This is a genomic window from Enterococcus phoeniculicola ATCC BAA-412 (genome assembly GCF_000407505.1).
In the GTDB taxonomy this organism is placed as follows: Bacteria; Bacillota; Bacilli; order Lactobacillales; family Enterococcaceae; genus Enterococcus_K; species Enterococcus_K phoeniculicola.
The window spans coordinates 1,210,092-1,325,434 of record NZ_ASWE01000001.1; the positions used below are offsets into that span (position 1 = coordinate 1,210,092).

The window sequence follows — 115,343 nt, forward strand, 5'->3', positions numbered from 1 at the left end:
ACTATCGTCGATTTAACTCAGATGGGATGCTAAACAATTTCAAAATGGAACGCGATGCCATTCGCCGACACGACCAAACAACGCCTGTTACGACAAATTTGATGGGTACCTACAAAAATCTAGATTATTTCAAATGGGCAAAAGAAATGGACATTGTTTCATGGGATAATTATCCTTCCTACAATACACCATGGAGCTATGTAGCCTTAACACATGATTTAATGCGTAGTTTGAAGAAAGCCCCATTTATGTTAATGGAACAAACACCTAGCCAACAAAACTGGCAGCCTTATAATTCATTGAAAAAACCTGGTCAAATGCGTGCGCAAAGTTATCAAACTATTGCTCATGGCGCAGATACAATTCAATACTTCCAGCTTCGTCGTTCAGTAGGAGCTTGTGAAAAATTCCATGGTGCAGTCATTGAGCATGTAGGAACAGAGGACACACGCGTATTTAGAGAAACAGCACAGCTTGGAGAAGAGCTTGCATCCTTTGGCGATTCTTTATTGGGTGCAGCAAATCATAGTCGGGTAGCGATTATGTTTGACTGGGAAAACTATTGGGCATTGGAATACACAAGTGGCCCAAACAAAGACTTAAAATATGTTGATCAAATCCATCAGTACTATCGTTATTTCTATGATAAAAATATCGCTGTGGACTTTGTTCCAGCAGATGCAGATTTAAGTGGATACTCTATTCTTGTTGCACCTGTTTTGTACATGGTAAAAGAGGGGATGAAAGAAGCCATCGAAGCCTTCGTAAACGCTGGTGGCACCTTTATTACAACCTTTATGAGTGGAATTGTAGGAGAATCAGATAACGTCCATTTAGGTGGATATCCTGGACCATTAAGAGAATTAGCCGGCGTTTGGGTAGAAGAAATTGATGCACTTGCTCCTGAACAAACGAATCAGATTCAATTCGTTACAGGAGAAGAGGGGACAAGTCGTTTGCTTTGCGATATTATTCACCCAGAAACAGCGGAAGTAATTGCAAATTACACGAGCAATTTTTATGCAAATACGCCTGCTGTAACAAAAAATTCATTCGGAAAAGGAACTGTTTATTACATTGGAACTGAATTAGACACTTCAAGTCTAGATTTGTGTCTTGAACAAGCACTTGAAACGACGGATGTACAACCTACACTTGAGGAAACAACGCCATTGGAAGTGGTCCTTAGAGAAACGGAAGAAGATGCATTCTATTTCGTCATGAATTTCCACGCTGAGACACATCCGCTACCAAAAACATTTGTTGGCACAACCGATTTGTTAACAGGCGAAGTTCTTTCTGAAAAAACAGTGCTCCATATGTACGACACATTGGTTATCAAAGCATAATTCCCTAAGAAAAAGCAACAACCACCATTACTTATTGCGTTTTGAAGAAAATTGGTTGACAAATCCTTTGATTTCGGACTATTATAAGACATATTGAATCGTACGTAGACCAAGCAAAGTAAAAAATGTGAAGCAAAGCGAGTCTGGGAGAGTGGAAGCCAGATGCTGTCCGTTTTTGAAATAGGCACTTGTGAGTACTCAAAATGAAGCTGCCGAAGAAGTTCGGAAGTAGGGTGGAACCGCGAATGATTATTCGTCCCTATGTCTCTTGGAGACATAGGGACTTTTTTTATTCTCAAAATAATAGGAGGGGTAATAAAATGAGCAAAAAATTAACTGTTCAAGAAATGATTCTCACATTACAAAAATTTTGGTCAGAAAACGGCTGTATGCTAATGCAGGCCTACGATACAGAAAAAGGGGCAGGAACGATGAGTCCTTACACGTTTCTTCGTACCATTGGTCCTGAACCATGGAATGCAGCCTACGTTGAGCCTTCAAGACGACCAGCTGATGGTCGTTATGGAGAAAATCCAAACCGCCTTTATCAACATCATCAATTTCAAGTAGTGATGAAGCCTTCACCAGAAAATATTCAAGAGCTCTATTTGGAAAGTCTCCGCCTTTTAGGAATTGATCCCTTGGAACACGATATTCGTTTTGTTGAAGATAACTGGGAAAACCCGTCAATGGGCTGTGCAGGCTTAGGGTGGGAAGTCTGGTTAAATGGGATGGAAATCACACAGTTTACGTACTTCCAACAAGTTGGTGGTCTTCCATGTAAACCTGTAACTTCTGAAATTACTTATGGCTTAGAACGCCTTGCTTCTTATATTCAAGAGGTAGAAAGTGTTTATGATTTGGAATGGACAAATGGCGTAAAATATGGAGAAATTTTTAATCAGCCTGAGTATGAACATTCAAAATACTCATTTGAAATTAGCAACCAAGAAATGCTTCTGGAAAACTTTAGCAAATTTGAAAAAGAAGCAAAACGTTGTATTGACGAAAATCTTGTTCATCCAGCCTATGACTATATTTTAAAATGCAGTCATACATTCAATTTACTTGATGCACGTGGTGCTGTTTCTGTAACCGAAAGAGCAGGTTATCTGTCGCGTATTCGAAATATGGCAAAATCAGTTGCAAAAATTTTCGTTGCTGAACGAAAACGGTTAGGCTACCCATTACTTGATAGAGACGCTGCTGAAAAATTACTGAAGGAGGACAAATAAGATGGCAAAAAATCTATTATTAGAGATTGGTTTAGAAGAACTGCCCGCTCATGTTGTAACTCCAAGTATGGAGCAGTTACAAGACAAAGCGGTAAAATTTTTAGAAGAAAATAACTTAGGATACGAAACTGTTGAGGCCTTCTCAACACCTAGACGACTTGCACTAAAAATTACAAATATTCCTGAACGTCAAGAAGACACGCAGGAAGACGTAAAAGGACCTGCAAAGAAAATTGCGCAAGATGCAAAAGGAAATTGGTCAAAAGCAGCAGAGGGCTTTGTTAGAGGACAAGGACTCACAACAGATGCTATTACATTTCGTGAACTAAATGGGGTAGAGTATGTTTATGTGACTAAGCATAGCCATGGAAAGCCTGCAGTAGAGGTGCTGACTGGATTAAAAGACGTCATTACAAGTTTAACCTTCCCTGTTACGATGCATTGGGCTAATTTTGATTTTGAATATATTCGTCCAATTCATTGGATTGTTGCCTTATTAGATGATGAAATCATTCCTTTTTCTATTCTGGATGTTGAAACTGGAAGAACTTCACGTGGTCACCGTTTCTTAGGCGGAGAGGTCACTTTCCAGCATGCAGATGAATATGAAGAAAAAATGAACGCTGAATTTGTGGTTGTTTCACCAACTGTCCGAAAACAGATGATTGTTACTCAAGCAAATGCGCTCGCTGAAAAAAATCATTGGTCTATTGACTTAGACGAAGAGTTATTGGAAGAAGTCAATAATATTGTTGAATATCCGACGATGTTTGTTGGAAACTTTGACGAAAAATACCTGTCTGTCCCAGAAGAAGTCTTGGTTACTTCCATGAAGGAACACCAACGTTACTTTGAAGTACGAAATCAAGATGGCTTGCTGTTGCCACATTTTCTTGCAGCTCGTAATGGGAATCAAGTAAAAATTGATAACGTGGTAAAAGGAAATGAAAAAGTCCTCACAGCCCGTTTAGATGATGCAGAATTTTTCTACAACGAAGATAAGAAATTAACCATTGAAGAATGTGTTGAAAAACTAAAAAACGTTACTTTCCATGAAAAAATAGGGAGTATTTATGAAAAAATGCAGCGTGTAGGTGTTGCGGCACAAATTATTGGAGAAACAGTAGGTTTGACTGCTGAAGAACGCACAGATTTACAACGCGCATCAGAAATCTATAAATTTGACCTAGTAACCAATATGGTTGGAGAATTCCCTGAACTTCAAGGAATTATGGGAGAAAAATATGCGCTGCTTCAAGGGGAAAAAGCATCTGTTGCCGCTGCGGTTCGCGAACATTATCTACCAGCTTCAAGCGAAGGAGAACTTCCTAAATCAGCAATCGGGTCTGTTTTGGCAATTGCAGATAAACTGGACAGTGTGCTGTCATTCTTTGCAGTAGGAATGATTCCAAGCGGGTCAAACGATCCTTATGCATTGCGTCGTCAAACTTATGGAATTGTTCGAATCATCGAAAATAACCAATGGAAATTCCCGTTAGCTGACTTACAAGAAAAAATCGGACAACAAATCAATCAGGATATTGAAACATTTGGTGTGACACTTCCTGCAAGCCAAAATGAAGTCCTTGAGTTTGTTAAAGCACGCTTACGCCAGTTCTTAACCACAAAAGATGTTCGACATGACGTTATTGATGCAGTCATATCTGCTGAGCAAAAAGATTTAACCAAGCTATTTGGTGCTGCAAAAATCTTACGTGAACATTTAGCTGATGAGGACTTCAAGCCATCAATGGAAGCTTTAACCCGTGTAATAAACCTTGCCAAAAAAGGACAAAGCGAAAAGACAGCTGAAATACCTGTCGTCAATCCGGCTCTTTTTGAAAATGAGGCAGAAAAAGAACTACACCATGCCGTTCAAGAGATTTCAGAAAACTTTTCTACTCAAACAATGGCGGATAACTATCAAGCTCTAGTTGCCCTACGTCCATTAATTGAAGAATACTTCAACCAGACAATGGTCATGGTTGACGATGAAAAAGTAAAAAATAATCGTCTTGCACAGCTTGGCCAAATCGCCTCCATGGCACTTGCACTAGCAAGTTTAGACTTGCTGATTACAAAATAATTAGAAAAAACCGGTTGTCTCAATGCTGTAAAAGCACTGGGTACAACCGGTCATTTTTATAGAATAAGCTGGAGTAAAAAAGGGATATAGAGAAGATAAATCAATACACTGTAGCCTAGACTGGACGCTGCAAACTCCACATCCCCGCCATAGGAACGAGTGAGTATCGGAACAGAATTTTGAATTGGCATGGCAGACTGGATAATAAATACCTGAAGCATCATTTCCGGAACATGAATCAACTGACCAAGTAGCCATACAATCAAAGGAGAAAAAACATAGCGCCCTAAAAGCACACCAAAAATAGCCCAATTCATTTTCAAATTTTTAATTCCCGTCTGATAAACAATAATTCCGATAGCAAACATAGATAACGGAGTCGTTAAATCGCCCAAGTAACCCATAAAAGAGCCAATAAATTTTGGTAAAGGCAAGGATAGAAGTACCCATACTAAGCCAATCATAAAACCAATCAACGCAGGAGAAAAGATTTTTTTTAAAGCAGCTAATGGGTGAAAAGACAGCTTTGCCGATTGAATCTCTGGATTATCCTGTGCCATTTTATAGACACCCACTGTCCAAAAAAGACTTGTATTTACGATATAGTAGAGGAGAACATAGGGGACAGAAACCTCACCAAATATAGCTAAATTAATTGGCAAGCCCATAAAAATAGTATTTGAGCATGTAAACATAGTAACAAATGTCCCTCGACGACTTGGAGAGACACTGAAAAATTTTGTATAGAGAATACTCAACAAAAAGGCTAGTATCATAGAGCCCAATGGAATGAGCATTCCTGAAAATAAGCTAAGAAATTCATCCCGAGAGAAATTTCGAGTCATATTCAAAAACATATTACAAGGAAGAGCGATGGTTAAAACTAGCTTTGAAAAAACATCTGCTGTACGGTTAGAAAACAACTGTTTATAGTTTAGCCAATAGCCCATAAACATGAGGGCAAAAATCACAAAAATATTTAAATAGGCATCAAGCAATCTGATTCACTCCTTTATTTACTTAAATAGGGTACCATAGAAAAAATAAGAAGAGAAGTGGGGAAGACGAATCTTCCTCACTTCTCTTGTAGATAAACTATTTCTTTCTTTGTTGTTTTCCAGCGTTACGTCCTTGACCCGATTTTGCTGTATTTCTTGGTACGTTCGTCACTTTTTTCTCCTTAACAGGAGTAACATCTTTAATTGGTGTTACGACTTGTTTAGGAGGGTTCAAACGAAATTCTTCTGCAACCTGTGCTTTAATTCTAGGCTTCATTAAGACATTCGTGATAAATGTTTGTAGGCAACTAAAAATACCTCCAACTACCCAATAAAGAGTGACGCCAGCTGGCGCGCTGATTGACATAAAGACAATCATTAATGGGGACACGATTAACATTGTTTTCATTGTTTTCTTTTGTTCTTCCGGAATACCAATTGTTGAAATATATCCTTGAATCAAATAAGAAACACCTGCAATTGCAACTAAAACTAAACTAGGTTTTCCTAAATCAAATAAATTTAAGAAAGTTGAAGATTGAATTCCTTCTGTATAGCGAGCGGTAAAGTACAATGCTGAGAAGATTGGCATTTGAATAAGAAGCGGAAGACACCCGATTCCACCAGTCATACTTAAGCCATTTTCTTTATAGACTTTTTGCATTTCAGTTTGGGCTTCCATCTGCTCTTCACGTGTCGTTGCAGCTTTCAGTTTTGCTTGAGCAACATCAACTTGAGGCTTCAATACTTGCATTTTTTCAGCTTGAACCATTGATTTTTTCGATTGATTAATCCCTAACGGCAAGATGATTAATCGGACAACGATGGTCATTGCGATAATCGCCCACCCATATTCCCAGTGAAAATTATCGACTAAATAAGTAATCATGCTTCCCATCGGCTTAACCAATGTTCGATAGATTAATCCACTCGTATCTGGATTTCCATTCTTATCCATCCTTACGCATCCTGATAAAAATAAAGTGATTGTCAGTAGGCCTGAGCCTAGCAACCAGTTTTTCCATTTATTCATTTAATTCTTCCTCTACATTTAATTTACACAAAGACAACTATACTAGAAAATCCGCTTGCTTTCAATTAAATTCACAGAAAAATCAAACAATGTTTTGTTAAATAGTTCCCGTTTTTTATAGATTGCAACAAGCAAGTTTCTGTTTATTTACTAATAAACAACGTCAAAGCTTTTTCGTTCTTTAATCGTAGGATCATCTGTCATCGTAAACTGAGTGACCCGACCGCTCGGGCTAGGCGAATCTTTTATTTTTTGGATAAACCGTGTCATCTTTTCTGACTCTCCAATAGCTTCAATCGTCACCGAGCCATCCTCCTCATTTTTTACCGTTCCTCTTATCCCAATCTTGTCAGCAACCAGTTTTGTCATATAGCGAAAGCCCACTCCTTGGACTCGTCCATTAACGTTCATTCGCACCTTCTTCATAGTGACACACCCTTCTTTTCTTTTATCATAACGAGTTTTTCTTCCTCTTTCAAGCAAATCATTCCATATTTTCAGTACTTTTGTAAGAAGACAAATTCAGTAAATCAAACAAAACTAAGCAGGAAACATGCTATAATATGGCGAGGTGAAAATTGTGAACGAAATTCTATCAGTAAAGAATACACGGATAAAAGAACTCAAAAAGCTTCATAAAAAAAAGTATCGTGAGGAAAGCCACAGCTATTTGATTGAAGGGTTTCATTTAATCGAAGAAGCAGTCAAAAATAAACAAACGCTGAAACAAGTTTATATAACGCAGCGAGGTCTCCAGCAGTGGGGGAGTTGGATTGAGGAGCAGCAACTGGCGAATATCTTTTTAGTCAGTGACGAAGTAATGAACAGCTTATCTGATTTACCAACCCCTCAAGGAATCTTAGCTGTTGTTCCTATAACCCAACTTGAAAACGTGCAGTTAAAAGGCTCGTGGCTATTATTAGATAACGTTCAAGATCCAGGGAATGTTGGAACGATGATTCGCACAGCAGATGCAGCTGGGCTGACAGGGATTATTTTAGGTGAGGGAACAGCCGACATTTACAGTACAAAAGTCATGCGAAGTATGCAAGGGAGCAATTTCCATCTACCGATCCTTAGTATGAACCTCAAAGAAGCCGTTCAGTTATTTAAAGAACAGCGTATCCCTGTCTATGGAACAGAACTGAATGAATTTGCTGTTGTCTACAATAAAATAGAGCCCCAAAAAGACTTTGCCCTTATTATGGGAAATGAAGGACAAGGTGTTTCCAAAGAGCTTCTCGCACTGGCCGATAAAAATTTATATATTCCGATTAAAGGACAAGCTGAATCATTAAATGTTGGAATTGCTGCAGGGATTCTTATGTATCATCTGACTGTTTAGTTGAAAGTCATTCTTATTAAGGAACTGTTAAGCTTTGATGACACGATCTAAATATCCTAGGATTTTTAGAAATACGGTGTTATACTGTGAAAAACTTAAATGTTAGATAAAAAAAGGTGGCAGTCCGAGTATATGACAGAAAAATGGCAAAATGACGAAGAGTACATGTCGTATGTAAACGATCTATTAGCAACTGAAGCCGTTCAAAAGTTAGCAAATTATACACAACATATGCATTCCACACGTTTAGATCATTCCATTAGTGTTTCTTATAATAGCTATAAGCTGGCAAAAAAATGGGGTGGAGATGCACGAGCAACTGCACGTGCAGGATTGTTACACGATCTATTTTATTATGATTGGCGTACAACTAAATTTGATGAAGGCTCTCATGCATATATGCATCCAAGAATTGCAGTAAAAAATGCAGAGAAGATAACAGAGCTTTCAGACTTGGAACGCGATATTATCATCAAACACATGTGGGGGGCAACGATCGCTCCGCCAAAATATAAAGAAAGCTATATCGTGACAATGGTTGATAAGTATTGCGCGGTAAAAGAAGCTTCTGAACCCATGACTGATCGAGTAAAAGCAAAATGGCATCAGTATTTTGGAAAAAAACAATCTATTTAATCCTAACGCAGAGGTGGACTGATTTTCATTTGTAAATCAACCCACTCTGTGTTATTCTTTTTTAGACGAATAATAGGTGATGGTGTTCACCTTTAACCATTTATCACAGATAAATTAATGACGCCTACTAAAAGGGGTGGAGTCTACCCTTTTTAGTAGGCGTTTTTTGTTGATCTAAGGAGGAATTTTTTTGAAAAAAGAACTTGCAGCATATGTAAAAATACCGGTTTATATGGTGAAATGGCTTATTCTAACAGGAATTCTCGGATTATTTATGGGTAGTCTTTCTGCATTTTTTTTAACGAGTCTAACCTGGGTAACGACTACACGTCTCGCCCATAGCTGGCTACTTTTTTTATTACCTGTAAGCGGGGCAGTATTTGCTGCTTTATATGCACGTTACGGAAAAAATGCGAGTCGTGGAAATAATCTGGTGATTGAACAAGGTAATGGAGGAACTGAGAACATTCCTCTTCGCTTGATTCCGTTAACTCTTTTCGGAACAATCACGACGCACTTATTTGGCGGTTCTGTCGGCCGAGAAGGAACTGCTGTTCAGATGGGTGGGGCATTAGCAGATAATCTGGGGCGTTTGGTCAAGCTTACTTCTATAGAACGAGAGATTTTTATTATTAGTGGAATAAGTGCAGGATTTAGCTCTGTCTTTGGAACTCCTTTAGCGGGAACGCTGTTTGGTCTAGAAGTTTTGGCGATTGGAAAAGTCCGAACAGAAGCACTCTTCCCAAGTTTCTTTGCGGCATTCTTTGCCAATATAGTGACAGGAATGTATGGCGTTGGTCATACACATTACTCAATGGGGAGCATTCCACAATGGTCTGTTCTGCTGTTTTTCCAATTATTGTTAGCAGGAATCTTATTTGGACTTATTGGCTGGGTTTTTAGCCGATCAATCGTATGGATAAAAAAGACTTACACAAATTGGATGCCAAATCCGATTTTGAGAAACTTTATTGGCGGAGTAGTGGTGGTTCTTCTTGCAGTTGTTTTACAAAATCAACGGTATCTAGGGTTGAGCTTGCCATTATTGGAGGATGCGTTTAGTGGACAGGCACACATATTTGATTTTCTGGGGAAACTCGTATTTACTGTTTTTTCTTTAGGTGCTGGATTTCAGGGAGGGGAGGTTACACCTCTTTTTGAAATTGGCGCGACGTTTGGTTCAACCTTCGCACACATTTTCCATCTGTCTGTTCCCTTTTTAGCTGGATTAGGCTTCATTGGTGTCTTTTCGGGAGCTACAAATACCCCCATTGCCTGTTTTGTGATGGGTATCGAATTATTTGGGAGTGAGGCTAGCGACTTTTTCTTCATGATTTGTCTAATAAGCTTCATGTGTTCAGGCAACAGCGGTATCTATTCTTCTCAGCAAGTGATAAAACAGAAAGGCCAGTTATTTTTCCCACGAAACAATAAAAGTAGACAAGAATAGAATAGAGACAGTTGGACGATCTGCCATCAGGCGTTCGTCCGACTGTCTCTATTTCTGTTTTCTTATCCATATAGAAATTGGATGATAGAAAATAGAACCATAACACCTATTATCAGGATTGCCATTACTGAGTGACGTTTTTTATTCATCATAACGATTGCAATAAATTCACGAAGAAATGCGTTAGGCAGATAATAAAAAGCGGTTTGTGCACCAAGACCATCTGCTTTTAACTGCGCTTTTTTTGCATATAATCCAGCGCGAAAAATATGATAATTATTAGATGTGAAAATTGCTTTGTAGGGTTGTTCTTGTCCACCGTCCATAATTTCCTTTGAAAACCGCATATTTTCTAATGTGGTAGTCGAGTTTGCCTCTACCAGTATATCTTCATCAGGAATTCCTTGTTCTAAAGCATAATTTTTCATCGCAATTGATTCAGGAATTTTTTCATCACTTCCCTGACCACCTGACATAACAAGCTTTGGTATTTTCATTGTTGCTCGTCTTTGTGCTTTATAAAAAGCAATCGCTTTATCAATTCGCTTAGCCAGTAAAGGAGTGACTCGCTCTCCATCAATTAACCCTGCACCCAAAACAACAATATAATCTTGGTGGTAGCGAGGCCTATTAAATTGATATAAAACGGACACTGTTAAAAAGTTATATAAAACAAAAAGAAGATAGACTAAAATCATTGGTAAAGTAGAACATAGTATGACCACCCAGTCTGGTAGATATTGGACAACGAATAGATTAAAGAGTAATACAAATGTTAAAAAAATGGCGAGTAATAACGTTAACAGATTCGCAAGTGAATGGGCTTCTTTTCTCAAGACAACAATGCCATTCCAATATAAAAAGAGAATAAGTGCATAGATACCTACAAATGGAAGCATCACAAGAGGCACACCAATTAGGGCTAATATCCCACCTAAAAAAATATCCTCAGACTTAATCATCAAAATAATGAGGTAAATCCCCCAGCTACCAATAAATAGATTAAATAATAAGCCATTGATCAGTCGGCGCTTTTCCTTAAAATAACTGAACAAGAAAATACCCATAAAGAATAACGGAAAAGCAATAAGAACACTTTGATAACGAACACTTAGATAGAATACGTACCCAACCAACGTTACCATCGACCAAGTAATTAGGTAAAAGAAGTACGCATGATCTTTCTGTTTTTTTCTCCAATAGCCAATCCCTAAAATACCCACCAAGTATATGAGTGCTACCACTACATATCTTGAACTATTCATAGACTCAACTCCTTTTCTGTTTATAGTATAACGAACTTTAAAGAAAAAAGCAGTTCAGACGAAAAAAATAGCACAAATAAATAAGACAAAAGAGCGTTGTATAAATCCAGTTGTTCTACTGGTTTCATACAACGCTCTTCATGTACAGATGGTAATAAACAAAATGCTTTATCTTTTTTAAAACAGATTGGAGAAGAACCCTGAAACAGAGCGCCAAGCTAATTCAAAAAAGTTCGCTTTTTCGACGGTGCTGTTTATTTTAATATCCGTCTCGTGTTTTACAGAAGCATCAAGATAACCTAGTGTGTCCTGCGCAAGTGAAAGTTCTGCTTTCCCAATCACATCTCCTTTGGTCACTGGTGCTTGTACTTCATTATCTGTTACTATTTTTTCATCTAATACTGGTGTAATCGTTAACTGACTTGTGTCCATATCTTTTCTAACCCAAAGTTTTACAGGATCAGCTAAACTGATATTCACCGTTTCTTCTTTTCCATCTTTGACACTTACAGAAGGGAGATCTGGTATAGCGGCGCCAGCTTTTCCAATCTCTTTTTGGGACCAATTATCATAACTGTAATCCATTAGTTTACTTGTTTCATCAAACCGAACACTCGGATTTTGTTCATGTCCATTCACATTCAACACGACTGTAATAATACGGCGACCATCCTTTATCATGGTTCCTACAAAACAAGCACCAGCAAAATCAGTTGTTCCAGTCTTTAATCCATCCACGCCTTCTTTTGCGTTGATAAAACCTGGAAGCATCCAATTCCAATTCACCATCTCAACGGGAGAAGGGGTGTTTTCGCCAAACATTTTTGATGCGGTCTTAGATACTTCCAATACTTCTGGAAAATCTAAGATTAGATGGCGCGCTACAATTGCTACATCTTTTGCAGAGAGCTCATTTTCGTCAGTTGAAGAACTTCCTTCATAAATATTGTTTCCCAAGTATTCATTATTCAATCCTGAACTATTAACCACTTTTGCGTCTTTAATTCCCCAATCTTCAAGCTGTTTACGCATTAAATCAACAAATTTGGGTTCACTTCCAGCAATTTTTTCAGCCAGTGCTACAATTGCTGCATTTGCAGATTGAATAAGTCCTGCATCAAAAAGCTCTTTAACAGTATAGGTGCTTTCTTGATGTAAGGGGACATTGGACAAATCTGGCGCAACACTTAGATTTGCTGCATATTCTGAGATAGGAACTGTATCCTCCCAAGAAAGCTTTCCTTGTTTGACTTGCTCTAAAACAATGTATAGACTAATGATTTTTGTGACCGAAGCAATTCCCATAGGTGTATCTCCATCTTGACTGTACAGAATTTTCCCTGTTTCTGCATCTACAGAAAAGGCTGCTTTTGCATCAATAGAAAAATTCTCACTTGCTGCTTCTTCCGCAAAAGCAGATACAGCAGTAAATAATGGCAGGAAGCTAAGTAAGATACTTGTAAATAATAAAATTAGTGTTCGCTTTTTTTGAGACATTCGATTTCTCCTTAAATAAATTTCCTAAGTCTAAAGTGTATCAGAGAGTATAGCAGGTTTCAATAATTCCTAGAAAAACTTAAGAATGAATGCCTTAGATTTGAGGCAATAAAAAAATCGCCTTAAGGAAGACGATCTCGTTTTGCTTTTTCTGGAACCCTTACTCGTTGGCTCTCTTTTTGCATATAATTAGTTAATCCATATAAAGAAATTCCTGTTAAGAACACTAAACTCAAAACCATAAATGTATTTACCATCTCTAATTTCACCTCTCCTTGTTTATAACGTGGAAGGTAGGATTCGAACCTACACCTTGTGAAGAAGAAAAAATCATCCGATTCATTTCCTGCTAACGGAACATCCTTGTTCATCCACCTGATAAACATAGTATACAAAGAAGAAGTAAACTTTTACCTAAGAAAACATGGAGAAAAACGGAAGCATTTGTGAAGAATTATTGAATTTTTGAAAACGATTTATTTTTATTTTATTTTCAGAATAGTGTCTGAATTTTTTCTGTTTATAAAACAAAGAAAGACTCTATTCCCAAGCTTTTTCAAATACATATTTGAAAAGTAGGGGAACAAAAGTCTTCGATTTTTATTTGTCCTGTTTTAGTAATGCATAACGGTTCATATCTCGCAATTCATCATAAAGACACATCTCTTGACGGTCAGTCGCAACGAAAGTAAAGCCACATGATTTTGCTACTTGGTTACTTGGCTGATTTTCACTATCAGCAATAATTGTTAGTTTATTTAATCCCATGTCATCAAATGCAAGAGCACAAACTTTATGAACAGCTCTTCTCATGATTCCTTTTTTTGTATAGGCTTCAGCTAACATATAGCCGATTTCAGCACGTTTATGTACTTTGTTGATATAATGCAAGTCAATGCTTCCTACTAATACTCCTTCATATTCAATGAGGAATAAACGATCCGTGCCTTCTATTTCGCCCTTTAGCTTCATTTTCAAATAAGCCTCTTCATCAGCAACGGTTTTTGTCTCATCAACAAAATCTAAAAATTGTCGAAAATAGGTTCGATTTGAATCAACTAGTTGAAACAGTTCTTCAGCCATCTCAACCGTAGGATGAAGAAATTGAATTTGTTTGTCTACAGGTAATCGAAAGTAATTTTTCATTGCAATCCCTCATTTCTTTTCTTTAGTATACCTGATAAGAGGTATAAATCAATAAACAATTGACACCTGTTATCTACAGCTTATTTATCGAAAAAAGTAACAAAGCGATCTTTCCATATGGATTCATAAAAAGAAATCGTTTGGCTAGCTGTCATAAACTCTGTATCATAGGTTGTAGTGGCGCCTGACTGCATCACTACCTTATACCCCAATCCGTGAGCAAATTTGACTGTAGTATCCACACAGTATTGCGTTTGAGCACCGCAGATTTCGATAGTAGAAATAGAGAGACGCTCCAATAACTGCTTTAATTCCGTCTGATAAAAAGAATTTGCATGTGTTTTTTCTATAAAATAAGCATTTGATGTATTCAACTGTGGAATAATTTGCCAGGCAGGGGAGTCAGTTATCAACTCCTCCTCTCGATGCTGTACAAAAATAACTGGACGATTTCTGTCAGCATACTCTTGAATCCGTGTATTTACAAGAGAAATTAACTCAGACAGGTGGTCAATTGGCTTTGTGGCTCTAAGACAAACACCGGTTTGTAAATCTATCACAAGTAATGCATCATCATTCTTTTTCATAAATGTTCTCCCAACTGCACTAAAGTTTTCATTATGAATACACGCTTATCCGCTATGTATAAATACCTGTTAAATCAGCTTATTCTAAATACCGTCAACCAGTAACCCGATGCAAGAGCCAATTGCAGCTTGAGCAGTTCTTAAAAATCTATTTTTTGTTTCTAATACTGAATAGAGTTCTCGAAAGTTTTTTTGAAATGAGTAGAGAATACCCACTACAAATAGAACGAATAAACACTTGATAAAAAACATGATTGTTTCTCCTTTTTTTCTATTTGTTTCTAGTTTATCAATGACTGTGCTCTTAAACAATCGGTCTATAGGAGGAGAAGAGGGTGAGAAAGAAAAAAAGCTAACCACAAAAATGGTTAACTTTTTCACACGTAAACTTTTTATTTAAAAGCCATCAGACTCAATATCAATTAATTTTTCATCAATTTTTTCTAACTCGTCGTCTGGAATTTCATACGTATTGTCTGAATGTTTTTCTACTTTTACTTTGATTGTTTCTTTTTTACCATATTCTGGTTTTTCAAGTCTTTCCTTTAACATGTTATAAAGCTCTGTATAGATTGCATTGTACATTTCTTCTTCTGACGGCATCTCTTTACCAGCAAGAACTTCTTCTTGTACTTTTGCTACATATGTTTCTTGATAAGCCATTAAATCTTTTTGCAAATCTTCAAAAACAAGAAGTGGTTCAATATCAACAGTTACAGTATAATTTTTTTCTTTATCTTCTTTTGCTTCGCCAACCGTATACCTTGTTTTTTTATACATATCTTTAAACAAGTCCCGATATTTACCTGATAAGTCAGAGGAAAGACCAAAAGAATCAAACATTTCCACATTCTCATCTAAATTATCGTTATACATTTTTTTTGCTTCTTTTTCTGTTGAATCGGTTAATTTCATGTACTCTTTAAACTCACCTTTAGTTGATGCATCTAGCGAGCCCCTTACATAACCAGCCGCATCAAACGTTTGCCCACAGGCAGCCAACACTGCAACAGTCATTACCATTGCAAAAAACATACTTATTTTTTTCATTTTCAAACCCCTTAATTTTTTTGTTGTGCAAGACAACTAGTTATAGTTTTCCATAGTTTCATCAATAAAACAACTCATTTTTTTGTTCTTTATTTTAATATTTAATAAAATAAAGAACAAAAACACTTCAAAAACAAGGAGAAAGTCTCGTTTTATTTGCTATTAAGAACAATTTAAAAAAAACGGTAAGATTTCAAATAAATTCTATAATCGTTAAATTTTAAGCTCTTGAAGAAGATAAAAAAACGATATATTCGTTTCTTCCAAAAAAACTCTTCAAAAAATGATATATTAAAAAACAGTTGTATTGTATTTATTCGTTGAATAAATACAATACAACTACATTCCCTTTTCCATTTAAATAAAATATACAGATTCCTTATTGCGAATTTCTTATCGGTTAATTATCCATCTCAATTCATTGCCTAAAAAGAGAAGATATTATTGAATTCGTTATTTATTAATATCAAAAGTCTGAAATTCTCCAAGCTCAATATTTGTATCTTTCATCTACCTACTGTATATTATTTAGCAAAGGAGGTGCTTATCTTGGATACAATTTTCGTTGTTTTACACATACTTTTCGGACTAGGCTCATTTATCGGTTCGTTATTATTAGTTTGGGGATTCAAAGAAACTTTTCAAACACTTACAGCTATACAAAAATCTGGTATTATTTTAACTGTTATCAGCTTATTTGCAACCATTGCAGTGACTATGTTCTCAAAGGGAAATGTACTTTTAGCAATTCTCTTTGTCCTTTTAGGCGGTATTACATGTGCTGCACTTGGCAAGAAGAAAACCGCTTAATTAGACAGTAAACAAAGTAGGCATAATTAGATATAGTGCTGGACGATGTTCTCTATTTTTTACAGATAAACTACTCAATCAAGAAAACATCGTTTGTAGCCACAGCATACACCTGACTAGTATGCAAAATAAACTAGTCAGGTGTATGCTTTTTTCCTTTTACAATAGTAAAAAGGGGGCATGTAAACATCAATATTATTTGTGTCCATATGCTCAAATAAGTAGAGGACGTGATGGATTTAAATTGAACGTTTCACAATTAATAGAACACTTCCCAACCTCATAGTTAATAGCTGCTATCTGCTAATAAAATTTAGAGATTTCCCTTCTAAAAATCACTAACAGTAAACAACAAAAAACCACCACGACCGTCGCCATGGTGGAAATGAAGGTTGTTATTTACTCTTGGTAGGAGTAAGTATGAAAAACCAATTCGGGATAATTGGCATATTAGCATACTACACAAATCTATTGAATGTATCATGAATAACTGTTAGTGAAATGCTAAATTTTTTATGAGAAAAGACTCATCAAGCGCTTTCTTTATTATTCTACTCATAACTCATATTAGTGTATGGAATTTTTTTAGTATGGTACACTTATAGATGTACAGAGATTCTCAATTTAGGAGGCGTTCATTTTATGACGGAAATCGGTAAAAAATTGTTGTCTCAATTGACTGTTGCAGATGCTGGCCCTTTCGTAACGATTATGCTGAACACTCATGTGGCACATCAGGAAGTGGAAAGAGATCAGATTAAGTTGAAAAATTTTGCCAAAGAGGCAAAAAGACGCTTTGAGAAAAAATACGCTGAACACGACTGGATTGCTTTTCAAGAAAAAATTGACACATTATTATCAAGCAAAGAATTTTGGCGCACCAACGCAGCGAGCGTTGCAATCATTTTGACAGCGGAGGAGACCTACATTCATCGTTTGTCCATCCCTGTAGATGATCAGTATTATGTTAGTGATACTCCCTATATCCTAGCAATTATCAAAAATGCACAATTTAACTACGCCTATTATATTCTAGGATTAAATCGGGACAGTATGAAACTTTATCGGATAGATAATAAACAAACATCAGAAGTTCCTCTTCCTGAGAATGCACCGAAAGATTTGGTGACTGCATTAGGGGATGAATTAACCAACAATGGAGGCTCTTCTGGAAAAGATGGCCTTTCCTATCACGGAATCAATACAAAAGATGAAGAAATTGAAATTGACTGGATAAACTACTATCAAGCAGTGGACGGATTTTTAAAAGACTCCTTTGTAAATGAAGAAGGGTTGCCGATTTATCTTTATGCACTCCCTGAAAACCAAACGATGTTTAAAAAAGTGGCAAAAACTCCTTATTATCAGTCTGAAATTACGATTTCAGCTTCTCCAGCACAACTTACAGCAAAGGATTTATCCACTGCTGTTGAAAAAATAAATAGCGAATTAATGAAAAAAGAAACCCAAAGCTACACCCGTTTGATGAATAAGAAATTTCTCGATCAATTAGTAGATTTAGTTCCAGCAGCAAAAGAAGGGAAACTCTCTCATCTATTTATTGCTACTTCAAATCTAGCGGATGGATTTGGAGAAAATCCTGAGACAGAATATGATCGTAGACAAGTTTTAAATAAATTAGCGGTAAATGTGTTGGAAAATAGTGGACAAGTCTTTGTCTTAGATCAAAAAGATTCCCCCGATGAAAAAAGTTTATTGGGCATCCTACGATACTAATGAACTGTTTAAACACTAACGAAGGTGAGAATGGACAAGAGCCTAACCGATTTTTCGGTTAGGCTCTTTAATTAAGCGATTAAATATTTTATTAGCCGTACATAACGACCTGCATTATGCTGACTGGGTTTTATCTAAACTATTAGCCACTTTTACAAGGTCATCGAAGGTGTTTCGTTTCTCATCTACACAATTTGAACCCATACCTCTTTCAAATCTATGCGGTTCCGAGACCGCGCCTTCGGAGTAGACTTCTATCAAAACGAAGTAAAAGGACTTTCACATCTAATTTCTTAATACTTTTCTAGTATAGCAAACAGAATGTTCGTATGCTATCGCTTACTTTAAATTTAATAATTCCTTAAACATAAATTATTCAAAGAAAGGGCTAGCCCACACTTTTTTTCTGTGCTATAATAGGAGTGTAGTTTTTGTTCGGTAATATATGGTAGTTTGTTTCATAATAAACATCTTCCACATTCACCATTCAAGTAATTGCAAAATATGTGTTTAACACAAGGAGGATTTTTATTATGGAAACAGGTACAGTAAAATGGTTTAACTCAGACAAAGGTTTTGGTTTCATCACTGCAGAAAACGGAAACGACGTATTCGTTCACTTTTCAGCTATCCAAGGTGAAGGCTTCAAAACTTTAGAAGAAGGCCAAGCAGTAACTTTTGATATCGAAGAAGGTCAACGTGGACCTCAAGCTACTAACGTTAACAAAGCTTAATTAACTTGTAGACTTCAAACTTCCGTCGACGAATCGACGGAAGTTTTTTTATACATAAAAAACACCACCCCTTTAAACGTGTGCTAGTACAGCGATGACAAAAACTTCTTTTCTAGCTTAATATATCTGTTTTTCGCAAATTAGGCTTGCATTATTCTAATGAACCTTTTATCATGAAGAAGAATAGTTTTAGACTAGTACTTATGAAATGGTTAAAGAGAGTGAATCCTTGGCTGAAAGATTGACACCCACTTAAATAAGGAACCTGCTAAAATGAACTTGCTATGAAAATGGCACGATTCCCATCGTTATCGGGCTGAAGTTGGACTATAAAAAGATAGTCAAGCAAGGTGGTACCGCGAAACTCAATCGTTTCGTCCTTACATGGACGAGGCGATTTTTTTATTTTTTAGGAGGAGAAATGATGACAAACTTACAGACAGAAGATTTTTCAAAATGGTATTTACAAACTATTCAAAAGGCTGATTTAATGGCTTATTCACCTGTACGTGGCTGTATTATTTTTAAACCAGACGGGTATGAATTATGGGAGCATATTCAAGAAGAATTCAATAAGTTCTTACGCTCGGAGGGGATTCGTAATGCGTATTTCCCAATGCTGATTCCCCAAAACTTCTTCCAAAAAGAAGAAGACCACATTGAAGGATTTGCCCCTGAGCTTCCTTGGGTGACTGAAGTAGGTTCTGAGAAATTGGAGGAACCCTTAGCATTACGTCCAACTTCTGAAACGATGATTGGTTCAGCATTCAGCGAGTGGATTAATTCTTATCGTGATTTGCCTTATGAGATTAATCAATGGGCAAACGTCTTTCGTTGGGAGAAAAAAACACTGCCTTTCTTGCGTACTTCTGAATTCTTATGGCAAGAAGGACATACTGCACATGAAAATGAAGAAGAAGCACGCGTACGTACAGAAAAAGTGTTGGAAGCTTATGCTGATTTGATTGAAAACTTTTTAGCTATTCCAGTCTATCGTGGACAAAAAACACCTTCTGAACGTTTTGCCGGAGCAGTAGATACGTATTCTGTTGAAGCGATGATGAAAGATGGAAAAGCGGTCCAAGCAGGAACTTCTCATTATATGGGAACAAAATTTGCAGAAGCATTTGATATTCGCTACCTCAATCGTGAGAACAAACACGTATACGCCCACACAACTTCTTGGGGGATTTCAACGCGTTTAATTGGTTCTCTCATCATGGTTCATGGTGACGAACAAGGATTAGTTTTCCCACCAAAAATTGCCCCTACGCAAATTGTATTAATTCCTGTAGGTCCATGGAAAAAAAATCCTGCAATTTTGGAAAAATTGACTGCACTAAAAACAGATCTTGTTGACAAAGGATACCGCGTACGTATTGATGATACCGATAACTCTGTCGGGTTTAAATTTAATGAATGGGAACTAAAAGGAGCTGCTATCCGTGTAGAGTGTGGTCCTCGTGATTTAGAAAATGAACAAGCTATGGTCAAAGTACGTGACTTAGATGAAAAAGTAGCCGTTCCATTCAACGAGCTAGAGCATCATCTCGATCGTGAGTTAACAGCCATGCAGACACGTCTTTTAGAGAATGCCCGCTTGCGAAACAAGGAAAATGAGCATTATGATATTGAAACACTAGACGAGTTAAAAGCACATATTGAAGCGTCTAAACAAGCAAATAAAACACCTGGCTTTGTTTTAATTGGATGGGATGGAAGCGAAGAGACAGAGAAACAAATTAAGGAAGAAACAGGATTCACTACACGAAATATTCCATTTGAAGTGCCTGTTGAAAAAACGGTTGACTTAGTTAGCGGAAAACCGGCCAAACATACTGTTTGGATTGCGCGTGCATATTAATATCCTATTGTACAAAATTTTTATGAAGTGCAGAAAGAAGGAGTTAGCTCCAGCATGATTCATACGTTGAAGATAATGAAAGTGAACAATAGGGGAGCCCTTTGATTCATATTTCAAACGTAGATGATGATGAGCTTCCTTCCCGCCATTTAGTATGATTTAAGGAAGTTAGGGCAGACCTTTTGTTTGTCCTAGCTTCTTTTTTGTTCAGTTTATTCCTCTATTTTTGTCAAATCATTCCAACATTTCCCCCTGTTTCAGTCGTTCTCATCCTTTGTTAAAATACCAAGAAAAATTTCCTCTTTTTCTTAAAATCAGGTAAGATAATGATAATCACTATCTAGTAAGGAGAATAAGATGAAAATTTTTTTAATTGAAGATGATGAAAAAATTCTTCGACTAGTTACTGCACAGTTAGAAAAATATGGGTATCAAGTCATCACACCAGAAAATTTCCAAACAATTACAGACACATTCACCAAAGAGCAGCCACAGCTTGTTTTGCTAGATGTCAACTTACCGTATTTTGACGGCTTTTACTGGTGTCGAAAAATTCGCGAAATTTCTATGGTGCCTATTTTATTTATTTCCTCACGTGACAGTAACATGGATCAGGTAATGGCGTTAGAATATGGCGCAGATGACTATCTCGTAAAACCATTTTCCTATGAAATACTCATCGCTAAAATTAAAAGTCTGTTAAGACGAGTCGGAGAATATACCCCTATACAAGAGGAGCGTACTTTTTTATGGGAGGGACTCACTTATTATCCAGAGAGATTAGAAATGAGCTATCAGGGAAAGACCGAATTACTGACAAAACGTGAGGGTGGACTATTAGATTTGCTTTTAACAGATACTCCTAAAATCGTTCGTAGAGAACAAATACTAAACAAACTATGGGATGATGAACATTTTGTTGATGATAATACGCTATCGGTCAATGTTACTAGATTAAGAAGAAAATTAGATTCACTGGGAATGACCAATGTCTTGCACACGATACGAGGACAAGGCTATCAGCTACGTAAGGAGTAAAAAATGAAACTATTTATCAGAGAAATTCGCATTCGCTTTAGTTTTCAACTGGGTTTAGTTGGTTCAATCCTTCTTCTTATTTGGCTGGATGGTTATCAAAATATCCGTTTGCTTTTTTACCTGTTCTTTTTAAGCCTTTTATTAATTTGTCTATATTGGGGACTTCACTATTACAATCAAAGAAAATTTTATAAAAAGCTGACGAATCCTCAACTGATATATACTGAATTAAATGAGCTGAAGACTCCTGTGGGCAAAGCACTCGATCAACTGTTTAAAAATCAATATAAAAGCTATTATCAAGAAACAACTTCACTAAAAATGACGCAAAAACAACAAAGAGAATTTATGGATTTGTGGATTCATCAAATGAAAACACCGTTAGCCGTCATTGAGCTTCTGTTACAAGAAGAGCCAGTAGATATAGAGAGCTTAGCCGAAGAAACAGACCGTTTAAATGACGGCTTAATGGTGGCATTAACAATGAGCCGCATCCAAAACTTACAAGATGATTTTGTGATAAAGCCTTTAGTTATCAGTGAGCTTGCAAAAAAAGTGATTCAAGAGCACAAACAAACCTTCATCCGCAGCCAAGTATATCCAAAACTTGAATTTCCCACAACTGTTCAAATACAAAGTGATCAAAAATGGTTACATTTTATTCTTTATCAGCTCTTATCCAACGCAATTAAATATTCAAAGGATGGTGGCGTGGTTACTATATATGGAGAAGAACGAAAAGACAGCTATGCCGTCGTAGTAAAAGATGAAGGAATAGGTATTCCTGAAGCAGACCTTCCTAAAATATTTCAGCCGTTTTTTACAGGAGAAAATGGGCGTAAGCAGCAAGAGGCTACTGGAATGGGGCTATATTTAAGTGAAAAAGCGGCAACAGATCTGGGTATTATCCTCTCTGTTGAATCAAAAATAGAGGTTGGAACCTCTGTCACACTTCTATTTTCAAACTGGACAATTATCAAATAGAGGTTAAAGTATAAAACCAAACAAAAGGGACAGTTATGAGACAAAATCAGAATTATCTACGTAAAAAGGGCGCATCCGTTTATCGCTTGCGCTCTTTAATCGTGGAAACAGAGACGATTTCTTCTGCCCCTGCTTCTTTTTTAGTCACAGCAAGAGTTTTTTTTTACTATTAATTTGAAATGAACCAAAGAGGCGTCTGGGTAGTGAATTAGGAATCGTTTGCGCTCTACTCATTTTTTTATACCAAACCTATAGCTAGCCTCTCTTTATTAATAAACATTCAAACATTTATGACAACTTTGTAAGATTTCTGACAAGTTTGCGCATAGGAGTTTTTTTTCATCTCTTGTAGACTAAAGGAAAGAAAAGGAGGAATGATCATGGCACTTTTAGAAGTAAAAGATGTATCTAAGGTTTATCAGGGATCTGTCCCTGTAGAGGTTCTTAAGCAAATCAGCTTAAAAGTCCAAGAAGGAGAATTTGTTAGCATCATGGGACCTTCCGGGAGCGGAAAAACAACGTTGCTGAATGTTATTGCAACGCTTGATACACCTACTGGAGGCAGTATCTTTATTGAAGGAGAAAATCCTCATCAATTTTCAAAAGAAAAAGTTGCGTCCTTCCGTAGACAAAAACTTGGATTTGTCTTTCAGAGCTACAATTTATTAGCGCCACTAACTGTAGAAGAAAATATTATGATGCCCCTCACACTAGATCGTGTCTCACCAAATGACATGCGCGAAAAAAGTGACCGTCTTCTCAAAGAGCTAGGCATTCAAAAGCTAGCTAAGAAACGTATCTATGAGCTCTCAGGCGGAGAATCTCAACGTGTCGCAATCGCACGTGCACTGATTCATGATCCTTCATTAATTCTTGCAGATGAACCTACAGGAAATCTAGACTCCAAATCTGCACGAACGGTTATGGAAATTTTGAGTCAAACAAATAAACAGAAAAAGGTAACAACATTGATGGTTACACACGATGCATTTTCTGCTAGTTATTCTGATCGTGTCGTTTTTATAAAGGATGGAAAATTTTTCAATGACATTTATTGCGGAAATAACCGTGAAGCATTTTATCAAAATATTTTAGCAGTTCTTGCACATTTAGGAGGGGCAAGCCATGACTTTCAAAACCCTCATCTTTCGTAATCTAACAAGAAATACTCGAAGCTATGGCGCCTATTTTTTCAGTAGTTTGTTCTCAGTCTTTGTATTTTTTATCTTTTCCTTATTATTTTATCACCCTCAGCTGGGAGATAGTATCCAAGCAAGCAGCGACACAATTAGTCAGTTTTCAAAAATTGGTCTACAGGTTTCACAAGTTGTAATCGTTCTTTTATCATTTATTTTTTTGTGGTATACATTTTCTGTGTTTCTTCATTCAAGAAAAAGAGACTTTTCTATTTACCTTACATTAGGCATGGGAAAAAGTGACTTAAAGAAGCTGATTTTCTTTGAAAATTTGGCATTAGGAACTATAGCGACAACATTGGGAACATTTTTGGGTCTTTTATTTTCAAAAGTAATATTACTTGTAAGTCAGAAACTACTTCATCTGACGGGGGGATTAAATTTTTATTGGCCTTGGAAAGCGATGATTCTTAGCTTTGTTGTTTTTTTCATCATTTTTGTCTGCATTTCCTTATTTAGTCTTTTTCGACTGCAAACAGAAGAACTAGCATCTATGGCAAAAGAAGAGGATAAAGGGCAACCTGAACCAAAAGTAAATGGCTTTTTCGCGCTATTAAGCTTTTTATTTATTGGTCTTGGTTATCTATCCGTCTCGTTATTTGCATCAGATGCGATTATTTCTGAGTATTCACTACTACTGCTTTTTTCTTGTGTTATCTGTACAATCATTGGTACGTTTCTTTTCTTTAGTCAAGGAAGCATCCTGATTTTAAAACGGTTGAAAAAGCACTCGTTATTTTTCAAAGGAACAAATATGTTAACGATTAGTGAACTGGTCTTTCGAATGAAAGATAATGCCATGATGTACTCACTTATTGCCATTGTTTCGTCTGTTGCTTTTGTAGGAATTGGGTTAACTGCTGTTTTGGGCAGCTCTGATTTTGGAAACACACAAGGAAATACGGCCGCTTACGTCTACGTTGGCTATGGATTATACGGCGAGGAAAATAACAAACAATCGGGAACCGATTACCATAAGAATAATTTAGCTTTTATCCGAAAAGAATTGAATAAAACTGGCGAACCGATTTTTGAAGACGAAGTAACTTATCTTTATTCACCTCTTCTTAGACCTAGTGGCTCAGAAATTCAATTATCCTTTCCAGTTATTTCACTAAGTGCGTATACAAAATTATCTAAAGGATTGAACTTACCAAAATTGACAATGCAAGACAACCAGGTATTCCTGTTCACCAATAGCAATTCTGATTTAAATACTGTAAAAAAACAAACAGAAGCACAACGTACTTCGGATTATTCGGCAAAGATAAATGAGAAAGACGAGGTACTTACAGTAACTAAAATCCCAGTAACGTTAAATCTTTCCATCTTGAATCTCTCTGTCGTTTCAGATACACTCTATAATCGTTTCCTAGAACATAATCAATCGGAAAACGACTCCTCAGTCTATCAAGTTGAGCTCTTTCATTTTGATAAGTGGATGGATTATCCGGAAATCGATAAAACAATTATGTCAGAAATGGAAAAACGGCAAGACAGCATTTCGTCTGATGATGAATCAAGTGAAGAGGAACAAGCACAAAAATATTTTATGGTTGATTCTTTGTATTCAACCTGGCAAAATGCACGGCAAGCAAATGGCTTGATCTTGATGATTGGTATTTTATTAGGCTCTGTTTTCTTCAGTTTTTCTGCATCTATTCTTTATTTCCGATTATTTGGAGATTTGGATAGAGATGGTAGGTATCATCGCTCGCTATACGTTTTGGGTGTTTCAGAAAAAGACCGACATACCATTGTTCGAAAAGAGATGCTATTAATGTATTTCCCACCTGTCGCTATGGCTATTGCTCATTTTGGGATTGCATTCTTGGCATTGACAACAATGATTGGACGAGATGCGACCTTCATTTGGCTCATTTATCTTAAAATTATTGGCATCTACTTTGTCTTTTTAGTGCTGTTTTATCTTATTTCTAAAGCACGTTATCTTAAACATTTAGACAAATTAGCAGAACCTATCCGTTAGTTCACTCTCTTAAAATAAACCGTCTTTGAAGACAATCAATACACATGAAGTGGGCAGGCAGAAAATCGCACGCTAAAAAATCATATAAAACAAAAAGCACGTGAAAATACGCTCATTTTTCATGTGCTTTTTGTTTTTTTTAACAAATGAAAGTCGTGACAAATGCATACTTTTCTATAAAGATGTAGTATAATTTTCAGCAGACAACGGCGTAAAGGGAGGAAAAATATGAAACCAACAACCTACGCAATTGTGGATATTGAAACAACTGGAACAAACCCGAAAGAAGATCGCATTATCCAGTTTGGCTGTGTGCTCGTTGAAAACGGGAAGATTGTGACTCGCTTTGCTACAGACGTCAATCCTAATCGAGTTGTTTCAAAACAAATACAAAGCTTAACTGGATTAAGCAATAGCCGTGTACAAAAAGCACCTTATTTTGAGGATATTGCCTTAACCATCTATAATTTATTAGCTGAAACGACATTTGTCGCCCACAATATTTATTTTGACTATACATTTTTAAATCACGAATTAGTTCGATGCGGCGTTCCTGAATTGACCATCCCGGGAATTGATACAGTCGAACTAGCGCAAATCTTTTTGCCTACTGAAACAAGCTTTCGTTTGGGAGACCTTGCGGAAAGTTTTGGCCTAATTCATGATAATCCGCACCAAGCTGATAGTGATGCACAGGTTACAGCGGAGCTCTTTTTAACCATAGAAGCACACATGAGAAGACTTCCTTTGATTACCATGGAGCAGATAGGAAAGTTAAGCGTCCTAACAGGTATGAATACAAGCCAGTACATCCATCAAATCACCGAATCTATGAGAAAAAATTCGTTACCACTTTCTGAGTCTCTACAGGTGGTAGATGGTCTTGCTTTACAAAAAAAAGATGTATCTCTATTCTCTGAAATACATTATGGAAAAAAAGAATTCCCTAAAAAAAAGGCAGAAAAACAACGTGTATTCCACGGAAAACTTACTTATCGAAAAGAACAAAGCCGACTGATGAATATGACCTTCGAGCATTTTTCATCAGAAAATCAATCAGAAAAAAATATTATGGTAGAAGCTGCGACAGGAATGGGGAAAACAATCGGGTATCTTTTTCCCTTAAGTTTCCTCGCTACACCTGAAAAACCAGCAATCATCAGTACTGTTTCTCTTCTTTTGCAAGAACAGATTCTCACAAAGGATATTCCTTTACTTAATCAGTTTTTAGAGCAGCCGATACAAGCAACCGTCGTAAAGAGCCAACGTCATTATATTGAGTTGCAGCGGTTTAAAGCTACATTGACCCAGCCTGTTGAGCAAAAACAATATGCACTTTATCAGATGAAAGTGCTTGTCTGGTTAACGCAAACAAAAACTGGTGACTTCGATGAACTGCACATGACCAATTTAAACCATGTATTTTGGCAAGAAATTCGACATCGCGGGATTTCATTTTTATCCGAAAAGCAATCTTTTTACAAAGAAGATTTTTTACGTCATTTATATAGACGAGTGGACCAAAGTAATTTTTTGATTGTCAATCATGCGTTTTTAACACAAGAATCGTTAAGAGAAGCTCCTTTACTTCCTAAAAGTGACTATCTTTTAATTGATGAAGCACATCATCTGCCTGAAATTGCGGAAAAAATTAGTGATCGCCAATTTGATTCTGTAAAATTCAAAAAACGAGTACAGCAAATAACTGAACCTTCTCAACTTTTCTCACAAGTAGCGAGTCTACTTTCAGATGAAGAATCTAGTCTTCGATTAGTGAACTTGTATCAACAAGAGCTAGAAGAGTTGGTAGAGGAGCAGACAGACTTTTTCCATGAGCTTTATGAAGTCATTTCTTTGACAGCTGAAAAAGAAGAAATCGTTGTCTTTAAAGAACAGCTTGATGATCTATCTATAGAGGCAGAACGAACGATTGAGCGGTTAACTCTCTATTATCGAGAAATCCTTTCTCTTCAAGATCAGCTAATGATGATTTTAGAACCAAAACAATCAGTTTGGGTAAATAAAGAGCGGATTATTTTTGCACAGCTTTTCTCTTTGTTTGATTCGATGAAGCAACAAGCAAAAACAGTGAGTCTCTGGCTCAATCATTGGGAAAAACAATTCGTCCACTGGGTAGTCCCTTCAAAGAATCGTCAAGGAGGAACGCTGCACATTCATGATTTTGATGCCGCGTTATTACCAAAAACTAAGTGGTATAACCGATATAAAAAGATTATGTATATGGGAGGAACCTTGAAAATTGGTGCAAACAGGAGCTACTTTTCTAAACGATTAGGTATTCCTGATACTTCTCTTAAAGTGATTCCTACGCCGTATGATTATGAAGAGCAAGCACGTCTTTATATTCCAACACAAGGCATTTCAGTCACAGACTCTAGTTCATACGAATATACGCGCTACCTTTCTACCATTATTAGAGAACTAGCACAGCAGGAAAATCGTTCAATTCTTGTTTTATTCACATCCCATGATAGTTTGCAACGAGTCTATTATCAGCTGCATGAGGAATTTTTAAATCAGGGAAGAGAACTTTTAGCTCAAGGGATTACTGGCAGCCGGGAAAAACTGCTAAAACGATTCTCCCTTTCTAGCAACAGCTTATTATTTGGCGCAGATAGTTTTTGGGAGGGAATTGATTTGCCTGGTGATGTCCTTCAAGTGGTGGTTGTTACTCGTCTGCCTTTTGATAATCCAAAGCGTCCCTTAATCCGAGCAAGAAATGAATTCTTACAAGCAGAAGGAACCAATGCCTTCTATCAAGAATCGGTTCCGCGTGCTGCATTGAAGCTAAGACAAGCATTAGGACGGTTAATTCGTACAGAAACAGATAAAGGCGTTCTCATCTTGTTAGATCGACGCTTTCTAACTGCAAAGTACAGCAACCGTCTGCAAAAAGCACTACCAAAAAAACTACCAATTAAAGAGCTGCCTATAAATGAAATACTTACAGATATTCAACAATTCTTAAAGAAAACAAAAGAATAAACTACGCTTGAACTGACGATTTTTAGCGGGATATCTGCTATAATGGAAACCGAGTTATTCTCGTACATTTATTGCATCTAAAAAATATAAAAAGGAGCGCCATTCGTGAAAAATGAGGCAAAAACTGAGCAACGCGTAGGCATTGTTTTAATTTCTATTATCGTTTTATTGTTAACGATAATCGTCCTAGCTTCCGTCTTTTATATCCGTTCCAATCGACCAATGGCGCAAGCAAAAGCCGAAGCAACTGAAATTGCTGAGAAGTATGCAAATATTAAAACGGTCGATAAATTTTATTGGTTCACTAGAAAAGAAACCTACTTTAGTATATTAGGAAAAGATGACACAAACAAAGAGGTTGCTGTTATCATTCCTAAATCGGGGGATAAAGTAAAAGTGGTGAATCAAAAAGATGGATTATCACAAAATCAAGCAGAACAGCTTGTCTTAAGTGAACAGCCAAAAGAATCTATTCTTAAAAGTAGTCTAGGTCTATATGAAAAGGAGCCTGTCTGGGAAATTGTGACAGAAAATTCTAAAGGGGACTTAACCTACTACTTGATTTCTTTTAGTGACGGAAAAGAAGTACACGTCATTAAAGATGTTTAAAAATGAAGGAGAGAGGGTTTTGTATGAAAATCTCACAACGTGCTGAACAGCTAGAGCCATCCGTAACTTTAGTTGCAGCAGCAAAAGCAAAAGCATTAAAAGCACAAGGGTTGGATATTTTGAGTTTAACGGTAGGGGAGCCAGACTTTGCTACACCGGAAAATATTCAAGAAGCAGCAATTAAAGCCATTAAGAATGGCAACGCCAGCTACTACACACCAACTGCTGGAATTCCCGAGTTAAGACAAGCTATTGTATCCTATCTTCAAGAAAACTATGGATTAACCTATAAGACGACTCAGACCATTGTAACGGATGGAGCAAAATTTGCTTTATACACATTATTTCAAGCAATCCTGGACGCAGGTGATGAAGTAATCATTCCAGTTCCTTATTGGGTAAGTTATGGAGAGCAGGTAAAATTAGCACAGGGAACACCTATTTTTGTAAACTGTAAAGAAAGCAATCATTTCAAGGTAACTGTTGACCAGTTGGAAGAAGCCTATTCAAGTCGAACAAAGGCAATCATTATCAATTCTCCTTCAAATCCGACAGGAATGATTTACACCAAAGAAGAATTAACCGAAATTGGAAACTGGGCAGTTGAAAAAGATATTTTAATTATTGCCGATGATATTTATGGTCGTTTAGTTTATAATGGAAATGAATTTACGCCGATTGCAACAATTTCTGAAGCAATTCGCAAACAAACGATTATCATCAATGGAGTATCAAAAACCTATGCGATGACTGGCTGGAGAATTGGTTACGCAGTTGGAGATGAGACCATTATTCAAACGATGGTTGACATCGCTTCACAATCAACAAGTAATCCAACAGCTGTTAGTCAATATGCCGCAGTAGAAGCACTTTTGGGCGAACAAGATACCGTTGAAGAGATGCGTGTCGCTTTTGAAAACCGACTCAATAAATTTTATCCACTGATTGAAGCCTTACCGGGTGTCCGTATAGAAAAACCTCAAGGCGCATTTTATCTTTTTCCAAATGTAAAAGAAACCATAGCTATTTGCGGTTACGAAAATGTGACAGATTGGGTGGATGATTTATTAGAAGAAGCACAAGTCGCTTTAATCACTGGGGAAGGCTTTGGCTCGGATGAACATGTTCGAATCAGTTATGCAACGAACCTTGGGATTTTAGAAGAAGCTGTTGACCGAATTGCTGCATTTATTGAACGTAAACGAAAAGCGTAAAAACTAAGCTCGGGATGGCTAGATAGAAATAGAATGGAGAGACATACGTGGAACAAATTCAAATTATTGACGCCAAACATCATGTTGGCGAAACTGTGAAAATTGGTGCTTGGGTGGCTAATAAACGCTCAAGCGGAAAGATTGCCTTCTTACAATTGAGAGATGGTACAGCTTATTTCCAAGGAATTGTTGTGAAAAATGAAGTTGGAGATGACATGTTCCAGCTTGCTAAAAATTTACACCAAGAAACTTCTATTTGGCTAACTGGCGAAATTAGAGAAGATAGCCGTTCTAAATTTGGTTATGAAATTGGAATTGCCTCAATTGAAGTCGTTGGCGAAAGCCAAGACTACCCAATCACACCTAAAGAACATGGAACAGACTTCTTGATGGACCACCGTCATTTATGGCTGCGTTCTTCTCGTCAACATGCAATTATGCAAATTCGTAATGAAATTATTCGTGCAACTTACGAATTTTTCAACAATAATGGGTTTACCAAAGTTGATCCGCCAATTTTAACAGGTTCAGCACCAGAGGGAACGACTGATTTGTTTGAGACAAATTATTTTGATCAAAAAGCATATCTTTCTCAAAGTGGACAGTTGTATATGGAAGCTGCCGCTATGGCTTTTGGTAAAGTATTCTCATTTGGACCAACGTTCCGTGCGGAAAAATCGAAAACACGTCGTCATTTAATTGAATTTTGGATGATTGAACCCGAAATGGCCTTCATGCATCAAGAACAAAGTTTAGAGGTGCAAGAACAATATGTAGCTTTCTTAGTGCAAAATGTTTTAGACAATTGCGATTATGCACTAGATGTCTTGGAACGTGATAAAGAACTATTGAAAAAATATACACAGCTTCCATTCCCTCGTATTACCTATGATGATGCAGTGGAATTATTAAAGAAAAACGGATTTGATGATATTGAGTGGGGCGATGATTTTGGTTCTCCGCATGAAACATTTATTGCGAACTCATTTGAAAAACCAGTCTTTATCTTAAACTATCCAAAAGCAATTAAACCATTCTACATGAAACCACATCCAACACGTGAAGATGTTGTCATTTGTGCAGATATGATTGCACCAGAAGGCTATGGAGAAATTATTGGCGGTTCTGAGCGTGCAACAGATTACGAATTTTTATTAGAACAAATTCGTGCACAAGGATTAGATGAAAATGAATATTCTTGGTATTTAGATTTACGTAAATATGGTTCTGTTCCTCACTCAGGATTTGGACTAGGATTGGAACGTACCGTTACTTGGCTATCTGGTATTGAACATGTTCGTGAAGCCATTCCATTCCCACGTTTACTAAATCGTATTTATCCATAATGAACGATGCGAAGGGCACCTATTTTGGGTGTCCTTTTTTTGATATTAAATTTTCACAAACATTGGAATGCCTTTCTCATCAAGCTTTCTAGTAGTCTTCGTTAGAGTGGTGCGCTCATAAATTTCGAAAAAAAGAAACCATCTTAGGAAGATATATACTTATTAAAAATAAAGTTCTATTCTCTATTGAATCCTTTTTCTCTTGTGTCATAATAATAGAAAAAGGGGGAGAGTCACTGTGAATACACCTGATTTTATCAAACAAAAAAAGAGACAGCGGTTCTTATTTATTGGAGACAGTATTACCGATGTCGGACGTGATCGTGAAAATTTTTATGATTTAGGTCATGGATATCCGTTTTTAATTGCCTCTATATTAGCCAAAGAACTACCAGACTATGATATTGAGTGCTTAAACAGGGGGATTGGCGGTAATAAAATCAATGATTTACAAGAACGTTGGCAAGAAGACTGTTTATCACTTAAACCAGATGTCGTAACTATGCTTATTGGAATAAATGATACCTGGCATCATACTGCTTCTGATGAATTTGGTAGTAAAAAGGAGGCACAAAGATTTGAATCTAGTTATCGTCAGTTACTAGAGCAATTAAAACAATCAACAGATGCAACCATTGTTTTGATGGAGCCTTTCGTTTTACCCTATCCAGAAGATCGCCGTACATGGCGGAAAGATTTGGATCAAAAAATTCAAATTATCCGCACATTAGCAGAAGAGTATCAGACAATCTTTGTCCCGCTAGATGGAAAATTAAATGCGTTAGGAATTGCTTATGGGCATTCACATTATACAGGAGAGGATGGGGTTCATCCGACACTTGCTGGACATGCAGAAATTGCAGAAAGTTGGTTACAAGCGACTCATTTTAAATAAATTTAAAAAGGTACATGAAATTAACGTTCACCCTTTGTGGGTGCTTCTCTTCGCTAATTTCACGTACCTTTATTGTTTGTCCGTTTTAAAAAATAATATTGTCTTTAATGACTTCTAAATCTTTGATTAAAATCTTCCGGTTACACATTTCAATCGCATCCATGTCTTTTAACTGCTGCATCATTCGATTAACGCTGCTAGCTGAAGAAATCCCACAAAAATGAGCAATTTCTTCATTGGTTACCACAAAATCGATTAGATATCCGTCTTCTGTTTTCACACCAAAAGTATCATACAATTCATATATTTGCGTACAAACTGCACCGAATTTCCCATTCATCAGCATTTGCTGCATCTTTTTCATTGAATGGACGAGACAAAAACGATAATAGTCTTTCACATATCCTTGTAAATCAGCGCTTTGATTCACATCACGCCAAAACTGAACACGATCAATCTTGTACAGTTCCGCTTCATCTGATTCCACTCGGATATTAAAAGGCGCATCTGTAATTTGAGAATACTCGTCTTTTAACAATGAAACAATTTCCAATTCATTAATGTAGCGCAAATTAAACTCTCGACCATCTCGTGAGATGACGCTTGTTTTGATAATGCCATCTTTTAATATGTAGACATATCTATCTTGTAAGCCTTCATAGGTCAAGTATTTTTTCTTTAGTTTTACAACGACAGGGAATGAATGTTTTTCCAAGTATTCTTGCAACACCCGATTGTCCATTCCTGCAAACCTCCATTCTCTAACGTACCGATTCTTTATTTTACCACAAAATAAAAAAATTATTGTTTTCATGAAATAAATAATTCAATCTATTTAACCGAATTACTCCCCAAAGAGCAACGACAAAAGAGAACAACATTTGTTGTTGCTTTTTGTTGTTTAGCTATGATGATTCATTTTCACATTCACAAATCTAAATTTTTTTCTAAATGAAACATAGTATAGTAATAACCGTAGAAAATTTCACAGATGTTTTCACAACAATTATAATTGGAGGAACTGCAATGGTTGAACAAACGAAAGAAAAATTATTTAATAAAGGATTTATAAGCATCACCCTGATCAACTTTGTTGTATATCTTGTTTATTATTTACTGATGGTAATTATTGCAGTCATTGCACAAGATAATCTACATGCAACTCTTGGACAAGCTGGTCTTGCATCAGGAATTTATATTATCGGAACACTATTTGCACGTCTGTTTATGGGAAAAACACTTGAATTAGTGGGAAGAAAAGCAGTCTTACGATATGGTGCACTTTTTTATTTAATTACGACGGTTGCCTATCTTTATATCCCAAGCATTTCTGTTTTATACCTGATTCGTTTACTAAATGGATTTGGTTACGGGGCGGTATCCACTGCAACAAATGCCATCGTTACGGCTTATATTCCAAAAGCGCGTTATGGTGAAGGAATTAATTATTATGGCTTAAGTACCAGCCTAGCCGCTGCAATTGGTCCATTTATCGGAATGATTTTATTAAACTATACAAATTTCTATTTCATCATTTCGTTTTCTATTGTTCTTATTCTTTTGACAACTGTAGCATCTTTTATCTTCCCGGTAAAAAATATTCAGCTTTCAGAAGAACATCGTGCAATGCTTAAAAAATGGAGTATTGACAGCTTTATCGAAAAACGTGTCCTTTTTATTTCATTTATTGGATTTTTGATGGGCTTATCTTACTCAAGTGTTCTAGCATTTCTTTCATCTTATGCAAAGGTCATTGATCTAGTCAGCACGAGTTCATTTTTCTTTGTTATTTATGCATTAGTTATCACGGTGACTCGGCCTATGTCAGGGAAAATATTTGATACGTATGGTGAAAATTATGTTATCTATCCAAGCTATCTATTTTTAACACTTGGTTTATTCTTACTAAGTATTACGACCAACAGTTGGATGCTTTTAGGATCTGGCGCTCTTATAGGTCTTGGTTATGGAACCTTTATGTCAAACGGACAAGCAATCTGCCTAAAAACAGTAAAAGATTCACATCGTGTGGGGATTGCTTTATCTACTTACTTCATTGGGCTTGATTTAGGGTTAGGGGTTGGACCTTACCTATTAGGAGAGCTTAGAAGTGTTCTTTCTTTCCAAGGTATTTACCTTGTAGCAGGAATTCTTCCTGTTATCTGTATTCTGCTTTATAAATTCTTCTATCATCCAAAATCTGATGCACAGCAAGTGAATACAGAACAAGTTACCATAGAATCAATTGAGGAGTGAGTGAAATGAATACAGAAACACAAATTATTGAAGTATTAGAACAAGCGTTGACAAAACTAGATGAAGTTTGTACGAAGCTAAGCAAAATTGAAGGAAATACCCATTCAATTGAAGTCCGACAAGACTCTTTAAGCAACGGACTAAAGCAATTAGAAAGCTCCGTCAGAAACGATAATTTTATTGGCTAATTCATTGAACAATGATTATTTACTTCCTTATTCTCTTCAATTTTAGAGTAGGGAAGTTTTTTTATTTTCCCAGTAAATAAATCGTTTCGCACTTGATTTGTTTTTTATCTCTCGAAAAGATTAAAATATACATTTTTTTCCTATTTTTCGATGAAAAATACATGGCTCAAAAATGGGAACAGACTAAAATAATCCTCAAACAAAATAACCTATTATTGCTACTTAATGGGAAAATGATTATTATTACATAGTCAATTATATATGATAGAAAAACAAAAGGAGAAATTTGATGAACGAAAAACAATTGCGTTGGTTTACCGTCGCCTTAATTGCCTTCAACATGGTGTGGGGAATGGGAAATGTGGTAAACAATTATGCACAACAAGGAATTTCAGTTGTCACTTCATGGCTGTTGATTCTTGCAATTTATTTTGTCCCTTACGCTTTGATTGTTGGACAACTAGGCTCTGCTTTTAAAGATAGTCCCGGGGGAGTAAGCTCATGGGTAGAAAATACAACCATGAACAAACGACTAGCCTACTATGCGGCATGGACGTATTGGGTAGTGCATATTCCTTATCTTGCTCAAAAACCACAAGCAATCTTAATTGCCTTAGGATGGGCAGTTCAAGGAAATGGAAATATTGTAAACACGATGTCTGTACAGATTGTTGCTATTATTTCTTTAGTTATTTTTCTAGCGTTTCTATATTTATCTACAAAAGGATTGTCTACATTAAAGGTCATCGGTGGATTAGCCGGGACGGCGATGTTTGTAATGTCTATCCTATTTATTCTTTTAGCTGTCACCGCACCATTTATTAATTCAACCGTTGAATTTGCAACACCTAACATGACACAAGTAAAAACGTATATTCCAACTTTTGACTTTACGTATTTTACTACGGTTTCCATGCTAGTGTTCGCAGTTGGTGGAGCTGAGAAAATATCTCCTTATGTAAATGCAACAAGAAATCCTGCAAAAGAATTTCCTAAAGGAATGATTTTTCTAGCAGCGATGGTAGGGGTTTGTGCAGTTTTGGGCTCTGTTGCTATGGGGATGCTTTTTGCCAGCGACAACATGCCAAAAGATTTAATGGCTAATGGAGCCTACGCAGCATTCCAAATCCTAGGAAACTACTATGGTATTGGAAACACATTAATGATTATCTACGCGTTAACAAATATGGTCGGACAAATCTCCGCACTAGCCTTTTCAATTGATGCGCCTCTACGCATTTTACTTGCAGATGCAGATCCAGATTTCGTTCCAAATTGGTTAAGAAAACGTACGCCAAAAGGGACATTAATTAATGGATATGTGTTAACAGGTATTCTCGTAAGTATCATTATCTTATTGCCAATTTTGGGGATTCAAGATATGAACGAGCTAGTAAAATGGCTAACGAACCTGAACTCTGTAGTTATGCCAATGCGTTACCTTTGGGTATTCTTTGCGTACATGATGTTAAATAAAGCGTACAAAAAATTTACTTCTGAATACAAATTTGTAAAAAATCCAAAAGTTGGCTTTATCTTTGGTGCTTGGTGTTTCTTCTTTACAGCAGTTGCTTGTATTTTAGGAATGGTGCCAAAAGTAGAATATGCAGCAAGTCCAAAAGCTTGGTGGTTCCAATTAATTTCAAATATTGTTACACCAATTGTCTTAATTCTTTTAGGTATGATTTTGCCTGCAATTGCACGACGAGACAAACAAAAAGCGTTAAATACTGAGAAATAAAGAAAGAAAAGGTCATTCATGAACTAGCTTGTCTAGTATGAATGGCTTTTTTTTTGCTGAAAAACGTGGGTGGATAAAGAGAGTGGAAGGAGAGCCTCCTTCAAATCATATATGAATAGAGAATAATTTAGTTATGCGCCGTAAACTACTTAGTTTTAGTTGAAAAACTGCTAAACAAAAAATACAGCTAGTTGGTTTTTTCCAATTAAAAGAACGATGATTGAAAGTAATTCATCCGTGAAATAAAAGAGCGTTAGCCAACAGAAATAGGCTATCTCTCAATTTTTTTGTTAAATAGAATAGTTTTTAAACATTTCTCTTGACCTTTATCGTTTACAGTTGTAAACTGATTAAGAATTAAAGATTACAAACGTAAACGAAAAAGAGGTGAATCATATGAATACAACCGTTGAGCCTATAAAAATAAGTGATTCTGAATGGGAGGTCATGCGAGTTATCTGGACGCTAGATGCTGTTACCGCACAAGAGATTAGTAATATTTTAGCTGAATCTATGGATTGGAAACCTGCCACAGTCAAAACATTACTCGGTCGCTTAGTAAAAAAAGAGATTATTTGGACGGAACAGGAAGGAAAAAAATTTATTTACCATCCACTTGTTTCAGAAACAGCGACCGTCCGAAGTGCTACTGAAAATTTATTCTCGCATATCTGTGCAAAAAAAGTAGGGGAGACAATTGCCGATTTGGTTTCTGAAGCGTCTTTAACTAAAGAAGATATTCAACTAATCTTAGAAGAATTAGAAAAAAAAGAACCCGTAGCGTCCATTCAATGTAACTGTATTCCGGGACAATGTCACTGCAATAAATAATAAAAAACTATCTATTTAGGAGGAAATAATGATGAAACAGAATTTTTCAATTAAAGGTATGAGCTGTAATCACTGCGTAGCAAAAGTAGAGGATAGTATCAATCAATTACCAGGTATTCAAAAGGTAAAAATTAATCTAAAAAAAGAATCAGGAACTGTAAAATTTGATGAGTCACTTGTGGATGCACAAAAAATTGCAACAAAGGTTACAGAAATTGGTTATGCAACTGAGGTGATGTAACATGTCTTCAGCAGCAAAAATGGAAACATTTGTCATTACAGGAATGACTTGTGCAAACTGTTCGGCTCGAGTAGAAAAAGAACTCAATGCACAGCCCGGTGTTGTTTCTGCAACGGTGAATCTCGCTACTGAAAAAGCGACTGTTCAATACCAAGAAACGACCCCTTCTGAGTTAATTCACAGTGTTGAAGCCATCGGATATGGAGCGATTGTCTTTGATGAAGCGCACAAACAAGAAATTGAAAAAGAAAAAGAGAACTACATCAAAAAAATTAAATTCGATTTACTTCTTAGTGCATTACTGACCGCCCCTTTGATGATTGCCATGATTGCTTCTTTATTAGGAAGTAATGCCGCTTGGGTACAATTTTTCCATAACCCTTGGGTACAGCTTGTACTGGCTACACCTGTTCAATTTTACATTGGTGCCCGCTACTATAAAGGTGCTTATCATGCACTAAAAACAATGGCGCCCAATATGGATGTATTGGTGGCTATGGGAACAACTGCTGCTTATCTATTAAGTATTTACAATGGCTTTTTCGGTCATAATCACATGGATCTTTATTTTGAAAGCAGCGCAATGATTATCACTTTGATTTTATTAGGTAAATTTTTAGAAACGAATGCAAAAGCAAAAACAGGAAACGCAATTAAACAACTAATGGCTCTCCAAGCAAAAACAGCAACAGTCATTAGAAATGGACAAGAAATAAGTATCCCTATTGAAGAAGTAGGTTTAGGCGAACTTATTCAAGTGCGTCCCGGTGAGCAAATTCCAGTAGATGGGATTTTAATTTCTGGAACAAGTGCTGTTGACGAAAGTATGTTAACAGGAGAAAGTCTGCCTGTCGAAAAAAAAGCAGATGATGTTTTATTTGGTGGAACAGTCAATACAAACGGAAGCTTACGAATGCAAGCAACAAAGGTGGGCCAGGATACGATTCTTTCAAAAATCATTCGGATGGTGGAAGAAGCGCAAGGAACGAAAGCCCCAATTCAACAAATTGCTGATAAAATTTCGGGAATATTCGTCCCAACTGTTTTAGTCGTAGCCTTAGCCACTCTTTTATTAACAGGTTTTATTACGGGTGATTGGCAAACGGCATTGATTCACAGTGTATCTGTTTTGGTCATCGCATGTCCATGTGCTTTAGGTCTTGCTACACCCACAGCAATCATGGTGGGAACAGGCTTAGGTGCAAAAAAAGGGATTTTAATCAAAGGTGGCGAAGCGTTGGAAGCTGCCACACATATCACAAGTATTATTCTTGATAAAACAGGTACCATAACTGTTGGAAAACCAAGTGTGACAGATTATCATGAAATTAGCGACGATACATTAGCCATCTTTACATCGTTGGAAAATGATTCTGAGCATCCTTTGGCAAAAGCAATTGTTGCCTATGGAAAACAACAACAAGTCATCACACACACAGTCTCCAATTTTACAGCTTTACCTGGTGCAGGAATTCAAGGGGATATAGGTGGGATTACCTATTACGCAGGAACTAGAAAACTCTTAGAAAGTAAAGCAATTGATTATTCAGAGGTTGAAGCACAAGCAGTTACTTGGGAAAGCCAAGGAAAAACTGTGATGTTTTTGGCAGATAGTCAATCCTTACTTGCGATGATTGCTGTATCAGATCAAGTGAAATCTTCTTCAAAAGAAGCAATACAAAAATTGAAAGAACGCAATGTATCTGTCTACATGTTGACAGGGGACAATAGAACTGCAGCGGAATTTATCGGCCAACAAGTTGGGTTAAGCCCAGAACATATTTTTGCAGAAGTCTTACCTGAAGATAAAGCAAATTATGTGGCTAAGCTACAAGAAAGTGGCGAATTTGTCGGAATGGTCGGGGATGGAATCAATGATGCACCCGCTCTAGCGCTGGCAAATGTCGGAATTGCGATGGGCAGCGGAACAGATATTGCGATGGAAACAGCAGATGTGACACTGATGAACAATGATTTAGTCTATGTAGAAAAAATGATTCACTTATCACAAGCAACGCTGTCAAAAATCAAACAAAATTTATTCTGGGCGTTCATCTATAATACTGTCGGGATTCCATTTGCCGCATTAGGGTTTTTAAATCCTATTGTTGCAGGAGCAGCTATGGCATTTAGTTCTGTCAGTGTACTAATTAACTCACTCAGCTTAAACCGTAAGAAAATCTAGGAAGAAGGGATTTCTATGACAGATAATAAACAATCAAAACAAGTAGACCCGACAACCAACTCTATGAAAGAACATTCTTCGACAAAACAGATAGAGCAAAGAACAAATCATATGTCCCACCCGGACATGAATCATGAGGGACACGACATGAGCAATATGAATCACTCTCACATGAATCATGAGGAACACGACATGAGCGGTATGGATCACTCTCATATGAATCATGAGGAACACGACATGAGCAATATGGATTCTCATATGAATCATAGTGAACATGACATGAGCGGTATGGATCACTCTCATATGAATCATAGTGAACATGACATGAGCGGTATGGATCACTCTCATATGAATCATAGCGGACACGACATGAGCAGTATGGATCACTCCATGCATATGGGGAATTTCAAACAAAAATTCTGGCTGTCACTTATTGTTGCGATTCCCATCATTGTTCTCTCACCCATGATGGGAATTCGACTACCATTTCAATTTACATTCCCAGGCTCAGAGTGGCTGGTTCTTATCTTAGCAAGTTTTCTATTTTTCTATGGTGGTCAGCCTTTCTTATCCGGTGCAAAAATGGAGCTTAAACAAAAAAGTCCTGCAATGATGACTTTAATTGCAATGGGGATTTCCGTCTCTTATATTTATAGTCTGTATGCATTTGTGATAAATACATTTACTACTCAAACACATGTAATGGACTTCTTTTGGGAACTTGCAACACTGATTGTCATCATGCTGTTGGGACATTGGATTGAAATGAATGCTGTTTCAAATGCAAGCAATGCCTTACAAAAATTAGCTGAGCTTCTACCGGATACTGTAAAACGTATTAAAAAAGATGGTCAGGAGGAAGAGATTCCTCTTCAAGACGTCCAGTCTGGTGATATCTTAATCGTGCGCTCAGGAGACAAGATGCCTGCTGACGGACAAATCATTAAAGGCAGTACCACTGTTGATGAATCTGCAGTCACTGGTGAATCTAAAGGCATTCAAAAAAACATTGGAGACGATGTTATTGGCGGCTCTGTCAATGGAAGCGGCATGATTCAAGTACGCGTTACCGGAACAGGAGAAAATGGCTATCTTGCACAAGTGATGGAGATGGTCAAACGAGCACAAAGCGAAAAATCAAAACTAGAAAGCTTATCTGACAAGGTTGCAAAATGGTTATTTTACATTGCTTTAGTTGCTGGTGTATCTGCTTTTATTGTCTGGTGGGCAGTCACAGATTTAGCTACTGCATTAGATCGAATGGTCACTGTCTTTGTTATTGCCTGTCCACATGCATTAGGGTTAGCGATTCCTTTAGTCATCGCACGTTCAACTTCAATTGCAGCAAAAAATGGTCTCCTTTTAAAAAATCGGAACGCATTAGAACAAGCGAATCAAATGGACGTCATCATGTTGGATAAAACAGGAACGCTTACTGAAGGGAAATTCACCGTTACTGGACTTGAACTCTTTACTTCAGAGATTTCAAAAACAGAAGCTTTTCGTTATATTGGTGCATTAGAAGCCAACGCGAATCATCCGCTAGCCATCGGAATCATGGCCTATTTAAAAGAACAGACAATTACGCCTTATGAGGTACATGAATTGACAAACCTTTCTGGTATTGGTCTTGAGGGGCTTGTACAAGGAAAAACGGTTCGCATCGTCAATGAAGGAGAAGTCCTTCGACAAAAATATCCATTTGATTCTTCAGTAACAAAGAAATATAAAGAACAGGGCAACACCATTAGCTATTTAGTTATCGATCAGGTCTTAATTGCTTTGATTGCTTTAGGTGATGAAATCAAACCAGAGGCAAAACAATTTATTCAATCGCTCAAAGAAAAAAATATCCTTCCTGTCATGTTAACAGGGGACAACAAAACAGCAGCCGCTGCTGTAGCAGGATACCTTGGAATGGATACGTATTATGGTGAACTATTACCCGAAGATAAAGAAAAAATTGTTCGCAGCTATTTAGAGGAAGGAAAACGTGTGATGATGGTGGGAGATGGAATCAATGACGCGCCTAGTCTCGCTCGAGCAACCGTAGGGATAGCGATTGGTGCAGGAACAGATGTAGCTATTGACTCTGCAGATGTCGTCCTAACAAACAGTAATCCTGAAGATATTTTGCATTTCTTAAACTTATCAAAACAAACACGGAAAAAAATGATTCAGAATCTTTGGTGGGGAGCTGGATACAATATATTCGCTATTCCACTTGCAGCAGGTGTACTAGCACCTGTGGGGATCATTTTAAATCCTGCTGTAGGCGCAATCTTGATGTCACTTAGTACCATTGTTGTGGCAATTAATGCAATGACGTTAAAAATTAAAAAGTAGCTTTCCCATTAGCTAAATACGTTAAAAACAGTGAAAAATTTTTTCTTCCAGAAGTTTTTCACTGTTTTTTTACCTACAATAATGACTCTGGAATCTGCCAATATTAAAGATGCAAGCGCATTATTTTTATGCTATTTTTATAACGAGAGAGGTGATAAAATGGATTGGATTTCTTTTTTAGAAAAAAGGTATCAACAAAACTTGCATATCCTCATTTATATGAAAGAAAATAAATTTACACTGCACGAGCTAGCTAAGCACTTTCACTGGCATCAAAAAACTTTAAAAAAGAAACTGATGGCTATTGATTACGCATATCCTCAGGTCACTTTATGTCAAAATAATAAAATTTTTTATTGGCAATATCAAAACGGTGCTTCGATTCATCAAATATTTGCAGATACATTTTCAAAAAGTGCATTATTTAGTATGCTTTCCCAAGCTGCATGGGGGATTTCTGAGCATTCAGAGTTCACTCATCATCAATATAACCAATTAAATCATACTTTATTTTCTTTTGGCTTCTTTATCCAGGAAAATGAGCGTCTCTTATTAGGCAACGAGGGAGCAATCCGCAAGTTCCTATTTGAATTTGCTCGTGATTTTCCTCATCTGTGCCCGAAAGATATTCAGGCGACTCTAAGCCAATCAACAACAAATTCTTTTGAACTATCAGAACGTTTGATGACGAAAATTATCTTTTTTCGGCAAGCATTTGACTCTCCATCACTTCCAAAGCTATGCTGGGTATTAGCAAAAAAAGCGCCTCATTTTTCCTTATTTCAAGCAGACCACTCAAGCCTTCGCCTTGAAGAATGTCTTTATTTATATTTTTTTCTCCATTCTGATGAGTCTATTAATTTTCCTAACCCGATATTTCCCTATACATTAGAAGATATCTATCCTGTATTTCCTGAAATGAAGCAATGGTTTCTCTTGATTCAACACGTATTCCCCGAATTTTCTGATTTACATAAGCAATCATTTTTGATTATTGCATTACTCCAGCGACTAATTTGTCGTGCTCTGTATACCAATACTTTTTTAACAGACTACGAGAAAGAAAAAATTTATCAGAAGCTGCTGAACCATCCTAAAATGCTGCATCGTCTGGAAAAAATTTCAGAGCGTCAACCACATTTCTTTACAAAAAATACAGAAGATAAAAAATCACAGGTTATTTACAACTATCAAATGATTGCCACCATATTGTCCTCTCAAGAGATTGAAATGCCCATACACATCTGTTTGCTGTTAAAGCAGTCTGAAAATAATTTAAAAAGCCTTCAACAAGCAATTCAGCATCATTTTTCTTTATTTCATGCTGTCAGAGTCTCCATACATCTTGGAAATAAAGTCCCCAGCTATGCAGACATCTGCGTGACAGATTATTTTATTTTAGAGAACTCTTCAAAAAAGAAACTTACAACCATCTTTTCTTCATCCTTATTTTTTGAAGAGCTTATCTTGGAACTAACATCTGTTATTTTACAATTAGAAAAAAATAGACAAAGAAAGAATAAGAAAATACTGAACCACACCGACAAGCTGTGATATAATAGTTTCTGTCAATGCGAGGAGGAGAAACGAATGGAACTCAAAAAGCTAGATGTTCCCACATCTTCTATCACAGAAGTGAAGAAATCACCAATGGATGTATTTAACCAAGCTAGAGAAGCGGGTACAGGTGTTTATGTTTTCAATAGAGAGAAGATTGCAGGAGTCATGCTCACAAAAGAACAGTATGAAACACTCTTACAGGAGCTTCAACGTCGTCCTGAGCCTGAACCAGAACTTCCAATAGCAGAAGAATTAGAGGGGTTAGCAACCATCTTGCATCAAACATTGGTCAACGGTGCAACTATTTCTGCGAAAAACTTGGATGAGCGCATGGTCGCCCTTGGCTTCATTACGAAGAAGACTGGATTTGGTGGCGTAAATGACATGATGCATGAGCTAAACGAATCAGGTAAAATCATCTATCAATTAAGAAAAAAGAATAACCATAAAATGATTCTTGCAGAAGTAATTGGCGAACAAGATGGTCAGTCACAACTATTTGATAAGCTAATCATCAAAAAAGTGTATTTAAGGGAATTATAAAACTAAAATGTAGTAGGAGGCTGAGACGTAACTAGTTAAGTTATGTCCTGCTCTCCTATTTTTTTCAAATAATTTGCTCAAAAATGAACAAAATTTAATATGATTTTTGGCAAAAAACAAGCAAATCCCAAACAATAATTTCTTTCAACTTGATATAATTCGTTAGATTAGTAAAATCATTTTTAATATAAACATGTGTAAAAAAACGAATGTAACTAGAATAAGGGGTGACGCAGTTGAAAAAAATCATGCATTATCGTAATGTATTTCTTATTTTTTGGCTATTTCCTATTTTTCTTCTTCCTTTTCGCTGGCTTAGTGCCGTGGTTAAGGATGCTGAAATATTAGGTGCGATAAATGGAACTGGATGGCTAGTACTAAAAAACTTTCCTGTTATTGGATGGCTCTATTTCTTATTGACTGTCGCACTGGTTTGGCTTCATTTCTCTCGTGTAAAAGAGGTTGTGGCTCCGTTGTATTTCGCTTGTCTAGTAAGTTTTACAACAGGGATAGTGTTGCTCCCCCGTATAATTTTAGGACCTACAGGACTAAGTCAAAGTGGTCTGTTTGATAGTCAAGCCTACTACTCTTTATATGTAATTGCCCTTAAGCCTGCCTTTTACCTAGTCGTTAGTTCATTATTACTCACAGTCATCACTTTTTTCATTTTTCACATCTTGCCAATCAGAAAGGATCGACAGCTATGATTGAAGCAAATGAACTACTAAAAAAAATGTCTTATCAAAAGGTGAATTACGACTCTGTTTTAAAGAAAATGATTCAAATATGGGAGCAGAACGGCATACGACCAAAAATTCTTCTACATAGCTGCTGTGCGCCTTGCAGTACCTACAGCCTAGAATTTCTAGCAGAGTATGCGGACGTGACTATTTATTTTGCCAACGACAACATACACCCTAGGAATGAATATGAACGTAGACGCATTGTTCAACAACAATTCGTTGAACAATTCAATCAGCGTACAAACCATCACGTACAATTTCTTTCTGCTGAGTATAAACCCAATACCTTTATTCAGCTCGTAAAAGAAAATAAATTAGAAAATGAGCCAGAAGGTGGGGCAAGATGTAGTGCCTGTTTCCATCTAAGATTAGACATCGTTGCAAAAGCTGCTATTTCTCTTGGTTATGACTATTTTGGGAGTGCCTTAACTATTTCTCCTAAAAAAAACAGTCAGCTTATCAATGAAATTGGCTTAGATATTCAAAAAATTTACAGTATAAATTATTTACCAAGTGACTTTAAAAAAAATAAAGGTTATGAACGCTCCATACAAATGTGTAAAGAATATGACATTTATCGACAATGCTATTGTGGCTGTGTTTTTGCAGCTAAGTCCCAGGGCATTGACTTAAAGCAAATAAATCAAGAGGCGCGTTTATTTGTAAATGAACAAAAAGAGAGCAGAATGGGAGAGTACCCATCCTCTAGCCAAAAAACATGCTAGAAGATGATGAGAGGCAAACATAGAAGAGGCCTTCTATTCTTCGTTCCGCTTTTAGAGATTGTTGAGAGAAAAATGTCGTGGAAATGAGTTTTTTCTCTGTGCAACATTTAATAAGGCCTTATGAAAAGGTGAGATATAACTCAGATAGTTACGTCCCACCTTTGTACTCGATGTCATCAATCATGAAAATTTTCTTTCGATGATGCGCAACCCTAGTTCTCAGAAATGAGCGCGTCCGTCTCATCCAATTCCCTTACTTTCATTTGTATCTCAGGATGAATCATTACAACTTCTGTTTGTAGCAGCATGCCAGAGTTTGGAACAATGCACTTTCGCCAGTACTCAAGATGCTTTTGGTCAACAAAACAATCACTACTGGTAACTTCTTCACAGGGAATCCCTTGATAGGAGACCCAGTACAAATAGTGTTTTCCAGCAGTTTGTTCTGAAAAGATACTTTCTACATACATTTTTTCTCCCGGCAGCGTTTCACAGACAAGCGGCAAATGCTCTCTTAAAAAGTCCATCCATTCGACTACGAGAAGTTCTTTTCCCGCAATTACTTCAAATCTTTCTAATTCCACATATTTCATTTCACATCCTCCTATGAATGAACCCAATACGTTTGCCCATCCTTGGTTCGTTGCATAAATCCATATTCAATCAAATATCTTCGAACCGTCACATAGTCAGTAAACATTTGTTTTAAGATTTCATTGACTGCTTGTTCCGAATAATTTTTCTGACGATCAAATTTCTTAACTGTTTCTCCTAGAATAATGATTTTTCGTTTCTCTTTACTAGGAAATTGTTGAACAAAGCCATTTTCATCAACATAGGTTTGAATAACTCTTTTTCTTTCAGCCTCGGTTATTTGATACCGGTCATCAATCATTGTAGCACCCTCATGTGGAAGTGGAGGAGTCGCTATAGATAAAAGACTCATCATCGCAACAAAAACACGTGCTTGGCGTTCTTTTTCCTTTAATTTAAATCGGTGATTTCGCACAGTTGAAGTGGAAATACCCATTCTTTGTGCAATCACTGTATCGCTAATTCCCTGTGCAAATAATGTAAACACCTCTTGTTGTGTCTCTGATAAACCGCTAAAAGAGCGTGGGAGTGAAAGTAACGCTGTTAGTACCCCATCATGCTGCGTTGCTACATGTCTTTTAATTGCGCGAGCGGCTGTCTGCTGAAGCTCTCCATCTTTGTAAATCACCCCTTCTTCAAACGATTCCCCACAAAATAAACATTGATAGTGTTGGTCTGAAAAGGTAAAACCTTCCTTATAATCAGCTATTTCATAAACTTTTGATTTATCCATTTGTTCTCTCCTAAACATAAAGTAGTTTCGTTTACACAATTGTAACATATAAAATTTCTGTTTGCACTAAAAGGGACAAAATCTATTTAATCTATATATATATAAACGAAAATAATATGAAAACCACTCTTCCTCATACTATTTACACCTAATTATAACCAAACATTCATTTTTTGCTTTTTTTATGCTACTATAGAGAGCAACAAGAAAACAAGGTGGTTATGCACATGAATAAGCTGGAAAATCGATTTAACCAACAGGTCTATAAGATTGCCGTTTCAACTATTCGACAGTTTGACGAAACGGTTTCACCAATTCCTGATATTTTAAAACTTACATTAGGAGAACCTGATTTCAACACACCTGAACACGTAAAAGCTGCGGGCAAAGAAGCGATTGAACAAAATTTTAGTCATTATACAGGAATGTCTGGCTTATTGGACGTGCGAGAGGCGACTACTTATTTTTTAAAAGAAAAATATCACCTATCTTATGATAGTCAGACAGAAACGCTCGTCACAGTAGGCGCAACTGAAGCAATTTCTGCAACCTTACTTGCTATATTAAATCCTGGAGACAAAGTCTTATTACCTGCACCCATCTACCCAGGCTACGAACCTATGATTACTTTGGCAGGAGCGGAAGCAGTCTACATTGACACGCGGCCAAATCAGTTTATTCTTTCTCCTGAGATGATTGAAAAGGCAATGAATGAACATGGAGAAGATGTAAAAGCGATTATATTAAATTACCCAAGTAATCCAACTGGTGTCACCTATTCAAGAGAAGAGGTTCGCGCAATCGCAGATGTCCTGAGCAAGTATCCGGTATTTGTAGTGAGTGACGAGGTATATAGTGAGCTAACCTATGGAGAGTCTCATGTATCTATCGCCGAATATTTAAAAGAACAAACTATCCTTATTAATGGTCTGTCAAAATCACATGCAATGACTGGATGGCGAATTGGGTTTATTTTTGCACCAGCAGAACTAACAAATCAAATTATAAAAGTTCACCAGTATTTAGTGACATCTGCTGCCACAGTTTCACAAAAAGCTGCTGTTAAAGCACTGATTGAGGGAATAAACGATGCTGAAGTGATGAAAAAAGAATATCTAAAAAGAAGAGACTTTTTATATGAAAAAATGGTTTCTCTTGGATTTGAGATTGCAAGGCCTTCTGGTGCCTTCTACTTATTTGCAAAAATACCAGAGGGATATATTCAAGATTCGATGTCTTTTTGCGTAGACTTAGCTGAAAAAAATGCCTTGGCAGTAATTCCGGGTATCGCTTTCGGGCCGGAAGCAGAGGGGTATATTCGAGTAAGTTACGCAACATCTATAGAAGTGTTGGAAGAAGCGATGGGGCGTTTAGAGACTTATCTGATCCAACAGAGAATCTAATTCGCAAACTTTTTGAGATTCGGACAGAAGTATTCAGTTTCGAGAACAGGTACTGTGTTTCATAGGAAGTGAAGCTATGTGGATTTGCAACACTAGGTACATCTTTTTCTTTTAGAAATAGATGTAGAGATGCAATTTCAGCTTATTTTCCAAGCCTTCAACTCTAGCATGTCCCATGCGTAGAAGTTGTTGAGAGACAAACGCAGTGGAGATGAGTTCCTTCTTTTCCCAACCTTTATTAATAGTTTACGAGGGTGGGGTATAACTTAATCAGTTATGTCCCACCTTCAAAAAATCTTATGATATATGCTTTTTTATTCATTCTTCATGAGATTTTTTCTTTTTACTGAGAGAAAGGGCTTGCACTCATGTTGAATATATGCTATTCTCAACATGTAAGAGGATTGTTACTGTTCGGCAGGCAAAACCAGAATCTAGCTAACCATTTTTAGGGCGGATTCTAGGTTTTTTTATTTTTCTTGAGGAGGACATCTATTCTATGATCATCGAAAAAATATATAATAATAATGTTGTTCTTTCAAAAAATAAAGACGGGGACGAAATCATTTTTATGGGACGAGGTCTTGCATTCCAAAAAAAGACAGGCGATTCTCTTGATGAAGATAAGATTGAAAAAGAATTCATCTTAAAAGACTCTTCAACTGCAGGACAATTTCAACAATTATTGGCAGATGTGCCGTCTGATGAAATCGATTTAGTGAAACAAATAGTCGACATGGCTGAAGAAAAGCTCTCTGTAGCACTTTCGCCAAACATTTATGTGACGCTCACCGATCATATTCATTATGCGTTACAGCGCTCAAAAGAAGATGTACTCATTCCGAATCCTTTACTTTTTGAAATTAAAAAGTTCTATGGAAAAGAGTTCAAAGTCGCCAAAGAAGCACTAACGCTTATAGAAAAACAGATGGGGATTCTTTTCCCAGATGATGAAGCAGGATTTATTGCTTTTCATTTTGTCAATAGCGAACAAGCAAATGGCAATATGGAAGTGACAATGACAGCAACCACAATGGTACGAGATATCTTAAGTATTATCAGCCGCTTTTTTGGTATTCTATTTAATGAAGAGTCTCTTAATTATCAACGAATCGTTACGCATCTTCAGTTTTTTGCTCAAAGATATCTCAGAAATGAAACTCAAGAAGAAGTGGATGTGTTCTTATATGAACTGATTCAGTCAAAATATCCACAGGCGTTTCAATGTGTGTTGAGAATCAATGATTTTTTAGTCAAAACCCAGCAAAAACCGATTGAAAAATCGGAACAAATTTATTTAACGATTCATGTACAGCGAGTCGTTGGAGAAACACAACATTTCTCTCAATCATAAGGATTGTTACTGTTTGGCAGGCAAAACCTAGATTGAAAAAACAAGGATTGTTTTCGGACAATTGTTTTTTCAGTTTAGGTTTTTTTGTATACATAAAACAAAGAAAGAAGGAAGAAAAAATGGATAACAAAGAAGTAGGAAAACGCGTACTTGAATCAGTCGGCGGCGAAAAAAACGTAAACAGTCTTGTTCATTGTGCGACACGACTACGATTCAAACTAAAAGATGAATCAGTTGCAGATACAGAAAAATTAAAGGCTGATCCTGATGTCATTCAAGTTGTCCAAAGTGGTGGACAGTATCAAGTCGTTATCGGCAGCAATGTCGCGGATGTTTACAAAGCAATTATGGAAGACTCTTCTTTGGGTGAGACACCTAAAGAAGAAGGGGAAAAAGGCAATATTTTGAATCAGCTGATTGACATCATCTCCAGTATTTTCACCCCATTTCTAGGGGCAATGGCTGCAGCAGGGGTGCTGAAAGGGTTTCTCTCTTTAGCTGTTGTGTTGGGTTGGTTAAGTGATACACAAGGAACTTACCAGATTCTCTTTGCTGCTGCAGATGGTATTTTTACTTTCCTCCCTATTATGCTTGCAATTACAGCAGCGAAAAAGTTTAACACGAATCAATTTTTATCCGTAGCAATCGCTATGGCAATGGTTTATCCAGCTATCTCACAAATAGCATCAGATGGAGCTGCTTTAGATTTCTTTGGAATACCAGCTATCTTGTCGCCGTCTGGTTATACTTCATCGGTTATTCCCATTCTTTTAGCAGTATGGCTCCAAAGTAAATTTGAACCATTAGTGAAAAAAATTGTTCCACAATTTCTACAAACGATTCTTGTTCCTCTAATTGTTTTGTTAGTGATGGTTCCTCTGACCTTTTTAGTTGTAGGACCGCTAGGAACCGTTATCGGACAAGGACTCGGAAGCTTGTTCAACAGCGTATATAACTTCAGTCCATTAGTAGCTGGCTTAATTATGGGTGGTTTTTGGCAAGTATTCGTTATGTTTGGCATGCATTGGGGATTTGTTCCACTAATTTTCTTAAACATCGAACAGCTTCACTATGATGTCTTGATGCCTATGCTATTACCAGCAGTGCTTGCACAAGGGGGAGCAGCCCTTGCAGTTGCTTTACGTACCAAAGATTCAAAACTGCGTCAACTAGGGATTTCATCAACCATTACTTCATTTTTTGGAATCACAGAACCAACTGTTTACGGCGTGACACTGCCTTTGAAAAAACCATTTATCGTCGCTTGTATAAGTAGTGCAATTGGTGGGGCAGTAGTCGGAATGAGCGGAGCAAAAGCATTTGCCAATGGTTTAGTTAGTCTATTGTCTATTCCATCATTTATTAGTACCATTGATGGAGTGGAATCTAATGTAACAATGGCGATTCTTGCAACGGCAGGAGCATTTATCCTAGCCTTTATTGGTACACTAGTTGTAGGCTTTGATGATCCTGCAGCAGAAACAAACGCAACGAAACCCTCAGCCACAACTTTAACTGAAACAAATGCTCGTCACATTCTACAAAGCCCACTAACTGGGAAAATTGTTGCGCTAAGCGACGTAAAAGATCCTGTATTCTCTTCAGGAGCAATGGGAAAAGGGTTGGCTATTGAACCAGAAGAAGGAGAGTTGATTGCTCCAGCTGATGGAGAAATTACAACAATCTTCCCAACAGGTCATGCAGTTGGCTTTACAACAACAGACGGAATTGAAATTTTAATGCACATTGGCATGGATACAGTAGAACTAAATGGCGACGGATTTACTCCCCATGTAAAACAAGGAGAGAAAGTCACTGCTGGACAATCGCTCGTTTCATTTGATATAGACAAGATTCAGGCGGCTGGCTATTCTACGATTACGCCAATTGTCATTACAAATACGAACACATTTGCAGATGTATTGGACTTAAATCAGGAAGAAATTATTCAAGGGGAAGAGTTTCTTACTATTGTTAAATAAAACAGAAATGAGGTTTGTAAAATGGAAAAACAACAATTTAAATCAGATTTCTTATGGGGTGGCGCTACTGCTGCCAATCAATTAGAAGGGGCATATAATCGCGATGGAAAAGGATTGTCTGTCGCAGATGCCATGCCTGGCGGAAAACAACGCTTTCCTATTTTGGAAAGCGAGACATTTGATTGGACGATTGATGACAATACCTATATCTATCCAAATCACAGAGGAATCGATCATTATGACCGTTTCAAAGAAGATATAGCATTGTTTGCAGAAATGGGATTTAAATGTTATCGCTTTTCAATTGCTTGGACCCGTATTTTTCCAAATGGTGATGAAACGACCCCTAATGAAGCTGGCCTAAAATTTTATGATGACTTAATTGATGAATGTCTAAAACATTCGATAGAGCCTGTAATTACTATTTCTCATTATGAAATGCCTCTACATTTGGCGAAAACTTATGGTGGCTGGAAAAACCGTCAATTAATTGACTTTTATGAAACTTTTGCTTCTACTGTTTTAACTCGCTTTGGGAAAAAAGTAACTTATTGGATGACCTTTAATGAAATAAATTCTGCTTTTCATTTTCCAGCATTAAGTCAAGGTCTTGTAAAATCAAACGGTGGGGGAGACTATCAAAATATCTTCCAAGCATGGCATAATCAATTTGTTGCAAGTAGTAAGGCTGTAAAAATTGCACACGAAGTAAACCCAGCTATTCAAATCGGCTGTATGATTATCTATGCAACCACATATAGCATTGATGCAAATCCTACAAACCAAGTAGCGACACTTATTCAAAATCAGGAGTTCAATTATTTCTGTACCGATGTACAAGTTCGTGGAGAATATCCTGCCTATACAAAGAGAACCTACAAAAAATATGGAGTGGATGAACAAGCCCTCGAGATCACAAAAGAAGATTTAGCTCTGTTAAAAGCCTATCCGGTTGACTATATAGGCTTTAGTTACTATATGTCCTCAGCTGTCAATGAAACAATGACTGTCGAAGAAACTGATGTCGTGACAGGAAATCTTTTAGGAGGCGTTCGTAATCCATTTTTAGAAGCAAGCGAGTGGGGCTGGCAAATTGATCCGGATGGCCTGCGAATCGCTTTAAACGAGCTATACAATCGTTATGAAAAACCATTATTTATTGTTGAAAATGGACTAGGTGCCATTGATACAGTCGAAGAAGACGGACAAATTAACGATGATTACCGAATTGATTATTTACGTCGACACATTGAATCGATGGGCGAAGCAGTAGCTGATGGGGTAGACTTAATGGGCTATACTCCTTGGGGCTGTATTGACCTAGTCAGTGCGTCAACTGGCGAAATGAGTAAACGCTATGGCTTTGTCTATGTCGATTTAGATGATGAAGGAAATGGAACGTTAAATCGCTCAAAGAAAAAATCATTTGACTGGTACAAAAAAGTCATTGCAACAAATGGAACAGATTTAAATTAACTGCCGACTTAAAGCATGCTGAAAAATATCAGCGTAGATAGTTGATACAGGTTTAAAAGCATCTTGTTAAGCGCTCGATAATAAAAACAACACCCTTTCTAACTGGCTATTCACCAGCTAGAAAGGGTGTTGTTTTTTTATTTTGTATTTAAATAAGTAAACAACCCGCCAATGCTTGATTCCTCTAATTGAACTTCTTTTCCGTCAATCAACGCTTTAATTACACGATAGTTATCTTGTAAATCAGGGACTTCCTTATATTGTGCAGCAACAAAGTCACTTGCCTTTTCATATGTTTTCACTTGTTCATTTGAATCGCCTATTGAATAATGAATTTCTAACATGTTCTTTCCTTCTTTCTCTATCAATACCTGTAGTTTACCACTCTTTCTTCTATTCGCAGAGGATATTGTCTTTTCAAGCATACCTAGTCTTTGTATCTCAGATAGAGAAAAATGAACTTTGCGATTTTTCTTTCATTATTTTTTTAAAGTAGAGATTTACAAAAAATTTACACAGCTTAACCACATCTTTACCTCAAATCAACTCAGCATTTACATCTACTTGATAAACTAAGCTTGTACTTAAGAGAGGAGAACTCAAATACATGAAAAAGACAGTTTTTGCTTTAGCAACTTTAGGATTATTCTTAGCTGGATGCGGCAATCAAGCAGCTACAGACAGCAGCAGTGCAAGCGCAGGAAGCTCTGCAAATACATCAAATGAACAAGTGAAAATCGTTGCGGTGGGATCAACTGCTTTACAACCTCTAGTTGATGCCGCACAAACAAGCTTTACTCAAGAAAATCCGAATTATCAAATCTCTGTCCAAGGAGGCGGAAGCGGAACTGGACTCAGTCAAGTAGCAGATGGAGCAGTAACCATTGGAAACTCTGATGTCTTCGCAGAAGAAAAAGACGGAGTTCCAGCTAAAGAGTTGGTTGATCATCGAGTGGCTGTTGTTGGAATGGCACCCGTGGTCAATAAAGATGTTAATGTTAAAAATTTATCTAAACAGCAGCTCATTGACATTTTCACTGGAAAAATTACAAATTGGAATGAAGTAGGCGGTACGGATGAAAAAATTTCAGTGATTAATCGCGCAAGCGGTAGCGGTACGCGAGCAACCTTTGAAAAATGGGGACTGGATGGAGCGTCCACTATTCAAGCACAAGAACAAGATTCTTCTGGAACGGTTCGACAAATTGTTGCACAAACACCAGGAGCAATCAGCTACCTTGCCTTTTCTTATTTAGATTCTTCCATTCAGGCACTTAGCTTGGACGATGTAGAACCAACCGCTGAAAATGTAGCAGATAACAGCTGGAAAATCTGGTCTTATGAACACATGTATACAAAAGGTGAGCCTGATGCAAATGTAAAAGCCTTTTTAGACTATATGATGAGTGAAACGATTCAAAATGGTCCAGTAAAAGAGTTAGGCTATCTGCCGATAACAGACATGAAGGTAGAACGAGACGTTGACGGAAACATAAAATAGAAACACTGTTTTTGTTTTCTTTCCCCTATATCCTAGAGGTCGGGACAGAATTGTTCAGCTTATTTTGGAAGCCTTCAACTCTAGCATGTTTCATGCGTAGAAGTTGATGAGAGCGAAACGCAGTGGAGATGAGTTACTTCTGTTCCCACCGTTTATTAAGATTTTACAAAGGTGTGGAATAACTTAATTAGTTATGTCCCACCTTTGTTTATTAGCAAAAAAAGCCCCGCCAAAAGCAGAAAAATTCTAGCTTTTAGCGGGGCTTATCTGTTTTTTGAGAATGGTCATTGACTGGCTAGTCAATTGTAGCCTCTACAAATTCATGTTCTCCTCTATGATTGGTAAATGAATCGTGAACGTAGAGCCTAATCCTAAATGGCTGTGAACTTCAACAAACCCTCCAAGAATTTGAGTATAATCTCGAACAATTGACAAACCTAAACCTGTTCCTCCAGAGTGTCGGCTACGCGCCTTATCTACTCGATAGAATCGCTCAAAGATACGTTCTTGATCTTCTTCATCAATCCCAATCCCATAATCTTGAACAGATAAGACAAGCTCATCACTTTTCTGATAGGAGATAAGAATCGTTCGTTTTTCAGGAGAATACTGAATTGCATTTTCCACTAGGTTTTTTACAATTGGATAAAAGAGTTCCAAGGTTGTTTCAACCTCAAGTAAGGGATCACCCTGAATCTCGAAAGTCACTTCTTTTTCCCTTATCATCGACTGATAACTTTGAATCAGCTGGTCTAAAAGGGGGCGGAGTGTAATAGTTTGTGTTTCGTAAAAACCTCGCTCACCATCTTTAGATAACTGAATAATCTCTTGAATCAATTTTTGAAGGCGCTGTGCATCTTTTTGCATAATGTGAAGAAATTCAGTTAGTGTCGCTGGATCCTCCATCGCACCATCTAACAAGGTTTCAGTAAACCCGATAAGAGAGGTAACAGGTGTTTTTAGTTCATGAGATACATTTCCAACAAAGTCTTTTTGCATTTTTTCAAGCTGCCGTACACGAGTTAGATCGTAAGCAATCCCAAGAATCTGACGCTGGTGCGTATTATCTAAATAACGCAAACTAAAAGATAAGACTTGCTCGTAGGGCTCTTTTATTGCTAGCTCTTCATGGATCATCGGCTGTTCAATCGTCACTTGGTGAATCAGTCGAATGAGCTGAGGGTCTGTAACAACCTCTGTATACATTTCTCCAGCTTCAAAAGAGAGCATTCCTAAGTGTTCCTGCATTTTGGGATTGACTAATACCATTCTGCCTTCTTCATCAAGAATAAAAACGCCTATCATCAATTCATTTAAAAGGGTATAGAATTGCTCTTCTGTTGCTGTATAGGCAAGATAGGTCTCACTCATTTGTTCACTAAGTGTATTAATCGTGCGATACAATTCTTCCCATTCATCAGAAGCCTGCATAATCACCCCAGCTTGTTCTGGTTGACGAACCATTTTTTTCAGAACAGGTAACACTGTTTCGATAGGGCGATTTTTTTGACGAATTAAATAAAGAACTAGACTGGCAATTAATAAGAAAAACAAGACAAATACAATTAAAATTGATCGTCTAAACCCTTCTGCCTGTTTCAAAAATCCGCTAGTCGGTTCAGCAATCCGAAGAACACCAATTAATTCATTTTCTGATTTAATTGGCAAGGCAACATAAAGTAATTCATCCTCTAATGTTGTACTGTTACGCAAGGAACTCCCTATTATGCCACCTGATAAAACAGACTGAACCTCTGGACGATTATTTCTTTGCCCATGAAGCTGTTCATCTGACGTATCAAAGAGAATCTCACCTTCTTGATTAAGTAACGTCACTCGTTCAGTTGAATGTTCAACATAATTTTCAAGTAGTTGGACTCCTTTAGCAGGAAGAGGAGAGGTCGCCAAATCTTCTGTTGGTAGTTGACGAATGAGCAGCTCTCCCTTTTTTTGAAGATATGTTTCTTGCTGCGCGACTACTTCGTTATGAAAAAAGTGATTGATTAGTTGCCAGCTTCCAACAAAAATAATCAGCAGAAGTATGACAGCAATCAACCCTTCAGAATGTTTTTTTAGGAAACTCATTTGTGGGGCTCCTGAAATTTATACCCAAATCCTCGAACCGTTTTTAAGTATTGCGGATGCTTCGGATCTGCTTCAATTTTTTCTCGAAGATGACTCACGTGTACATCGACAATTCGACTTTGCCCAGCAAAATCAAATTTCCAAATACGATCCAGCAAGGTATCACGATCAATCACTCGATCTTTTCGTTTCATAAAATAGACAAGCAGCTCAAACTCTTTGGGTGTTAGAACAATACTTTCTTCTTCAACTGTTACTTGATAATTTGTTAAATCTGCACGAATCGCCCCCACTTGAATAAACTCTGCTGGCTGTTCTTCTACGATTGAAGCAGTTGTTCGAGGAGCCATTCTTCGGAAAATAGCCTTCATTCGCGCCAAGACTTCACGAGGACTAAAGGGTTTGGTTAAATAATCATCTGCACCCATTTCCAACCCCAATATTCGATCAATTTGATCGTCTTTTGCAGTAAGCATTAAAATAGGGGCATCTATTTTTTCTTGACGCAATGTCCGCGTAATCTCCATTCCATCCATAGAAGGAAGCATGACATCTAAAATAATAAAATCAAATGGCTGATTTAAGGCCAACTCTAATCCTTCTCGTCCATCTGTTGCACTAACTACATGATAGCCTTCTTTTTCTAAATTAAAGGTTAATAATGTCACAATTGAAGGTTCATCATCAACAACGAGCACTTTTTTCATGCGCTTACTCCTTTATATCTTCATAAAAAAACAGTTCTTTTTCGAAGTATTTCTGTTACTTGTCCATTTTAGCATAGAATAGGCTTCTAGGACTATTGTGAACGCACAATAAATGGTATAATAGGGAAGCGATTTTTATTTTTCAACACTACTTATGAGAAGGGGTACTTAAATGATTGGAATCAGTGCTTGTTTAGGTGGGGCACTTTGTCGTTATGACGGTCAAGCAAAAACAGTTGACTCGTTAAAAGAACTTGTTCAACAAGGTACTGCAATCATGGTATGTCCTGAGGTTCTTGGCGGACTTACCGTTCCTAGAGAACCTGCTGAGCTTGTTGGAGGAGATGGATTTGATGTTTGGCGAGGAACTGCAAAAGTCATAACTGTAACAGGCGTTGATGTGACTGACGCATTTAAACAAGGAGCCATTCTAGCTTACGAAAAACTAAAAAAACAAAACATTACACAGCTTATTACAAAAGAAAAAAGCCCATCCTGTGGTCGCCAAGTCATCTATGATGGTAGCTTTAGCGGAACAAGTAAACATGGGGTAGGCGTAGCAACAGCTTATTTTTTACAACAAAATCTGTCTGTTTTTTCTGATGAAGAATGGTTAGCCCAACAAACTACTTAAAAGCGAGGCGATAGAAATGGAACTCGAAAAAACAAATCGTATGAACGCACTCTTTGAATTTTATTCAACCTTGCTGACAGAAAAACAGATGAATTATATGGAGCTGTATTATGCAGATGATTTTTCTTTAGGCGAGATTGCAGAAGAGTATGAGGTCAGCCGTCAAGCGGTGTATGATAATATCAAACGAACAGAAAAGATTTTAGAAGACTATGAACGAAAATTACATTTATTTTCTGACTATATTGTTCGAAGTGAGCTGTTGGATAAAATGGATGTTTATGTACGTGAACATTACCCAAAAGATGAAACACTCCCTGAGTTAATGAAAAAAATACAAGAAATTGATGAATAAAGGAATGAGAAAACTATGGCATTTGAGAACTTAACAGAACGCCTCCAGCAGGCAATGAGTAAACTAAGAAAAAAGGGAAAAGTATCCGAGGCTGATGTAAAAGAAATGATGCGGGAAATCCGCCTTGCTTTACTTGAAGCCGATGTTAACTTACAAGTCGTTAAAGATTTTACAAAACGAGTACGTGAGCGGGCAGTCGGTACCGAGGTATTGGATAGCTTATCTCCTGCACAGCAAATTGTAAAAATTGTTGATGAAGAGCTGACAAAAACTTTAGGTTCTGAAACAGTAGAATTAACCAAGTCGCCAAAAATCCCTACTGTGATTATGATGGTTGGGCTACAAGGGGCAGGGAAAACAACCTTTGCCGGAAAACTTGCGAAGCATTTAATGAAAACTGAAAATGCTCGTCCATTAATGATTGCCGGAGACGTATATCGTCCAGCTGCAATTGACCAGTTAAAAGTACTGGGACAACAATTAGACGTACCTGTATTTGATATGGGCACAGATACCAGTCCTGTGGAAATCGTTCGTCAGGGGATGGCACTTGCCCGTGAAAAGAAAAATGATTATGTCCTAATTGATACGGCAGGTCGTCTGCACATTGATGAAACACTTATGGACGAATTAAAACAAATTAAAGAGATTGCTGAACCAAATGAAATTCTTTTAGTAGTCGATGCGATGACAGGGCAGGATGCTGTAAATGTTGCAGATAGCTTTAACCAGCAATTAGGCATCACTGGGGTTGTGATTACAAAACTTGACGGTGATACTCGTGGGGGAGCTGCACTTTCTATTCGTTCCGTAACAGGAGCACCCATTAAATTTATCGGTTCTGGTGAAAAACTAACTGACCTGGAAATCTTCCATCCCGATCGAATGTCTAGTCGAATTTTAGGTATGGGGGATATGCTGACGCTTATTGAAAAAGCACAGCAAGACTACGATGAGAAAAAAGCAGAAGAGCTCGCACAAAAAATGCGTGAAAACAGCTTTGATTTCAATGACTTTATTGAACAGCTCGATCAAGTAATGGGCATGGGGCCTATTGAAGACCTTCTGAAAATGATACCCGGAATGAATCAAATGCCAGGTATTGAAAATGTCAAGGTTGACCCTAAAGACGTGGAACGTAAAAAAGCGATGGTTTATTCAATGACTCCTGCAGAACGAGAAAATCCAGATTTATTAAACCCAAGCAGAAGAAGAAGAATTGCCGCAGGTTCCGGAAACAGTATTGTTGAAGTCAACCGTATGATTAAACAATTTAAAGAGTCCCGCAAGATGATGCAGCAAATGTCTAAAGGAGATATGAATATCCCAGGCATGGACCAAATGTTTGGTGGAGGCGTCAAAGGGAAGCTTGGCAAAATGGCGATGAACCGTATGGTGAAGAAAAACAAGAAGAAGAAAAAGAAACGGAAATAAGAGGCAAACAGAGGGAACTTTTTTGTCTGCTTTAACGAATAGATGAAGTGAATTGGGAGCAGAAATTATTTTTACTCCCACCATTTATCAGGGCTTGAAGAGTCTGAAATATAACCAAAATAGTTATATCTCAGGCTCTTTTCCTTATCTATTTTTCCCCAAGAAAGGAAAGTAGTGATGATTTTAGAAACTGAACGACTCATTTTGAGAGAATGGACAAATGAAGATTTGCCAAGCTTACGAAGCTTCCTACAGGATTCAGAAGTGATGTATGCTTATGAAGGCGCATTTTCAGATGAAGAAGTTGAAAACTGGCTAGCCTGGAACCAATCTCTTTATCAATCCGATGGCTATGGGTTGTGGGCACTGGTTAGAAAAGAAGATCAAACAGTTATTGGCGAATGCGGATTGACTAAACAAATAGTTGAAGAAGAAACTTACTTGGAAATTGGCTATCATCTCATAAAAGATGCTTGGCATGAAGGATACGCTATTGAAGCAGCTACCGCTGTAAAATCCTACGCCTTTGAAATCCTTCAAGCATCAGAAGTTATCTCTGTTATTCGAGATACAAATCTTCCTTCCATGAATGTCGCTATTCGAAATGGTATGACTGCAAAAAAACGTTTCATCAAACATTACCGTGGACACACCATGCCACACTTTTTGTTTGCTGTAAAAAGTAAATAGCAATAAGCAGAATAAAAAGCCTCTAAAACGCAGGACAACTGGTCCAACGTTTTAGAGGCTTTACGAATAGCTAGTGATAAAGAAAGAGGTCATTTTTTCAATCCTATTTTTATCAAATCATGGGAATAATTGTATTTCTAATTAATTCATTACAAATAAAAGAATCACAAGAATGAAAACTGGAATCCCGACAATTGTACTAATAATGACGACCATAGTCTTCGTACGTTCTGGTGTCTTTCCCAATAATAATAGAAACCGATAGAACACCCAACCCAGTAGTCCTCCCATCACATTTAGCAGAACATCATCAATATCTGCACTTCCCAAGATAAACAAATATTGAATACCCTCAATCAAAAGGCTGATGAAGACTAATGAGAGAAGGGTTTTTAGAAAAGAGAAACTCTTCTTAATCAAAGGTACATAAATTCCCATCGGAACAAATAGTAAGATATTTCCCCAAATATTTACATCAAGCAAACGATAATGAACTCCATCATCCACATTGATATACGACTGAATAGAGTGAAAAGGAACAAGGTTTACTAACCGAATAGATGCGCCAGAAGATAGCCGGCTCAAAAAACGACATCCATGAGTAAAAGAATATAGAAAACAACGATTCCCCAAAAAAGAATACTCTCCACTCGTTTTCTCATAAAATTCACTCCTCTACTTTAAACTCCTTAAATTGGCGACGCTTCTCCAACAACTTACGTACACGATTTTTTAAAGGAACAAAATAGATAGTGCCCACTGTTATAAGAGAGATTATTCCCCCGCTAACAAGTGATCTGGAAATAAAGTAGGGAACATCTGCATGCTGTTCAGGATAGTCCATTAGTGCATACATAAATCGTGTTGCCCAAACTATAGTGCATGAATAAACGATAATCAGTAATGTAATTGGCAGTCGATAGCTGTCTAAAAGAATATTTTGACTGCTTTTTTCTAACGATAGTTGATTAAACACACGCCAGCTGATAAACAAAAGAAGAGCACTTATAATAAAAATGGTTATGCATAAACCCGGATGAACATTTACTTTTCCAATATCAATTTGAAAACCGTAATCTTCATAGGTGCTGTTTAAATTACGATTCAGTCTATTTTCAATCAAAAATAAAACATTCATCATAACAGATGATAGTAACGTTGTTGAAATTAAAAATGCACCCGCAATCACTGGACCAAAAATAAGATTTCCTGTCAGTATCCCAATAAAAACGCCACATGAGAAGTAGAAAAAAACACAGAGTAACCCGTTAATCATAGAAAGGAGCAACGTTGATAGATGAGCGTTAATAAACTCATGTGGAATAAACAGGTAGAGACTCGTAATGAATGCCAGCTTACACAATATAAGTACTGTAAACAGGGGAAGAGCCACTGTTTTAAATTTTTCCTTAAAAATGGCATTTCGTGTGGTCCCTAGCGAAAAAAGAAACGTATTAAAATGGGTTTTCAAATCAACAAAAAATAAAAGAAATCCGAGTAAGAAGAAGGCAACTAGAAAAATTCCTGTTCCCTCACTCATAAATACATTAGTATAAGTCGTCGCTTTATCAATCGCTTTATCCCCTCTAGTCGTTAGTGAATCTGGCTGATTGGCTTTATTGAATAAATAGGAGGTTCCTTTAATATAATCCTCTATACTCTTGTAGTAAACAGGTTGGTCGTCTTCCCAAAATTCTGTATAAGAGTCTGGATATGCCTCGTATTCTTGCCGAAACATATCTGATTGCTGATAATTTCTTGTTGCATACCAATTACTTATTCCACTTTGAATAGTAAAAAAATAGTAGAGTCCTATCAGAATCATTCCCACCAGGACAAATTTTCCATAACGTTCCTTCATAATTTTTTTTAATTGTCTGTTCATTGCGTCCTCCTAATTAAACAATTGATAGTCTGATTCTCGACTGAGATTTGCTTCAAATAAGTCCTCTAATGCCAACGGGAGCTCTTCTAATAGTACTGGGTCAACCTCTTTAATTTGGCGCTCGATTTCTTCGGTATAATTTTCAAAAACAGCAATAATTACTCGCCCTTGCACACGGAGCAGCTTACTATTTTCTTTGATAAAAGAGGGAACCTTCTTTGTTCGGAAAACCATTTGCACTTTTCGTGCTTGTGCACGCATTTCCTCTAAACGATAGTCCTGTTTAATCGTTGCGTCTTTTAAAATCAGCGCTCGGTCAATAATGGTTTCCAGCTCATTTAAATTATGAGAAGCAATAATAACCGTACGAGTGCCATCGCTTAAATTTTCCAAAAGTAAACGAATGACATTTTTCTTCACAATGACATCTAGTCCATCGAAAGGTTCATCCAATAAAAGATAAGGCGCATTTGAAGTAATCGCTAGTATCACTTTAAATAAACCTTGCATCCCTTTAGACATCGAACGAAAACTATTATTTACTGGTAAATTATGTGCATTTATCAACGCAATAAATTGTTCATAGTTGAAATTGGGATAGGCATTCTGATAAAAAATTCCAATCTTTTTTAATGAATAACTCGATAAAAAATGCGTCTGTTCATCAATATAAAAAATCATTGTTTTTAATTCCGGATGTGTCAAGATGCTTTGTCCATCAATAAGAACATCTCCGCTATCTGGTAAATAATGACCTGCAATCGTTCGAAAAAGACTAGTCTTTCCAGAGCCGTTTCGGCCAATCAGCCCAATAACTTCATTTAATTCTGCAGAAAAACAAATATCTGATAATACTTGCTTTGTGTTAATATTTTTCGTAAGTTTATCGATTTTCATTCTGTATACCCCTCTAACATCTGTTCAGATTCCTTTACCCACTCAACCATTTCATCTTGTGTTACTTGTAAATGACCTGCTTCAATTATCAAATCTTTGAGTTTTCCTTTGAGTAATCCAATGCGATAGTCATCACGTTGAGTGGGGTTGAATTTTTTTACAAATGTACCTTTTCCCTTCACTGTAATTAATACCTGTTCGTTTTCCAATAACTTATACGCTTTACTAATAGTATTGGGATTCATCATCAGCTCTCGTGCGAGTTCCCGAACAGAAGGAAGCTTATCTCCAGCAACTAATATTCCTTGCAGAATATCTTTTTTGATACTTAACATTAGCTGCTCGTAATAAGGCTTACTACTCGTTTTATTAATAGAAACCATTGTAAACTCCTTTCAATTCCATAGTGTACTTATGTGTACTAGTATACATAGTACACTTATTGAAGTAAACTGCCTATTTCCAGTTCTTAAGAAAAAATGAACATTCTGAAGAGAGAATTAATTTAGAGCAGTCAGGCAAGTATTTATCAACTTTGTTTATACGAACTTCTTAAAACTTATAGGTACATAAATTCCCATCAAAAGCGCTTCATTTGATAGAATAGAGACAGACATATTTTAGGGGGAGATATTATGAGAAAGATTGTTTTTTACGGCGGCATAAGTTTAGATGGGTACCTTGCTGATGAATCTCACAGTTTACAGTGGCTGTTTGATGCAGATGACGGCACGCCCATGAACTATGATTCTTTTATTGAAACCATTGATACAACGGTTATGGGAAGAAAAACGTTCGAAGAAACATTAACTTATACAAAAGGGGAGAATCCTTATCCAGGAAAAACAAATTTCATTTTCTCTCGAAAAATGCAGTATACAACGGATGACTTTATTTCTATCTCTGAAGATCCTGTCGCATTTTTAAATGAATGGAGAAAAAAAGAGGGAAAAGATATCTGGATTGTCGGCGGCGGAAAATTATTAAAGCCTTTATTAGAAGCAGATATGATTGATGAGTGGTGGATACAATTTACGCCCATTCTTCTTGGAAAGGGGATTCGCTTATTTGAAGAGGGAAACTACCGAAACCAATTAGAATTAATAGAAGTCAATAAGTTTGGACAATTTGGCGAACTTCATTTGCGAAAAAAAAATCTCAAGTAATAGAAAAACACCGATGAAAGCAATGCTCTCATCGGTGTTTATTAGTGTAATTATGCTTTTTTGTTTGCTTCATAAAATGCAACATACGTATCAACAATTGTTTTCAAGAAAGTCATTGTTCCTTCAACAATTGTTCCATCTTCATTAATCATATCCATTACATTACCTAGATAAGCTTCTGGTTGTTGTAATGTTGGTACATTTAAGAATACTAGTGATTGACGTAAGTGATGGTTCGCACCAAATCCACTTAACGCACCTGGAGATACACTTACAACTAATCCTGGTTTACCATCCCAAACGCTTTGCCCATAAGGTCTTGAACCCACATCCAATGCATTTTTCAATACAGCAGGTACTGAACGGTTATATTCAGGAGTAACAAATACAAATCCAGTCATATCCTTCACTGTTTCACGGAAAGTTGTCCAAGAAGCAGGGGCACGATTTTCATCATCAAAATCTTGATTGTACATGTCTAAATCATCTAGTGAAATAAATACAGGTTCGAAGTCTGATGGGAATAATCCTGCAATTGCAGTTGCTACTTTTTTACTAAATGATTCTTTTCTTAAACTACCTACTAAAAATCCAATTTTTTTTGTCATAAAAAGTTCCTCCTCATAAATCAAGTTTACTTACTAATAATAAGTCGTTTTTTTGAATCTTGCAAGAAAAATGACTCGAAGTGAATAAAAGAGGGATTTTCGTTCTCTTCACTGAAGAAAATTCACTTTATTTTTTAGATAGTCAATAGAAAATTTCCTGAATTGCACGTAAAGAAAGCTTTTTATCTACTGTAAAGAAAAAAAGCTTTACAGGGTGATGAAAAACTGGTAAACTAGCTCTTGTGAATAAATTAATGGAGGTGTAATTATATAATGGCAGTTAAAATTCGTTTAAAACGTATGGGTTCTAAAAAGAGTCCTTTTTACCGTATTGTTGTAGCTGATTCTCGTTCTCCTCGTGATGGACGTTTCATCGAAACTGTAGGAACTTACAATCCTTTGAAAGATCCTGCAGAAGTAGTTTTAAAAGAAGATTTAGTTTTAGACTGGTTATCAAAAGGTGCGCAACCTTCTGACACTGTTCGTAACATCCTTTCAAAAGAAGGCGTTATGAAGAAACACCACGAAGCTAAATTCGTAAAGAAATAGGGTGACTGGATATGAAAGATTTGCGAGAATTAGTCTTAACGATCGTTCGTCCACTCGTCTCTAAACCTGAAGAAGTCAAATTAGCCATCGTAGAATCTGATGATTTTTATGAATACAATTTGACAGTGGCTCCTGAAGATATTGGTCGGATTATCGGCAAACAAGGACGTGTTGCAAAAGCAATTCGTACAATTGTTTACGGGGTTCGAACAGAAGGACCAAAAAAGGTACGTCTGAATATTTTAGACGGTAAATAAATACAGTAAGCGCCTTATCCGTTGGGATAGGGTGTTTTTTTATTGTTAAAAAAACAAATTTTTGTAACGGATAATTACTTAGTTAGAAATAAAAAAATGTTGTTTTAAAAAAAATACACAGTGATTTAGCAGGAAAAAACGCTGTAATGACCACATTTCAATAACTATTCAAATTTTTTATTCGATTTAAATTTTCTGGTATTCCTGCATACAGATTCCACACTACGTAGGTGGGCTGAGTGTTTTTCTTTTTTCTTAAAATAAAAAAGGGTATAATTAGGGGAAGGAGGCGTTCTCAATGAAAAAGACTTTTCTACTTTTCTTACTTGTTCCATTTATTTTAGGCGCTTGTGGAAAACCTAGCGACACAAAAAATTCATCGACAAGTAACACATCCGTCGTAAGTACAACTAGTCAGACAAGTACTACATCTACTAGCTCTACGTCTACTGCGATAAGCGAAACATCCGAAAAAAGTAGTGAATCAAAGAACAGCTCAACAACAAATTCTCAAACTTCTACTTCAACAAATAGCACGTCAAGTTCAGAAGAAGGAACCAACGCACAAGCACAATTAAACTCAGCTTATCCTGAAGTACTTCTTCCGGCAATTGTTCCAATCGGTGATGGCTATTTAAATATTGCAGCAGATGGAAATAATCAAAAACTTTCTGTATTATATTTTGCTTTAGACAGCTCTCTAGTTTTGAACTCAAAACAATTGAACCTCGAAACGCCAGTTGCTTCTTATCTAAAAAATACATTCAACAGCAAAGAGGAAGCTAAAGTAGCAGTAAACCCTATCAGTGATAATGGGGGAACAAAGGTTGATTTAGGTTCTGGTATTACAGGTTATCAACAAGGGGCAGCTGGTTCAAGTTATCTTTCTTGGAAAGAAGGAAACTGGAACTTAGTCGTTCGCGCAAGTAATGTGGAAGGGCAAGAGCCACAAACATTAGCAAAACAAGTCGTAGCCTACTTAGAAAAAGCAGCTCTCCCTGCACCAAAAAACAGTGGTCAAATCACGCTGGATTTAAACAATACAGGAGCTAAGGCAAATCAAGTCGTTTGGCAGGAAGGTTCTGTTGTGTATACCGTCACACATCAAGACCCAATGAGCGCACTAGAAATGGCTGTTTCAATGAATCAATAATTAGAAAAATCGTATCGTGAATCACTCCTTCAAAGAGCCTGGATAAACGCTTTGAAGGGAGTGGTCACATACGATTTTTTTGTAGAAAGAAAGCTGTAAGCTGTACAGCAATGACAGCAAAATAGAAAGTAACATTCTCGCCCCAATGGATTAACACATCGTTTTTAGAAATCTGTTATAATGAAGAAAAGAATTCATATATAGGAGGCACTATGCAAGCTTATTGGGAAACAGATAAAACGAAACGGCAGCAAGAAGCAAGCAAAATTTTGGCTGATTTACCTGAATGGTTTTGTCTGCCTGAATCAACAAAAGTATACATTGATAATACGAAGCAATTTGATACCTTGTTTATCGAATTCGATTATGAGGTAGTTGGTTTCTTATCTATCAAAAAAACAGCCCAACAAACAGCTGAAATCGACTGTATGGGCGTTTTGAAATCGGCACATCGAAAAGGAGTGGGTCATCAATTAATCGAAGAAGCGCTTCAATGGTGTCGTGAAAATCATCTTTTATTTCTTCAGGTAAAAACGTTAGCAGATACCCACCCCGATTCTTATTATAAAAATACACGTGCGTTTTATCATAAGAACGGATTTATTGATGTGGAGATTTTTCCAGAGCTATGGGGTAGTGAGAATCCTTGCCTACAGCTAATTCGTTGTGTGTAAGGAATGTCAAAGAGCAGCAAACCATGTTGAGCAAGCTGGAATAACGTCTTTCATTATCAATATACGCAAAACTGCGTAGTATTCCACGAAAACTCATGCTAAAATAAACCGGACAACTTAAGAAATGAGGAAACTTTTTTGACTGAATATTTAAATGTAGGAAAAATTGTAAATACCCAAGGAATAAAGGGAGAGGTTCGTGTCATCTCGCAAACAGATTTCCCAGAAGAGCGTTATAAAAAGGGAGCTACTTTACTCTTATTTCAAGAGAATAAAGCACCTGTAAAGTTAATTGTTAAAAGCCATCGAAAACACAAGAATTTTAACATTCTTAGCTTTGAAGGTCACCCCAACATTAATGACGTAGAGAAATATCGTGATGGTATTTTAAAGGTGTCTAAAGATGACTTAGTTGATTTGAATGAAGGAGAATTTTACTATCATCAAATAATCGGATTAGTCGTTCTTGACGAAGAGGGAACTGAATTAGGAAAAGTAAAAGAAATTCTTTCTCCTGGTGCAAATGACGTCTGGGTTGTTCAGCGTCCTAAGAAAAAAGATATCTTAATTCCATATATTGATTCTGTTGTAAAAACAATCGATTTGGAAAAGGGAATTGTCTATGTTGAACTACCAGAGGGGTTGCTAGATGATGAGAATTGATATCCTCACCTTATTTCCACGAATGTTTGAAGGTCCTATGGGCGAATCAATTATTGGAAAAGCGGTAGAAAAAAACTTATTAGAAATTAATGTCTCAAATTTCCGCGAGTTTTCAGACAATAAACATCAAGCAGTTGACGATTATCCCTACGGTGGCGGCGCAGGTATGCTTCTAAAAGTTCAGCCTATCTACGACAATCTAAAAGCCATTGATCAGGAAACATCGGCTGCACAAAAAAGAGTTATTCTATTGGATCCTGCTGGAAAACCATTTGATCAAAAAATGGCCGAAGAATTTTCTAGTGAAGAGCATCTTGTATTTATCTGCGGTCATTATGAAGGCTACGACGAACGAATCCGTTCACTTGTAACAGATGAGGTTTCTTTAGGAGATTATGTTCTAACGGGCGGAGAGCTGGGAGCGATGGTCATGATTGATGCCACTGTTCGTTTACTCCCAGATGTGTTGGGAAACAATACCTCTGCTCAAACTGACTCTCATTCAACTGGGCTACTAGAGCATCCACAGTATACACGTCCGGCGGAATTTAACGGAATGAAGGTTCCCGAAGTATTAACCAATGGGAATCATAAACTAATTGCACAGTGGCAGCTAAAAGAATCCTTACGACGAACCTATCTGCGTCGACCAGATATGCTAGAAAAGCTGAAGATGACAGACGAGATGAAAAAACTGTTAGAAGAAGTAAAAAAAGAAGAAGAGTGACATAAACAAGACTATCCTTTTCGTAGCGTGGAAGGGATAGTCTTATTCTTTTAAAGCAAAAATACTGCGACTGGCTATGAAATTAGGACTTTTTACGCAGCTAGCAAACTATTTTTGTAAACAGAAACTGGACTATAAAGAAAAATCCCTTTACAGTACATAAAAGCTATGATAAACTATTTTGGTGAGTGCAAAAGCACTTAACTATTACGATATTCCGCTGTGGTCATGACCATATGAATGTTTGGAATAAGGAGAAGAAAGAAATGAATCCATTAATTCAAGAATTAACACAAGAACAATTACGTAGCGATATTCCAGCGTTTCGTCCTGGCGACACTGTACGTGTTCATGCGAAAGTTGTCGAAGGTACTCGTGAACGTATCCAGTTATTTGAAGGTGTTGTAATTAAACGCCGTGGTGCTGGAATCAGCGAAACTTACACAGTTCGTAAAATCTCTAACGGTGTTGGTGTGGAACGTACTTTCCCATTACACACACCACGTGTTGCTCAAATTGAAGTGGTTCGCTTTGGTAAAGTTCGTCGTGCGAAACTTTATTACCTACGCGCATTACACGGAAAAGCAGCTCGTATCAAAGAAATTCGTCGTTAATTTATTGTTATCGAATGAAACGAAAGCCCTTGTTAATTCAAGGGTTTTTCTTTTTGTCTTTCGTTATATATTTAAGGCAGTGAGAGCTAGTATTTTGTCTCTGTATACCTAAAAGGGGCAAAAAAGGGGCAAGCTTTTATAAAAGCTCTAGATCACTCTGTAATTTTTCGCGCATTCCCTCAGTGACATGCAAGTAAATTTGTTGGGTCAATTTACTGTCTTCATGACCGACTCTGTCTTGTATCACATACATTGGCGTTCCAATTTCAGCCAACTTAGAAATGTGTGTGTGCCTAAAAATATGAGAGCTTAAGCTTTTTTCTGGATTGATTCCCATATCGACTTTATGATTTTTAAGATACGTATTTATTGCAGTGATCAAAATAGGGGTTCCTCGGCTTGTTTGAAAAAGGAAATCCCCAGTGAGATTCAATTCTAGCAATCTATTGTATATTTCTATGGTCTTTGTAGACAAATCGATTTTTCGCATACCTGCTGCTGTTTTTGTTCTGTTTGATTTAACCATCTCCGATACCTTACGCTCTCTGGTTAACAATGTACCGTTAATGTCTACCATCATGTTCTCGACATCCACATCCGACTTTAAAAGGCCTGTAGCTTCACCTGGTCGCATTCCTGTTAAATACAACCACTGAAACAGCAATCCATATCGTTCATTATGATTCATGGTAAAATCAATAAGCGATTTGTATTCGGTATCCTCCAAATATTTATCTTTAATTTTCGCCGTTTTAAATTCCTTTTTAAAATTTAGTTCGACTTTGTCTAGGGGGTTGGCGTTAATATATCCTTTTCTAATAGCATATTTTAATACAAGATTGATTTTAGTCTTAATAATGCTTACATACTTATTCGAAAGATTTTTCTCGTATAAATATCTGTCTAAGATATCACCAAGCAGACGATCGTCAATTCTAGACACCAATGTATTTTCACCCACATCAGCAATCACGGCTTTCATCAAGTTTTTTGTCGGGAGGTAAGTTCCTTCTGCTACTTGCTTTTTATAGCGTTCATACCATTCTTTATACAAATCGATGAACGTAATTTCCGGCAAAGTGTTTTCCAACTCATTTAGTTTATCAGCAATCTTATTATTTAAGATGTACATAGCTTCCTTTTGTGTTTGTCTCGTCTTATTTAGACCAATCAGGGAAACACGTTTTAGTTTCCCTGTCAACGGGTCCTCGTATCGCTCGATGTATTTAAATCTGCCATCTGGCAACTCTTCAATCCACATTTGTATCAGCTCCTGTTTTTTGATACAATAAGCATGACTAAATAAGCTTATTGTTTGTTTATGTTTCTTCTCAATAGCGCATTTCTCAATCTTTAGTAGGGGCGAGAGGTGCGTCTTTAATTTATTCAAATTCTAATTCATTGATACTATCATCAAACATTTCTACAAATCCTATTTCATCTATAAAATCAGTCCAAATTTGATACCCGTTGAACTTAGGTACTCCTTTTTGAGCTTTGATTTTTTCATATGCACCAGTAACCGCGCGTTTCCATTCTTCAGTGCCTGATCGCAAAACTTTCTTTTCATCCCATCTTTTTTTAGGCTGTCGTTTTTTATTTTTTTCAGCCTGTGATTCACTCCATTTACTCAAAAATACCTCTTTAGAAGTTGAATTAGTTTCTAACCATTCTTGGAATTCTTTAAATTGCATTATTGCTCCTCCTTTTTCGAATGCACGTTCGATTCAATTGCAAAAAAATAATAATAGCTTTAAAAGCCATTAATTTTACTCAAATAAAAATCGCTCAGATTTTGATGGGACACCGTAATGTAGTTGTAACGTTTTAAATTCTCTTGGGTAGACGCCAAGGTCCTCCTTATACAGATTCAAAATTAAACTAGTAGCAAACCTATTTGCCTCGCTTTCTGATTTACTACGTGCCTTTTGATTAGATACATAATAGTTAGAAGTATCTCTATGTAATACTGCATGACCTAACTCGTGCGCGCAGATATAGAACCTTTCTTGCGATTCCTTCAAATCATCAGAAAGCAGGATTACTTTTTGATTCAATATTTTTTGGAACTGACCTTTTGGATTGTCAAGAAAGGGAACATATTTGATATCTATATTTAAAGCTTCGCAAATTAAGAATGGATTGTAAGATTTTGCTTCTTTTTTTAATTGGAAAATTAATTCTAAAGTGTCCATAGCTCACCTCACTTCTTTGTTTTATCTTTTTCTGCATACTCCCAAAACAACCCAGTAAGTATATCTTTAACTCTTTGTTTTTCTTCTGCAGTAAGGTTTTCACCATTGAAAGCCATATTAACATTAGAATCTAACATCTTGTCTAATTCAATCAAATCAGATTTTTCTGCCCACATAGGAGCTTGATTTCTACCTAATAAATAATCGGTAGTTACGTTAAAGTAATCTGCTACCTGTTTTAATTTGTCGACACCAGGTGTACGTTTATTCCATTGGTAAATGGTGTTTCTTCCAAATCCCAGTGCTTCTTCAAGTTGATAGACATTCATATCATGCTTTTTACATAGTTCTTTTATTCTTTCTAGCATAGCGTTACACCTTCATATTTCAGCTTAAGAGAACGTTATTTATAATAAAAGTTAGAAAAATAATTTGACTTTTATGATATAAGTTAGTAATATATGTTCATAAGCTAATTATTTAGCAAATATAAACTAAAGAGAACCATTCAAAAATAATATTTTCACGGTCGGCAAACTTAGAAATGTTTATTAAAAGGTTTTTATAGTTTTATTTAGCTATGGATACATTTTATGATATGAGTTAGAAAAAGTCAATGGCAGTTTGATAATTTTAGCTAAATAGTTAGCTTATAAAATATATAAATAGAAAGAAGTGAGATTAATGAGCGAAAACTTAGATTTAAAAATTCGGAATGAATTGCGAAAACGGAGAATGACATTTAAAGAGTTAGCTACGGAAATAGGGATATCTAGCCCGTATATGTCCGATATCGTAAACGGAAAGCGTGATGGTGAAAAAGCACAAGAGCATATTCGCACAATTAAAAAAATACTCAATATTAGATAGGGGGGATAACGATGGACGGAACACTTTCAAAGAAAGAATTCAAAGAAAAGTATAAATATTCGGAATCAACGTATCATCGACGGATCAACTTATTCAAGCAATCGAAATTTCGAAAAGGCTATATTGCACCAACGAAAAATGAAATATATGTAGATATCGATTTATATGAACAGTTTTTGAAAGAACAATCTGCAGAACGATTACATTATCAAATAATTTAGGGAGGAACACAGATGAACCAACTACAACAAACACTAACAAGTAACGAAGTAGCAGAAATGATTGGTACGACAAACGGTGAACTGATGAAATCTATTCGAATTTATATCAGTTATTTAGCCGAAGGGAAAATTCCCTCGGGCGATTTCTTTATTGAATCAACCTATAAAGATTCAAATAATCAAATGAGACCAAATTATCTATTAACCAAACAAGGTTGCGAAATGGTTTCTAATAAATTAACTGGACCTAAAGGTGTTCAATTTACAGCTAAATATGTGAGCCGCTTCAACCAAATGGAAAATCACATCAAACAGCAAGTACAAATTGACACTACGCCGCGCGGCTTAGCAAAACTAGCACTCGCAGCGAGCGAAGAAACAAACGAGCGTGTAGATGCACTAGCTGACGATGTACTCTATCTAAAAGAGGATGCCGTGCTTGCCGTCGGCGATTACAACACAGTTTCAGACAGAGTAAACAAACGTGTTTCAGAAGTCGCAAAAGCATATGGTATCACTACTCGAAAAGGTCGTAGCGCTTTGTTTAAAGATATTAATGGCGGTGTTAAGCAAATCACTGGTGTAGGGCGCAGAACGCAACTACGAAAGAAACATTACGAACAAGTGATGGAATATATCAATGACTGGGAACCTAGCACAGCGACAAGAACGATCATACGTCAAATGGAACTTGATAATGAGGATATTGCATAGGAGGTGGATACAGTGGATATACAAGAACGAATTGCAATTGCGACAGAAAGTATAGCAAAAAACCTTAGTACTTTGGCAGAAGATACTAAGGCAACTAGGAAATTACTAGAGCAAAATAGAAAGCTTTTTCTTGAATTAGAAAAAAAAATATCTGATTTAGCAGCAGATCCATTTGGATTTATGCAAAAGGAATAGCATTCTTGATTTTGGCTAAAAACTCAAGAATATTATTGGCTCTATCACCAAAAGTAATTTCAAGACTAGCTATTGCTTCAGTGGTCAAGGTAATAAACAAAATTGTGTTTGATGCTTGAGTACCAGAAATAAACTTATGTTTTTTTAGTTCAAGACACACAGATTTTACATCTTCTATTTGCCATTTAGGCATGATTGATGAATGAATGTCTTCCAAGTTTCCAAAAAACATTGCATCTTTACGAATAACTTTGTTTTTCCTTTTCTTTAAATAGACGTCATACATTGAAGTTAAAAGAAACTTAGCTTCGTTAGTTAAATTATCCAATATATTCACCACCTTATCAGTTATTTCAACAGACCACTTGCTGATAAGGAAATTATACCAAACGAAAGGATGAATAGCATGATTGATTCAATATTAGAAGCACACATAACTATGACTGCAGAATGGCACAAAGAAAATGATAAACCTGAACCAATTAGAAAAGCGTTGAAATATATCAAACAACAGAAAGAAAGGTTGGGAATCAAATGAAATATATTACATTCAGTAAAAACAAAGTAAAAAATTACTTTTTGGCCATGACCTATTTTGTATTAGGAGTGTGGGCTTCTGGCGGATTTACAAGTAACTTGTTAATGGTTTTCTTAGGGGCTTACTTAGCGGTATCAGCACTGTATTTACACTCTCTGATTGAGGGTAGAAAGAACTACGTAGAGGAGGAAGAGTATGAGTCTGATTCAAATAATTAAAGAAAGAATTGTTAATCGGCATAAGTATATTTGTAGAAACTGTAGATTCGGCTTCAAGCTTAATAAGAAGCAAGAGAAACTCACGATGAATTGGAATGGTCCGTATTGTCCAAAATGCGGAAAAAAAGCGACCACGCCGGCCAGCAGTAAGTCGCAAAAGTAATATTCTCTTACAACTATTATAGCACATTTTAACAAAAATAGAAAAACTCTTGTAACCGTTGAGGGAGTAGGGCTATAAGCGTTAAGTGCTACTTGCGATTATATTACGTATTCGCAAAGAGGAGGAGAAGAAACTTGTTGGATTTAGCAGCGTATAAATTGTATCTCGTTGAAAATGAAATTCGTCCAAACACGATAAAGAATTATATGAATACACTTGAACAAGTAAACAATTATTTACTTGGGAATAATCTTGATTTATCCAAAGAAAGCATGATTACTTTTAAAGACTTCATGCGAACAACAGAGTACAGCAAAGGTAAATTTTATAAGACAAAGACAATCAATCAAAAGATCATTGCAATTAATATTTATTTTAATTGGCTTGATAGAAAAGACTTAACTTTGAAGTTAATTAAAAATCAGACAAATGAACATCGTGAGTCTATTAGTCGCTCAGAGTACCGTAAGTTGCTTAAAGCGGCAAGTGAAGAAATGTATCTGTTTATGCTGACAATCGCTAACACAGGGCTTAGAATCACTGAATTATGTCAGCTAAGGGCTAGTGATTTAGATAGCAGCCTTCAAAATGTTGAAAACAAAGGAAAGATACGCGCAATCTCAATTCCAGTTTTTGTAAAAAAGAAATTGAAAAAGTATTGTTCAGAAAACAGAATCGAAGAAACGATTTTTTATAAGAATCAAGCAACATATAGAACTAATTTAAAGTCGATTGCTGGGCGTGCAAAGGTTCGGAAAGATAAGGTTTATCCCCATTCATTTCGACATTATTTTGCGAAAGAATTCATTTCTCAAGGCGGAGACTCAACGGAATTACAACAGATGTTAGGGCACGAAAACATTGCAACGACAACGATTTATACAAAACTAAGTACTAACGAGTTAGGTGAACGATTTAGAACAATAAAAAATGTATAGGAGATAATAAAGCATGACTGAGCATAAAAGTTATTATGCAATTATCCCGGCTGATGTTCGATATGATAAGCGACTTAAACCAAACGCTAAGCTACTTTATGGAGAAGTTACTGCATTATGCAATGAAAAAGGATTTTGTTGGGCTAGCAACGATTATTTTTCCAGTTTATATAGTGTCAACAAAGAGACAATAAGCAGATGGATTGGTCAACTAATTGATTATGGATATTTAAATCGGGAAATTATATATAAAGAGGGTACTAACCAAATAATCAATAGGTACCTACGAATTAATCAATACCCTATTGACAAAAAAGACAATACCCCTATTGACGAAAAAGTCAAAGATAATAATACACTTATTAATAATACAATTAATAATACAAAAGAATATAAAGAAGAGTTACCGCCTCCGAAAAAATCGAAGGCTAAGTCTACTCGTCATAAGTACGGAGAGTATCAAAATGTCTTGTTAAGTGATGAAGATATGGAAAAACTTCAAAAAGAATTTTCCTCTGATTGGCAAGAACGAATTGAACGTTTATCAGAATACTGTGCATCGACAGGCAAAACTTATAAAAACTATTTGGCAACTATTAGAAATTGGGCTAAGAGAGAGACATCGAAACCAATTAAACAGACAAACGGTTATCAAAAAAATGTTAGGCGAGAAAAATTGCCAGATTGGGCACAACCAGGATATAAACCACCAGAAAGAAAATCTTATGATATTTCAATAACTGAGGAGGAAAAAGCGTTTGACTGAAATAATTAAATTTTTCGGCGCTATGAAACAAGTACAAAGTGTTTTGCCTGTTGAAGAACAAGAGTGTTTATTCTTCCTCTTAGAAAAAATGAAGCAACATACCGGAGCTGGTGGAAGTGAATCTGATGAACAAGGAAAGAAGATATTTATACAGTATTTTCGTCTTCACAGGCAATTTGAAGCCCATAAATGTGAATTGTCATTTGTTACAAGCGAAGTGCTAAAAATCTCACCAGAAGAATTTTATGATGAAGCCAAAGATATTTATAGGAGATTGAAGGTATGAGAAAAAAGGAAGTTAAGGTCGGAGGAATATACATGGGCAAACCACGAGGTTTTATCAACAAGATAAGATGTCAAGTTTTGAATGTATACGAAAACTCTGTACATGTAAAAATAATCTGCTGCGTAGATCAGCGTGATGAAGATAGACAACTAATTTTAGATGAACAAACTGTCTGTCCACTGAAAACTTTAGAAGAGGTATAAATAAATTGAGGTGATTATATTGTCGGATATTATGAAAGTGTTCTGGAGCAATGTTGATTGGCATCGGAAAAATAAAAAGTGTAACTGGGCTGATTTGATTGGTAGCAGAGAGATAAACATGGAAAAAGGTATTTATCCAAATGTGAGTCTTAAAAAAATTCAAAGTATAGCTGAAGACTTAAACATTGACGATTATGCGATTTTGTTTGAAGAGCTAGAAGATTAAATGAATAGGAGAAATAAAATGAAGAAAAAATTAGTATTAATCAGTTTGACGATATCTATATTTGTACTATCAGGGTGTCAAGATTTATCAATGTGGTTTAAGGGGTTTGAAGAGAGTTTTAAAGGATTAGAAATGACTATTCAGACCTATGATGAAGAAAGTCAACTTATTGATTCAATCATAGGGAAATCAATTATGATAGAACGCGACTCTACCTTTGATTCTAAACTTGAAAGTAAAGACTCGTCAGTAATTCAAATTACCATTGGAGAAAAAGAAATGCATCATGTAGGATCATCGATGATTATTGCAGAAAAAGGGTTAGAAAATGTATTTGATGAATATGCAAAAACCGTAGATATTCAAAATATGCAGCGTGGTGTTCCAATCATAAATTCATTAGTAAATGATTTTAGAAACTCGTTCACAGGAAAACAAAAAGTAATTTTAATTCGAAGCCAGAATGGAACACCGTTAGCAACGTACGCAGGAGATAATGTATCACTATATAAAACTGATGTACCAAAAAGTACAGGTCTGTTAGTAGATGGGCAATACTTATTCATCTATAGATGTGACTATACGATTTATGATTTGGATTTAATTATGTAGGGTATTCGAAAAGATAGGAGGAAATACAATGACAGTAGAAATAGGATCATTAAACGAATATGAAATCGAAGACATGAGAGTGTTTAGAGTGGATGAATATCAATGGATTGCAGCACCAACTCTATTACACGCTCTTGTAGAATATGACAGTCAAGATAGTTTGGAAATAGAGTATTTACAGGACATTGAAGAATGTAATATCAGTAAAGACGGCTTATGGGACAGTGATTGTGTGACGGAGCAGGAAGAGCTAGACGTGAGAAATGGCAAGATAACTTTGCTTCCAGCTGATGAAGTTTCTTTCGGGCAATTCGGAATTTTCAACGGAGAGGTTTGTAAATGGACTTCATTTTCAGACGTCATTAAAAAGCAAGGCGTGGGCGTATATGTGATTGCTTGCACTGAGAATTAGGAGGAAATTAAATGAGAAAAAAATATTACGCAATAAAAAGCGGTGATAGATACAAACATTTTCCAGATGGAAATTGGAATACTGAACTTGATAAAACTTGCTTATTTAGCAAAAAATCAACAGCAGAAAATAAAATGCAATTGTTTGCTGATGAAATTGTAGAAGTTGAACTGGTTGAAAAGACTGAGGTAACTCGTCATGGAAAATGGGTATGTGCTCGAAATGTAGATACAGATTATTGGAGAGCGTGCGAATATTTTAATTCAAAAGACTCAGCTATACTTGCAGCCAATCAAGCAATTAAGAATTTTGAAAGAAATGGTGAAACAAATGACATAGAAGATATTCTCGGTTTTTATCCAGATGAAAACGAGAAGATTACCACCTTTGCTGTCGGTCAATGCATGATACCGACGTTATATATAGATACTGATGGACTACTAGAAGCCGCAAGCGGAAATGTGTATGACCAATGCGGAGAATATGCTGATGACTATTTAGATGATGTCAGTAAAGACCATTTAGACGAATTAGAAAAAGTGATTTTAGAATGGTTTGAGCGTCACAATTATATGCCAAGTTGTTACACGATTGAAGGAACCGAAGAAATTAAAGTGGAGGACTGACATGTTTAAGTTTCTAAGCAAAAAAGAAGAAAAAGCCGAAGAAGTAGCAGAAACAGAACTCACAGACTTAGTTAATGTCTCAAAAAGGAAATTTGAGCAAGGCACAAGCTGTAGAGATTGTAAATAAATCGAGAGGACTGATATGAGAGAAGACTATGATTGTCCAAAATGTTTTAAATGTGGTGACGAATGTTCTCTGATTAATGGAAAACTAGTATGTGATGAATGTGGAAAAGAATACTCAGAAAAAGAGTGGGAAGTAGCACAAGAAAAAGAATGTGAAAATTATATTCGGTTCATGGAAAAATCAGGAGGACTGACATGAGAGAGATTAAGTTTAGGGGCAAGCCTGTTGATCCATCAATAGGTGATCGCTGGCTAACCGGATTTGGTGTTGCTGTTGTGGAATTATCAGAGGAATACTCAAAAAAGGTCGGATATTCAAAAGAAGTCTATCTATATACAGAAGGTGGAATATTTCAAGTTTCAGAGGAAAGTGTAGGACAATACACAGGATTGATAGATAGGAACGACAAGGAAATATGCATAGGCGACTATTGGCAAGCCGTTGACAGATTGTCTGAGAAGACATTTAAAGGTCTAGTTTATTGGCTCAATGGGTGCATTATGTTTGATAACTGGAATGCTCACGAATTTTTGAATAGATTTCAATTTATTGAAATTACTGGGAATGTTATTGATCAGTTTAATATGTTAAAGGAGAGTGGAACGAGTGAGTGAAAAATTAAGTAAACTATTCCATGAATTTGTTTATGAAAATGATTGCAATGGAAATGAGGAAATTATCGCAGAAACGAATGAAATCGTGGCAGGCGAAGATATTGAGGCAGGAACAATGCTAGATGACCGATTGGGAGAAAAATATTTCTACAAATGCATGGACCTGGCGGAAAATGTCATAAAATCTTTTGAAGATGAACAACCACAGCTCAACGATAATCAGCAGGCATTACTACTTTGGATGAAAGAAACAGAGTGCGAGACGGACGATCCATTAGAACCGATTTCAGATTTATTTTTGGAAGGCACGCCAAGCAAGTATTTTCCTGATTTAGAGTTAAGTTGCGTAGAAGCTGCTTATCAAAGTTTAAATAAAATACAAAAAATCGGATTAGTTCAGGAATATCTCAGACAAGCGCAGGAACAGGAGGAAGAGCATGATTAATTCAAACTTATTGAAAAAACAAAAAAATGAAACGTTTATGCTTGAATCATACGTCATTCCTTTTCTTAATCAATTTGAAGTTTTAGACAGTTCTGTCACAGGAGGAGAATTAGAGTATGTTCTGATTTCTGAAACAGCAGAAAATGTTCAGAAGCTAAATGAATTTCTATGTACGGTTAATTGTTGGGCTATGATTTCTCCAAGATTTTTATGTCCCACTATGAGCGAATATCTAACATATTGTCGCATGGAAGATGCGGGAACTTTAGATTTGGCTTACCTAGTCTATAACTTTCTAAATATTAACACGGATTATTTATGGTTCGGTACTGCTGAAAGAAAATGGATACTCAGTGATGATGAACAGGAGGGTGAGACGGAATGATTTACCAATCTAGCAAAAAGCTTTCTAAATGTTCGAAACAAGAATTATTGCTTTTGCTGCAAGCAGAAGTGGAAAATAGAGATAAATTGATTCAATTAATCGATAAAGAATGGGATAAATGGAACAGGGTTATCGAAGATACTCAATTCCCGACCTTTCAAGGCAATGAACGCAAGTCACTGCTTGAAGGAATTGAAATGATTGGAAACTTAGTTAAAAATTTTTATGGTACAGGTGATTGAAATGTACACATACGAAGTGAACTACATCAATTACAAAGGCATTGCTAAAAAAGAGTACATTTATGCTGACTGTCAAAAGGACGCAGAAGCAAAGGCTATGGTGATTCAAGGGATTTACAGGCTGGTTAGTGTGGAGGAGGTATAAAGTGTTAGGTCAGTTTACTTTAACTCGTGTAGGATTTGACAAATCGTTAAAAGAAAATGATGTGTTTGATTATAAAGATAGTCAATGGATTATACGTTCTATCGCAAGTAGCGAAGTAAAAAGCCGAGTGGTAAAAGGCTTTGCAGGTAGACGCGGTCGTCAGTCAGATGTAATCGTGGCAAAAGTAGTAGCTCAAAAAGCTGGAACGTGTGCTATTCAAAATATGACACATAAATATTCAGAATTAACATTTACCATGAATACAGCAAGTGAAGACTTTGGGAGATTTTGGGACGATTTAGTAAGAGTTGGAGAAGTCACAACTTGTGATGACGGAAGAACGTATATTTTAACTGGAATAAAAGGGATTTATTACAGCTTTGTTGATATAAAAATGGAGTTTTTAGCAAGTAGCGTTACTGAATTGCCAAAAGCTGAATCCAAAAGATTGTCGAACAAGAATAAGTTGAATGAATTAGGTTGGGAAGTTCTAAAGAGCAATAAAAAGACTTAAAGAGTGAAAATAAAAGCCTACTTATCAACGTTTTATGTCGTTGCAACCAAATTACAAGAATTTACTAGTTTTTGCAACCAATAAAAAAGAGACAGCTGACCACTCGCTGTCTCACAGTGAATACTAGTACCTGTTTTCCGCCAGGTACGATAAGTATTTTATCAAAATTTAATGAGGAGGGATAGATATTGCCAGAATTAACCAAGACAAAACTAGCTGACTTAGAAGAAGATTTCAGAAATTATAAATCTTTTCCCAAAAAAATAATCGAAACATTAATAGCTGATGACTGGAAACCAGAAGATTTAAACAGTTGGATTAGAGGGTCAACTGGACATACAGAAAAAGCTTTAAACGACATGATAAAAAAAGAGGACAATAAAAGTTACACTTACTACTCTAAACTATATTCTGATATTTCAAGAGCGTATGACAACTTAACAGACGAGTTAAAACATATTGTCGATGAATATTTGTGGGGACCATCTAACTATCTAGGTTGGATTGAGATAGCTCAACAGATACATTGCTCAACAGGTAGCGTATATAGAAAGAGATATAAAATATTAGAAACTTTAGCGAAAGAGCGTGGAATATTAGCAGAATGAGAATAAAAGGCGTATTATTCCGCTTGTCAAGAGCATAAAATAGTATTGTCGAAAGGTTTAGTTAACGAGCAACGAGACACACAATCATGTTAGAGGACGTCGGCTCAGATTGACTAATCAGAGATAATCTAGCTATATAAGCTTAACGACAAACTAAAAATATCAATTAAATTTCTGTATCTGTAGCTAGATTTAAACAATCGGAGAACAAAGTTTTTGACCTGTTCACACAAAAAATAAAAATCATCGGTTGTTTCATGTGAGATAGCGGTAGTCAATTGCAAGTAGGTGGACACTATTGTAGTTAACTGCCGCTTAATATTTTATAAATTAGTAGGAGATACGAATGGATAACGATAGATTTATAGAAAATTGCAAAGATATTATTGAAGCAAGAGGAATTAAGAGAGAGTCAATTTTCGTTATATGGAGCTGTAAGACATTGCAAAACAATAAAGCAATCTTATCTTACGCTGAAAAAGGCGCTCCTTTATACGAGTTAACCCATAATGGTGATAAGAAAGAAATATATGTTGATACTTATCAAAAAGAATCAAATGAATGTGTAGAAGTTTAGTAATTATTAAGTCGCTGTGGCGGAATAGAATTAGCATATAAAAAACTCTACTCACTTTTCAGGAGTAGAGTTCTGTTCTTGAATAGCTAACTCAGTTAGCTTTGCACCAATACGAATAGACAAATTTCCAATATCAATTTTACCATTCTTTAAGTTTGATAATTTTGACTGAGTGATACCTGTTTCTTTAGAAATAAAATACTGAGTTCGGTTTTCTAGCAACCATTTAATATCTTTTGTATTGACAATCATTTACTCACCGCCTATTTAAATAAGAAGTACCACGTTAGAAACATTATGATAGGAATAGAAATGAACAACGGAACTGTGACATTGATTTTGACAGATTTCTTTTCAGCAGATTCTACTACCTGAATACATACGATTTTCTTCATAGTTTTTATTAGATATGATATAATAATCATAGAGGAACAGGGAGCTTAAAGCTCCACTGTCCATTTGATAGAGAACTTTAGGAAATGAAGGTTGATTTCGAAGGCAACTTCAATTTTCTTAGTTCTCTTTTTTCTATGCTTCATATCTCGCTCCTTTCGTTGTATTTGTAAGTAACTACCTTACATTTATATTATATCTAATATTAGATATATAGTCAATAGTTTTTACTGAAAAGTTCAATTAATTTGGGCTTTTTTTTATTTTATTTCAAAGGAAAGAAGGCAGTTTGAATGAATAAAGATGATGATAACTTAATAGAAAAAGAAGCAAGTATTATTAAACAAATGCAAGAGCTTAAAGAGATTCAAGATAATAAAAGTATGGAAGAAGTAGCTGAGTTATTTTGGAATATGATTACTATCTACGGTTTGAAAATGGATGAGTTAGCATCTCTTAACTTCTACATTATGAAACGTTCACTAGAAACACCAGCGAATAAAGTTTTTCTCAAGGAGAGAATGAACCTTGATGTTGAAAAGCTAGGTGTTGACGGCATACTACAAGTTCAGAGAGCGCTGACTGTGACATACATGGAGCGACTAGCGAATGATTCCAAACGTAAAGACTAGAACAGATAGAGCTAGGTTCTATGGTTCTACTGTATGGCGTAATCTACGTAAGAGTATCTTAGAGCGTGACAACTATGAATGTCAGTGGTGCAAAGCTGAGGGGAAGCTAACAACTCAGTATGATTCCGTGCTAGAGGTTGACCACATCAAGGAACTGGAACAATATCCAGAGTTAGCATATGAACCCAGCAACCTCAGAACGTTATGTAAAGATTGTCATAACAAGAGACACGATCGAATGAACTATAGAGGCAATGAACGCAAAAGAAAGTGGGATGATGAGTGGTGGTAGAACGTAGTGATATTAAATACGATTTAAACAATGAAGTACCAAGACTTTGGATTAAGCTTGAAGAAGCAGGCGTGGTATCAATGACGAAACATTATGTTACTAACGGCGATACGCCAGGAACTAATGTAATTATTTTTATATACATTACTAAAGATAGTTCAGCGCAGAGAGTGTTGTCTATCGATCTACTAACAGATGTAGTGCTTAACCAATGATTAATAATAATATTCAAAGAATGAACAAAAAATAAGCTGATTGTGGGGACTGATATCCCCCCCATCGAATTATTTTGGGTCAAAGTGGGATCTCAGGGAACCGGTGGAAGGGGTCAACTAGAAAGAAAAACACTCTTTTCACACGTGACCCCCCTCCCCTTAAAATAGTTTATGAAAGTAGGTGAGCGAATGAGTACGCTAGAAGAGCGAGACAAGCTTGTAAAAAAAGAAAAAAATAGATTAAAAAAACTGTTCAAAGATATTCCAAATAATAAATTAAAAGCAGTAGATGGATTAATTATTCAAGCCGCAAGACTTAAAATCCTATTAGATGAAATGTGGATAGATATCTCTGAAAACGGAGATGTTGAAATGTTCTGTCAATCCGATAAACAAGATCCATACGAGCGAGAGCGCCCGATGGCGAAGCTTTTTAACTCACGAGACATGAGCTATCAAAGAATTATGAAACAATTGACAGATTTAATTCCTCTTGAAAAGGAAGGGGTAATGAATATTGATGATAGCAGTGATTTATTATGATTGAAGCAAAATATTTTGAAGAGTATAAGCAGCTAGTATTAAGTGGCGCTCATGTTGCTTGTCATAAACAATTGCTCCTTATCAAATACCTAGAGCAAAAGATTCTTAGTCGTGATGATCTATACATTAATTATGATATGCTAGAAAAATATATTAGATTCTCGGAAAAAAACTTTTTTCCACTCGCTGTATATCAAAAATTTATTGCGACTTTCATTTTTATGTACTGGAAGAAGAACGACAGGGTAGTGTTCCGTGAGTTCTTAATAACGATTGCTCGAGGAGCAGGTAAAAATGGTTTTCTATCAACGCTAGGTGCTTTTTTTATATCACCATTACATGGGATCAAAGGGTACAACTCAACAATAACTGCTAATTCAGAAGAACAAGCGAAAATGTCATTCGAAGAAGTTTATAATGTAATTCAAAGTAAAAAATTAACAAAACAATTTGATGCAAAGAAAACCGTTATCACTGGTAAGGCAATGAATTCCGTTTTTAAATTTAGAACAAATAATCCAAAAACAATGGACAGCGCACGAGATGCCTGTCTTTTTTTTGATGAAGTTCATGGATTTATAAATAATGGCCCAGTTAAAGTTCAAAGGTCGGGTTTAGGAAAAGTAGAAAATGCTAGAACCTTTTATTTTGGCACAAATGGCTATGTTCGCGAAGGATTCTATGATAAACAACTTGAACGGTCTATGAAGATACTCACTGGTAAAACGGATAGAATAGGATATTTTCCATTTATATGTACATTAGATTCTATAGATGAAATGGATGATATGTCTATGTGGGCTAAGGCCAATCCAATGTTTAATGAAAAAACAAAATATGCAGAACAAATTTTTGAAGAAGTAAAAGAAGATTACCTAGATTTAGAAGAAGAACCAAGTGGTAGACAAGAATTTGTCATCAAGCGCATGAATTTCACCGAAGGAAATGATGAGAGAGATGTTACTTCACAAGAAAAGCTTATGGCTACAAATAAAGCAATTCCTGATTTGGTGGGTCGCTCTTGTATTGCCGGGTTTGACTATGCAAGCATTCGAGATTTTGTCAGTGTCGGTTTGTTATTCAAAGTAGAAGGAAAATTCATTTGGATTCAAAAGAGTTTTGCTAGGAAGAAATTTTTAGATGTTTTCAAATTAAAGGCTCCCATTGAAGAATGGGAAAAACTAGGATTAATAAAGATTGTGGATGAACCATCTATTGAGCCCCAACATATAATTGACTGGTTAAATGAGCAAAGAAATTACTACTCAATTGATTTAGTTGTAGCTGATGGTTTTCGAATGGATTTACTCAAGCCGTTGTTAGAAAAAGAAGGGTTTGAGTATGAATTTTTAAGAAATCCAAAAGGAGTACAAGCAAAGGTTGCACCAATTATAGAAGATGGCTTCGCAAACGAACGGTTTATTTTTGGTGATAGTCCAATTATGCGTTGGTACACTCATAACACTTTCGTAAAAGAGGGGAATGACGGAAATAGAGCATTCTTAAAAAAAGAACCTGTCAGAAGAAAAACTGATGGATTCCACGCTTTTCTTGCAGCTTTATATAAGCGTGAAGAAATTTCTGATGTGAACTATGACGAAGCATTTGATTTGTTGGACGAACTTGATTTTTAGAAAGGATGACTACTTATGTATAAACCCCACTACTTAAATATGACCAGAACAAGCACTTTAGTTTATGGAGGAAATAAACCGTACTTGGTAAAGACAATCATTGAAAATACTGGTCGAAAACGGGAAAAGCTTGATGAGATACCAAATAAATCAGGCAGACGTATGTTAAAAAATACAAGATAGTTTGTAAATAAATTTGAAGGGTGGTGAAAGCTTGAGTTTATTAGATATTTTTAGAGGGAACAATGAAACTGATTGGATGTTAGATATTGAATTTGCAGAGAGCGTTGCTAATAGAGCCTATTTAAAATCAATCGCAAAAGATACAGTACTAAACTTTGTTGCTAGGACAATGTCCACCTTAGAAGTTACATTTAAAAATAAGGAGAATGTGGATGACTGGGACTATATATTGAATGTTCGTCCAAACTCAGACATGTCCGCAGCTACATTTTGGGAAAAGTTTTTTTATCGACTACTTGATGACAATGAGGTCTTAGTGGTTGTCACAGATGATAATCAGCTTTTAATAGCTGATGATTATTATAGGCAAGAATACGCTGTATACGAAGATACCTTTTCAATGGTAACCGTCAAAAATTATACATTTAAGAAGACGTTTAAAATGTCAGAAGTTATCTATCTTGAATATAATAATGACAAACTTGAAGTATTTATGAAGGGCTTGTTTGATGATTACGCTGAACTATTTGGCCGAATATTAGAAGTCGCTATGCGAAATAATCAAATTAGAGGGACTGTTGGTGTTGATAGTTCTGGAACTGTCAATAATCAAAAAAGCGAAAGTGGAGAGACTCGAACGGAACGGCTACAAAAGTTTATCGATAAGATATTTACATCGTTTAGTACAAAGTCAGTCGCAATTGTTCCAAAACTAAAAGGTTTTGAATATGAAGAGTATACCAATAAGCAAGGAGTTTCTAATCAGTCCCTTGACGAATTAAATAAGATGATTTCATCTTTGATTGATGTAGTAGCAAATGCCATAGGAGTTCCTACGGCACTTATTTATGGTGAAAAATCCGAGTTGGATTCTAATCTGAAGGCAATGAAAAAAACTTGTACCTCTTCATTAGTCAAAAAGCTTCAAGATGAGCTAGTTGCAAAAATACTAACTCGTCAAGAATATAGGGATGGCGAACGTATCAAAGTGATCAAAGTTTTACCAGTGAGCATTGTCGAAAACGCAACACAAATTGATAAAATTGTTTCTGCTGGTGCGTTCTACATTGACGAGGTTCGAGAAGAAAATGAATATGAACCTTTGCCAAATAAAGAAGGTCAAAAGATTATAATGACGAAAAACTATGAAGAACAGCTGGAAGGAGGTGAAAAATAATTATGACGGTAAAAATTAAAATTAATGGACCTATCGTATCAAATGATGATAAGTGGTTCTATGACTGGTTAGAAATGGATGCGACTAGCCCTAATGATGTGTTAAATCAACTACCTGAAACAAATGAAAATGTTGAAATAACTATAAATTCAGGTGGCGGATTGGTTGATCAAGGCAATGAAATATATACTGCTTTGCGAGCTTATCAAGGAAATGTGACCGTTAATGTGATTTGGGCCGGTTCAGCCGCGTCAATTATCGCTATGGGAGCGAATAAAGTTGCAATCAGTCCTGTTGGTCAAATGATGATTCACAACGTTTCTGGTGGTGGAGTAGGCGATTATCATGACATGGATAAACTGAGTGAGATATTACTAAAGGCCAATCAGTCTCTTGCAAATGCTTATGTTGCTAAAACTGGCAAACCAAAAGATGAAGTATTAAAGCTAATGGACGAAGAAACTTGGTTAACAGCTGAAGAAGCTCTGGAGAAAGGGTTTGTAGATGAAATTATGTTTGAAAATAACCATAAACCCGTACTAGTTGCTGATGCTGGTAGTGGGATTATTCCACAAAAAATAATCAATGAAATGAAGCGATTAAAGAAACAGCCATCAACTATGCAAGTGAATTTCAGTGAATCACAAGTGAAACAGATTGCTCAAGAAGTAAAAAAACAATTAAATGATGAAACTATAAAAATTGAGGAACCCGTGAATGTCTCGCCATTCGCTAAGTTCCTTTTTTAATACAAAAAACTGAGGAGGTCATGAAATGACTATTAAACTATCAAAAGATTTTGAAAATGCAAAATCCGCATGGATTGAAGCAGTACAAAATAATGAATCAACTGAAAAAGTAGGGGAGCTATACGGCTACATGCTTGATCAAATGATTGCCGAAGCTAAAAAAGCGGGGGAAACTGCAGCTGAATCGTATGCAGCTGGAACTAGTTTGGATGCAAAATTAAATGCTGAACAACGTAAATTTTTCAATGAAATCAATAAGGAAGTTGGCTACAAAGAAGAAACGCTGTTACCTCAAGAAACAATTGACAATATCTTTGAAGATGTAGTTACAGAACATCCATTACTTTCAGCAATTGGATTGAAAAATGCTGGTCTACGTCTCAAATTCTTAAAATCAGAAACAAGTGGAGTTGCGGTTTGGGGTAAAGTATTTGATGAAATCAAAGGTCAACTAGATGCATCGTTCAGTGATGAAGAAGCCATTCAAAACAAATTAACAGCTTTCGTTGTTGTTCCCAAAGATTTAACAAATTTTGGTCCTGCATGGATAGAATCATTTGTTCGCTTGCAGATTCAAGAAGCTTTTGCCGTTGCAATGGAGTTAGCTTTCTTATCCGGAACAGGGAAAGACCAACCTGTTGGGTTAAATCGGCAAGTTCAAAAGGATGTGGCAATTACTGGAGGGGTCTATCCAGAGAAAGCAACAAGTGGTAAATTAACTTTTGCTGATTCTAAGGCTACAATCAAAGAACTTACAGAAATGTATAAATATCATTCTACGAAAGAAAATGGAAAATCATTTGCGGTAGGTGGAAAAGTGGCATTAGTTGTGAACCCGACTGATGCATGGGGAGTTAAAGCACAATATACATTTTTAAATGCAAATGGTGTATACGTTACTGCCTTGCCATACAACCTAAGCATTATTGAATCTGTTGCTCAAGTTGCAAAAAAAGCTGTGTCATTTGTTGGAGAACGTTACGATGCATATACTGCTGGTGGTGTATCGGTTAAAAAGTTTGATCAAACACTTGCTTTAGAAGATTTAGATCTTTGTACCGCCAAAACCTTTGTTTACGGAAAAGCAAAAGATGATAAAGTAGCTGCTGTTTGGGATTTGGCAATCCCAACTGACAATGCTGAAGGTGGTTCGGGGGAGTAACACCGCCTAACGCTCGCAAGGCGACGGTAGACTATCAAAGCCTTACTGTGCCAGAACTAAAAGCATTGTTAGACGAGCGTGCAATTAAATATGCAGGCAATGCTAAGAAGCAAGAGTTAATTGACTTATTGGAGGGATGATGGATGAATGAAACTGTATTCGTAAATGAATATAAAGCCCGTTTCCGAATTTTTCATTCTTCCGAGGACGAAGATATTGGGAAACAGTTAGAAAGTGGGTTTTCCGATATCAAGTCTATCATCGGAGAATTCAACCCTAATGTGTATGAGAAAGGCAAAGAGTTAGTTTACGAGCGTACTCGATACCTTCGAAATGAAGCGTTAGAGTATTTCTACACCAATTTTCAAACAATGATTATGGATGCGTCAATTGACTTGGCAGGTGATTCAATTGCCGATTAATACTAAGTACAGAAGGTCTCAAATAGTAGCTGGTGATTTAAATACACCAGTTACTTTTTTTGAGTTTGTACCAGATGAAGGTCCTTATCCAGGAGAGGACAAAAAACAAGAATTGTACAAATGTACGTGCCTTGTTTACAATCCCTCGTCTAAAGATAGAGATATTTTGAACGGAAAAGGCACGAAAGAGGCGGTTACGATTAAAATTCGCGATCCTTATACTGATTACCTACCATCGAATAAGCATAAGGTCATTCTTGATGACTTCCGTTATAAAGATAAGATTTGGGATATTGTTGATCATGCACCAGATGTGGAAGACAATGACTTTATCAAAATTATCTTAGGTGTAACATCATGAGTGTAACTATAAAAGGTGAAGCAGAGATAATTAAAAATATTGAAGCGAAGCTTGGTAAATCAAAAGCGACTCGTGTTATTAACAAAGCTCTAAGAACTGCTGGAGAAAAAAATAAAGGAATAGTGAAAGAAGCCGTGTCTAGTTATATTGATAGCGGAAGAACACACGATTTAGTTATTACTAGTGGTGTAAAGAGTAATCCAAAACGCGTTGAGACAGGTTGGGCTTCAAAAGAGCGAGCTCCTTTAGTTCATTTAAACGAATTCGGCTATACGCGATTCGGTAAGTATGTAAGACCACGCGGCATGGGTAAATTACAAGGTGCGGTTGATAAAATCGAAAGTACTGCAATGAAAGAAATGCGGTCGGAGTTAGGGGAGTTAGTGAAATGAAAGATATGATGATGGAAATCTATAATGCATTGAAAGCTAATCCTGTAATTTTGGAAAAAGTCGGTAGTGACAGAATTAAGTTTTATGAATTGGTTGAGACTTTCGACACGACAAAACCGTTTATTATTATTGATGCGTTAGTACCACAACAAGCCGCATATTTCGCAAGTAACAAAGTTCTATCAAAGAAATTTAGTTATCAAATCAATGTTGAGAGCGAAAATGCATTAGTCACAAAAGAAATTGCAAAAGCAGTTGAAACAACTATGAGAGAAAATGGTTTCGGGCAACTAACTGGTGGCTTAGATACCTATTTTAAAGATACAAATCGATATGTAGATGCGCGTCGTTATAGAAAAAACACAAATATTTATGACACTGACTACTAGTTAGTGTCTATTTTTTAGGAGGAATTTTTAAATGGAAACTTATGGATTTTCAAAAATGTCAGTACGTAAATTAGACGAAAAAAAACAACCGGATACGACAGCAGAAATTTACGAAATTAAAGGTGTGCCAAAAGAAGGGGCTACATCAAGCTTTGATTTAACAGGTCTATCAAAGGAACCAGTAAAGGTATTTGGCTCAAACATTGAGTACTTTATTGTACGTAAAGGTGTAGGTTCAGTCGCTGCAAACTTCGGAATCTTAGATCTACCATCTAAAGTTGAAGATAAATTGCTTGGATATCTTGCAATGGATGAGGGTATTGTTGGTATGGGGGAAAATACAGAGCCACCTTTTGCAGCTGCTGTTGTTGAAGCAGAGGACCTATATGGCACGCCAATTGCGTTTGCTTTAACATGCGGTTCATTCACAAAGGATGGTCACTCATTAGCGACAACAACCGATGAAGATTTCAAGCCGGAACCTGGCGAGTATGTGTTCTCTGCTATTTCTCGTTCTATTACAATGGGAGAGAAAACAGAAAATCTACATGTATTGCGTGCAGTTGGAAAAGAAGCTGTTGATAAATTAAAAACAGTTGTTTTAGGCACGGCGGGGGAGGCATAATCCCCGCAACTGGTATTACAGTGTCACCTAAAACATCAACAGCAGTTGCGGGGACTGCAGGAACTAGACAACTAAATGCAATTGTTACACCTGAAAATGCTACGAACAAAAATGTATCATTTGAAATAAATCCAGTGACAGAAGGACTGTCAGTAACCAATAATGGATTAATTTCTTGGACAGAAGATGTCGCGCCTGGAACATACATTACGACTGTTAAAAGTAGTGACGGAGCGTTCACAGATTCAAACACTTTAACTTTAACAGAATAAAAATGGAGAAAGGTTAGTCTGAGTGACTAGCCTTTTTATTTTGAATTATTGGAGGAAAAAGCATGAGTGAAGCAAGACTAGATTTAACGATTAAAGGAAAAAAGAAAACGTTTGTACAAGACCATATTCCATACCGTAAGGCGTTGGATTATACCAAAGGCGAGGCTGAACTATGGCAGAAAGATGATAAAGGTAACGAGGTACCGCCAAAACAACATGAATTAGACGAGTACCGCGTGCGTTTTGTCGCCAACCTTTTTGACGATGAAGATGTGACTGAAGACACTGTGCTTGATGGTTTAGATGCTGAAGAAGCTTCTAAGGTGATTTCTGATCTCATTATGTATCGCGTTTTAGGATACAAAAAAGAGGAATCTGATCAAGAAGCAACAAAAAAGTAATAACAGCTGCTGAACATCATAAGTTGCAATTGGACTTAGTAAAGACAATTCTTGAACATTATCCCAATTGGTCTATCAACGATGTACTTGATACAGATATTACTTATCTATATGAAATTATGTTTATTAAAACACCGAAGAAAAAGAAAAAAGTGGTAAGACCACTTAGCGATTTGGTAAAAGGAGGTGGGTAATTTGGCAGGAGCAACACCATTAGGGAATATGGTCATAAAATTAGGATTGGATGATGCGGACTTTGGCAGAGGCGTATCTAATTCTAAAAAACAAGTAGGCTATCTAGCGAAAGAAATGTCAGCTAACATGAAAATAGCTGACATGGCAGGCGATAAAATAGGTAAACTTGGCACTAAATATGAAAGCTTAACAAAAATTATAGGTGCGCAAGAAAAACAAGTCGCTGCCTTGAAAAAAGCTTATGATGAGTCTTTTGTCGATGGGAAAGCAACAGACTCCACGAAAAGACTAGCCTCACAACTACAAGATGCAAACGGTAAACTAGCTAGTTATCAAACTCAATTAAAGAACACAGCTGGCGACTTAGCCGAATTACAAGTGAAAACTACTGGCGTGACAGGTAGTATCAATAAGTATAGCGATAAACTTATTTCTAGTGGTAAGAAAATTGAATCATTTGGAAATGGTTTAATTAAAGGTGTAACTGTTCCTTTTGCAGCAGCGGCCACAGCTGTTACCACCGCTGCTATATCTTGGGAAAGCGACTTCGCAGGGGTAAACTCTTTGCCCTCCCTTATAGTAATATAGGGGTAATTAAATCGAGCAAAAACGGTGAAGACTAATGTTTTATGGTATAATAAACGAGGATAGATAAGGAAGTCATGAGCTTTATCGAACAGGAGGTATCCGAACCTCCTTTCCAATGAAATTTGATTCGGAAACACTATCGGAGGTGTTAATATGAGCAAGTTAAAATTGACTTGTAAAAATTGTGGGAAAGACGTCTACAAAATGCCTAGTGAGGTAAGAAGTAGAAACATTTTCTGCGATAGAAAGTGTTGGAGCAAGTATCAAGAACAGTTTAGGCGAACAGAGAAATGCGATTACTGCGGGGAAAAATTTACTAAACGACAAAGTAATTTCAATGGTAAACACAAATTTTGTTGTAGAGAATGCAAAGATGAATGGCAAAAAGAAGGACTTAAAGGGAAAGAAAATCCATTCTTTAACAGGGAACATAGTACGGAAAGTATTAGTAAAATGAAAGCTACTTTAAAATATGTCAGATTTTCTGGGGAAGAAAATCCTAGATATTGCAGAGTTCCTGTAAAGTGTGAAGAATGTGGGCAAGTCACATTAAAGATACCGTACTTAATTATCAGAAGTGAACATCAGTATTGCTCAGAAAAATGTAGACATGTAGGACAATCTAAAATAGTTTGCGGAGAAAACAATCCTAATTATAATCCTAACTTGACTTCAGAAGATAGAAAAAAACGAATGAAAGTGTTAGGATATGTCCATTTTAAAAATACAGTCTTGAAAAGAGACGATTTTAAATGCGTTATCTGTGATTCTAAAGAGAACGTAGTCGTTCATCATCTAAACTCTTACCACTGGGATAAAGAAAATAGATTAAATCCTGATAACGCAGTTGTTCTTTGTCAGAGTTGCCACCTAGCATTCCATAAAATTTATGGTCAGAAATACAACACTATAAAACAATTTAAAGAATTTTATGAAACTCCTGCATCGTAGGGGTTTTTATTATACCCAAAATTATGTTAATACCGTGCTAACTTACTAGATTACGTAAGGCTAGTAAGTAGTGTAGAGCGTAGGAGCTGAATAAATATAATGCTCCCAAGAGTGTTCGAGGACTATTTTTTGATAGCCCAATATGTACGCCGAACTTATGGGAAACCATAAGAAGTGAGGGATAAAAAGCCCACACGATAACAAAACTGAAAGAAAACAAATGATGAAATTATTGATTCAACAGGAAAAGTTGTATACTCGTACAAAGATTTAGAAGATGGACTCAGAGGATTAGCAACAGAATTACCGAGCACGCACAAGGAGATTGCCGCCGTAGCAGAAGCTGGTGGGCAGTTAGGAATTGCAACAGATGATGTAGTGAGCTTTACCAAAGTTATGTTAGACATGGGCGAGTCAACCAATTTAGCTGCGGAAACTGCGGCTACAGAGTTGGCTCGGTTTGCTAATATCACTGGCATGTCTCATGACAAGTTTAGCAATTTAGGATCTGCAATCGTTGACCTTGGGAACAACTTTGCGACAACAGAATCTGAAATTTCTGCTATGTCACTTCGCTTAGCCGGTGCCGGGTCACAAATTGGCATGTCAGAGGGTGAAATATTAGGATTCGCAGCGGCATTGAGTTCTGTTGGAGTTGAGGCGGAAGCGGGTAAACAAAACTGCCCGACTACTTGGAAACAAGTAGCATAGAAATCGGCAAAATCGGTAGAACTCTTTAATAGACAATACCGAGGTAAGCGAGAACATCACTCGCCACCGTAGAGCATAGGGATTGAGCGTTAAGAGAGCAATAATATCCCCACGAGTGTCGATTACCCTAACAATTTAATTTGAGGGTAAAAATATATGCCGAACTTACTGGTAACAGTAAGAAGTAGAGGATAAAAAGCCTTTACGATAACAAAATTGGGTTCTGCCTTTTCTAAAGTAATGATTCAAATGCAGTTAGCAGTGGAAAAAGGAACAGGAGCTTTTACAGAGCTTGAAGAGACCGCAAACGCGGCAGGATACACAATAGGTGATGTAGGCAACGCTGTTGGAAAAGGTGGTAAAACACTTAAGTCGATGGCTGAAGCGTTAGGAACAAATAGCTCATCACTTAAAAAATGGTACAAAGAAGCTGATAAATCAAAATCATCTCTAGAAAACTTTTCGAATGTTGCTGGCGTAACCAGTGAAGAATTTTCTAAGATGTTCAAATCAAATCCTTCCGAAGCTATTATGAAGTTTGTTGAGGGTCTGTCTCACGCAGAAGAAAAAGGTACATCGGCAATAAAAGTTTTAGATGACATGGACATTAAAGAGGTTCGCTTACGAGATAGTTTGTTGCGCGCGGCTGGTGCAAGTGGCACATTCGGCGATGCTATCACTATGGGAAATAAAGCATTTAAAGAAAATACTGCATTAACAGCCGAAGCGAATAAGCGTTATGAAACAACTGAGTCAAAATTAAAAATGCTGAAAAACGAAGCAAAGAATGCAGCTATTGATTTAGGTGGTCCGTTTGTTGATGCTTTACGCGATGGTATGGAATCGGCAAAACCACTTATAAAATCATTAGGAGATTTAGCCAAAAAGTTTAGTGATGCTGATCCAAAAACGCAACAGATGATTATTAAACTAGGTGCGTTTGCAATGGCAGCTGGACCAGTTCTTTCTATAACCGGAAAATTAACATCTGGAATCGGTGGATTAGGTAAGTCATTTGTAGAGATGTCAGCTCAAATGGCCCAAAAGAAAGCAATCGCAGAAGTCAGTAAACAACTAGTAGAAGGCTCTGTTAGTGTGGACACTCTTTCAACAGCTTTAGGTGGCGGAGTAAAAAAACTCGGTCTATTCGGTGGTGCTGCAAGTAGTGCGGCAGGCTCAGGTGGGCTAGGAGCAATGGCCGCAACATTAGGCCCTCTAGGCCCGGCAATTTTAGGTATTGTTGGTGTTGGTGGCGCTCTTGCAGTTGGTTATGGTGCTTGGAAATTATTTGGAGAAGAAGCTTGGAATTCTAGCCAACGTGTAGAGCGTTGGGGTTCAGATGTTGGAGAAGTGACCGAGAAAACATTGACTAAAATCCAAGATGATACACAAGCCGCAACGGGTCAATTCGGACTCATGGAAGAAGGGCTATCTGGAAACACAGCTGGAATGGTTGAGAGCTTTGAAAAAGTTGGAGCAACAATTGAACAAAGCTTAATTAAGAAAATCGAAGGTTTGGATAAGCTTATTAGGGAACTGCCAGAAGGCATTGATAGTGCATTGGGAGAAATGCTTGAAAACGAGAAAGTCCAAGCAGAAGGTGCGCTAGAAGTAATACAAGCTAATTCAGAACGCATTACAGATATAAAAAGACAAGCGTCTAATGAGGGGCGAGAAATAAATGCTTCTGAAGCTAAAATTATTAAGAGCTTAAATCAAGACACATTGCAAAATTATGTTGACACGTTAGATTTAACAGTAGAAGAAAAGAAAAAAGTTTTGAGTGCCATGACAGGTGATGTCGCAAATGCCTCGGAAAAAGAAGCAAGTCTTTGGTTGCAGTCTCTAGGAAAACAGAGAGCCGCTGCAGAAGAAAATATGATGAAGAGTCGCAAAGAGAAAGAAAAATATCTTGAAGATTTAGGCTATAATCTCGATGGAGAATTTGCTCAGAAATTTTTAAAAGCGTGGGATGAAATTAACAAAACAACTGTTGACGGTTTTGACCAGCAAATGGCAACGATAACTGAGAAATATCCAGAGTTACTAAATAAGGTATATTTAGGTAATGGCCAATTAATTAGTGGATCAGACGAGATGGCTCAATTTATGATTCAAGACAATAAGGATATTGTACAAAGTGCTCAATCAATGGCAGATGAGCTTGCAGAAAATGCTCAAAATGTTGCAGAAGCACAAGCATGGACAGTCGATGAATTTGGAAATATGAAAACAGCTGCTGAAATTTGGAATAAACTGGAATTAAAAGATAAAGAAGGTAATATTAAATCAAATGCTGCAGAAATAGTTACAGAGGGTACGAAGGATATCACCAAATGGAATCAGATGAGAATGGTTTTACATGATGCAAATCTAGATTCAAACGCAAAACTCGTTATCGGAGAAGCAGCTATAGCTAATGGTCGATGGGATGGCATGGCTTGGGAAGATAAGCAAGCTGTTTTACAAGATGAATTTTCTCAAAACACCTTTAAAGCTTTAAGGGCTGGTGGAAAATGGGATGAAATGACTTTTGAAGAGAAAAAAGCGATTCTCTATTCTAATACTCCAGAAAAAATGGCTGAAACCATGCTAAATTTAGGCTTATGGGAAGAATATGAGCCTACAATTAAAGAATTAGAAGCGGATAATTATGAATTCTTGAATTCGCTATATGAATCAGAAGAAAAAATGAAAGCGTGGAATGAGTTACCTAGCGATACGCGTTATTTGTTGGTAGATAATCAAGATGTTTTAGATAAAATATTTACGTCTGAGAAAAACTTTGCTCGATGGAATAGCTTACCGGAAATTGAAAAACGGATGCTAGCAGATAACACAGACGTACTAGAAAAAGTTACTAATTCAGATTTAGAGTTAGAGAGATGGAATTCACAAGATGCAGAGAGTAAGAAATTAGTCATTAATAATGAAGAACTATATGAAAAAGTATTTGAATCTACAGAATCATTAGCTCGATGGAATTTTTTATCTGTTGAAGACAAACAACTTGCGGCTAATAACCAGGATTTATTAAGTAAATTATTATCATCGGGAAAAGAACTTGACTGGTGGAATGGTAAGACTCTGTTAGAAAAAACAATTGCAGCAAATAATGAAGACTTAAACAACAAAATCTATGAGTCAGCGGAATCCTTAGCAGCATGGAAGAATTTACCTGTTGAAATTAAAAAAATGCTTGCTGATAATGTGGACATCATGTCTAAAGTCAAAGATGGAACGATGTCTGTTGAAGAATACAATGCAATTGAAGCAGATTTAAAAGTTCTAAATGGCGATGCTACGAATGTGAAAACTGAATCTCATTCTGGTATCGAAGCAATAGATGAGTTTACAGGTAAAAATATTGATACAAAATTATTTAACGGTGATTCAACAGATGTAAAAAATGAATCAAATAGTGGAATAAAAGCTATCGATAATTTTACTGGTAAAAATGTTCCTGTTAAGAAATTAAATGGTGATTCATCAAGTGTTAAAAAAGCTGCTTCATCTGGCGAATCTTCGCTTTCCAGTTATAATCGAAACAATCCGGCTGGAAAAAGATTAGAAGGTACGTCATTTGGAGTTAGTTCTGCGGCTAAACTCGGTGGATTAGCACTAGACATTTACAGCAGAAATAATCCAGGTAACAAAACACTAAATGCTGTTGATAATGCTAGCGGTCCAGCATGGAATGCTTCAGAAGCTGTTGGGAATTTTGATTCTAAACCGTCAGTTATAACTAAAACGTTAAGTGTAGTTGCGGATATTGGATCAGGAATAGGGAAACTTTTAGGACTAGAAAAAGGAACAAGCTTTCACATAGGTGGGCCAGCCATTGTTAATGATCAAAAAGGACCAACTTATAAAGAACTTGTAATTCCAAAAGGTGGAGTGCCTTTTGTACCTGAAGGTCGAGATGTCTTTTTACCAGATTTACCGAAGGGTTCTAAAGTAATTAAAGCATCATTAACTAAAAGATTAATACCTCGATATGCTGACGGTGTTGGTATACCTCAAAATGCTCAAATCATTAAGCAGATGCAGACATTTAGCAACAGTTCAACTAGCAGTCAAAACCTAAATATTAACGTTGATCAAACAGAATTAATAAGTGTTATACAGTCACAACATACAGATATGATGTCTGTATTAAAAATGATTTTGCAGAAGAACCCTAATATTGAGCTGGATGGGACCATTCTTAATAAGATGCAAGATTCGCTTTTCGGAAGTAAATTATCACGATTGATGTACGGAAAGGGGTAGACTATGTTTTATGATTTAAAATTTATTCAGAACGAAGTTGAAGTTCATCCGCAAGAACAATTGAAACTAGTATGTGCAAATATTAGTCGTAGCTATCCTCAGTACGAAGTAGAATATACAGAGTTTAGTGGATCAAATGGTAACAGAGAAACTAATTCATCTTTTCGTCCATTTACTCTAACGCTCGATTTAGATGTATTTTTCGACAATGAAAAAAACGCTGAACTACTTGAAACAGAATTGTACAGTTTAATTTTTATCGGAAAACCATATTATTTACTGCATAGTAAATCACCAGGGAAACGATTTAAAGTTAATCCTGTATCTCTTGAACGAGAAGATGAATACAGTAGTTACACACGATACAAAGCTGAATTTTTAGTTTTCGCCGGCCATTCAGAATCTGTCACAACAACGCTGAGTAACTATGATTTAGAGGATGATTGGCAGTTTTCACAAGGTCTTGTGGCAGATGATTACGAATATACTTTTAATAAAAATAAGTTTGTTGTATACAATGCTGGGGATTTTACTGTTGACCCAAGAGAACAAGAATTAACGATTAAAATTGAGGGTATGAGTGATGGTAAGTGTACTCTTTTCAATAAGACCACAGGTGAGCGATTTATTTATACTGGTTCGTTATATAGTGATAAAGGGGAAGCTTTAACGCTTGAGGGAGTATATCCTAAAAAAAATGGTATCCATTGTGGGATTGAAACTAATCATGGCTTAATATCACTTGTTCCCGGTGAAAATGAAATCGAAATTCAAAACATATCGAGAATTCATGTTAGTTTTGATTTCAGATTTTTGTACATGTAGGTGATTGTATGAATGATTTAATTATCCGAAATTATGAAGAAACCAAAGAAGAAATCCTTGTCGATGTAGATAAGGATTCTTTTGTTGTCGATTGGCAAAAAAATGAAACGTGGGAAGTCAGTTTTAAAGTAACGAAGACCGACAGAAATAGAAAGGCTTTTGATATTGCTGACTATGAATCAATCATAATTTGGCAAGGTCAACATTATGTGATTAAACAGTTAAAGAGCTATGCCGTTGGCGAGCAACTATTTAAAGAGGTTGTGGCCACACATATTTATTACACTGTGCAAGACGGATTTCAATATACAGAAAAAACAGGAACCTTGAGCATCACACAGTGCTTACAACATATTTTTTCGAGTGGTGCGAGAGGTTTTTCCTACGAAGTGATTGATCCTAAAAATAAGTTTCTAAAAGTCGAACAGGAAAATTTTGGAAAAAATAATTACTTAAAATTGATTGAAGAAGTATTAGATGATTATGACGCAGTAATTGTTCAAAATAATAAACATCTTAAATTTTATCCGACAGCTGATTATGGTGAAAAAACCAATGAACAAATACGATATAAGTACAATACGGACAATGTGCAATTTGATATTGATACCTTTGACTTAAAGACTCAGATAAAAGGATTCGGAAAACAAAAGGAAGAGTCTGAAGGTGGAGCTTATTATTTTACACCTATCACATATACCTCTCCTCAAGCGGAAAAGTGGGGTATAAGGATACAAGATCCTGTAGAAGATGAACGGTATACACAAGCTGGTAATATGCTTGCTCGCTTAAAAAAGGATATACATGATTATCCGTCAATATCCGGAAGTACAACTCTAAAATGGACTGTCGATTTAAGTAAAGGCGACTATGTGGCATTCATTTATGAGCCACTAAGTATTAATACGTGGATACAAGTGGTTGGTATTACTGAGTATCCAATGATTCCTAACAAGCCGCCAGAAATAATCCTGAGTAACACGAAAAAAACAATGACAAGTATCATCAAACAATTATTAAAGAAAGGGTGATGACATGTTACCAAAATGGACATCAAATAGGATTGATTTAGAGTTTAAAAAATTAATCGATAAGATTGTTGATAGAGTAAATGGACTTCTAGTTGAGGCTGAAAAGCGTGATAATGCAACGAATAAGCGTATTGATAACTTAGTATTGCAAAGTGGTGGAACATCACCAAACGAGGTCATAGACGCTCGTGTAAACAGTCTTGGGCAAACATTTGATACTCTCCATGCGCGGTTGTTGGCTGGAGATAATCTAACGGCTAATGAAATAGTCGAGTTGACTAAAAACTACGAAAATCAAAAAGAAGAGCTGCAACAGTTACAGCACACAATGCAAGGTTTATTTGGTGGGACTTCACAAGTTATTGATATTTTCATAAGCTCGAAAATAGGAAATGATGCAATAGCTGACGGAACCGAGACAAAACCGTTTAAAACAATTCAATCGGCGATTAATAGTCTGCCTATGATATCATCAAATACCTATTATTTATGGGTAGAGCCTGGAAGTTATTTGGAAGATGTCAATATTGATTCAATCCAAGCAAGTAGAATATACATTTATGCTACAAATTATACGACTACAACCGGAAAATCTGATGAAACAGGTTGCTTTGTTCGCAGTTTTACATTTATGAATGTAATAAGTTACATTCAAGTGAATGGTTTTACATTCGTGGATACGAAAAATACGGAAGACCATTCAATTTTTTGTGATATTTCTCGTTATGTATCTGTTCAAAATTGCCGTTTCCTAGAGAATACTAAAGGGAATTCAAAGTTCAGCTCAATTTATACATCAGGAGGAACGATAGTTTCTATCGGGTCTGGCACAGTGTTATCAAATCAGTATACAAGTGTATATATCCAGTATGGCTCGCAGGCGCTGTTAGGTAGTACAAAAGGATCAGCAAACACAATTGGCTATGTTGCAGATGGTGGAACAGTACGCATTGGATCATCTGCTTCAATGACTGCAACAACGCTGAAGCAAGAAAAAAACGGTGGGCAGGTGTTAGGTTGATGAATGAAACCTTTAAAACGAATCAACAAACAATAGAAATCGAAGCAACTGCAACTGAAACAATTAACACAAAAGTTGTTTTTTGGTCGCATGACAAAGGAACTGCTCGATTAAAATTTCAATTAAAAAAAGAAGGTGCAATTTTCCCATTGACTGAGGGAACGATTGTGCCTGTTTGTTTGCTCTTTAAGTCCCTCACTGCAGCTGACGGAGTAGGTAGACATATTTACAACGCAACGATTGATGATGCTGTAAGTGGCTTAATATCATTTGTTTTACCAGACAATATTTTAGGTTATCAAGGGATTGTAGATGGCAGTATCTACATTGACATGCCAAATAAACAGTCTTTGGACACAGCAGGAAGATTTACGTTTAACATTAGACGTAGTCCAATCGATGATATGATACCAGAGCTAGAAGATTATTACTACGCTGGATTTAATGCAGTGGACCAACGGATTAAAGAAACGCTAGCAAAAATTGAAAAAATCGAAACGGATTTTATCAAAGAAATGAATGCTATGCAGTCAAAGCTCAACAAATTCGAGTCGGATAGCAAAGTGCAGATGGACAATATTCAACAACAGATTACAGATAAAAATTTGTATACAAAAAAAGAAACAGATGATTTGTTAAGTGATGTAATTACTGATGGTCAAACGATTACTACACTTTATAATTTTAGAAATAAAGTTACAGCTAATGGCACGGCTAATGTGCATAAAATGGACCGATACGGGACCAGCAAAACCTTATTGACACCTGCTCAATCGGGTTGGGTAGAAGCAACACAAGGCATGTATGACAACAGTCTTGTTGTTGATGGATTATATTCCACTCAAGGTTCTGTTGCTACAGAGGGAACGCTAGCTCAAATACTACTTAGATGGAATGTTAGAGCACAAATGGAAAGAAATTATCCTACGCTATTTGTAAATCTGGGTTTGACTACCGTAGCTCAGAAATCAAAATGGATTAGGGAGAATACAATTCGTATAATTCCACAAGTATGGGGGCGGGGCAGTGGATTGCCAGCAGGAGAGAACCAATTAAATGTTACGTTTTGGAACGGTTCTTCTTGGGATGCAGTACCACTTGTTAACGATACAAGCAACGTAACCTTGTTATCTAAGAATTTACCATTAAGTTATCTCATGGACGATGGTTATGTTTATGTGTTGGCTTATGGGAAAACTAGCAATGGGACAAATCAACCGAGCGTCGCTTTAGATGCTGTGCAATGCGATCATAGATTTAAATTAGATTTGAGCAAGTTTTACGTACCGCAAACACAAACGGCAACAGCAACACAGGCTGGTATTGCAAAAGTGACTAGTAGTTTTTTATTCGATGATTTAACAGCATTAAGTACTTATGGCGGTAAAATACTTAATGATAAAATAGAAGGCGCTTTTAGATTTGTAACAGAAAAACCCGCTTCTGATTTGCCTAGTACGTACAAAAACGGTATTACAATTGGTAATGCAAGTAATGTTTTGGGATATCCAATTCCTAACTACGGAAATGTTTTGACAATTAAACAAAGTACCTATCGTGTAGCTCAATACGTTTTTCCAAAAACAATGGGGAGCTCCATTGGTGCAGGATCGGTTTATATACGTACATTAGGTTCAGAGCAAACAGAGTGGGGAGAATGGTTAGATTTCTTAACAAGCTATGATAAAGCTAGTTTAGTTAATGTTACCGACAATCAAACAATCGGCGGAATTAAAAACTTTACGGCGATGCCTAAATTAAATGGAATAGATTTAATAGAAGATACAGGATGGGTAAACAGTTCGTGGTCAACTGGTATTAGTGACCATGGTGGTAATGTAGATAATAGGTTAAGATTCAGAAAAAAGAATGGGAATGTTGAGTTTCGAGGGATTGGAACAAATTCGATTGTTTTGTCAAAAGCAGATGGACAGGAATTAGGGAATATACCAGCAGAATTTATCGGAAGCAATACGGGAACTATTCCTATGGGAGCAATGCAAGGCTCAGGAACTGCTATTTGGTATTTGGCAGCAGATTTTACCAATAGAAAAATTAAATTATCACGATATAGACAAAATACTGATACTACATGGACTGATGTGCCAACCGGTCAATGGTTAACCATTCATGGGACTTATTTGTTTTAAAATTAAGAGGAGGAAGAAAAATGAAAGAAGTATATGAAATAATTTCAGCAACGCAATACGAAGGACCATTTAAAGTTTCGGATGATTATCCAGTGAAATTTCCTTTTACGGACAAATCAATTCCAGAAGGGTTCTTACAACCGTCTTTTGACTTTGGGAAAAATGAGTGGGTGGATTTAACACCGCCAATGCTAAAAGATGAGCTTTTAACTCAGAAGAAAGCACTAGAAGAACAGGAGACTCAAACAACAGATTTACAGTTAGCTGTTGCTGAACTATATGAACAACAGTTAGGAGGAACAAAATGATTAAAATCTATGTATCTCTAATTGAAAAAGGGGAGAAAACAATTGAGGATGTCCCAGCGAAAATTAAAAAGGAAGTACAAGCAATCTTGGATGCAGCAACAGCTGACTAAGGTTGCTATTTTATTACTCAGAAAGGATGTGAAAACAATGGCAGTGATTTATGCGACTTTGATTATCAAAGGTAAAAAAGTGATCGGCGATGTACCATCAACAGTCAAAGACCAAGTGGTAGAAATTTTAGTTGAAATGGATTTACCAGAATTAGCAAAATAGATGATTAGATGAAACGATATATTTTTTGGAGGATTGCACTTGCAGTCCTTCTTTTATTTTGGATTGGAATAATCTATTTATTTTTTAAATTATTAGGAGGATAAGCGATGTCAGATATATTGAGACTGTTTGTAGGTCAATTGGAAAAAATGAAATCAGATGGTAGTTGGGTTTTAGGAGCTGTGACTGGAGGTATTTCTTTATCCGTACCAGGTTGGGTTACAGCTAAAGAAGTTGGTTTGGAGCATATTATATTGTTAGGAATTTTAATGGCTGTGTTCGTAATGGAGTGGATGATAGGTAGTCGCTTAGCGAAGAAATCAACTAATAAACTTAAAAGTAGCTCGGTTATGATTGACTCGGCTATTCGTGACTTTGTAATTGTCATCTGTTGCATAGTCGCTTTTGGGTTTGATTATCTATTGGGTACAGGTTCAGTCATTTTTACTATTTTTACGGTAGCGTTTATTTATCACAATTTCTACAGCTTGTTAGCAAACTTAGCTGTTTTAGGTTGGGATAAACATTTTCCAATGTGGTTATTAAAATGGTTGGGTGATGAAATCGAAGCGAAGAAAGATAAGTATTTTCCTGACTCAGAGAAAACGAACGTGATTGATCCATATAAAGTGGATAACGAATTTACTTTACCAACTGATTTTCCAGAGGAGGAACAAGACCATGAAAATTGAAAAACAAATTAGAAAGGGTACTCCGTTAGTTGGAGTACCACCTTATGGCCAAGTACACGCTCATTCAACAGGGAACCCAAAATCAACCGCACAGAATGAGGCTGACTATATGGGGCGCAAAAACATATATGATGGTTTCTTTACTCACGTCGTCGGAAACGGTCGTGTGATTCAAACAGCAGAGGTAGGGCGTGGCGCTTGGGACGTCGCTGGAGATTGGAATAAATGGGCTTATGCAGCAGTTGAATTGATTGAATCGCATAAAACGAAAGCTGAGTTTGAACGTGACTATCGACTTTACATTGAGCTATTGAGAGAGCTGGCAAAACAAGCTAAAATTCCTCAGAAGCTTGACGCTGGAAACATGGGTATCAATACGCATGATTACTGTAGAACGCATCAACCAAACAATAAAACGGATCATGTAGACCCTTATCCTTATCTTGCAAAATGGGGAATTAGTAGAGCACAGTTTAAAAAAGATGTAGAAAATGGATTGTCTGGCAGCTCAAACAGCAATGGCGGTGGATACACCTCAAGCACACCTGGCAAAAATACTAAGCCTCTGACAAATGGAAAAGTAGGGGACACTGTTAAAATATTTGATGCTCTGTACAAAGACTCAGACGGCAAAGGGCGCTCTACAAAAATGCGTGGGAAAACTGGAGTAATCAAGAAAATCGCCAACGGCAAAGGAAAAAAATACCTCGTTGAAACTTGGGGATGGGCGCATCCTAATGATTTGCAGCTAGTCAAAAGTGGTGCAACAGATACAGGGTACCAAGCTAAGAAAGTCGGTCAAACTGTGAAGGTGCAGTCTTGGGCTACTACGTATCAAACTGGCCAAAAGATAGCTAGTTTTATCAGAGGTAAGAGCTATAAGATTAAACAAGTAAAATCAGTTAATCAGTCTAAGAGCAAGCGTGCTTACTTGCTTGACGGGATTAATTCCTGGGTGTTGGAGCAAGACGTGAAGTAGATAGACATAAAGCCAATATCGAAAATGATATTGGCTTTGATTTATTTTCTAATTATTGATGCTATTATTTGATCATCGAGATACTCAAAAGTAAATACTAAATCTTTAGAAGTGAAAGATGTTTTTTCATGAGACTCTAAAGTATTATTGTATGCAGTGGCTATACCCTCATTCTTTAAATCATAGACACCTTGAAATGTGGCAAGAATAGAAGCCATTTCTTTATTTACGTCCTGCTTCATATTAAGCTCAAGACCAATTAAATTACCATCATAAACATTAATATTAGTAGTCACACCATTTTCTATAGATATAGTTGAAGCTCCTTCTTCCACAGATATAGGAAATCTAGTTTTTGCATCAGGATTGACATTTTCTATCACAGCGTTCATCATTTTTGAAAAATGAGAATAATCATCAATCGTTTTTTTAGCTGGAATCAACACTTCCATTGAATCAGTTTGATTTTTGAAAGAATAATTAATTTTAACGTTTTGGTCAATCCCTAGTGACGGAACACCGACTTGATAAATATCTTTGCGAATATCTCCTTTGTAAATATTTCCATCAGGTGTTCTAATTTCAATCGATTCAAGACCATCTGGGTCACCTATTACGTAATCATAAATACCACTGTCGGTATTCAGATTAGGATCCAGACTGTATGAAATTTCTGAGCTGGTATTGCTATTGTTTGGCTTTGAATTATCTTTCTCAGATGTAGAGCATCCAACTAATAGCAATGAACAAAACATTAAAGCCCCAAATATACTTTTTTTCAAATTTCTCCCTCACTTCTCCTATTAATATTCAACCCCATTATATCAGATTACATATAAAAAAATACCACCATTATAAAATGGTGGTAGCGGACTGCATGCTGTTCAAGTCATTTATGTTTAGAGGTGTCCGCAAATTAATTATAACAGATTAGATAATGAAAATACTATTATAAAAATAGAAATCAAGTAAAGTCAAATACGAATAAGCTGTACACAAATGCTATACTTATGTAATAATATCTTTAAATAAGAAATGAGGGAAGTCTAATTCAGATGATTTTTGAAATAACTATTGTTTTTGGGGTTTTGGCCATTTGTATGGGTATCCTGTTAAGTCTAAATGGTATAAGATGGGGTGGCTTTAACAAAGAGAGTAAATTTCCATTACGAATAACGGAAAAAGAATATCTTTATATTAGCTTATTTTTTATCATGAGTGGACTTTTATTGATTTTTGTTGCTTTAAAATTTCTTTGAAAACAGTCTTGAATAAGCAAAGATTATTTAAAGTGATGAATTGTCTTTGGCGTTCAGGTTTTAGATTATTCTGAACCACAGCTTTTACGTAGCATCAAAAATCTGCAATGGCTATTTTTGTACATAAATAAACACCTTGCGTGGTCACAAGGTGTAGGTGTCACATAGGAGTATCTATGTAAGCGTCACGGATGCAGGAAGCATTCGTGATAAAAGTAGGCGATTAAAAAGAATTTTCGATAAGATAATCGATTTATTGAGCACATTATAACATAAAAGGAATATATTAGGAAAATAATAAGAGGTTAGTTATAGGCTATATCGGTTGCTTTTCCTAAAGTATAATACCAAAAAGTATCAAAGTTTCGCTCAATATCTTTAGCTTTATTGTCATGAATAACTTCTTTGAAAAAAATATATAATTGCTTCTTTATCAATGCTTTACACTTAGAATCTTTCAAGAAAAACCGAGTGAACTCTTTTGGTCGAGTGGCAGCAAAAAGATAAATTTCTTCAGCAAAAGCAGATGTACTAGAAATGCTATCCTTTAATATAAGGTTGGTAACATTTGTAACTACGTAATTTAATAAAGCTTCTTTAAAATTATTTAAGTTAATGAACTCATCGTAAATAGGTTTAGTTGAGTAACCCATGTACTTTGCAAGTTTTCTCACAGATATAGCATCAAACCCATTTTCAAGTACAAATTCATAGCCGCTTCTCAACAGGGTTTCTTCATGAATTTTTTTAGTTCGTACCATAAGTAACGCCCACTTTCTCTAATAGTAATTATGTTGATTTTAGCAAATTAGACTAATAAAGTGAATAAAAAAAGCATACTATAAAAATACCACCATGTATTTGACTACATGATGGCAACGGACGATAGACTATTAAGTCATTGTTTGGGGTATCCGTACAAATATTGTAGCATAATTCCCATTAAAATGTAAACGCTTTACATATTGGCGTTTCTGTATGTTTTAACTACTTTTTCTATACTTTGAGATGCTTTCGTCATACTAATCGCCTTACGACAAAAATGAGAACATTCGTTCTTTTTTGCCGGACGGACGAATAATAGAAATAGAGAAAAAGGGGCAAAAAAGGGGCAGAAATTGATTAATGGTTGATATTTAATGACATTGATTGAACAACCTAATTAAGCCAAAAACCCTTATATGACAACGATTGAACAGTTATTGACAAATCATGAATAACATGCAGATACCTACGCGCATTACACGGAAAAGCAGCTCGTATTAAAGAAATTCGTCGTTAATTTATTATCGAATGAAACAAAACCTCTTGATTATTCAAGGGGTTTTTCTTTTTGCACTGTTATATATAAACTGATTGAAGTTATCACATAAACTACATATACTCAAAAGGGGCAAGCTTTATAAAAGTTCTAAATCACTTTGCAGTTTTCCACGAATTCCTTTAGTAACATACAGATAGATTTGTTGCACCAATTCGCGGTATTCATAACCACATAGGTAATAACCGTTACCAAAAAAATTTCTACCTTTCCTTTATACCGCCTATGGAAAGATTTCTTTACATTAAGAAAACTTCAATTGTAAGGAAACTTTGATAGAAATAATGCTGTATAAACAGTATTCTAGGCAGTATAAAAGAAGGAGTGATTATGATGAGTATTGGAATGAAATTGAAGCACGCACGATTAGCCTCTAATTTAACACAAGAAGAATTATCTGAAAAAATTGGTGTCAGTCGGCAAACCATTTCTAGTTGGGAAAACGAAAAAAGCTACCCCGATATTATAAATATTATTTTATTGAGTGATATCTATGAGGTGACCGTTGATTCTCTACTAAAAGGAGACGAGGGATTACTTAAGAATTTAAAGGAGCATTCAGATGTGGCAACGAGTAAAAAACAACTGATTAAGATTATCTCTTTATCACTTGCGTTCCTTATTTTCTATGGACTATTTTTTTCTTTCCTGACCTTTGCTCACATTCCTCGAATTGATGATTTACTTTCAAATATCTTAGTTTTGTTGATTAGTGGAATCATAGTATGTGTTACTCTTATAAAAATTATTGATTTCAACCATATTCTGGCACAAAAAACATCCAATAAGACATTAGCTATGATAATAATTGAACTTCTTTATTTTTTAAGCCTATATGTAATCTGTTATCTGATAAATAACTTTCTAATAATTGAAGACTGGCAAGCACTCCTCCTAAAAATCGGGATAGGTATCCTTTTATTTATTGTCGTATATCTAATGTTTAGAAAAATAGGCAGAATTTAGAAACTCCTTTAATCACCATTAACCTCCTTTACTAGAGGAAGTTAATGGGGTTTTTGAATAATTTTGAGGTGAGGATGAGGTCAGCTGAAAGAAAGTTTGATTACTTCGAGTGAAAATGAAATGATAGATTAGTTAGCATGGTAGCACAAACATCAAAAGAGTCAGCGAAGATACATTATTAGGTTTGCGAATATAAACGCATTCCTCCTTTTCATTTCCACTTTATTTTTCTGAAAAATAAATGAGTTTTTTCTCATTTTTGAATAATTGTGTAGTATAATTGAAACAACAAATTTTTAGGAGTGAGACGAATGATAAAAATTGCAATTATTGGTTATGGGAATTTAGGACGCGGGGTTGAGCGTGCTTTAACACTTAATAAAGATATGGAATTGGTGGGGGTATTTACACGTAGAGCCCCAGAAACAGTCTCTACATATGGAGCAAAAGCCTATCACATGGACGATTTGCTTAACAAAAAAGGAGAGATTGATGTTTGTATTTTATGTGGAGGTTCTGCAACAGACCTACCTGTACAAACACCTGAAATCACAAAATTTTTCAATACGATTGATAGCTTTGACACCCATGCGAAAATTCCAGAGCATTTTGAGCATGTTCAACAAGCAGCAAAAGAACATCAAACAGTCTCCATTATTTCTACGGGATGGGATCCTGGTTTATTCAGCTTAAACCGGTTATACGCTCAAAGCATTTTACCAAGTGGCAAAACTTATACTTTTTGGGGGAAAGGGGTCAGTCAAGGACATTCTGATGCTTTAAGAAGAATTGAAGGGGTAGCGGATGCCACACAATACACGATTCCAAATGAACAAGTGATTCAAAAATTAAAAGCGGGCGAGCTACTTGAATTGAGTACGCGAGATAAACACTTTAGAGAGTGTTTTGTTGTTCTTGAAGAAAATGCAAATGCTGAGGCTGTAGAAAAAGAAATTATTTCTATGCCAAATTACTTTGCAGAATATGATACCGAGGTTCATTTTATTTCTCAAGAAGAACTAAATAAAGAGCATAAAGCCATGCCACACGGTGGAACAGTTCTCCACATTGGCAATACCCACGATCAAACAAAACAGGTGATCGAATATAACCTAACACTTGATAGTAATCCAGAATTTACAGCCAGCGTACTTGTTGCCTATGCAAGAGCCTGTGCTCGATTGGCAAAAGAAGAACAGTTTGGTGCCTATACCGTATTGGATATTGCACCGAAATATTTGTCTTCTTCGGATGATGAGACATTGAGAAAAGAGCTGCTGTAAGTAAGTTGTTCCTAGCCTACTTAAAAGAAAACTCTTGTTGAACATAAAATAAAATATCATAGTAAAAATTCTAAATTATCGATGTTTATGCACCGAGTAATAAAGAATTTTTACTATGATTTAGATAAATTCTACACTAGAACGTAGGAAGAAGATTAGCTATTGGCATCTGAACCCGAAAAGCTACTAGCTTGTTTAAAATCTGCACCTACAAAGATAAGTTAGGAACATAAATGTAAATTATCCAGAAACTAGTTAATCATTTTCTCGATTTCCAGTGAAATTCTTATAGGTAACAAATTTTACATTTAACGCCAATATAATACTTTTTTCTCAATTAAAACTGCTACATAATAAAGAATGAGGCCAATTAATGATAAGGCTATCACGGAAGATAGTATGATATTAATATCATACATTTCGTTTCCATAAGTTAATAAATAACCTAACCCGGCCTTAGCTCCCATCATTTCCCCAATAACTGCCCCCGTCATTGCTTGAGTGACTGAGACTTTAACACCCGACATAATCGCTGAAAAAGTAAATGGGAGTTCTAAACTGATAAATTTTTGACGTTTACTCGCTTTTAAAATGGATAAAAATTCCACATAGCGACGATCAATTTGCTTCAATGCCGTATGCTGATTTACCATGATTGGAAACGAAACAACTAAAATAACTAGTGCAACTTTCGACTGAATTCCCAAACCAAACCATAGAATAAATAATGGGGCTAGTGAAATTTTAGGTGCAATTTGAACAACTAAAATTAATGGCATCAATAATCGTTCAACTAAGTGAACTTTTGCAACAATATACCCTAGAATAACCCCTACAATAATTCCACAAAAAGTTCCAATGAAAATTTCTTGTAGCGTAACCCAGGTATTCATCAACAAATCTCCTGTGATTAAATAAGTTGTAAAGTAGGTCATTAATTTAATAGGAGAGGGTAGAATGTAATTAGGAACATGACTAATTTGTACACCGACTTCCCAAACAACAAGAATAAACACGAGTAAAATCAGAGGGTAGATAATTTTTTTTGCTCTCACTATTTTTTCCCTCCTTCATCTAAATTTACAACTAACTCTTCAGCATCATATTTATTTTCTATTAAATTATACTTATACAATAGAGCAATGTAGTCATTGTATCGATCTACGTCAGAATAACCGAATCCATTTTTAACGGTATTATCACTTTGCCAAAGTTTCGGTAGAAATTCATTTTCCATCACTTTTTTTATTTTTTCTTCATTTCCCTTAGCCGCAGGAGCATAATGAGTGATTGCGTTCTCAATTCCTTCATCTAAATGATTGTCAACAAGATACGCTATTGATCGGTTCAACGCTTGAGTGAATTTCTGACATAACTCCGGATGTTCCTTTAACAATTGATCACTTGTAATTACTACATTTCCTTGCGTGGGCATGTAATTTTCTGAACGGAATTCTCCTACTGAAATCCCTTGTTCTTCAAGATCGTACACTCTCAACATTGAAAAGCTGATTGCATCTACTTGGTCTGATACAAGTGCATTTACTATAGCACCTGTTCCAATTATTTTAATTGATACGTCATCTAACGAAAGACCTGCTTGCTCTAAAATTACTTGTAGCTGGATGAAATTAGGACTTCCATACGAGGTAATTCCAATTGTTTTTCCTTTTAAATCTTTGGGTTCAGAAATCCCAGACTCATTTTTATAAATAATTGAACCTAATCCTTCTTGATACGTAGTATGAATTATTTTTACAGGAACATTATTTGATCTTCCCATTACAACTGGATCTGAATTAGGAAACCCAAATTCGACATTGTTTGCTGCAACATTTTTTACTATTTCAGAAGCTGAAGCATAATAAAACTCAACGTCTAATCCCTCTTCTTCAAACCAGCCTTTTTCTTTTGCTAGATAGAGTGGGGCATAGTAGGGAGTAGCGGCACCATCAATTTGAATAGCTACTTTTGCAAGACCTTTATCATTTTTTTCAACTACTATTTCTTTACTTCCACATGAAGCCAAAAGAAAAACAAATCCTAATGTGATTAAAAGAAACTTTATTTTATTTTTCATTTTTCAGCCTCCGTTTCATTCCAAGACAAGAAATGAGACTCAAAATATTCAATAATGGCATAAAAAATCAACCCTAAAAAGATTGTAAAAAAGATGCCAGCAATCAATAATGGTGTATTAAAGGTTGATGCTGCATAGGTTTGTAAGTATCCTAACCCATTTTGACCAGACATCCATTCAGCAACCGTTGCGCCAATAATTGCTTGAATAATTCCAACTTTGAGTGCCGCAAAAATCGCAGGTAGAGCATATGGAAGTTCTAGACTCCTAAAAATCTGTGAGCGATCTGCTTTTATAACTGTCATTAAATCATACATATCCTTGGGAATGGCATTCATTCCATCAATCATTCCAATAATAATTGGGAAAAAGACCATTGAAAATACAACAAACAGTTTAGAAAATAACCCTAATCCAAACCAAATAATAAAGATAGGAACTAAAGCGATTTTGGGTGCTACTTGAAAGAAAATTAAAAATGGCATAAGCGTTAACCTAATCGTCTCATTCTTATAAATAAAATAGCCTAAAACTAACCCAAAAATTGTGGCCAAAACAAATCCAGCTACTGTCTCGAACCCTGTAATTAATAAATGTGGCCAAATTTTTCCGCTTATCATTTGATTCACAATTTCTTTGAATACATTCATAGGAGACGGAAGCATAAAAGCAGGGACATTTGCTTGAGTAATATAGAGTTGCCAAATAATCACTAATAAAGCTACCGACAGCAGAGGATCTAACCAGCGAGTATATTTCTTTCTAATTTTCAATGTTCCAGCAGCCCCCTTAAATAGTTACTGTATTCAATGAATTTTTCTGAACCACGAACAGCTAAATCTCGGTCTTCACCTAAATCAATAGGGAGTATTTCTTTAATGGTTCCAGGACGAGGACTCATAATGACTACTTTAGTGGATAAGAAAACCGCTTCATCAATATCATGTGTTACAAATAAAATTGTTTTCCCTGATTCTTTCCAAATTCTAGATAATTCCAAGTTTAAAGTATCTCTTGTCATAGCATCTAAAGCACCAAATGGCTCATCCATCATCAATACAGTCGGGTTATACGAAAGTGAACGTGCAATTGAAACACGTTGTTTCATTCCTCCAGAAAGCTCTTTAGGCAGAGAATTACGGAACTTCTCTAAGCC

Annotated in this window: 135 protein-coding genes, 2 pseudogenes and 1 riboswitch (2 of these 138 cut by a window edge); of the genes and pseudogenes, 104 read left to right on the forward strand and 33 right to left on the reverse strand. The window is 36.3% G+C overall.

The window, feature by feature from the left end:
- The 3 genes from I589_RS05550 to glyS all read left to right on the forward strand — a co-directional run.
- A protein-coding gene (locus I589_RS05550; protein WP_010769101.1) for a beta-galactosidase crosses the window boundary here: on the forward strand, positions 1-1,349 show its 3' portion. Its footprint begins 658 nt before the window's first position; 1,349 of the gene's 2,007 nt are visible here — the last part of the coding sequence; its start codon lies off the left edge, out of view; it ends in the stop codon at positions 1,347-1,349.
- A gap of 320 nt (positions 1,350-1,669) precedes the next feature.
- Positions 1,670-2,584 carry a glycine--tRNA ligase subunit alpha gene (gene glyQ, locus I589_RS05555; protein WP_010769100.1) on the forward strand — a complete coding sequence of 305 codons (915 nt, stop codon included), beginning with the start codon at positions 1,670-1,672 and terminating at the stop codon, positions 2,582-2,584.
- A 1-nt stretch (position 2,585) separates the two neighbouring features.
- The gene (glyS, locus tag I589_RS05560; RefSeq protein ID WP_010769099.1) at positions 2,586-4,670 is read left to right on the forward strand and encodes a glycine--tRNA ligase subunit beta; all 2,085 of its coding nucleotides are present in this window, start codon (positions 2,586-2,588) and stop codon (positions 4,668-4,670) included.
- Between the two features lie 56 nt (positions 4,671-4,726).
- Here glyS and I589_RS05565 read toward each other — a convergent pair whose 3' ends face one another.
- The 3 genes from I589_RS05565 to I589_RS05575 all read right to left on the reverse strand — a co-directional run bounded on the left by I589_RS05565 (position 4,727) and on the right by I589_RS05575 (position 7,127).
- Positions 4,727-5,668 (reverse strand): AEC family transporter, encoded by a 942-nt coding sequence (locus I589_RS05565; protein ID WP_010769098.1) that lies wholly within the window; start codon positions 5,666-5,668, stop codon positions 4,727-4,729.
- Between the two features lie 97 nt (positions 5,669-5,765).
- Positions 5,766-6,701 carry a membrane protein insertase YidC gene (gene yidC, locus I589_RS05570; protein WP_010769097.1) on the reverse strand — a complete coding sequence of 312 codons (936 nt, stop codon included), beginning with the start codon at positions 6,699-6,701 and terminating at the stop codon, positions 5,766-5,768.
- Positions 6,702-6,851: 150 nt separating this feature from the next.
- Positions 6,852-7,127 (reverse strand): acylphosphatase, encoded by a 276-nt coding sequence (locus tag I589_RS05575; protein ID WP_010769096.1) that lies wholly within the window; start codon positions 7,125-7,127, stop codon positions 6,852-6,854.
- A 154-nt stretch (positions 7,128-7,281) separates the two neighbouring features.
- Between I589_RS05575 and I589_RS05580 the strand changes: the two genes are divergently transcribed.
- From I589_RS05580 to I589_RS05590, 3 genes are all read left to right on the forward strand, one after another.
- Positions 7,282-8,046 carry a TrmH family RNA methyltransferase gene (locus I589_RS05580; RefSeq protein ID WP_010769095.1) on the forward strand — a complete coding sequence of 255 codons (765 nt, stop codon included), beginning with the start codon at positions 7,282-7,284 and terminating at the stop codon, positions 8,044-8,046.
- 132 nt (positions 8,047-8,178) lie between these two features.
- Positions 8,179-8,682, forward strand: coding sequence for an HD domain-containing protein (locus I589_RS05585; protein ID WP_010769094.1), 504 nt, complete (start codon positions 8,179-8,181; stop codon positions 8,680-8,682).
- A 66-nt stretch (positions 8,683-8,748) separates the two neighbouring features.
- Positions 8,749-8,816, forward strand: a riboswitch (Fluoride riboswitch).
- Positions 8,817-8,914: 98 nt separating this feature from the next.
- Positions 8,915-10,132, forward strand: coding sequence for a voltage-gated chloride channel family protein (locus I589_RS05590; RefSeq protein ID WP_425387023.1), 1,218 nt, complete (start codon positions 8,915-8,917; stop codon positions 10,130-10,132).
- Positions 10,133-10,194: 62 nt separating this feature from the next.
- Here I589_RS05590 and I589_RS05595 read toward each other — a convergent pair whose 3' ends face one another.
- The 7 genes from I589_RS05595 to I589_RS05615 form a co-directional block, all read right to left on the reverse strand.
- Complete coding sequence (locus tag I589_RS05595; RefSeq protein WP_010769092.1) at positions 10,195-11,397, reverse strand: YdcF family protein; 1,203 nt, start codon at positions 11,395-11,397, stop codon at positions 10,195-10,197.
- Between the two features lie 177 nt (positions 11,398-11,574).
- A complete protein-coding gene (locus I589_RS05600) occupies positions 11,575-12,894 on the reverse strand; it encodes a serine hydrolase (RefSeq protein ID WP_010769091.1) in 1,320 nt (439 codons plus the stop codon).
- Positions 12,895-13,016: 122 nt separating this feature from the next.
- On the reverse strand, positions 13,017-13,151 hold the full coding sequence (locus I589_RS18675; RefSeq protein ID WP_010769090.1) for a hypothetical protein: 135 nt from the start codon (positions 13,149-13,151) through the stop codon (positions 13,017-13,019).
- Positions 13,152-13,494: 343 nt separating this feature from the next.
- Complete coding sequence (locus I589_RS05605) at positions 13,495-14,040, reverse strand: GNAT family N-acetyltransferase (protein ID WP_010769089.1); 546 nt, start codon at positions 14,038-14,040, stop codon at positions 13,495-13,497.
- An 80-nt stretch (positions 14,041-14,120) separates the two neighbouring features.
- Positions 14,121-14,627: a cysteine hydrolase family protein gene (locus I589_RS05610; protein ID WP_010769088.1), complete on the reverse strand. Its 507-nt coding sequence runs from the start codon at positions 14,625-14,627 to the stop codon at positions 14,121-14,123.
- Positions 14,628-14,711: 84 nt separating this feature from the next.
- Positions 14,712-14,879, reverse strand: coding sequence for a hypothetical protein (locus tag I589_RS18290; RefSeq protein WP_010769087.1), 168 nt, complete (start codon positions 14,877-14,879; stop codon positions 14,712-14,714).
- 144 nt (positions 14,880-15,023) lie between these two features.
- Positions 15,024-15,677, reverse strand: coding sequence for an LptM family lipoprotein (locus I589_RS05615; protein ID WP_010769086.1), 654 nt, complete (start codon positions 15,675-15,677; stop codon positions 15,024-15,026).
- Between the two features lie 540 nt (positions 15,678-16,217).
- Here I589_RS05615 and I589_RS05620 point away from each other — a divergent pair.
- The 14 genes from I589_RS05620 to I589_RS05680 all read left to right on the forward strand — a co-directional run bounded on the left by I589_RS05620 (position 16,218) and on the right by I589_RS05680 (position 33,100).
- Positions 16,218-16,487, forward strand: coding sequence for a Na+-transporting malonate decarboxylase, carboxybiotin decarboxylase subunit, madB (locus I589_RS05620; protein WP_428829662.1), 270 nt, complete (start codon positions 16,218-16,220; stop codon positions 16,485-16,487).
- A 642-nt stretch (positions 16,488-17,129) separates the two neighbouring features.
- A complete protein-coding gene (locus I589_RS05625; RefSeq protein WP_010769084.1) occupies positions 17,130-18,224 on the forward strand; it encodes a baeRF6 domain-containing protein in 1,095 nt (364 codons plus the stop codon).
- Between the two features lie 533 nt (positions 18,225-18,757).
- Positions 18,758-18,958, forward strand: a complete 201-nt coding sequence (locus tag I589_RS05630; RefSeq protein ID WP_010769083.1) for a cold-shock protein — start codon at positions 18,758-18,760, stop codon at positions 18,956-18,958.
- 424 nt (positions 18,959-19,382) lie between these two features.
- On the forward strand, positions 19,383-20,822 hold the full coding sequence (gene proS, locus I589_RS05635) for a proline--tRNA ligase (RefSeq protein ID WP_010769082.1): 1,440 nt from the start codon (positions 19,383-19,385) through the stop codon (positions 20,820-20,822).
- 357 nt (positions 20,823-21,179) lie between these two features.
- Entirely contained in the window at positions 21,180-21,860 is a 681-nt protein-coding gene (locus I589_RS05640) for a response regulator transcription factor (protein WP_010769081.1), read from the forward strand.
- A 3-nt stretch (positions 21,861-21,863) separates the two neighbouring features.
- A complete protein-coding gene (locus I589_RS05645; protein WP_010769080.1) occupies positions 21,864-22,844 on the forward strand; it encodes a sensor histidine kinase in 981 nt (326 codons plus the stop codon).
- 35 nt (positions 22,845-22,879) lie between these two features.
- Positions 22,880-23,017, forward strand: a complete 138-nt coding sequence (locus tag I589_RS18295; RefSeq protein WP_155854206.1) for a hypothetical protein — start codon at positions 22,880-22,882, stop codon at positions 23,015-23,017.
- 207 nt (positions 23,018-23,224) lie between these two features.
- Positions 23,225-23,998 carry an ABC transporter ATP-binding protein gene (locus tag I589_RS05650; protein WP_010769079.1) on the forward strand — a complete coding sequence of 258 codons (774 nt, stop codon included), beginning with the start codon at positions 23,225-23,227 and terminating at the stop codon, positions 23,996-23,998.
- Positions 23,970-26,030 carry an ABC transporter permease gene (locus I589_RS05655; RefSeq protein ID WP_010769078.1) on the forward strand — a complete coding sequence of 687 codons (2,061 nt, stop codon included), beginning with the start codon at positions 23,970-23,972 and terminating at the stop codon, positions 26,028-26,030. Before I589_RS05650 ends, I589_RS05655 begins: the two co-directional genes overlap by 29 nt.
- 228 nt (positions 26,031-26,258) lie before the next feature.
- A complete protein-coding gene (locus I589_RS05660; protein WP_010769077.1) occupies positions 26,259-29,036 on the forward strand; it encodes a helicase C-terminal domain-containing protein in 2,778 nt (925 codons plus the stop codon).
- Between the two features lie 105 nt (positions 29,037-29,141).
- Positions 29,142-29,645 (forward strand): cell wall elongation regulator TseB-like domain-containing protein, encoded by a 504-nt coding sequence (locus tag I589_RS05665; RefSeq protein WP_010769076.1) that lies wholly within the window; start codon positions 29,142-29,144, stop codon positions 29,643-29,645.
- Between the two features lie 23 nt (positions 29,646-29,668).
- Positions 29,669-30,859 carry a pyridoxal phosphate-dependent aminotransferase gene (locus I589_RS05670; protein WP_010769075.1) on the forward strand — a complete coding sequence of 397 codons (1,191 nt, stop codon included), beginning with the start codon at positions 29,669-29,671 and terminating at the stop codon, positions 30,857-30,859.
- 47 nt (positions 30,860-30,906) lie between these two features.
- Positions 30,907-32,205 (forward strand): asparagine--tRNA ligase, encoded by a 1,299-nt coding sequence (gene asnS, locus I589_RS05675; protein ID WP_010769074.1) that lies wholly within the window; start codon positions 30,907-30,909, stop codon positions 32,203-32,205.
- A gap of 238 nt (positions 32,206-32,443) precedes the next feature.
- Entirely contained in the window at positions 32,444-33,100 is a 657-nt protein-coding gene (locus tag I589_RS05680; RefSeq protein WP_010769073.1) for an SGNH/GDSL hydrolase family protein, read from the forward strand.
- An 85-nt stretch (positions 33,101-33,185) separates the two neighbouring features.
- Here I589_RS05680 and I589_RS05685 read toward each other — a convergent pair whose 3' ends face one another.
- Positions 33,186-33,842: a Crp/Fnr family transcriptional regulator gene (locus tag I589_RS05685; RefSeq protein ID WP_010769072.1), complete on the reverse strand. Its 657-nt coding sequence runs from the start codon at positions 33,840-33,842 to the stop codon at positions 33,186-33,188.
- A gap of 284 nt (positions 33,843-34,126) precedes the next feature.
- Between I589_RS05685 and I589_RS05690 the strand changes: the two genes are divergently transcribed.
- The 11 genes from I589_RS05690 (at position 34,127) to I589_RS05740 (ending at position 46,459) form a co-directional block, all read left to right on the forward strand.
- A complete protein-coding gene (locus I589_RS05690) occupies positions 34,127-35,356 on the forward strand; it encodes an MFS transporter (protein ID WP_010769071.1) in 1,230 nt (409 codons plus the stop codon).
- Between the two features lie 5 nt (positions 35,357-35,361).
- Positions 35,362-35,544, forward strand: coding sequence for a hypothetical protein (locus tag I589_RS05695; RefSeq protein ID WP_010769070.1), 183 nt, complete (start codon positions 35,362-35,364; stop codon positions 35,542-35,544).
- 289 nt (positions 35,545-35,833) lie between these two features.
- Positions 35,834-37,285: an APC family permease gene (locus I589_RS05700; RefSeq protein WP_010769069.1), complete on the forward strand. Its 1,452-nt coding sequence runs from the start codon at positions 35,834-35,836 to the stop codon at positions 37,283-37,285.
- A gap of 396 nt (positions 37,286-37,681) precedes the next feature.
- Positions 37,682-38,116 carry a CopY/TcrY family copper transport repressor gene (locus I589_RS05705; protein WP_010769068.1) on the forward strand — a complete coding sequence of 145 codons (435 nt, stop codon included), beginning with the start codon at positions 37,682-37,684 and terminating at the stop codon, positions 38,114-38,116.
- 31 nt (positions 38,117-38,147) lie between these two features.
- Positions 38,148-38,357, forward strand: a complete 210-nt coding sequence (gene copZ, locus I589_RS05710; protein WP_034684424.1) for a copper chaperone CopZ — start codon at positions 38,148-38,150, stop codon at positions 38,355-38,357.
- A gap of 1 nt (position 38,358) precedes the next feature.
- Positions 38,359-40,542 (forward strand): heavy metal translocating P-type ATPase, encoded by a 2,184-nt coding sequence (locus tag I589_RS05715; protein WP_010769066.1) that lies wholly within the window; start codon positions 38,359-38,361, stop codon positions 40,540-40,542.
- Positions 40,543-40,779: 237 nt separating this feature from the next.
- Entirely contained in the window at positions 40,780-42,888 is a 2,109-nt protein-coding gene (locus tag I589_RS05720) for a heavy metal translocating P-type ATPase (protein WP_139242875.1), read from the forward strand.
- Positions 42,889-43,047: 159 nt separating this feature from the next.
- Positions 43,048-44,442 (forward strand): hypothetical protein, encoded by a 1,395-nt coding sequence (locus I589_RS05725; RefSeq protein WP_010769064.1) that lies wholly within the window; start codon positions 43,048-43,050, stop codon positions 44,440-44,442.
- A gap of 36 nt (positions 44,443-44,478) precedes the next feature.
- Entirely contained in the window at positions 44,479-44,991 is a 513-nt protein-coding gene (locus I589_RS05730) for a hypothetical protein (RefSeq protein WP_010769063.1), read from the forward strand.
- A 236-nt stretch (positions 44,992-45,227) separates the two neighbouring features.
- Positions 45,228-45,698 (forward strand): hypothetical protein, encoded by a 471-nt coding sequence (locus I589_RS05735; protein ID WP_010769062.1) that lies wholly within the window; start codon positions 45,228-45,230, stop codon positions 45,696-45,698.
- Positions 45,695-46,459, forward strand: coding sequence for an epoxyqueuosine reductase QueH (locus I589_RS05740; protein ID WP_010769061.1), 765 nt, complete (start codon positions 45,695-45,697; stop codon positions 46,457-46,459). Before I589_RS05735 ends, I589_RS05740 begins: the two co-directional genes overlap by 4 nt.
- 212 nt (positions 46,460-46,671) lie before the next feature.
- Here I589_RS05740 and I589_RS05745 read toward each other — a convergent pair whose 3' ends face one another.
- Positions 46,672-47,052, reverse strand: coding sequence for a DUF6176 family protein (locus I589_RS05745; protein WP_010769060.1), 381 nt, complete (start codon positions 47,050-47,052; stop codon positions 46,672-46,674).
- 11 nt (positions 47,053-47,063) lie between these two features.
- On the reverse strand, positions 47,064-47,786 hold the full coding sequence (locus I589_RS05750; RefSeq protein ID WP_010769059.1) for a DUF2087 domain-containing protein: 723 nt from the start codon (positions 47,784-47,786) through the stop codon (positions 47,064-47,066).
- A gap of 227 nt (positions 47,787-48,013) precedes the next feature.
- On the opposite strand from I589_RS05750, the gene I589_RS05755 reads away from it, so the two are divergent.
- The 4 genes from I589_RS05755 (at position 48,014) to I589_RS05770 (ending at position 54,001) form a co-directional block, all read left to right on the forward strand.
- Positions 48,014-49,189: a pyridoxal phosphate-dependent aminotransferase gene (locus I589_RS05755; RefSeq protein ID WP_010769058.1), complete on the forward strand. Its 1,176-nt coding sequence runs from the start codon at positions 48,014-48,016 to the stop codon at positions 49,187-49,189.
- Positions 49,190-49,688: 499 nt separating this feature from the next.
- Positions 49,689-50,543 carry a BglG family transcription antiterminator LicT gene (licT, locus tag I589_RS05760; protein WP_010769057.1) on the forward strand — a complete coding sequence of 285 codons (855 nt, stop codon included), beginning with the start codon at positions 49,689-49,691 and terminating at the stop codon, positions 50,541-50,543.
- Positions 50,544-50,662: 119 nt separating this feature from the next.
- Complete coding sequence (locus tag I589_RS05765; protein WP_010769056.1) at positions 50,663-52,525, forward strand: beta-glucoside-specific PTS transporter subunit IIABC; 1,863 nt, start codon at positions 50,663-50,665, stop codon at positions 52,523-52,525.
- A gap of 21 nt (positions 52,526-52,546) precedes the next feature.
- Positions 52,547-54,001 carry a glycoside hydrolase family 1 protein gene (locus tag I589_RS05770; RefSeq protein WP_010769055.1) on the forward strand — a complete coding sequence of 485 codons (1,455 nt, stop codon included), beginning with the start codon at positions 52,547-52,549 and terminating at the stop codon, positions 53,999-54,001.
- A 137-nt stretch (positions 54,002-54,138) separates the two neighbouring features.
- Here the strand turns inward: I589_RS05770 and I589_RS05775 are convergent, their stop codons facing one another.
- Entirely contained in the window at positions 54,139-54,345 is a 207-nt protein-coding gene (locus I589_RS05775; protein ID WP_010769054.1) for a hypothetical protein, read from the reverse strand.
- 263 nt (positions 54,346-54,608) lie between these two features.
- On the opposite strand from I589_RS05775, the gene I589_RS05780 reads away from it, so the two are divergent.
- Entirely contained in the window at positions 54,609-55,502 is an 894-nt protein-coding gene (locus I589_RS05780; RefSeq protein ID WP_010769053.1) for a phosphate ABC transporter substrate-binding protein, read from the forward strand.
- Positions 55,503-55,814: 312 nt separating this feature from the next.
- On the opposite strand, the gene I589_RS05785 is transcribed toward I589_RS05780, so the two are convergent.
- Both I589_RS05785 and I589_RS05790 read right to left on the reverse strand, forming a co-directional pair.
- Positions 55,815-57,587 carry a sensor histidine kinase gene (locus I589_RS05785; protein ID WP_010769052.1) on the reverse strand — a complete coding sequence of 591 codons (1,773 nt, stop codon included), beginning with the start codon at positions 57,585-57,587 and terminating at the stop codon, positions 55,815-55,817.
- A complete protein-coding gene (locus I589_RS05790; RefSeq protein ID WP_010769051.1) occupies positions 57,584-58,294 on the reverse strand; it encodes a response regulator transcription factor in 711 nt (236 codons plus the stop codon). Before I589_RS05790 ends, I589_RS05785 begins: the two co-directional genes overlap by 4 nt.
- A gap of 172 nt (positions 58,295-58,466) precedes the next feature.
- Between I589_RS05790 and I589_RS05795 the strand changes: the two genes are divergently transcribed.
- The 4 genes from I589_RS05795 to I589_RS05810 all read left to right on the forward strand — a co-directional run bounded on the left by I589_RS05795 (position 58,467) and on the right by I589_RS05810 (position 61,407).
- Entirely contained in the window at positions 58,467-58,928 is a 462-nt protein-coding gene (locus tag I589_RS05795) for a 2-thiouracil desulfurase family protein (protein WP_010769050.1), read from the forward strand.
- Between the two features lie 16 nt (positions 58,929-58,944).
- Positions 58,945-59,283 (forward strand): putative DNA-binding protein, encoded by a 339-nt coding sequence (locus I589_RS05800; protein WP_010769049.1) that lies wholly within the window; start codon positions 58,945-58,947, stop codon positions 59,281-59,283.
- 15 nt (positions 59,284-59,298) lie between these two features.
- Complete coding sequence (ffh, locus tag I589_RS05805) at positions 59,299-60,717, forward strand: signal recognition particle protein (protein ID WP_010769048.1); 1,419 nt, start codon at positions 59,299-59,301, stop codon at positions 60,715-60,717.
- 177 nt (positions 60,718-60,894) lie between these two features.
- Entirely contained in the window at positions 60,895-61,407 is a 513-nt protein-coding gene (locus tag I589_RS05810; protein ID WP_010769047.1) for a GNAT family N-acetyltransferase, read from the forward strand.
- A 141-nt stretch (positions 61,408-61,548) separates the two neighbouring features.
- On the opposite strand, the gene I589_RS05815 is transcribed toward I589_RS05810, so the two are convergent.
- The 4 genes from I589_RS05815 to I589_RS05830 form a co-directional block, all read right to left on the reverse strand.
- A complete protein-coding gene (locus tag I589_RS05815) occupies positions 61,549-61,992 on the reverse strand; it encodes a VanZ family protein (protein ID WP_162140347.1) in 444 nt (147 codons plus the stop codon).
- An 82-nt stretch (positions 61,993-62,074) separates the two neighbouring features.
- The gene (locus I589_RS05820) at positions 62,075-63,292 is read right to left on the reverse strand and encodes a hypothetical protein (RefSeq protein WP_010769045.1); all 1,218 of its coding nucleotides are present in this window, start codon (positions 63,290-63,292) and stop codon (positions 62,075-62,077) included.
- Between the two features lie 9 nt (positions 63,293-63,301).
- Positions 63,302-64,189 carry an ATP-binding cassette domain-containing protein gene (locus tag I589_RS05825; RefSeq protein WP_010769044.1) on the reverse strand — a complete coding sequence of 296 codons (888 nt, stop codon included), beginning with the start codon at positions 64,187-64,189 and terminating at the stop codon, positions 63,302-63,304.
- Positions 64,186-64,572: a GntR family transcriptional regulator gene (locus I589_RS05830; RefSeq protein WP_010769043.1), complete on the reverse strand. Its 387-nt coding sequence runs from the start codon at positions 64,570-64,572 to the stop codon at positions 64,186-64,188. The genes I589_RS05825 and I589_RS05830 overlap by 4 nt, the downstream gene beginning before the upstream one ends.
- A gap of 252 nt (positions 64,573-64,824) precedes the next feature.
- On the opposite strand from I589_RS05830, the gene I589_RS05835 reads away from it, so the two are divergent.
- Positions 64,825-65,355 carry a dihydrofolate reductase family protein gene (locus tag I589_RS05835; protein WP_010769042.1) on the forward strand — a complete coding sequence of 177 codons (531 nt, stop codon included), beginning with the start codon at positions 64,825-64,827 and terminating at the stop codon, positions 65,353-65,355.
- 50 nt (positions 65,356-65,405) lie between these two features.
- Here the strand turns inward: I589_RS05835 and I589_RS05840 are convergent, their stop codons facing one another.
- Entirely contained in the window at positions 65,406-65,963 is a 558-nt protein-coding gene (locus I589_RS05840; RefSeq protein ID WP_010769041.1) for an NADPH-dependent FMN reductase, read from the reverse strand.
- Positions 65,964-66,236: 273 nt separating this feature from the next.
- Here I589_RS05840 and rpsP point away from each other — a divergent pair, with 273 nt between their 5' ends.
- The 7 genes from rpsP to rplS all read left to right on the forward strand — a co-directional run bounded on the left by rpsP (position 66,237) and on the right by rplS (position 70,600).
- Complete coding sequence (gene rpsP, locus I589_RS05845; protein ID WP_010769040.1) at positions 66,237-66,512, forward strand: 30S ribosomal protein S16; 276 nt, start codon at positions 66,237-66,239, stop codon at positions 66,510-66,512.
- 11 nt (positions 66,513-66,523) lie between these two features.
- On the forward strand, positions 66,524-66,769 hold the full coding sequence (locus tag I589_RS05850) for a KH domain-containing protein (RefSeq protein ID WP_010769039.1): 246 nt from the start codon (positions 66,524-66,526) through the stop codon (positions 66,767-66,769).
- 298 nt (positions 66,770-67,067) lie between these two features.
- On the forward strand, positions 67,068-67,922 hold the full coding sequence (locus tag I589_RS05855; protein ID WP_010769038.1) for a hypothetical protein: 855 nt from the start codon (positions 67,068-67,070) through the stop codon (positions 67,920-67,922).
- Between the two features lie 212 nt (positions 67,923-68,134).
- A complete protein-coding gene (locus tag I589_RS05860) occupies positions 68,135-68,596 on the forward strand; it encodes a GNAT family N-acetyltransferase (RefSeq protein ID WP_010769037.1) in 462 nt (153 codons plus the stop codon).
- A gap of 138 nt (positions 68,597-68,734) precedes the next feature.
- A complete protein-coding gene (rimM, locus tag I589_RS05865) occupies positions 68,735-69,259 on the forward strand; it encodes a ribosome maturation factor RimM (protein ID WP_010769036.1) in 525 nt (174 codons plus the stop codon).
- Positions 69,249-69,986, forward strand: coding sequence for a tRNA (guanosine(37)-N1)-methyltransferase TrmD (trmD, locus tag I589_RS05870; RefSeq protein ID WP_139242876.1), 738 nt, complete (start codon positions 69,249-69,251; stop codon positions 69,984-69,986). The genes rimM and trmD overlap by 11 nt, the downstream gene beginning before the upstream one ends.
- Positions 69,987-70,252: 266 nt before the next feature.
- A complete protein-coding gene (rplS, locus tag I589_RS05875) occupies positions 70,253-70,600 on the forward strand; it encodes a 50S ribosomal protein L19 (protein WP_010769034.1) in 348 nt (115 codons plus the stop codon).
- A gap of 136 nt (positions 70,601-70,736) precedes the next feature.
- Here the strand turns inward: rplS and I589_RS05880 are convergent, their stop codons facing one another.
- The 4 genes from I589_RS05880 to I589_RS05895 all read right to left on the reverse strand — a co-directional run bounded on the left by I589_RS05880 (position 70,737) and on the right by I589_RS05895 (position 73,163).
- Complete coding sequence (locus tag I589_RS05880; protein ID WP_010769033.1) at positions 70,737-71,861, reverse strand: tyrosine-type recombinase/integrase; 1,125 nt, start codon at positions 71,859-71,861, stop codon at positions 70,737-70,739.
- Between the two features lie 121 nt (positions 71,862-71,982).
- Entirely contained in the window at positions 71,983-72,294 is a 312-nt protein-coding gene (locus tag I589_RS05885; protein ID WP_010769032.1) for a hypothetical protein, read from the reverse strand.
- Between the two features lie 75 nt (positions 72,295-72,369).
- Positions 72,370-72,795, reverse strand: coding sequence for an ImmA/IrrE family metallo-endopeptidase (locus I589_RS05890; RefSeq protein WP_010769031.1), 426 nt, complete (start codon positions 72,793-72,795; stop codon positions 72,370-72,372).
- An 8-nt stretch (positions 72,796-72,803) separates the two neighbouring features.
- Positions 72,804-73,163 (reverse strand): helix-turn-helix domain-containing protein, encoded by a 360-nt coding sequence (locus tag I589_RS05895; RefSeq protein ID WP_010769030.1) that lies wholly within the window; start codon positions 73,161-73,163, stop codon positions 72,804-72,806.
- Between the two features lie 316 nt (positions 73,164-73,479).
- Here I589_RS05895 and I589_RS05900 point away from each other — a divergent pair, with 316 nt between their 5' ends.
- The 4 genes from I589_RS05900 to I589_RS05915 are packed head-to-tail and all read left to right on the forward strand — an operon-like array spanning position 73,480 to position 74,795.
- Positions 73,480-73,665: a helix-turn-helix domain-containing protein gene (locus I589_RS05900; protein WP_010769029.1), complete on the forward strand. Its 186-nt coding sequence runs from the start codon at positions 73,480-73,482 to the stop codon at positions 73,663-73,665.
- An 11-nt stretch (positions 73,666-73,676) separates the two neighbouring features.
- A complete protein-coding gene (locus I589_RS05905; protein ID WP_010769028.1) occupies positions 73,677-73,886 on the forward strand; it encodes a hypothetical protein in 210 nt (69 codons plus the stop codon).
- A gap of 12 nt (positions 73,887-73,898) precedes the next feature.
- Complete coding sequence (locus I589_RS05910; RefSeq protein WP_010769027.1) at positions 73,899-74,600, forward strand: Rha family transcriptional regulator; 702 nt, start codon at positions 73,899-73,901, stop codon at positions 74,598-74,600.
- A gap of 12 nt (positions 74,601-74,612) precedes the next feature.
- Positions 74,613-74,795, forward strand: a complete 183-nt coding sequence (locus tag I589_RS05915) for a hypothetical protein (protein WP_010769026.1) — start codon at positions 74,613-74,615, stop codon at positions 74,793-74,795.
- Here the strand turns inward: I589_RS05915 and I589_RS05920 are convergent.
- Complete coding sequence (locus tag I589_RS05920) at positions 74,779-75,132, reverse strand: hypothetical protein (protein ID WP_245561663.1); 354 nt, start codon at positions 75,130-75,132, stop codon at positions 74,779-74,781. The two genes, I589_RS05915 and I589_RS05920, sit on opposite strands and share 17 nt — an antisense overlap.
- A 69-nt stretch (positions 75,133-75,201) precedes the next feature.
- Here I589_RS05920 and I589_RS18680 point away from each other — a divergent pair, with 69 nt between their 5' ends.
- The 20 genes from I589_RS18680 to I589_RS06010 all read left to right on the forward strand — a co-directional run bounded on the left by I589_RS18680 (position 75,202) and on the right by I589_RS06010 (position 83,440).
- On the forward strand, positions 75,202-75,333 hold the full coding sequence (locus I589_RS18680) for a hypothetical protein (protein WP_010769024.1): 132 nt from the start codon (positions 75,202-75,204) through the stop codon (positions 75,331-75,333).
- The gene (locus tag I589_RS05925) at positions 75,330-75,551 is read left to right on the forward strand and encodes a hypothetical protein (protein ID WP_010769023.1); all 222 of its coding nucleotides are present in this window, start codon (positions 75,330-75,332) and stop codon (positions 75,549-75,551) included. Before I589_RS18680 ends, I589_RS05925 begins: the two co-directional genes overlap by 4 nt.
- A 297-nt stretch (positions 75,552-75,848) precedes the next feature.
- A complete protein-coding gene (locus tag I589_RS05935) occupies positions 75,849-76,652 on the forward strand; it encodes a tyrosine-type recombinase/integrase (protein ID WP_010769022.1) in 804 nt (267 codons plus the stop codon).
- Between the two features lie 13 nt (positions 76,653-76,665).
- Positions 76,666-77,418, forward strand: a complete 753-nt coding sequence (locus tag I589_RS05940) for a helix-turn-helix domain-containing protein (protein WP_010769021.1) — start codon at positions 76,666-76,668, stop codon at positions 77,416-77,418.
- Positions 77,411-77,704: a hypothetical protein gene (locus tag I589_RS05945; RefSeq protein WP_010769020.1), complete on the forward strand. Its 294-nt coding sequence runs from the start codon at positions 77,411-77,413 to the stop codon at positions 77,702-77,704. Before I589_RS05940 ends, I589_RS05945 begins: the two co-directional genes overlap by 8 nt.
- Before the next feature lie 32 nt (positions 77,705-77,736).
- A complete protein-coding gene (locus I589_RS05950; RefSeq protein WP_155854205.1) occupies positions 77,737-77,907 on the forward strand; it encodes a hypothetical protein in 171 nt (56 codons plus the stop codon).
- Between the two features lie 19 nt (positions 77,908-77,926).
- Entirely contained in the window at positions 77,927-78,133 is a 207-nt protein-coding gene (locus I589_RS05955; protein ID WP_010769018.1) for a hypothetical protein, read from the forward strand.
- 18 nt (positions 78,134-78,151) lie between these two features.
- Positions 78,152-78,745 (forward strand): DUF5052 family protein, encoded by a 594-nt coding sequence (locus tag I589_RS05960; protein ID WP_010769017.1) that lies wholly within the window; start codon positions 78,152-78,154, stop codon positions 78,743-78,745.
- A gap of 28 nt (positions 78,746-78,773) precedes the next feature.
- Positions 78,774-79,157 carry a hypothetical protein gene (locus I589_RS05965; protein WP_010769016.1) on the forward strand — a complete coding sequence of 128 codons (384 nt, stop codon included), beginning with the start codon at positions 78,774-78,776 and terminating at the stop codon, positions 79,155-79,157.
- A gap of 11 nt (positions 79,158-79,168) precedes the next feature.
- Positions 79,169-79,783 carry a hypothetical protein gene (locus I589_RS17755; protein ID WP_010769015.1) on the forward strand — a complete coding sequence of 205 codons (615 nt, stop codon included), beginning with the start codon at positions 79,169-79,171 and terminating at the stop codon, positions 79,781-79,783.
- Between the two features lies 1 nt (position 79,784).
- On the forward strand, positions 79,785-79,910 hold the full coding sequence (locus I589_RS18685; RefSeq protein WP_010769014.1) for a hypothetical protein: 126 nt from the start codon (positions 79,785-79,787) through the stop codon (positions 79,908-79,910).
- 15 nt (positions 79,911-79,925) lie between these two features.
- Complete coding sequence (locus I589_RS05975; RefSeq protein ID WP_010769013.1) at positions 79,926-80,108, forward strand: hypothetical protein; 183 nt, start codon at positions 79,926-79,928, stop codon at positions 80,106-80,108.
- Positions 80,105-80,524, forward strand: coding sequence for a YopX family protein (locus I589_RS05980; RefSeq protein WP_010769012.1), 420 nt, complete (start codon positions 80,105-80,107; stop codon positions 80,522-80,524). Before I589_RS05975 ends, I589_RS05980 begins: the two co-directional genes overlap by 4 nt.
- On the forward strand, positions 80,517-80,969 hold the full coding sequence (locus I589_RS05985; RefSeq protein WP_010769011.1) for a hypothetical protein: 453 nt from the start codon (positions 80,517-80,519) through the stop codon (positions 80,967-80,969). Before I589_RS05980 ends, I589_RS05985 begins: the two co-directional genes overlap by 8 nt.
- Positions 80,962-81,354 (forward strand): hypothetical protein, encoded by a 393-nt coding sequence (locus tag I589_RS05990; RefSeq protein ID WP_010769010.1) that lies wholly within the window; start codon positions 80,962-80,964, stop codon positions 81,352-81,354. Before I589_RS05985 ends, I589_RS05990 begins: the two co-directional genes overlap by 8 nt.
- Positions 81,351-81,596: a hypothetical protein gene (locus I589_RS05995; RefSeq protein WP_010769009.1), complete on the forward strand. Its 246-nt coding sequence runs from the start codon at positions 81,351-81,353 to the stop codon at positions 81,594-81,596. Before I589_RS05990 ends, I589_RS05995 begins: the two co-directional genes overlap by 4 nt.
- Position 81,597: 1 nt before the next feature.
- The gene (locus I589_RS18300; RefSeq protein WP_010769008.1) at positions 81,598-81,741 is read left to right on the forward strand and encodes a hypothetical protein; all 144 of its coding nucleotides are present in this window, start codon (positions 81,598-81,600) and stop codon (positions 81,739-81,741) included.
- Between the two features lies 1 nt (position 81,742).
- Entirely contained in the window at positions 81,743-82,255 is a 513-nt protein-coding gene (locus I589_RS06000; RefSeq protein WP_010769007.1) for a hypothetical protein, read from the forward strand.
- 188 nt (positions 82,256-82,443) lie between these two features.
- Positions 82,444-82,863, forward strand: coding sequence for a RinA family phage transcriptional regulator (locus tag I589_RS06005; RefSeq protein WP_010769006.1), 420 nt, complete (start codon positions 82,444-82,446; stop codon positions 82,861-82,863).
- A 346-nt stretch (positions 82,864-83,209) separates the two neighbouring features.
- The gene (locus tag I589_RS06010) at positions 83,210-83,440 is read left to right on the forward strand and encodes a DUF6275 family protein (protein WP_010769005.1); all 231 of its coding nucleotides are present in this window, start codon (positions 83,210-83,212) and stop codon (positions 83,438-83,440) included.
- 51 nt (positions 83,441-83,491) lie between these two features.
- Here I589_RS06010 and I589_RS06015 read toward each other — a convergent pair whose 3' ends face one another.
- Entirely contained in the window at positions 83,492-83,692 is a 201-nt protein-coding gene (locus I589_RS06015) for a helix-turn-helix domain-containing protein (protein WP_010769004.1), read from the reverse strand.
- 434 nt (positions 83,693-84,126) lie between these two features.
- Here I589_RS06015 and I589_RS06020 point away from each other — a divergent pair, with 434 nt between their 5' ends.
- The 30 genes and pseudogenes from I589_RS06020 (at position 84,127) to I589_RS06145 (ending at position 107,278) form a co-directional block, all read left to right on the forward strand.
- Complete coding sequence (locus tag I589_RS06020; RefSeq protein WP_010769003.1) at positions 84,127-84,465, forward strand: hypothetical protein; 339 nt, start codon at positions 84,127-84,129, stop codon at positions 84,463-84,465.
- A complete protein-coding gene (locus I589_RS06025) occupies positions 84,443-84,757 on the forward strand; it encodes an HNH endonuclease (RefSeq protein ID WP_010769002.1) in 315 nt (104 codons plus the stop codon). Before I589_RS06020 ends, I589_RS06025 begins: the two co-directional genes overlap by 23 nt.
- The gene (locus I589_RS06030; protein WP_034684435.1) at positions 84,751-84,972 is read left to right on the forward strand and encodes a hypothetical protein; all 222 of its coding nucleotides are present in this window, start codon (positions 84,751-84,753) and stop codon (positions 84,970-84,972) included. The genes I589_RS06025 and I589_RS06030 overlap by 7 nt, the downstream gene beginning before the upstream one ends.
- A 189-nt stretch (positions 84,973-85,161) precedes the next feature.
- Complete coding sequence (locus I589_RS06035) at positions 85,162-85,515, forward strand: hypothetical protein (RefSeq protein ID WP_010769000.1); 354 nt, start codon at positions 85,162-85,164, stop codon at positions 85,513-85,515.
- Entirely contained in the window at positions 85,512-87,149 is a 1,638-nt protein-coding gene (locus tag I589_RS06040; RefSeq protein ID WP_010768999.1) for a terminase TerL endonuclease subunit, read from the forward strand. Before I589_RS06035 ends, I589_RS06040 begins: the two co-directional genes overlap by 4 nt.
- A 15-nt stretch (positions 87,150-87,164) precedes the next feature.
- Complete coding sequence (locus I589_RS18305) at positions 87,165-87,332, forward strand: hypothetical protein (RefSeq protein WP_010768998.1); 168 nt, start codon at positions 87,165-87,167, stop codon at positions 87,330-87,332.
- A gap of 31 nt (positions 87,333-87,363) precedes the next feature.
- Positions 87,364-88,509, forward strand: a complete 1,146-nt coding sequence (locus I589_RS06045) for a phage portal protein (protein ID WP_010768997.1) — start codon at positions 87,364-87,366, stop codon at positions 88,507-88,509.
- Positions 88,510-88,511: 2 nt separating this feature from the next.
- Positions 88,512-89,258 carry a head maturation protease, ClpP-related gene (locus tag I589_RS06050; protein WP_010768996.1) on the forward strand — a complete coding sequence of 249 codons (747 nt, stop codon included), beginning with the start codon at positions 88,512-88,514 and terminating at the stop codon, positions 89,256-89,258.
- A gap of 25 nt (positions 89,259-89,283) precedes the next feature.
- Complete coding sequence (locus I589_RS06055) at positions 89,284-90,420, forward strand: phage major capsid protein (RefSeq protein ID WP_010768995.1); 1,137 nt, start codon at positions 89,284-89,286, stop codon at positions 90,418-90,420.
- A 41-nt stretch (positions 90,421-90,461) separates the two neighbouring features.
- A pseudogene (locus I589_RS18040) lies at positions 90,462-90,560 on the forward strand (HeH/LEM domain-containing protein); the annotation flags it as partial.
- A 3-nt stretch (positions 90,561-90,563) separates the two neighbouring features.
- Positions 90,564-90,842 (forward strand): hypothetical protein, encoded by a 279-nt coding sequence (locus I589_RS06060; protein WP_010768994.1) that lies wholly within the window; start codon positions 90,564-90,566, stop codon positions 90,840-90,842.
- On the forward strand, positions 90,802-91,203 hold the full coding sequence (locus tag I589_RS06065; RefSeq protein ID WP_034684437.1) for a phage head completion protein: 402 nt from the start codon (positions 90,802-90,804) through the stop codon (positions 91,201-91,203). Before I589_RS06060 ends, I589_RS06065 begins: the two co-directional genes overlap by 41 nt.
- Positions 91,200-91,595: a hypothetical protein gene (locus tag I589_RS06070; RefSeq protein ID WP_010768992.1), complete on the forward strand. Its 396-nt coding sequence runs from the start codon at positions 91,200-91,202 to the stop codon at positions 91,593-91,595. Before I589_RS06065 ends, I589_RS06070 begins: the two co-directional genes overlap by 4 nt.
- Entirely contained in the window at positions 91,592-91,984 is a 393-nt protein-coding gene (locus tag I589_RS06075; protein ID WP_010768991.1) for a hypothetical protein, read from the forward strand. Before I589_RS06070 ends, I589_RS06075 begins: the two co-directional genes overlap by 4 nt.
- 31 nt (positions 91,985-92,015) lie before the next feature.
- On the forward strand, positions 92,016-92,609 hold the full coding sequence (locus I589_RS06080) for a major tail protein (protein ID WP_010768990.1): 594 nt from the start codon (positions 92,016-92,018) through the stop codon (positions 92,607-92,609).
- Between the two features lie 20 nt (positions 92,610-92,629).
- The gene (locus I589_RS06085) at positions 92,630-92,881 is read left to right on the forward strand and encodes a hypothetical protein (protein WP_034684438.1); all 252 of its coding nucleotides are present in this window, start codon (positions 92,630-92,632) and stop codon (positions 92,879-92,881) included.
- Between the two features lie 62 nt (positions 92,882-92,943).
- Positions 92,944-93,282 carry a phage tail assembly chaperone G gene (gene gpG, locus I589_RS06090; RefSeq protein ID WP_010768989.1) on the forward strand — a complete coding sequence of 113 codons (339 nt, stop codon included), beginning with the start codon at positions 92,944-92,946 and terminating at the stop codon, positions 93,280-93,282.
- Between the two features lie 186 nt (positions 93,283-93,468).
- Positions 93,469-94,065 carry a hypothetical protein gene (locus I589_RS06095; RefSeq protein ID WP_428829661.1) on the forward strand — a complete coding sequence of 199 codons (597 nt, stop codon included), beginning with the start codon at positions 93,469-93,471 and terminating at the stop codon, positions 94,063-94,065.
- 153 nt (positions 94,066-94,218) lie between these two features.
- Complete coding sequence (locus I589_RS17760) at positions 94,219-95,016, forward strand: HNH endonuclease (RefSeq protein ID WP_010768987.1); 798 nt, start codon at positions 94,219-94,221, stop codon at positions 95,014-95,016.
- A gap of 210 nt (positions 95,017-95,226) precedes the next feature.
- A pseudogene (locus I589_RS06105) lies at positions 95,227-95,688 on the forward strand (phage tail tape measure protein); the annotation flags it as partial.
- A 279-nt stretch (positions 95,689-95,967) separates the two neighbouring features.
- Positions 95,968-99,999, forward strand: coding sequence for a phage tail tape measure protein (locus tag I589_RS06110; protein WP_010768985.1), 4,032 nt, complete (start codon positions 95,968-95,970; stop codon positions 99,997-99,999).
- A 3-nt stretch (positions 100,000-100,002) separates the two neighbouring features.
- A complete protein-coding gene (locus tag I589_RS06115; protein WP_010768984.1) occupies positions 100,003-100,824 on the forward strand; it encodes a phage tail domain-containing protein in 822 nt (273 codons plus the stop codon).
- A gap of 8 nt (positions 100,825-100,832) precedes the next feature.
- Positions 100,833-101,855, forward strand: a complete 1,023-nt coding sequence (locus I589_RS06120) for a phage tail protein (protein ID WP_010768983.1) — start codon at positions 100,833-100,835, stop codon at positions 101,853-101,855.
- Positions 101,856-101,859: 4 nt separating this feature from the next.
- Positions 101,860-102,876 carry a hypothetical protein gene (locus I589_RS06125; protein WP_010768982.1) on the forward strand — a complete coding sequence of 339 codons (1,017 nt, stop codon included), beginning with the start codon at positions 101,860-101,862 and terminating at the stop codon, positions 102,874-102,876.
- Positions 102,876-105,026, forward strand: coding sequence for a BppU family phage baseplate upper protein (locus I589_RS06130; RefSeq protein WP_010768981.1), 2,151 nt, complete (start codon positions 102,876-102,878; stop codon positions 105,024-105,026). Before I589_RS06125 ends, I589_RS06130 begins: the two co-directional genes overlap by 1 nt.
- Positions 105,027-105,046: 20 nt before the next feature.
- Entirely contained in the window at positions 105,047-105,334 is a 288-nt protein-coding gene (locus I589_RS06135; RefSeq protein ID WP_010768980.1) for a hypothetical protein, read from the forward strand.
- Positions 105,331-105,444 (forward strand): CD1375 family protein, encoded by a 114-nt coding sequence (locus I589_RS18690; protein ID WP_010768979.1) that lies wholly within the window; start codon positions 105,331-105,333, stop codon positions 105,442-105,444. Before I589_RS06135 ends, I589_RS18690 begins: the two co-directional genes overlap by 4 nt.
- Entirely contained in the window at positions 105,425-105,607 is a 183-nt protein-coding gene (locus tag I589_RS18315) for a CD1375 family protein (protein WP_139242873.1), read from the forward strand. Before I589_RS18690 ends, I589_RS18315 begins: the two co-directional genes overlap by 20 nt.
- Before the next feature lie 107 nt (positions 105,608-105,714).
- Positions 105,715-106,299 carry a phage holin family protein gene (locus tag I589_RS06140; RefSeq protein ID WP_010768977.1) on the forward strand — a complete coding sequence of 195 codons (585 nt, stop codon included), beginning with the start codon at positions 105,715-105,717 and terminating at the stop codon, positions 106,297-106,299.
- Positions 106,289-107,278, forward strand: coding sequence for an N-acetylmuramoyl-L-alanine amidase (locus I589_RS06145; RefSeq protein WP_010768976.1), 990 nt, complete (start codon positions 106,289-106,291; stop codon positions 107,276-107,278). Before I589_RS06140 ends, I589_RS06145 begins: the two co-directional genes overlap by 11 nt.
- Before the next feature lie 41 nt (positions 107,279-107,319).
- Here the strand turns inward: I589_RS06145 and I589_RS06150 are convergent, their stop codons facing one another.
- Together I589_RS06150 and I589_RS17765 are read right to left on the reverse strand one after the other, a co-directional pair.
- Positions 107,320-108,060, reverse strand: coding sequence for a hypothetical protein (locus I589_RS06150; RefSeq protein ID WP_010768975.1), 741 nt, complete (start codon positions 108,058-108,060; stop codon positions 107,320-107,322).
- Positions 108,061-108,842: 782 nt separating this feature from the next.
- Complete coding sequence (locus I589_RS17765; protein WP_010768973.1) at positions 108,843-109,298, reverse strand: TetR/AcrR family transcriptional regulator; 456 nt, start codon at positions 109,296-109,298, stop codon at positions 108,843-108,845.
- An 893-nt stretch (positions 109,299-110,191) separates the two neighbouring features.
- On the opposite strand from I589_RS17765, the gene I589_RS17770 reads away from it, so the two are divergent.
- Both I589_RS17770 and I589_RS06170 read left to right on the forward strand, forming a co-directional pair.
- A complete protein-coding gene (locus I589_RS17770; RefSeq protein WP_010768972.1) occupies positions 110,192-110,824 on the forward strand; it encodes a helix-turn-helix domain-containing protein in 633 nt (210 codons plus the stop codon).
- Between the two features lie 311 nt (positions 110,825-111,135).
- Entirely contained in the window at positions 111,136-112,107 is a 972-nt protein-coding gene (locus tag I589_RS06170; RefSeq protein ID WP_010768971.1) for a diaminopimelate dehydrogenase, read from the forward strand.
- A gap of 308 nt (positions 112,108-112,415) precedes the next feature.
- Here I589_RS06170 and I589_RS06175 read toward each other — a convergent pair whose 3' ends face one another.
- The 4 genes in view from I589_RS06175 to I589_RS06190 are tightly spaced (each overlapping or abutting the next) and all read right to left on the reverse strand, a layout consistent with a single transcriptional unit that may run on beyond the window.
- A complete protein-coding gene (locus I589_RS06175) occupies positions 112,416-113,162 on the reverse strand; it encodes an ABC transporter permease (protein ID WP_010768970.1) in 747 nt (248 codons plus the stop codon).
- The gene (locus tag I589_RS06180) at positions 113,162-114,187 is read right to left on the reverse strand and encodes an ABC transporter substrate-binding protein (RefSeq protein ID WP_010768969.1); all 1,026 of its coding nucleotides are present in this window, start codon (positions 114,185-114,187) and stop codon (positions 113,162-113,164) included. Before I589_RS06180 ends, I589_RS06175 begins: the two co-directional genes overlap by 1 nt.
- Positions 114,184-114,960: an ABC transporter permease gene (locus tag I589_RS06185; RefSeq protein WP_010768968.1), complete on the reverse strand. Its 777-nt coding sequence runs from the start codon at positions 114,958-114,960 to the stop codon at positions 114,184-114,186. The genes I589_RS06180 and I589_RS06185 overlap by 4 nt, the downstream gene beginning before the upstream one ends.
- Positions 114,957-115,343 carry the 3' portion of an ABC transporter ATP-binding protein gene (locus I589_RS06190; protein ID WP_010768967.1) on the reverse strand. 363 nt of this gene lie beyond the right edge of the window, so only the last 387 of its 750 coding nucleotides appear in the window; its start codon lies off the right edge, out of view; its stop codon occupies positions 114,957-114,959. Before I589_RS06190 ends, I589_RS06185 begins: the two co-directional genes overlap by 4 nt.

Bases quoted from the DNA above. Each gene is read 5' to 3' on its own strand.
- I589_RS06120 (WP_010768983.1), top strand. From the start codon at position 100,833: ATGAATGATTTAATTATCCGAAATTATGAAGAAACCAAAGAAGAAATC.
- I589_RS05925 (WP_010769023.1), top strand. From the start codon at position 75,330: ATGAAATATATTACATTCAGTAAAAACAAAGTAAAAAATTACTTTTTG.
- I589_RS06170 (WP_010768971.1), top strand. From the start codon at position 111,136: ATGATAAAAATTGCAATTATTGGTTATGGGAATTTAGGACGCGGGGTT.
- I589_RS05670 (WP_010769075.1), top strand. From the start codon at position 29,669: ATGAAAATCTCACAACGTGCTGAACAGCTAGAGCCATCCGTAACTTTA.
- trmD (WP_139242876.1), top strand. From the start codon at position 69,249: ATGAGAATTGATATCCTCACCTTATTTCCACGAATGTTTGAAGGTCCT.
- I589_RS05940 (WP_010769021.1), top strand. From the start codon at position 76,666: ATGACTGAGCATAAAAGTTATTATGCAATTATCCCGGCTGATGTTCGA.
- I589_RS06050 (WP_010768996.1), top strand. From the start codon at position 88,512: ATGACGGTAAAAATTAAAATTAATGGACCTATCGTATCAAATGATGAT.
- I589_RS05725 (WP_010769064.1), top strand. From the start codon at position 43,048: ATGGATTGGATTTCTTTTTTAGAAAAAAGGTATCAACAAAACTTGCAT.
- I589_RS05645 (WP_010769080.1), top strand. From the start codon at position 21,864: ATGAAACTATTTATCAGAGAAATTCGCATTCGCTTTAGTTTTCAACTG.
- I589_RS06070 (WP_010768992.1), top strand. From the start codon at position 91,200: ATGAGTGTAACTATAAAAGGTGAAGCAGAGATAATTAAAAATATTGAA.
- I589_RS05820 (WP_010769045.1), bottom strand. From the start codon at position 63,292: ATGAACAGACAATTAAAAAAAATTATGAAGGAACGTTATGGAAAATTT.
- I589_RS05855 (WP_010769038.1), top strand. From the start codon at position 67,068: ATGAAAAAGACTTTTCTACTTTTCTTACTTGTTCCATTTATTTTAGGC.
- I589_RS05910 (WP_010769027.1), top strand. From the start codon at position 73,899: ATGAACCAACTACAACAAACACTAACAAGTAACGAAGTAGCAGAAATG.
- I589_RS18300 (WP_010769008.1), top strand. From the start codon at position 81,598: ATGTACACATACGAAGTGAACTACATCAATTACAAAGGCATTGCTAAA.
- I589_RS06075 (WP_010768991.1), top strand. From the start codon at position 91,592: ATGAAAGATATGATGATGGAAATCTATAATGCATTGAAAGCTAATCCT.
- I589_RS17760 (WP_010768987.1), top strand. From the start codon at position 94,219: ATGAGCAAGTTAAAATTGACTTGTAAAAATTGTGGGAAAGACGTCTAC.
- glyQ (WP_010769100.1), top strand. From the start codon at position 1,670: ATGAGCAAAAAATTAACTGTTCAAGAAATGATTCTCACATTACAAAAA.
- I589_RS06135 (WP_010768980.1), top strand. From the start codon at position 105,047: ATGAAAGAAGTATATGAAATAATTTCAGCAACGCAATACGAAGGACCA.
- I589_RS05765 (WP_010769056.1), top strand. From the start codon at position 50,663: ATGGATAACAAAGAAGTAGGAAAACGCGTACTTGAATCAGTCGGCGGC.
- I589_RS05860 (WP_010769037.1), top strand. From the start codon at position 68,135: ATGCAAGCTTATTGGGAAACAGATAAAACGAAACGGCAGCAAGAAGCA.
- I589_RS05610 (WP_010769088.1), bottom strand. From the start codon at position 14,627: ATGAAAAAGAATGATGATGCATTACTTGTGATAGATTTACAAACCGGT.
- I589_RS06065 (WP_034684437.1), top strand. From the start codon at position 90,802: ATGCGTCAATTGACTTGGCAGGTGATTCAATTGCCGATTAATACTAAG.
- I589_RS06040 (WP_010768999.1), top strand. From the start codon at position 85,512: ATGATTGAAGCAAAATATTTTGAAGAGTATAAGCAGCTAGTATTAAGT.
- I589_RS05810 (WP_010769047.1), top strand. From the start codon at position 60,895: ATGATTTTAGAAACTGAACGACTCATTTTGAGAGAATGGACAAATGAA.
- I589_RS05690 (WP_010769071.1), top strand. From the start codon at position 34,127: ATGGTTGAACAAACGAAAGAAAAATTATTTAATAAAGGATTTATAAGC.
- I589_RS05975 (WP_010769013.1), top strand. From the start codon at position 79,926: ATGAGAGAAGACTATGATTGTCCAAAATGTTTTAAATGTGGTGACGAA.
- I589_RS05830 (WP_010769043.1), bottom strand. From the start codon at position 64,572: ATGGTTTCTATTAATAAAACGAGTAGTAAGCCTTATTACGAGCAGCTA.
- I589_RS05720 (WP_139242875.1), top strand. From the start codon at position 40,780: ATGAGCAATATGGATTCTCATATGAATCATAGTGAACATGACATGAGC.
- I589_RS05750 (WP_010769059.1), bottom strand. From the start codon at position 47,786: ATGGATAAATCAAAAGTTTATGAAATAGCTGATTATAAGGAAGGTTTT.
- copZ (WP_034684424.1), top strand. From the start codon at position 38,148: ATGAAACAGAATTTTTCAATTAAAGGTATGAGCTGTAATCACTGCGTA.
- I589_RS18315 (WP_139242873.1), top strand. From the start codon at position 105,425: ATGCAGCAACAGCTGACTAAGGTTGCTATTTTATTACTCAGAAAGGAT.
- I589_RS05950 (WP_155854205.1), top strand. From the start codon at position 77,737: ATGGGCAAACCACGAGGTTTTATCAACAAGATAAGATGTCAAGTTTTG.
- I589_RS05745 (WP_010769060.1), bottom strand. From the start codon at position 47,052: ATGAAATATGTGGAATTAGAAAGATTTGAAGTAATTGCGGGAAAAGAA.
- I589_RS05965 (WP_010769016.1), top strand. From the start codon at position 78,774: ATGACAGTAGAAATAGGATCATTAAACGAATATGAAATCGAAGACATG.
- yidC (WP_010769097.1), bottom strand. From the start codon at position 6,701: ATGAATAAATGGAAAAACTGGTTGCTAGGCTCAGGCCTACTGACAATC.
- I589_RS05980 (WP_010769012.1), top strand. From the start codon at position 80,105: ATGAGAGAGATTAAGTTTAGGGGCAAGCCTGTTGATCCATCAATAGGT.
- I589_RS05575 (WP_010769096.1), bottom strand. From the start codon at position 7,127: ATGAAGAAGGTGCGAATGAACGTTAATGGACGAGTCCAAGGAGTGGGC.
- I589_RS05615 (WP_010769086.1), bottom strand. From the start codon at position 15,677: ATGAAAAAAATAAGTATGTTTTTTGCAATGGTAATGACTGTTGCAGTG.
- I589_RS05835 (WP_010769042.1), top strand. From the start codon at position 64,825: ATGAGAAAGATTGTTTTTTACGGCGGCATAAGTTTAGATGGGTACCTT.
- I589_RS05825 (WP_010769044.1), bottom strand. From the start codon at position 64,189: ATGAAAATCGATAAACTTACGAAAAATATTAACACAAAGCAAGTATTA.
- I589_RS05795 (WP_010769050.1), top strand. From the start codon at position 58,467: ATGATTGGAATCAGTGCTTGTTTAGGTGGGGCACTTTGTCGTTATGAC.
- I589_RS17755 (WP_010769015.1), top strand. From the start codon at position 79,169: ATGAGAAAAAAATATTACGCAATAAAAAGCGGTGATAGATACAAACAT.
- I589_RS05900 (WP_010769029.1), top strand. From the start codon at position 73,480: ATGAGCGAAAACTTAGATTTAAAAATTCGGAATGAATTGCGAAAACGG.
- I589_RS06180 (WP_010768969.1), bottom strand. From the start codon at position 114,187: ATGAAAAATAAAATAAAGTTTCTTTTAATCACATTAGGATTTGTTTTT.
- I589_RS05705 (WP_010769068.1), top strand. From the start codon at position 37,682: ATGAATACAACCGTTGAGCCTATAAAAATAAGTGATTCTGAATGGGAG.
- I589_RS18305 (WP_010768998.1), top strand. From the start codon at position 87,165: ATGTATAAACCCCACTACTTAAATATGACCAGAACAAGCACTTTAGTT.
- I589_RS05990 (WP_010769010.1), top strand. From the start codon at position 80,962: ATGATTAATTCAAACTTATTGAAAAAACAAAAAAATGAAACGTTTATG.
- I589_RS05590 (WP_425387023.1), top strand. From the start codon at position 8,915: ATGGTGAAATGGCTTATTCTAACAGGAATTCTCGGATTATTTATGGGT.
- I589_RS17770 (WP_010768972.1), top strand. From the start codon at position 110,192: ATGAGTATTGGAATGAAATTGAAGCACGCACGATTAGCCTCTAATTTA.
- I589_RS18680 (WP_010769024.1), top strand. From the start codon at position 75,202: ATGATTGATTCAATATTAGAAGCACACATAACTATGACTGCAGAATGG.
- I589_RS05800 (WP_010769049.1), top strand. From the start codon at position 58,945: ATGGAACTCGAAAAAACAAATCGTATGAACGCACTCTTTGAATTTTAT.
- I589_RS05595 (WP_010769092.1), bottom strand. From the start codon at position 11,397: ATGAATAGTTCAAGATATGTAGTGGTAGCACTCATATACTTGGTGGGT.
- I589_RS05605 (WP_010769089.1), bottom strand. From the start codon at position 14,040: ATGAAAAATTACTTTCGATTACCTGTAGACAAACAAATTCAATTTCTT.
- I589_RS06080 (WP_010768990.1), top strand. From the start codon at position 92,016: ATGGAAACTTATGGATTTTCAAAAATGTCAGTACGTAAATTAGACGAA.
- I589_RS05640 (WP_010769081.1), top strand. From the start codon at position 21,180: ATGAAAATTTTTTTAATTGAAGATGATGAAAAAATTCTTCGACTAGTT.
- glyS (WP_010769099.1), top strand. From the start codon at position 2,586: ATGGCAAAAAATCTATTATTAGAGATTGGTTTAGAAGAACTGCCCGCT.
- I589_RS06110 (WP_010768985.1), top strand. From the start codon at position 95,968: ATGATTCAAATGCAGTTAGCAGTGGAAAAAGGAACAGGAGCTTTTACA.
- I589_RS05840 (WP_010769041.1), bottom strand. From the start codon at position 65,963: ATGACAAAAAAAATTGGATTTTTAGTAGGTAGTTTAAGAAAAGAATCA.
- I589_RS06035 (WP_010769000.1), top strand. From the start codon at position 85,162: ATGAGTACGCTAGAAGAGCGAGACAAGCTTGTAAAAAAAGAAAAAAAT.
- I589_RS18295 (WP_155854206.1), top strand. From the start codon at position 22,880: ATGAGACAAAATCAGAATTATCTACGTAAAAAGGGCGCATCCGTTTAT.
- I589_RS06020 (WP_010769003.1), top strand. From the start codon at position 84,127: ATGAATAAAGATGATGATAACTTAATAGAAAAAGAAGCAAGTATTATT.
- proS (WP_010769082.1), top strand. From the start codon at position 19,383: ATGACAAACTTACAGACAGAAGATTTTTCAAAATGGTATTTACAAACT.
- gpG (WP_010768989.1), top strand. From the start codon at position 92,944: ATGAGTGAAGCAAGACTAGATTTAACGATTAAAGGAAAAAAGAAAACG.
- I589_RS06130 (WP_010768981.1), top strand. From the start codon at position 102,876: ATGAATGAAACCTTTAAAACGAATCAACAAACAATAGAAATCGAAGCA.
- I589_RS06125 (WP_010768982.1), top strand. From the start codon at position 101,860: ATGTTACCAAAATGGACATCAAATAGGATTGATTTAGAGTTTAAAAAA.
- I589_RS05715 (WP_010769066.1), top strand. From the start codon at position 38,359: ATGTCTTCAGCAGCAAAAATGGAAACATTTGTCATTACAGGAATGACT.
- I589_RS06015 (WP_010769004.1), bottom strand. From the start codon at position 83,692: ATGATTGTCAATACAAAAGATATTAAATGGTTGCTAGAAAACCGAACT.
- I589_RS05695 (WP_010769070.1), top strand. From the start codon at position 35,362: ATGAATACAGAAACACAAATTATTGAAGTATTAGAACAAGCGTTGACA.
- ffh (WP_010769048.1), top strand. From the start codon at position 59,299: ATGGCATTTGAGAACTTAACAGAACGCCTCCAGCAGGCAATGAGTAAA.
- I589_RS05730 (WP_010769063.1), top strand. From the start codon at position 44,479: ATGGAACTCAAAAAGCTAGATGTTCCCACATCTTCTATCACAGAAGTG.
- I589_RS05895 (WP_010769030.1), bottom strand. From the start codon at position 73,163: ATGCTAGAAAGAATAAAAGAACTATGTAAAAAGCATGATATGAATGTC.
- I589_RS05850 (WP_010769039.1), top strand. From the start codon at position 66,524: ATGAAAGATTTGCGAGAATTAGTCTTAACGATCGTTCGTCCACTCGTC.
- I589_RS18690 (WP_010768979.1), top strand. From the start codon at position 105,331: ATGATTAAAATCTATGTATCTCTAATTGAAAAAGGGGAGAAAACAATT.
- I589_RS06060 (WP_010768994.1), top strand. From the start codon at position 90,564: ATGAATGAAACTGTATTCGTAAATGAATATAAAGCCCGTTTCCGAATT.
- I589_RS05890 (WP_010769031.1), bottom strand. From the start codon at position 72,795: ATGGACACTTTAGAATTAATTTTCCAATTAAAAAAAGAAGCAAAATCT.
- I589_RS05995 (WP_010769009.1), top strand. From the start codon at position 81,351: ATGATTTACCAATCTAGCAAAAAGCTTTCTAAATGTTCGAAACAAGAA.
- I589_RS06010 (WP_010769005.1), top strand. From the start codon at position 83,210: ATGGATAACGATAGATTTATAGAAAATTGCAAAGATATTATTGAAGCA.
- I589_RS05685 (WP_010769072.1), bottom strand. From the start codon at position 33,842: ATGGACAATCGGGTGTTGCAAGAATACTTGGAAAAACATTCATTCCCT.
- I589_RS05905 (WP_010769028.1), top strand. From the start codon at position 73,677: ATGGACGGAACACTTTCAAAGAAAGAATTCAAAGAAAAGTATAAATAT.
- I589_RS05630 (WP_010769083.1), top strand. From the start codon at position 18,758: ATGGAAACAGGTACAGTAAAATGGTTTAACTCAGACAAAGGTTTTGGT.
- I589_RS05650 (WP_010769079.1), top strand. From the start codon at position 23,225: ATGGCACTTTTAGAAGTAAAAGATGTATCTAAGGTTTATCAGGGATCT.
- licT (WP_010769057.1), top strand. From the start codon at position 49,689: ATGATCATCGAAAAAATATATAATAATAATGTTGTTCTTTCAAAAAAT.
- I589_RS05585 (WP_010769094.1), top strand. From the start codon at position 8,179: ATGACAGAAAAATGGCAAAATGACGAAGAGTACATGTCGTATGTAAAC.
- I589_RS05775 (WP_010769054.1), bottom strand. From the start codon at position 54,345: ATGTTAGAAATTCATTATTCAATAGGCGATTCAAATGAACAAGTGAAA.
- I589_RS05625 (WP_010769084.1), top strand. From the start codon at position 17,130: ATGACGGAAATCGGTAAAAAATTGTTGTCTCAATTGACTGTTGCAGAT.
- I589_RS18290 (WP_010769087.1), bottom strand. From the start codon at position 14,879: ATGTTTTTTATCAAGTGTTTATTCGTTCTATTTGTAGTGGGTATTCTC.
- I589_RS05740 (WP_010769061.1), top strand. From the start codon at position 45,695: ATGATTGAAGCAAATGAACTACTAAAAAAAATGTCTTATCAAAAGGTG.
- I589_RS05655 (WP_010769078.1), top strand. From the start codon at position 23,970: ATGACTTTCAAAACCCTCATCTTTCGTAATCTAACAAGAAATACTCGA.
- I589_RS05660 (WP_010769077.1), top strand. From the start codon at position 26,259: ATGAAACCAACAACCTACGCAATTGTGGATATTGAAACAACTGGAACA.
- I589_RS05785 (WP_010769052.1), bottom strand. From the start codon at position 57,587: ATGAGTTTCCTAAAAAAACATTCTGAAGGGTTGATTGCTGTCATACTT.
- I589_RS06055 (WP_010768995.1), top strand. From the start codon at position 89,284: ATGACTATTAAACTATCAAAAGATTTTGAAAATGCAAAATCCGCATGG.
- I589_RS05780 (WP_010769053.1), top strand. From the start codon at position 54,609: ATGAAAAAGACAGTTTTTGCTTTAGCAACTTTAGGATTATTCTTAGCT.
- I589_RS18675 (WP_010769090.1), bottom strand. From the start codon at position 13,151: ATGGTAAATACATTTATGGTTTTGAGTTTAGTGTTCTTAACAGGAATT.
- I589_RS05700 (WP_010769069.1), top strand. From the start codon at position 35,834: ATGAACGAAAAACAATTGCGTTGGTTTACCGTCGCCTTAATTGCCTTC.
- I589_RS05770 (WP_010769055.1), top strand. From the start codon at position 52,547: ATGGAAAAACAACAATTTAAATCAGATTTCTTATGGGGTGGCGCTACT.
- I589_RS17765 (WP_010768973.1), bottom strand. From the start codon at position 109,298: ATGGTACGAACTAAAAAAATTCATGAAGAAACCCTGTTGAGAAGCGGC.
- I589_RS05885 (WP_010769032.1), bottom strand. From the start codon at position 72,294: ATGCAATTTAAAGAATTCCAAGAATGGTTAGAAACTAATTCAACTTCT.
- I589_RS05600 (WP_010769091.1), bottom strand. From the start codon at position 12,894: ATGTCTCAAAAAAAGCGAACACTAATTTTATTATTTACAAGTATCTTA.
- I589_RS06145 (WP_010768976.1), top strand. From the start codon at position 106,289: ATGAAAATTGAAAAACAAATTAGAAAGGGTACTCCGTTAGTTGGAGTA.
- I589_RS06115 (WP_010768984.1), top strand. From the start codon at position 100,003: ATGTTTTATGATTTAAAATTTATTCAGAACGAAGTTGAAGTTCATCCG.
- rpsP (WP_010769040.1), top strand. From the start codon at position 66,237: ATGGCAGTTAAAATTCGTTTAAAACGTATGGGTTCTAAAAAGAGTCCT.
- rplS (WP_010769034.1), top strand. From the start codon at position 70,253: ATGAATCCATTAATTCAAGAATTAACACAAGAACAATTACGTAGCGAT.
- I589_RS05755 (WP_010769058.1), top strand. From the start codon at position 48,014: ATGAATAAGCTGGAAAATCGATTTAACCAACAGGTCTATAAGATTGCC.
- I589_RS06140 (WP_010768977.1), top strand. From the start codon at position 105,715: ATGTCAGATATATTGAGACTGTTTGTAGGTCAATTGGAAAAAATGAAA.
- I589_RS06025 (WP_010769002.1), top strand. From the start codon at position 84,443: ATGATTCCAAACGTAAAGACTAGAACAGATAGAGCTAGGTTCTATGGT.
- I589_RS05790 (WP_010769051.1), bottom strand. From the start codon at position 58,294: ATGAAAAAAGTGCTCGTTGTTGATGATGAACCTTCAATTGTGACATTA.
- I589_RS05880 (WP_010769033.1), bottom strand. From the start codon at position 71,861: ATGTGGATTGAAGAGTTGCCAGATGGCAGATTTAAATACATCGAGCGA.
- I589_RS18685 (WP_010769014.1), top strand. From the start codon at position 79,785: ATGTTTAAGTTTCTAAGCAAAAAAGAAGAAAAAGCCGAAGAAGTAGCA.
- I589_RS05960 (WP_010769017.1), top strand. From the start codon at position 78,152: ATGAAGAAAAAATTAGTATTAATCAGTTTGACGATATCTATATTTGTA.